The 115,343-nt window shown below is 53.3% G+C and carries 94 protein-coding genes, 1 tRNA gene and 1 other annotated feature (1 of these 96 cut by a window edge); of the genes, 20 read left to right on the plus strand and 75 right to left on the minus strand.

Annotated elements, in window-relative coordinates; all coding sequences use genetic code 11:
- Positions 1 to 208: 208 nt before the first annotated feature.
- The 12 genes from SACSAC_RS21010 to prmA form a co-directional block, all read right to left on the minus strand.
- Positions 209 to 571 carry a histidine triad nucleotide-binding protein gene (locus SACSAC_RS21010; protein ID WP_037289985.1) on the minus strand — a complete coding sequence of 121 codons (363 nt, stop codon included), beginning with the start codon at positions 569 to 571 and terminating at the stop codon, positions 209 to 211.
- A 441-nt stretch (positions 572 to 1,012) separates the two neighbouring features.
- The gene (locus SACSAC_RS21015) at positions 1,013 to 4,492 is read right to left on the minus strand and encodes an AAA family ATPase (RefSeq protein ID WP_037289987.1); all 3,480 of its coding nucleotides are present in this window, start codon (positions 4,490 to 4,492) and stop codon (positions 1,013 to 1,015) included.
- Positions 4,489 to 5,676: an exonuclease SbcCD subunit D gene (locus SACSAC_RS21020; protein ID WP_037289989.1), complete on the minus strand. Its 1,188-nt coding sequence runs from the start codon at positions 5,674 to 5,676 to the stop codon at positions 4,489 to 4,491. Before SACSAC_RS21020 ends, SACSAC_RS21015 begins: the two co-directional genes overlap by 4 nt.
- A 69-nt stretch (positions 5,677 to 5,745) precedes the next feature.
- Positions 5,746 to 9,741, minus strand: a complete 3,996-nt coding sequence (gene addA / locus SACSAC_RS21025) for a helicase-exonuclease AddAB subunit AddA (RefSeq protein WP_037289992.1) — start codon at positions 9,739 to 9,741, stop codon at positions 5,746 to 5,748.
- Positions 9,742 to 13,299, minus strand: a complete 3,558-nt coding sequence (gene addB / locus SACSAC_RS21030; protein WP_037289994.1) for a helicase-exonuclease AddAB subunit AddB — start codon at positions 13,297 to 13,299, stop codon at positions 9,742 to 9,744.
- A 101-nt stretch (positions 13,300 to 13,400) separates the two neighbouring features.
- Positions 13,401 to 13,784 carry a hypothetical protein gene (locus SACSAC_RS21035; protein ID WP_037289996.1) on the minus strand — a complete coding sequence of 128 codons (384 nt, stop codon included), beginning with the start codon at positions 13,782 to 13,784 and terminating at the stop codon, positions 13,401 to 13,403.
- Between the two features lie 233 nt (positions 13,785 to 14,017).
- A complete protein-coding gene (locus SACSAC_RS21045; protein ID WP_037290001.1) occupies positions 14,018 to 15,367 on the minus strand; it encodes a class I SAM-dependent rRNA methyltransferase in 1,350 nt (449 codons plus the stop codon).
- A gap of 43 nt (positions 15,368 to 15,410) precedes the next feature.
- Entirely contained in the window at positions 15,411 to 15,842 is a 432-nt protein-coding gene (locus tag SACSAC_RS21050) for an NUDIX hydrolase (RefSeq protein WP_037290004.1), read from the minus strand.
- Between the two features lie 108 nt (positions 15,843 to 15,950).
- Positions 15,951 to 17,294 carry a tRNA (N(6)-L-threonylcarbamoyladenosine(37)-C(2))-methylthiotransferase MtaB gene (mtaB, locus tag SACSAC_RS21055; RefSeq protein WP_037290006.1) on the minus strand — a complete coding sequence of 448 codons (1,344 nt, stop codon included), beginning with the start codon at positions 17,292 to 17,294 and terminating at the stop codon, positions 15,951 to 15,953.
- Entirely contained in the window at positions 17,294 to 18,058 is a 765-nt protein-coding gene (locus SACSAC_RS21060; protein ID WP_037290009.1) for a 16S rRNA (uracil(1498)-N(3))-methyltransferase, read from the minus strand. Before SACSAC_RS21060 ends, mtaB begins: the two co-directional genes overlap by 1 nt.
- 137 nt (positions 18,059 to 18,195) lie before the next feature.
- Entirely contained in the window at positions 18,196 to 18,894 is a 699-nt protein-coding gene (locus SACSAC_RS21065) for a site-2 protease family protein (RefSeq protein WP_037290010.1), read from the minus strand.
- Complete coding sequence (prmA, locus tag SACSAC_RS21070; RefSeq protein WP_037290012.1) at positions 18,895 to 19,872, minus strand: 50S ribosomal protein L11 methyltransferase; 978 nt, start codon at positions 19,870 to 19,872, stop codon at positions 18,895 to 18,897.
- 102 nt (positions 19,873 to 19,974) lie between these two features.
- Here prmA and SACSAC_RS28265 point away from each other — a divergent pair, with 102 nt between their 5' ends.
- Positions 19,975 to 20,475, plus strand: a complete 501-nt coding sequence (locus tag SACSAC_RS28265) for a PH domain-containing protein (RefSeq protein ID WP_051507300.1) — start codon at positions 19,975 to 19,977, stop codon at positions 20,473 to 20,475.
- A gap of 140 nt (positions 20,476 to 20,615) precedes the next feature.
- Here the strand turns inward: SACSAC_RS28265 and SACSAC_RS21080 are convergent, their stop codons facing one another.
- The 10 genes from SACSAC_RS21080 to lepA form a co-directional block, all read right to left on the minus strand.
- Positions 20,616 to 22,133, minus strand: a complete 1,518-nt coding sequence (locus tag SACSAC_RS21080; RefSeq protein ID WP_245608670.1) for a DHA2 family efflux MFS transporter permease subunit — start codon at positions 22,131 to 22,133, stop codon at positions 20,616 to 20,618.
- Positions 22,126 to 22,584, minus strand: a complete 459-nt coding sequence (locus SACSAC_RS21085) for a MarR family winged helix-turn-helix transcriptional regulator (protein ID WP_051507301.1) — start codon at positions 22,582 to 22,584, stop codon at positions 22,126 to 22,128. The genes SACSAC_RS21080 and SACSAC_RS21085 overlap by 8 nt, the downstream gene beginning before the upstream one ends.
- A gap of 1,084 nt (positions 22,585 to 23,668) precedes the next feature.
- Entirely contained in the window at positions 23,669 to 23,857 is a 189-nt protein-coding gene (locus SACSAC_RS21090) for a hypothetical protein (protein WP_037290020.1), read from the minus strand.
- A 306-nt stretch (positions 23,858 to 24,163) separates the two neighbouring features.
- Positions 24,164 to 25,285, minus strand: a complete 1,122-nt coding sequence (dnaJ, locus tag SACSAC_RS21095) for a molecular chaperone DnaJ (RefSeq protein ID WP_037290023.1) — start codon at positions 25,283 to 25,285, stop codon at positions 24,164 to 24,166.
- Positions 25,286 to 25,491: 206 nt separating this feature from the next.
- A complete protein-coding gene (gene dnaK, locus SACSAC_RS21100; protein ID WP_037290026.1) occupies positions 25,492 to 27,336 on the minus strand; it encodes a molecular chaperone DnaK in 1,845 nt (614 codons plus the stop codon).
- 169 nt (positions 27,337 to 27,505) lie between these two features.
- The gene (grpE, locus tag SACSAC_RS21105) at positions 27,506 to 28,090 is read right to left on the minus strand and encodes a nucleotide exchange factor GrpE (protein WP_037290029.1); all 585 of its coding nucleotides are present in this window, start codon (positions 28,088 to 28,090) and stop codon (positions 27,506 to 27,508) included.
- A 71-nt stretch (positions 28,091 to 28,161) separates the two neighbouring features.
- Positions 28,162 to 29,190 carry a heat-inducible transcriptional repressor HrcA gene (gene hrcA / locus SACSAC_RS21110; RefSeq protein WP_037290032.1) on the minus strand — a complete coding sequence of 343 codons (1,029 nt, stop codon included), beginning with the start codon at positions 29,188 to 29,190 and terminating at the stop codon, positions 28,162 to 28,164.
- Between the two features lie 167 nt (positions 29,191 to 29,357).
- The gene (locus tag SACSAC_RS21115; RefSeq protein ID WP_037290036.1) at positions 29,358 to 29,828 is read right to left on the minus strand and encodes an N-acetyltransferase; all 471 of its coding nucleotides are present in this window, start codon (positions 29,826 to 29,828) and stop codon (positions 29,358 to 29,360) included.
- Between the two features lie 337 nt (positions 29,829 to 30,165).
- A complete protein-coding gene (gene hemW, locus SACSAC_RS21120) occupies positions 30,166 to 31,359 on the minus strand; it encodes a radical SAM family heme chaperone HemW (RefSeq protein ID WP_037290040.1) in 1,194 nt (397 codons plus the stop codon).
- Positions 31,360 to 32,104: 745 nt separating this feature from the next.
- Complete coding sequence (lepA, locus tag SACSAC_RS21125) at positions 32,105 to 33,919, minus strand: translation elongation factor 4 (protein ID WP_037290042.1); 1,815 nt, start codon at positions 33,917 to 33,919, stop codon at positions 32,105 to 32,107.
- Positions 33,920 to 34,160: 241 nt separating this feature from the next.
- On the opposite strand from lepA, the gene rpsT reads away from it, so the two are divergent.
- A complete protein-coding gene (gene rpsT, locus SACSAC_RS21130; protein ID WP_037290044.1) occupies positions 34,161 to 34,436 on the plus strand; it encodes a 30S ribosomal protein S20 in 276 nt (91 codons plus the stop codon).
- 150 nt (positions 34,437 to 34,586) lie between these two features.
- Here rpsT and holA read toward each other — a convergent pair whose 3' ends face one another.
- The 7 genes from holA to leuS form a co-directional block, all read right to left on the minus strand.
- Positions 34,587 to 35,606 carry a DNA polymerase III subunit delta gene (holA, locus tag SACSAC_RS21135; RefSeq protein WP_037293432.1) on the minus strand — a complete coding sequence of 340 codons (1,020 nt, stop codon included), beginning with the start codon at positions 35,604 to 35,606 and terminating at the stop codon, positions 34,587 to 34,589.
- Between the two features lie 209 nt (positions 35,607 to 35,815).
- Positions 35,816 to 37,210, minus strand: a complete 1,395-nt coding sequence (locus SACSAC_RS27345; protein WP_051507302.1) for a hypothetical protein — start codon at positions 37,208 to 37,210, stop codon at positions 35,816 to 35,818.
- Entirely contained in the window at positions 37,211 to 37,756 is a 546-nt protein-coding gene (locus tag SACSAC_RS21145) for an RNA polymerase sigma factor (protein ID WP_037290046.1), read from the minus strand. It lies immediately after the preceding gene.
- Positions 37,757 to 38,083: 327 nt separating this feature from the next.
- Positions 38,084 to 40,789, minus strand: a complete 2,706-nt coding sequence (locus tag SACSAC_RS21150; protein WP_037290048.1) for a ComEC/Rec2 family competence protein — start codon at positions 40,787 to 40,789, stop codon at positions 38,084 to 38,086.
- A gap of 11 nt (positions 40,790 to 40,800) precedes the next feature.
- On the minus strand, positions 40,801 to 41,349 hold the full coding sequence (locus SACSAC_RS21155) for a ComEA family DNA-binding protein (RefSeq protein WP_037290050.1): 549 nt from the start codon (positions 41,347 to 41,349) through the stop codon (positions 40,801 to 40,803).
- Between the two features lie 342 nt (positions 41,350 to 41,691).
- The gene (locus SACSAC_RS21160) at positions 41,692 to 42,207 is read right to left on the minus strand and encodes a deoxycytidylate deaminase (protein ID WP_037290052.1); all 516 of its coding nucleotides are present in this window, start codon (positions 42,205 to 42,207) and stop codon (positions 41,692 to 41,694) included.
- 117 nt (positions 42,208 to 42,324) lie between these two features.
- Complete coding sequence (gene leuS / locus SACSAC_RS21165) at positions 42,325 to 44,778, minus strand: leucine--tRNA ligase (protein ID WP_037290055.1); 2,454 nt, start codon at positions 44,776 to 44,778, stop codon at positions 42,325 to 42,327.
- 59 nt (positions 44,779 to 44,837) lie between these two features.
- Positions 44,838 to 45,079: a binding site (T-box leader), on the minus strand.
- 236 nt (positions 45,080 to 45,315) lie between these two features.
- Here leuS and SACSAC_RS21170 point away from each other — a divergent pair.
- From SACSAC_RS21170 to SACSAC_RS21180, 4 genes are all read left to right on the plus strand, one after another.
- A complete protein-coding gene (locus tag SACSAC_RS21170) occupies positions 45,316 to 46,392 on the plus strand; it encodes a HEAT repeat domain-containing protein (RefSeq protein WP_037290056.1) in 1,077 nt (358 codons plus the stop codon).
- A 376-nt stretch (positions 46,393 to 46,768) separates the two neighbouring features.
- The gene (locus SACSAC_RS27805) at positions 46,769 to 47,539 is read left to right on the plus strand and encodes an SIR2 family NAD-dependent protein deacylase (RefSeq protein ID WP_084778253.1); all 771 of its coding nucleotides are present in this window, start codon (positions 46,769 to 46,771) and stop codon (positions 47,537 to 47,539) included.
- Between the two features lie 227 nt (positions 47,540 to 47,766).
- A complete protein-coding gene (locus SACSAC_RS28095) occupies positions 47,767 to 47,919 on the plus strand; it encodes a hypothetical protein (protein ID WP_156951057.1) in 153 nt (50 codons plus the stop codon).
- 5 nt (positions 47,920 to 47,924) lie between these two features.
- Positions 47,925 to 48,476, plus strand: a complete 552-nt coding sequence (locus SACSAC_RS21180) for a GNAT family N-acetyltransferase (RefSeq protein WP_037290062.1) — start codon at positions 47,925 to 47,927, stop codon at positions 48,474 to 48,476.
- A gap of 262 nt (positions 48,477 to 48,738) precedes the next feature.
- Here the strand turns inward: SACSAC_RS21180 and SACSAC_RS21185 are convergent, their stop codons facing one another.
- The 9 genes from SACSAC_RS21185 to SACSAC_RS21225 form a co-directional block, all read right to left on the minus strand.
- The gene (locus tag SACSAC_RS21185; protein ID WP_037290065.1) at positions 48,739 to 49,593 is read right to left on the minus strand and encodes a methyl-accepting chemotaxis protein; all 855 of its coding nucleotides are present in this window, start codon (positions 49,591 to 49,593) and stop codon (positions 48,739 to 48,741) included.
- An 88-nt stretch (positions 49,594 to 49,681) separates the two neighbouring features.
- Positions 49,682 to 50,401, minus strand: coding sequence for a hypothetical protein (locus tag SACSAC_RS28315; RefSeq protein ID WP_037290067.1), 720 nt, complete (start codon positions 50,399 to 50,401; stop codon positions 49,682 to 49,684).
- Complete coding sequence (locus tag SACSAC_RS21195; protein WP_169833796.1) at positions 50,398 to 51,297, minus strand: ABC transporter ATP-binding protein; 900 nt, start codon at positions 51,295 to 51,297, stop codon at positions 50,398 to 50,400. Before SACSAC_RS21195 ends, SACSAC_RS28315 begins: the two co-directional genes overlap by 4 nt.
- Positions 51,298 to 51,411: 114 nt before the next feature.
- Positions 51,412 to 52,557 carry an MFS transporter gene (locus tag SACSAC_RS21200; RefSeq protein WP_037290070.1) on the minus strand — a complete coding sequence of 382 codons (1,146 nt, stop codon included), beginning with the start codon at positions 52,555 to 52,557 and terminating at the stop codon, positions 51,412 to 51,414.
- Positions 52,558 to 52,806: 249 nt separating this feature from the next.
- Complete coding sequence (locus SACSAC_RS21205) at positions 52,807 to 54,375, minus strand: ABC transporter substrate-binding protein (RefSeq protein WP_037290072.1); 1,569 nt, start codon at positions 54,373 to 54,375, stop codon at positions 52,807 to 52,809.
- A gap of 85 nt (positions 54,376 to 54,460) precedes the next feature.
- A complete protein-coding gene (locus SACSAC_RS21210; RefSeq protein WP_037293439.1) occupies positions 54,461 to 55,360 on the minus strand; it encodes a carbohydrate ABC transporter permease in 900 nt (299 codons plus the stop codon).
- Between the two features lie 39 nt (positions 55,361 to 55,399).
- On the minus strand, positions 55,400 to 56,338 hold the full coding sequence (locus SACSAC_RS21215; protein WP_037293442.1) for an ABC transporter permease: 939 nt from the start codon (positions 56,336 to 56,338) through the stop codon (positions 55,400 to 55,402).
- Positions 56,339 to 56,633: 295 nt separating this feature from the next.
- Positions 56,634 to 57,713 (minus strand): LacI family DNA-binding transcriptional regulator, encoded by a 1,080-nt coding sequence (locus tag SACSAC_RS21220; RefSeq protein ID WP_342666481.1) that lies wholly within the window; start codon positions 57,711 to 57,713, stop codon positions 56,634 to 56,636.
- Between the two features lie 104 nt (positions 57,714 to 57,817).
- The gene (locus SACSAC_RS21225; protein ID WP_037290078.1) at positions 57,818 to 58,600 is read right to left on the minus strand and encodes a helix-turn-helix domain-containing protein; all 783 of its coding nucleotides are present in this window, start codon (positions 58,598 to 58,600) and stop codon (positions 57,818 to 57,820) included.
- A gap of 228 nt (positions 58,601 to 58,828) precedes the next feature.
- Between SACSAC_RS21225 and SACSAC_RS21230 the strand changes: the two genes are divergently transcribed.
- Both SACSAC_RS21230 and SACSAC_RS21240 read left to right on the plus strand, forming a co-directional pair.
- Positions 58,829 to 59,782 carry a glycoside hydrolase family 43 protein gene (locus SACSAC_RS21230; protein ID WP_037290081.1) on the plus strand — a complete coding sequence of 318 codons (954 nt, stop codon included), beginning with the start codon at positions 58,829 to 58,831 and terminating at the stop codon, positions 59,780 to 59,782.
- Between the two features lie 320 nt (positions 59,783 to 60,102).
- Positions 60,103 to 60,176 (plus strand) — tRNA-Pro (locus SACSAC_RS21240).
- A gap of 231 nt (positions 60,177 to 60,407) precedes the next feature.
- On the opposite strand, the gene SACSAC_RS21245 is transcribed toward SACSAC_RS21240, so the two are convergent.
- The gene (locus SACSAC_RS21245) at positions 60,408 to 63,740 is read right to left on the minus strand and encodes a tetratricopeptide repeat protein (RefSeq protein ID WP_037290086.1); all 3,333 of its coding nucleotides are present in this window, start codon (positions 63,738 to 63,740) and stop codon (positions 60,408 to 60,410) included.
- A 150-nt stretch (positions 63,741 to 63,890) separates the two neighbouring features.
- On the opposite strand from SACSAC_RS21245, the gene SACSAC_RS21250 reads away from it, so the two are divergent.
- Positions 63,891 to 64,766, plus strand: coding sequence for an AraC family transcriptional regulator (locus SACSAC_RS21250; RefSeq protein WP_037290089.1), 876 nt, complete (start codon positions 63,891 to 63,893; stop codon positions 64,764 to 64,766).
- A gap of 106 nt (positions 64,767 to 64,872) precedes the next feature.
- On the opposite strand, the gene SACSAC_RS21255 is transcribed toward SACSAC_RS21250, so the two are convergent.
- The 13 genes from SACSAC_RS21255 to SACSAC_RS21315 all read right to left on the minus strand — a co-directional run bounded on the left by SACSAC_RS21255 (position 64,873) and on the right by SACSAC_RS21315 (position 78,512).
- Positions 64,873 to 65,349 carry a DinB family protein gene (locus tag SACSAC_RS21255; RefSeq protein WP_037290092.1) on the minus strand — a complete coding sequence of 159 codons (477 nt, stop codon included), beginning with the start codon at positions 65,347 to 65,349 and terminating at the stop codon, positions 64,873 to 64,875.
- Positions 65,350 to 65,435: 86 nt separating this feature from the next.
- Complete coding sequence (locus tag SACSAC_RS21260) at positions 65,436 to 66,608, minus strand: amidohydrolase (protein WP_037290099.1); 1,173 nt, start codon at positions 66,606 to 66,608, stop codon at positions 65,436 to 65,438.
- 434 nt (positions 66,609 to 67,042) lie between these two features.
- Complete coding sequence (locus SACSAC_RS21265) at positions 67,043 to 67,795, minus strand: amino acid ABC transporter ATP-binding protein (protein WP_037290100.1); 753 nt, start codon at positions 67,793 to 67,795, stop codon at positions 67,043 to 67,045.
- Entirely contained in the window at positions 67,792 to 68,502 is a 711-nt protein-coding gene (locus SACSAC_RS21270; protein WP_037290107.1) for an amino acid ABC transporter permease, read from the minus strand. Before SACSAC_RS21270 ends, SACSAC_RS21265 begins: the two co-directional genes overlap by 4 nt.
- The gene (locus SACSAC_RS21275) at positions 68,502 to 69,284 is read right to left on the minus strand and encodes an amino acid ABC transporter permease (RefSeq protein ID WP_037290108.1); all 783 of its coding nucleotides are present in this window, start codon (positions 69,282 to 69,284) and stop codon (positions 68,502 to 68,504) included. Before SACSAC_RS21275 ends, SACSAC_RS21270 begins: the two co-directional genes overlap by 1 nt.
- Before the next feature lie 105 nt (positions 69,285 to 69,389).
- The gene (locus tag SACSAC_RS21280; RefSeq protein ID WP_037290109.1) at positions 69,390 to 70,241 is read right to left on the minus strand and encodes a transporter substrate-binding domain-containing protein; all 852 of its coding nucleotides are present in this window, start codon (positions 70,239 to 70,241) and stop codon (positions 69,390 to 69,392) included.
- 43 nt (positions 70,242 to 70,284) lie between these two features.
- Positions 70,285 to 70,809, minus strand: coding sequence for a GNAT family N-acetyltransferase (locus SACSAC_RS21285; RefSeq protein ID WP_037290111.1), 525 nt, complete (start codon positions 70,807 to 70,809; stop codon positions 70,285 to 70,287).
- A 407-nt stretch (positions 70,810 to 71,216) separates the two neighbouring features.
- Positions 71,217 to 73,436 (minus strand): HD domain-containing phosphohydrolase, encoded by a 2,220-nt coding sequence (locus SACSAC_RS21290; RefSeq protein WP_051507304.1) that lies wholly within the window; start codon positions 73,434 to 73,436, stop codon positions 71,217 to 71,219.
- A 72-nt stretch (positions 73,437 to 73,508) separates the two neighbouring features.
- Positions 73,509 to 73,820 carry an STAS domain-containing protein gene (locus SACSAC_RS21295; RefSeq protein ID WP_037290114.1) on the minus strand — a complete coding sequence of 104 codons (312 nt, stop codon included), beginning with the start codon at positions 73,818 to 73,820 and terminating at the stop codon, positions 73,509 to 73,511.
- 36 nt (positions 73,821 to 73,856) lie between these two features.
- Complete coding sequence (locus SACSAC_RS21300) at positions 73,857 to 75,908, minus strand: FapA family protein (RefSeq protein ID WP_037290117.1); 2,052 nt, start codon at positions 75,906 to 75,908, stop codon at positions 73,857 to 73,859.
- Between the two features lie 52 nt (positions 75,909 to 75,960).
- On the minus strand, positions 75,961 to 77,094 hold the full coding sequence (locus tag SACSAC_RS21305) for a PP2C family protein-serine/threonine phosphatase (protein WP_037290119.1): 1,134 nt from the start codon (positions 77,092 to 77,094) through the stop codon (positions 75,961 to 75,963).
- Positions 77,095 to 77,319: 225 nt separating this feature from the next.
- Positions 77,320 to 77,859, minus strand: coding sequence for a chromate transporter (locus SACSAC_RS21310; RefSeq protein WP_037290121.1), 540 nt, complete (start codon positions 77,857 to 77,859; stop codon positions 77,320 to 77,322).
- Positions 77,860 to 77,870: 11 nt separating this feature from the next.
- Positions 77,871 to 78,512 carry a chromate transporter gene (locus SACSAC_RS21315; protein ID WP_037290122.1) on the minus strand — a complete coding sequence of 214 codons (642 nt, stop codon included), beginning with the start codon at positions 78,510 to 78,512 and terminating at the stop codon, positions 77,871 to 77,873.
- 275 nt (positions 78,513 to 78,787) lie between these two features.
- On the opposite strand from SACSAC_RS21315, the gene SACSAC_RS21320 reads away from it, so the two are divergent.
- On the plus strand, positions 78,788 to 79,975 hold the full coding sequence (locus tag SACSAC_RS21320) for an ROK family protein (RefSeq protein ID WP_037290124.1): 1,188 nt from the start codon (positions 78,788 to 78,790) through the stop codon (positions 79,973 to 79,975).
- A 26-nt stretch (positions 79,976 to 80,001) separates the two neighbouring features.
- On the opposite strand, the gene SACSAC_RS21325 is transcribed toward SACSAC_RS21320, so the two are convergent.
- The gene (locus SACSAC_RS21325; RefSeq protein WP_037290126.1) at positions 80,002 to 80,880 is read right to left on the minus strand and encodes a helix-turn-helix transcriptional regulator; all 879 of its coding nucleotides are present in this window, start codon (positions 80,878 to 80,880) and stop codon (positions 80,002 to 80,004) included.
- A gap of 231 nt (positions 80,881 to 81,111) precedes the next feature.
- On the opposite strand from SACSAC_RS21325, the gene SACSAC_RS21330 reads away from it, so the two are divergent.
- Entirely contained in the window at positions 81,112 to 83,106 is a 1,995-nt protein-coding gene (locus SACSAC_RS21330; RefSeq protein ID WP_037290128.1) for a glycoside hydrolase family 127 protein, read from the plus strand.
- Between the two features lie 325 nt (positions 83,107 to 83,431).
- Complete coding sequence (locus SACSAC_RS21335; RefSeq protein WP_037290130.1) at positions 83,432 to 86,005, plus strand: beta-L-arabinofuranosidase domain-containing protein; 2,574 nt, start codon at positions 83,432 to 83,434, stop codon at positions 86,003 to 86,005.
- A 209-nt stretch (positions 86,006 to 86,214) separates the two neighbouring features.
- On the opposite strand, the gene SACSAC_RS21340 is transcribed toward SACSAC_RS21335, so the two are convergent.
- The 4 genes from SACSAC_RS21340 to SACSAC_RS21355 all read right to left on the minus strand — a co-directional run bounded on the left by SACSAC_RS21340 (position 86,215) and on the right by SACSAC_RS21355 (position 90,471).
- Positions 86,215 to 87,204, minus strand: a complete 990-nt coding sequence (locus SACSAC_RS21340; protein ID WP_037293447.1) for a glycoside hydrolase family 43 protein — start codon at positions 87,202 to 87,204, stop codon at positions 86,215 to 86,217.
- Between the two features lie 39 nt (positions 87,205 to 87,243).
- On the minus strand, positions 87,244 to 88,125 hold the full coding sequence (locus SACSAC_RS21345) for a carbohydrate ABC transporter permease (RefSeq protein WP_051507305.1): 882 nt from the start codon (positions 88,123 to 88,125) through the stop codon (positions 87,244 to 87,246).
- A 1-nt stretch (position 88,126) separates the two neighbouring features.
- Positions 88,127 to 89,020: a carbohydrate ABC transporter permease gene (locus tag SACSAC_RS21350; protein WP_037290132.1), complete on the minus strand. Its 894-nt coding sequence runs from the start codon at positions 89,018 to 89,020 to the stop codon at positions 88,127 to 88,129.
- Between the two features lie 113 nt (positions 89,021 to 89,133).
- Positions 89,134 to 90,471, minus strand: a complete 1,338-nt coding sequence (locus tag SACSAC_RS21355) for an ABC transporter substrate-binding protein (RefSeq protein ID WP_037290134.1) — start codon at positions 90,469 to 90,471, stop codon at positions 89,134 to 89,136.
- A 612-nt stretch (positions 90,472 to 91,083) separates the two neighbouring features.
- Between SACSAC_RS21355 and SACSAC_RS21360 the strand changes: the two genes are divergently transcribed.
- Positions 91,084 to 92,046 (plus strand): ArsR/SmtB family transcription factor, encoded by a 963-nt coding sequence (locus tag SACSAC_RS21360; RefSeq protein ID WP_037290139.1) that lies wholly within the window; start codon positions 91,084 to 91,086, stop codon positions 92,044 to 92,046.
- Positions 92,047 to 92,154: 108 nt separating this feature from the next.
- Here the strand turns inward: SACSAC_RS21360 and SACSAC_RS21365 are convergent, their stop codons facing one another.
- The 3 genes from SACSAC_RS21365 to SACSAC_RS21375 form a co-directional block, all read right to left on the minus strand.
- Positions 92,155 to 93,015: a carbohydrate ABC transporter permease gene (locus tag SACSAC_RS21365; RefSeq protein WP_371873200.1), complete on the minus strand. Its 861-nt coding sequence runs from the start codon at positions 93,013 to 93,015 to the stop codon at positions 92,155 to 92,157.
- A 96-nt stretch (positions 93,016 to 93,111) separates the two neighbouring features.
- Positions 93,112 to 93,969 carry an ABC transporter permease gene (locus tag SACSAC_RS21370; protein ID WP_371873201.1) on the minus strand — a complete coding sequence of 286 codons (858 nt, stop codon included), beginning with the start codon at positions 93,967 to 93,969 and terminating at the stop codon, positions 93,112 to 93,114.
- 173 nt (positions 93,970 to 94,142) lie between these two features.
- Positions 94,143 to 95,762, minus strand: coding sequence for an extracellular solute-binding protein (locus SACSAC_RS21375; protein WP_037290161.1), 1,620 nt, complete (start codon positions 95,760 to 95,762; stop codon positions 94,143 to 94,145).
- A gap of 315 nt (positions 95,763 to 96,077) precedes the next feature.
- On the opposite strand from SACSAC_RS21375, the gene SACSAC_RS21380 reads away from it, so the two are divergent.
- Both SACSAC_RS21380 and SACSAC_RS21385 read left to right on the plus strand, forming a co-directional pair.
- Positions 96,078 to 96,935, plus strand: coding sequence for an AraC family transcriptional regulator (locus SACSAC_RS21380; RefSeq protein ID WP_037290163.1), 858 nt, complete (start codon positions 96,078 to 96,080; stop codon positions 96,933 to 96,935).
- Positions 96,936 to 97,076: 141 nt separating this feature from the next.
- Complete coding sequence (locus SACSAC_RS21385; RefSeq protein ID WP_156951059.1) at positions 97,077 to 97,271, plus strand: DUF6199 family natural product biosynthesis protein; 195 nt, start codon at positions 97,077 to 97,079, stop codon at positions 97,269 to 97,271.
- 288 nt (positions 97,272 to 97,559) lie between these two features.
- On the opposite strand, the gene SACSAC_RS27350 is transcribed toward SACSAC_RS21385, so the two are convergent.
- From SACSAC_RS27350 to SACSAC_RS21450, 13 genes are all read right to left on the minus strand, one after another.
- Entirely contained in the window at positions 97,560 to 98,018 is a 459-nt protein-coding gene (locus tag SACSAC_RS27350; RefSeq protein WP_051507307.1) for a metallophosphoesterase, read from the minus strand.
- Positions 98,019 to 98,027: 9 nt separating this feature from the next.
- Positions 98,028 to 98,807, minus strand: coding sequence for a class I SAM-dependent DNA methyltransferase (locus SACSAC_RS21395; RefSeq protein WP_037290166.1), 780 nt, complete (start codon positions 98,805 to 98,807; stop codon positions 98,028 to 98,030).
- Positions 98,808 to 98,911: 104 nt separating this feature from the next.
- Positions 98,912 to 99,823: a CvfB family protein gene (locus SACSAC_RS21400; RefSeq protein ID WP_037290167.1), complete on the minus strand. Its 912-nt coding sequence runs from the start codon at positions 99,821 to 99,823 to the stop codon at positions 98,912 to 98,914.
- Entirely contained in the window at positions 99,820 to 100,167 is a 348-nt protein-coding gene (gene rsfS, locus SACSAC_RS21405) for a ribosome silencing factor (RefSeq protein WP_037290168.1), read from the minus strand. The genes SACSAC_RS21400 and rsfS overlap by 4 nt, the downstream gene beginning before the upstream one ends.
- A gap of 3 nt (positions 100,168 to 100,170) precedes the next feature.
- The gene (gene yqeK, locus SACSAC_RS21410) at positions 100,171 to 100,791 is read right to left on the minus strand and encodes a bis(5'-nucleosyl)-tetraphosphatase (symmetrical) YqeK (protein WP_051507308.1); all 621 of its coding nucleotides are present in this window, start codon (positions 100,789 to 100,791) and stop codon (positions 100,171 to 100,173) included.
- On the minus strand, positions 100,781 to 101,365 hold the full coding sequence (locus SACSAC_RS21415) for a nicotinate-nucleotide adenylyltransferase (RefSeq protein ID WP_037290169.1): 585 nt from the start codon (positions 101,363 to 101,365) through the stop codon (positions 100,781 to 100,783). The genes yqeK and SACSAC_RS21415 overlap by 11 nt, the downstream gene beginning before the upstream one ends.
- A gap of 26 nt (positions 101,366 to 101,391) precedes the next feature.
- Entirely contained in the window at positions 101,392 to 101,682 is a 291-nt protein-coding gene (gene yhbY, locus SACSAC_RS21420) for a ribosome assembly RNA-binding protein YhbY (RefSeq protein WP_037290171.1), read from the minus strand.
- A 74-nt stretch (positions 101,683 to 101,756) separates the two neighbouring features.
- On the minus strand, positions 101,757 to 102,596 hold the full coding sequence (gene aroE, locus SACSAC_RS21425) for a shikimate dehydrogenase (protein WP_037290173.1): 840 nt from the start codon (positions 102,594 to 102,596) through the stop codon (positions 101,757 to 101,759).
- A gap of 24 nt (positions 102,597 to 102,620) precedes the next feature.
- Complete coding sequence (yqeH, locus tag SACSAC_RS21430; RefSeq protein ID WP_037290175.1) at positions 102,621 to 103,745, minus strand: ribosome biogenesis GTPase YqeH; 1,125 nt, start codon at positions 103,743 to 103,745, stop codon at positions 102,621 to 102,623.
- Complete coding sequence (locus SACSAC_RS21435; protein WP_037290180.1) at positions 103,742 to 104,269, minus strand: YqeG family HAD IIIA-type phosphatase; 528 nt, start codon at positions 104,267 to 104,269, stop codon at positions 103,742 to 103,744. Before SACSAC_RS21435 ends, yqeH begins: the two co-directional genes overlap by 4 nt.
- Before the next feature lie 62 nt (positions 104,270 to 104,331).
- A complete protein-coding gene (locus tag SACSAC_RS21440) occupies positions 104,332 to 106,578 on the minus strand; it encodes a transglutaminase TgpA family protein (RefSeq protein WP_037290183.1) in 2,247 nt (748 codons plus the stop codon).
- Entirely contained in the window at positions 106,575 to 107,840 is a 1,266-nt protein-coding gene (locus SACSAC_RS21445) for a DUF58 domain-containing protein (RefSeq protein WP_084778259.1), read from the minus strand. The genes SACSAC_RS21440 and SACSAC_RS21445 overlap by 4 nt, the downstream gene beginning before the upstream one ends.
- A 3-nt stretch (positions 107,841 to 107,843) precedes the next feature.
- Complete coding sequence (locus tag SACSAC_RS21450; RefSeq protein ID WP_037290185.1) at positions 107,844 to 108,800, minus strand: AAA family ATPase; 957 nt, start codon at positions 108,798 to 108,800, stop codon at positions 107,844 to 107,846.
- 336 nt (positions 108,801 to 109,136) lie between these two features.
- On the opposite strand from SACSAC_RS21450, the gene SACSAC_RS21455 reads away from it, so the two are divergent.
- The 3 genes from SACSAC_RS21455 to SACSAC_RS21465 all read left to right on the plus strand — a co-directional run bounded on the left by SACSAC_RS21455 (position 109,137) and on the right by SACSAC_RS21465 (position 111,457).
- Positions 109,137 to 110,210 carry a M42 family metallopeptidase gene (locus SACSAC_RS21455; protein WP_037290189.1) on the plus strand — a complete coding sequence of 358 codons (1,074 nt, stop codon included), beginning with the start codon at positions 109,137 to 109,139 and terminating at the stop codon, positions 110,208 to 110,210.
- Between the two features lie 116 nt (positions 110,211 to 110,326).
- Positions 110,327 to 110,584 carry a helix-turn-helix domain-containing protein gene (locus tag SACSAC_RS21460; protein WP_037290191.1) on the plus strand — a complete coding sequence of 86 codons (258 nt, stop codon included), beginning with the start codon at positions 110,327 to 110,329 and terminating at the stop codon, positions 110,582 to 110,584.
- Positions 110,585 to 110,707: 123 nt separating this feature from the next.
- On the plus strand, positions 110,708 to 111,457 hold the full coding sequence (locus SACSAC_RS21465) for a YwaF family protein (protein ID WP_037290193.1): 750 nt from the start codon (positions 110,708 to 110,710) through the stop codon (positions 111,455 to 111,457).
- Between the two features lie 11 nt (positions 111,458 to 111,468).
- On the opposite strand, the gene SACSAC_RS21470 is transcribed toward SACSAC_RS21465, so the two are convergent.
- The gene (locus SACSAC_RS21470) at positions 111,469 to 112,254 is read right to left on the minus strand and encodes an SDR family oxidoreductase (protein ID WP_037290196.1); all 786 of its coding nucleotides are present in this window, start codon (positions 112,252 to 112,254) and stop codon (positions 111,469 to 111,471) included.
- A gap of 421 nt (positions 112,255 to 112,675) precedes the next feature.
- Between SACSAC_RS21470 and SACSAC_RS27810 the strand changes: the two genes are divergently transcribed.
- The gene (locus SACSAC_RS27810; protein ID WP_084778263.1) at positions 112,676 to 112,813 is read left to right on the plus strand and encodes a DUF1540 domain-containing protein; all 138 of its coding nucleotides are present in this window, start codon (positions 112,676 to 112,678) and stop codon (positions 112,811 to 112,813) included.
- 90 nt (positions 112,814 to 112,903) lie between these two features.
- Here the strand turns inward: SACSAC_RS27810 and SACSAC_RS21475 are convergent, their stop codons facing one another.
- Entirely contained in the window at positions 112,904 to 114,715 is a 1,812-nt protein-coding gene (locus SACSAC_RS21475) for an alpha-glucosidase (protein ID WP_051507309.1), read from the minus strand.
- Between the two features lie 229 nt (positions 114,716 to 114,944).
- Between SACSAC_RS21475 and SACSAC_RS21480 the strand changes: the two genes are divergently transcribed.
- A protein-coding gene (locus SACSAC_RS21480) for a Gfo/Idh/MocA family protein (RefSeq protein WP_037290199.1) crosses the window boundary here: on the plus strand, positions 114,945 to 115,343 show its beginning. The gene runs 603 nt beyond the window's last position; the window shows 399 of its 1,002 coding nt (coding positions 1-399); its start codon is at positions 114,945 to 114,947; its stop codon lies off the right edge, out of view.

Consider the following 115,343-nt stretch of genomic DNA (forward strand, 5'->3'; position numbering starts at 1 on the left):
TTTAGTTTCAGACACCAGTTTCCCCTCCCTCCGACCAGACCGTCCAAGAGCATAACACGGTTAATCAACTTTCATTATAGGCGAAAATTAAACCCCGTGTCAATGCTTATAAAAAAGGTTATACGGATATATTCGTACTTCTGCCTGTTCTTGCCTCGGTTGCTTGAACGGCTATCCGTCGCAGGAACGTTTCAGGCTTTTCGCCCGTTTACTCGTGCGATCCGGAAATTCCGGTCAGTGCGCCGAGTTTGGCACCGCCGAGCAAATGGAAATGCAGATGCGGCACCGTCTGGCCTCCGTCGGAACCGCAGTTGTTGATCACCCGATACCCGCTCTCCGCGATGCCGAGTTCTTGAGCCAACTGCACGGCTACCTGATGAATTTCTCCGATTACGGCCAAATCCGCTTGTTCGATCTCGTTCAACGAAGGGATCGGTTTTTTAGGCACGATCAGTACATGCACGGGAGCCGCAGGCTGAATATCGTGAAAAGCATAAATCCGCTCGTTCTCGAACACTTTTTTGCTCGGGATACTGCCTTCGATAATTTTGCTGAAAATCGTCTCGCTCATATGGGTTCCTCCTCGTCTGTTCGGCGGCGGCTATTCGAAAATCGTGCAGCCGTTCGCCGTGCGATGCTAAACTTCGCAAGTCTGCCTTATTCATTGTACAAACAAACGCAAAAAAAGACAAAAAAAAGAAGCCCCCTACAAAGTCCAAAAGGATCTGCATGCTTGAACGACGATCCAGTAGCTTGACCAACCATAATCAGGTTTACGTTCGCCTGAAACGCACGCGCTTTAGGTGCGATTCCGTTGGAGACTTCGTACACGCTTTAGGTACGAAATCTCAGGCGGGCGCAACCTTACCTTATAATTTGGTCAAGCCACCAGGCCAGGCTTCGGAAAACCTGAGAAAAATCGCGGTTCGGGGTACTTCTCATATGATGTCGGCTGACTGTATTATAACAATGACTTGAATCTGTCTCTGTGATTGAAATCACGTACTCTATATTACATTTTTTCCAGAACAACTTTTGAGCCTGCGCCTGCATGGTCTGCCGGTTGGACAACAAGCCTTCTCGGCAAACGGGCGCGCAGCTCTTGCACGTGACTGATGACGCCGACCGACAACCGGTCGTTATGCAGATGCTCCAATGAAGTAATCACGGTATCCAACAGTTCGGGATCGAGCGTGCCGAACCCTTCATCCAGGAAAAAGAACTGAAGCGGATATTCGCCGCGCAGCTGAATCTGTGCGGATAAAGCAAGCGCAAGCGATAGCGAGGTCAGAAATGTTTCGCCGCCCGACAATGTAGATACGGGTCTTCGCACGCCGCCGTTGGCATCGTCGCATATGACGAAACCGCCGTTGGAGTCGACTTCGAGCGAATAACGCTGTTTGGTCAGGAATCGCAAGCGATTCGAAGCTGCCCGACTGATCTGAATCAACTGCTCTTCGGCCACATATTCCACAAAGGCATTCCCGCGGAAACAGGTCTGAAGCCGGGATAGACGATCCAATTCCGAAGAAGTCTCCACGCGCGCGGTTTCCAATTCGCTCCAACGCCCATGTCTTGCCGACACGTCTTCCAAATCCCGCTGAGCACGAGCTCGGCCTGCAAGGGCTTCTTCGTCGAGGCGTCGCGCTTCTTCCAATCGAGCCGCGCAGTCTGCCCACTGTTCTTCCGAAAGTTGAACACCTTCCAGCAATGTTTCCAACTCCCGCAAACGAGCGGACCACTCGCGCTCGCGCTCGCGGTGATCTTGTACGCGGCGCTCAGCCTCTGTAATTTCATCGGCAGCCATCCCGGATGACTCGGCCTCCTGCTCGGTTGCAAATAAAGAGGCAGACAAGGCTTCGTTCCAAGAGGCTTCGGCTGCGCTCGCATGCTCCGCCGCAGAAACGACCGCTTGCTCCGCCGCAGCCGAAGCATTTGCAGCGAGCTGCCAGGCTTCGCGTGCCGACTCCAGATCAAGACGCGTTTGCTGCGCCGCCTGGCGCAGGTTTTGCAGCCGTTCCGTCGCTTCGCGCAGAAGCTCGGCAACCGACGCCCCCCCGGAGACTTCATTCAGACGCAGCTCTTTTTCCTTGAGCAGCTCCGATCGGCCTTCGGCTTGAGCGGTAAACTGAACGAGACTCCGTTCCGCTTCGGTTGAAGCTTCTTCGTGAGATTTTAGCGTTTCTTCCATTCCGCGAATGACGGGCACGCTTTTATCGAGACGCTGCTTCAACTCTTCCGCCTGCGTATCGCGGCTACGAATGTCTTCGCGCCGACGCTCCAATTCGTCCCGGCGCAGCTTGGCGAAGGAAGCTGTCCAACGCTCTTCGGCTTCGCTTAGCCGCTGCTCCAATTCGTTTAAGCGCTCAGCTGCGCGCTGACGTTGGCGCGCCGCGCCGTCCAGGCGGATGCGGGGGGCTTCCGCCCCTCGGGCGGAGGCCGCGTAAGCGCGCTCGGCGTCTCTTGCCCGGCCTTCGAGCTGCGCGGACTCGCGCTCGAAGGCTTGGGCCTCAGCCTGCAGACGGACGAATTCGTCCGCGCGGGCCTGCGGCGGCAGCGGGATCGCCGAGGCACGCGGCGATCCGGGGTTGGAGCCGTCCGCGACGAGGGGCGGCTCGGGGTTGTCCTGCGCGGGCAGAGGCGCAGGGGTTCCGGTTGCCGCCTGCGCGGCGGCGGAAGCGCCGGGCGCCTGTGCGAGTTCTTCGCGGAGGCGTCCGGCCAGGGCTTCGCTGCCCTGCCGCAGGCGGGCGGCGGCGAGGCGCAGCTCCCGCGCGCCGAGCTGCTGGGCGCGCAAGGGTTCCAATTCCGCCGCGGCTTCGGCGGCGGAAGGATCTTCGCCCGCCGGCAGCGGGTGATGCGTCGCTCCGCAGACCGGGCAAGGATCTCCTTCGTTCAAAGCTTGCGCCAACTCTGCGGCCATGCGGCGTCTAGCATGTTCAAGACCGGCATTCTCCAGACGCCGCTCCTCTGTCGCCAGAGCTTCGAGCCAATCGGATAGCTCTGCCTCGAAAGCCTGCAAGGCTTGACTTTGAGCGTGCGCCCGATCGGCGAAACGCTCCAGTTCTTGTCGGCAGAATTGCTCTTGCTCGCGCCCTGCCGCAAGTTCCGTCTCGGCTTCCTTTTTTTGACGCTGCGCTTCTTCCAAGTCGCGGCGAATTCCCGGTAGCTGCTCTTCCAGACTCGCGATGGAATCCGCAAGGCGCCCTGCCGATTCCAGCTCTGTCCGATCGGCGCTGCGAACTTCGCAGGCATCCAGCTTTTCCTGCAAATCCGTCCGCAGTTGATTGGCCTGCTCCAGTTTGCGCCGAAGGTCTTCGGCATCTTGCCGCGTTCGTTGAAGACGCGAAGCGGCTTCGTTACGACCGCGCCCGAGACGTTCGCTTTCGTCGCGCAGCTTTTCCAACTCCTGCTCAAGCTGAAGCCCCTGCTCCAATTCCGCCGTGCGGCGCAGCAACTGCGGTTCTGTGCTTGTTAAGGCTTCGCGCGCCTTGCTCTCCGCCGAAACTGCACCATCGGCGCGGCTTTTCGCTTCATCCAATGCAGTACGCAGCCGCTGCGCTCCAGCCGTTAACTCCTTCGCACGGATTGCCGCCGCGCGAAAGCGCTCCAGCGTCGGCAGCAGCAGCGCCGAAGCTCTTCCCCGTTCGGCCCGAATCTGAAGCTCGCGTACCGACTCCTCTCGACTGCGCAACTCTTCCAGCGTCGCCAACACCCGCTCTCGTTCGCCGGCATGTTCGCGCACACGGGCTAGTTTGCTGTGCTCGGCGGTAACCGCATCGAACGATTTCCGTTGTTTTTCCGCTAAAGCGGACGATTTCGCCAACTGCTTGTTCGCTTCTTCCACCGCTTCGGCAGAAGCGAGTCCGAGACCTTGCTGCTCGGCCTCGACTGCACGCAGCGAACCTTCCGTATCGCGAGCACGCTTATTCAGCTTTTGAATAAGCCGATCGCCGTATTGCTCCAAGTGGAAAAGACGTTGAAGCATCTGCCGCCGATCGCTGCCTTTCAGCGATAAAAATTCCGCGAATTTGCCTTGAGGCAGCACGACCGCGCGCGTGAAATCGTCCATTTTAAGCCCGATGCGTTCTTCGACCGCACGCGTTACGTCCGCCAACTTATCGGCAACGACATCGTCGCCTTCCGGCTTGACTTCGATAAACCGGCTTAACGTATTGCTGACCGACACTTCTCCCGTACGCTTGAAGCGGCGTTCGACTCGGAACCGACGCACCCCCGCCGAAGATTCGAGTTCGAACGTAAAGGCGACGAACAAGGTATCTTCGGAATGGTTCATGATGCCTTGCGTCCCTCCGTAGGCACGCTCGACTTTGCCGTACATCGCCAGCGTGATTGCATCCAGCACAGTGGATTTCCCGCTTCCGGTCGGTCCGAAAATGCCGAACAAGCCGGTCTCGCACAACTCGGTAAAATCGACTTCCTGCGCTTCGCGATAACTTTGCAGGCCCGATAGTTTCAACGTAATGGGCTTCATTCGGGATCTCCTCCTTCCGCGGCAGAGTCGCGATCTTCGGAAGCCAATTCCATAAACAAGGCTACCATAGCGTCATCAGGCTCCGCGCCTCCCGTCTGTTTGCGGTAAAAGGTTTTGAACAACTCGTGCATGGGCAACCGCACGCGCTCTTCCGGCATATCCGCCTGTTCAAGCTGCGGATATACGGGACGGATATGAACAAGTCCTTCGCAGGTTTTTCTCAGCGACTGAATATCGCCGAGGGACATCGCTTCGGTCAACGTGATTTTCAGGTCAATAAACGCTCCCGCATCCCGACCTTCTTCCAGCCATCCGTATACCTGCGCAAGGCCTTCTTTCGCATTCCATTCCACAAGCTGCCGTCCGCACGATAAATAAATCTCTTCGATCTTAGGCTCTTTGCCGGGTTCGATATCCATCAGCATGACCGACTTGGCCTGCCCCGCTTCGGAAAAGCTATAAGCAATAGGCGAGCCGCTATACCGAATGATCCCTTCGCCTTTGACCGATTGCGGACGGTGCAAATGTCCCAGCGCCGTATACTGCGCACCGGAGGCCAATGCCGAAGGATCGACCGTATAAGCGCCTCCGACTTGAATCGGACGCTCCGAATCGGATTCAAGACCTCCGAGCACATAGATATGGCTCATCGCCAAATTGACCGTTTTCTGCGAAAAATCGGCGGCCAGCTTGCGCATCAACATTCCCACGCGCTCGCTGTACGCCCGACGCAGCAGCGTTTCGTCGGTGCCGTCGATCGTCAACAGCTCGTTGAGGCGCGCTTCCGACGGATAAGGAAGCGCCGCAATGATCGCGCGCTCTCCCGTTCGCGCCACGTCGAGCGCGAGCGCTTTTTCCGTCGGCAATCCGATCAAAGAGATTCCGCTGTCTTTGACCAACGGACGCACCGACGCGACCCGTTCCGGGTGATCGTGATTACCGGCAATCGCCGCAAGTTGGCAGCCTTCTGCCCGAATTCGGGCTACGCTTTCGTAAAAAAGCTGTTCGGCCGCGGCCGGAGGATTGACGCTATCGTACACGTCGCCCGCCATCAGGATCAGATCGACCTTTTCCCTCCGAACGATTTCCACCAGCTCTTCCATGAATTTTTCCTGTTCTTCGAATCGGCTTCGGCCTTCCAGCGTTTTGCCCAGATGCCAGTCTGCCGTATGCAGCACGCGCATGTTTCGCGCCCCTTCCTCTATATCCGTCTCTATCGCTGCCCGTATCTTGCTTAGGGCCCACGCATATCTTTATAGTCTGACGCCTTGTCCTGCATCGAAAAAGTACAGCCATTTTTCCGCAACCGTCTCGCCCAGCATCTCTTCGACAGCCCGCGCGTAAAAATCGAGCTGGAAACGATAATGCGCGGACAGGTCTTCGATTCCCCGATCCGGACGAAGCCGATCCGTTTTGTAGTCGAGCAAAATCAGCTTCCCGTTTTCGCGGAACAGAACGTCCACAACCCCCTGTACCAGAACGCGTTCGCCGGGCAAACGTTCCAAGCGCACGCGACGGTCCAACCCTGAAGCCGCTTTTTCGATATCGGTCGGCCAAGCTCCCGAAGCGCCGCTTCGAACAGGCAGGACCAGTGCGCCCAGTTCATCGTCGGTTCCGATCCCCGTGCTGAACGGAAGCTCTCTGCGCACCCACTCCGCCGCAGACGCACGCGTTCCGATATCGCTGCGGATGAACGCCGCGATATCCGCCGGATCGACGGTATCGGCTTCGACCTGAAGCAGAATGCTTTTGCCGACAAGCGCCGCCAGAGTCTCCGAAGCTTCACTCTCGCCTGTGTCCGCTTGGATCGGCAGATGCTGCATCAACGTATGGTATGCCGTGCCGCGCTCCGCTCCCGTCAAGCGGCTTCGTTCCATGAATCTCGGGCGTCGAAGCTGAAGCGTCGGCGAATCCCCGGTATTTTCCGACGATTCTTCGGGCTGCTTTTCCGTCAGTCCCGACACGATCCGAGCCGCTTCCAAAGCATCGGCTGCCGGATACTCGTCTCCCGCGAACCGGGACTTGATTTCCGTGACCGAAGTTTTCGCCGCGGCACCGCCTGCTTCCGCGTAAGGATAGACCCAATCGAAGCGTTCCCGGAAGTCGCCGCGCAAGCCTTCGATCCGCTCGCCGCCCAGAATGGCTTTCAACTGTTGAATGCGTTCGGCATAAAGTTCTTCTCCCGCCGCGCGTTCGGCAGCCGACTCCGCATCGCCGCTGCGCACCGAGAACACCCACCCATGATCGGAGACCGGCGCGGCAGAGGATACAGCCGGATCGGCCGCTTTCCGCAGCTCTTCGGCTCCCGTTTCGAAAATCAGCGACGGGCCGACCCAATCGAGATAAGAACGCGCCTTGGCCAGCGTATAATCGGCGATCCCTTCCGCGCTTCCGGCAGATTGCATCCAGGCCGCAATACGTTTGGGCACGTCTTTGACGGCAGCGGTCAGGATCATTTTATCCCGCGGCCTGGTCAATGCTACGTACAACACCCGCATTTCTTCGGCCAACAGTTCCATGTGCGCCCGTCTGCGAATCGCAAGCGCGGGCAAAGTCGGATAACTTACCCGACTGGTTTCGTTCACGAATCGGGGACCGAAGCCCAGTTCTTTATGCGTCATGAACGGGGCATTCAGATCCTGCATATTAAAGTTTTTGGAAAGTCCGGCAACGAATACGACCGGGAACTCCAGCCCTTTGCTTTTATGAATCGTCATGATTCGTACCGAGTCCTGTCCCGCCTCCGACGGGGCTTCGGCCAAATCGCCTCCGTTTTCTTTCAATCGCTCCACGAATCGCAGGAAACGGAACAATCCTTGCGCCGAAGTCGACTTTTCGAATTGTGCCGCCCGATTGTACAGCGCCAGCAAGTTCGACCGACGCTGCACGCCGCCCGGAAGCCCTGCTACCCAATCGGCATACCCGGTCTCCCGGTATAAGGTCCAGATCAGCTCGCTAAGCTCGCCGCCGCGCGCCAAGTCCCGCCAGCGTTCCAAGGAATCCATGAAACTCTTCAGCACGTTTTTCAGCGAAGGATCAACGACGGTCGCCTTTCCTGACGATTCCGATACTGTCGAGCCCAACCTCCCAGCCGCATGTGCAAAATCCTCTGCGCCCAAGCTTTCACTAGTTGCGGGTTCCGTCTCAACCGCCGCGGATACCGCTTCGTAAAAGGAAACCCGAGGCCCGCATAAACGTACCTGCGCCAACTGGTCTTCGGTCAACCCCACGATCGGGGAACGCAATACCGAAGCAAGCGGAATATCCTGCTGCGGATTGTCGATAATGCTCAGCAGCGACATGACGACTTCGACTTCGGTCGCTTCGAAATAACCACGCGCCGCATCGCCGATCGCCGGAATGCCCGCCAATCTCAACTCTTCGATCATCATCGGCGCCCAAGTGCTCACCGAACGCAGCAGAATGACGATATCTCCGTATTCGGTCGGACGCAGTCCGCCCGCGCTTTTGTCATAAATCGAAAGAGCTTCGCTGCCCGGCATCGAGCCGACCAGTTCATGAATACGGGCCGCGATCGCGCGCGCTTCAAGCCTTGCCGCCTCGATCTCCAACGCTTCGGCGGCAAGTCCGGTTTGCGCGGCCTCATCCGCTTCCGACCCGCTTCCGCGCTCAACCAACATCAGCTCGGGCGCATACTCGCCATGTTCCGCATCCGGATAAGCTTGCGCGCCGTAGGCCAGCTCCGCGCGTTCATCGTAGGCGATTTCGGCGACCCGTTCGTTCATGATCCGCCGGAAAATGCCGTTGACCGCCTCGACGACTTCTTTCCGGCTTCGGAAATTGCGAGCCAGATCGACGCGCAGTCCGCCTTCGGAGAAATCTTCTCCGTAATCGCGGTACTTGTGCAAGAACAATCCCGGCTCGGCCAAACGGAAGCGGTAGATACTTTGCTTCACGTCACCGACCATAAAGCGGTTGCCGGCTCCTTCTCTGGCAATCAACGATACGATCTCCTCCTGCACCGAGTTCGTATCCTGATATTCGTCGAGCAGCACTTCATCGAAGCGCTCCCGATACTCCAAAGCTGCCGCCGAAGGTACCGGATGACCCGGCCGCGAAGCAGGATCGCGCAAAATACGCAGGCAGTAATGCTCCAAGTCGGAAAAGTCCACCATGCCCCGTACTTTTTTCGCTTTCGCGTAACGCTCTCCGAACTCGATCGTGAGCTCGGCAAGTTCTTCCATCAACGGAGCCGCTTCATTCAACTCGGCCATGAACGTTTCGGGCGAGCGGCCGAAATAAAACTCGCGAATGTCCGTCAAATCGTCTTTGGCCGCATCGCGCAGCGCTTTGGCCTGGTCTTTGATCTGCGGGTCGCACTGGTCCTTGCGGACCGCTCTCAGTTTGCCGAATGCCATACTCTCGAAATGGGCATATAACTGTTCCCACGGCTCCTGCTGCGCCGCGGCTTGCAGACGCCGAACCATGTCGAGGTCGTTTTGCAGCGTATCGAGGTAAGGCGCAGGCCCTTCAGGAGACGCAGCCAGATCATAAGCACGCAGCAAAAGGTTTTCCGTGCCCGCCAGCGCCAAACGCGCATCGGCCATCAAGCTGCGGGTCCAATCGGTGTCGCCGAGCGTTTGCGCGTCGTCTATGCGGAAAGCCGCAGCCGATTCTCTAAGCCAATGCTCCGGCCACGGGTGGCTGCGCGCAAAGTCGTACAAACGCTGAACCAAGGCAAAAGCCGGATCGTCGGAACGTTCGCCGCCGAACCAGTCGATCAACCGCCGGAACAGCCGCCCGTCTTCTTCCAGCGCATAGTTTTCTTCGAACAGCTCTTCCAATATTTCCTGACGCATGATTTCGCTCTCATGCTCGTTCGCGATTCGAAAAGCCGGATCGAGCGGAATCAGCGTATAATGGCGGCGAATGACTTCCAAACAAAAAGAATGCAGCGTCGTGATCGACGCCTGGCCGAGCAGCGACAGCTGGCGACGCACATGTTCGTTTTGCGGATCGGCGGAAAGCTCTTTGTTCAGCGCGTCGCGTATCCGTTGTCGCATCTCCGATGCCGCCGCTTTGGTGAACGTCGCGATCAGCATCCGGTCCACGCCGGTTCCTTGATCGGGATCGGTAACCTTGCGGATGATCCGCTCGACGAGCACGGCCGTTTTGCCCGATCCCGCCGCTGCCGCCACCAGCATATCGCCGCCGGAGACCGCGATCGCTTTCCATTGGTCATCGCTCCATTGGCTGCCCGAAGGCTTTTCGGCATATGTCATTCCCATTTATCGATTCTCCTCCTTCAGGCCGTCCTCGTCCTTTTCGTCGAACATTTCCCAAATCCGGTCTTTGCCCGGCTTGCCCAAATGATTATAGCCGGCATGATCCAAGCTTTCGTCGAACTGGCAAACCGAACGGTACGGACAGAAGTCGCAAGCCGTCTCCTGCTGGATACGGTAAGGACGAGCTTCCGATTCGCCTTCCGTGATCCGTTTGCCGATGCCCGCGATATTACGGCGTACCCCTTTTAGCAAAGACTCCCACTGCTTGGGATCGGCGACGGCAGAGCTGCTGTAGAAGCTTCCGTCTTTTTTGACCGCGACCGGAATAACGGGCGATTGTCCGCTGGCAAGCGTTCGGTCCATTTTGGCGACCACGTCCGCGTCCGCCAACACCAACCCTTTCATTTTGAACCGCTTGAGCATTTCCTGCGATGCCGCATCCGCAGCCAATCCGTTTTGCGAAGAAAGCAGCGGATTTTGCACGTGGAAATACAGCGTTCCGGCCGGAAGCGCAGGAGCACCGATCCACTGCTCAGCATGCGTCAAAATGACATCCAGATAGGTCAACATTTGCAGCGACAGACCGTAGTAGACTTCGTGCAGCTTTAAATCTTTCGAGCTGGATTTGTAGTCGATGACGCGCAGCAGCAAGCCTTCGTCGCCTTCCGCCACGTCGACCCGGTCGATCCGTCCGATGATTTCCATGGTGCAGCCGTTATCCAGCTCGAAGGTGAGCGCCGGAATGTCTTTGCCCGGACCGAAATCGACTTCGATCCCGAGAGGTTCGAAATCGCCTCTTCGCGCATGTTCGCCCAAAATGACCGAAGCGCGGCCGACGATATCCATCAACTTGCGCGAAATGTATCCGTAACGGCTTGTGCTGAACAAGATTTCTCCTTGCAGCCTAGGTGCGATCTTGTCGACCGATGCGCGCGCTTCCGCCAAACATTCTTCGGCCGACAGCGAACCCCAGCTCCGGTTTTCCAGCTTCAGCCGCATCGCGATATCGCTGAGCGCCGCATGGAACAACTGTCCGATATCGGGCGCGTTCAACTTGTACAATTGACGTTCTTTGAGCTTCAAACCGTGCGAAGCAAAATGCGAAAAGGCGCAAGCCGTGAATTTTTCCATCCGGGAAACGCTGGAACGCAGATTTCGGCCGTACAAACGCACGCTGGTATCGCGGGTCAACCGATCCGAATCGTTGGCATACACCAATGAAGCCAATCGGCTGTTCAGCAAAGCCTCCCGCTTCGGATCGCCTTGATATGCGCCGAGCGCCTCCCACCAGACCGGATGAATTTCCGCGCCCGTTTTCCACAATCGAAGCTGGGCCAGCAGATGCGGCAGCGTCGGCTCGGGCCGCGTGATAAAACGCTCGTAATCGGCTCGTTCCATGCCGACTGCCGGCAGTCCTTGTTCGCGGCGTTCGCGAATAAACGGGAACGCCGCGCGCAGGTCGAGCACGATTTCCGAAGGCAGCAAAGGCTTGTCCTCGTCGTCGCTAAGCGCATAACTTAACCATAGCTTATGCGCAGCGCTCGTCAGCGTATGGTAAACGAGCAGCTTTTCGTCCAGCATTCGGCGTTCCGAACCCGGCGACAATTCCAAGCCGCTCTCGGCCAGGCGGATCCGCTCCGGCTCGCTGAGCAGTCCGCTTTGCACGGGAGCGAGCGGCACGACGCCGTCGTTCAATCCCAGCACGAACGCGTAACGAAGATCCAGCGGCCGCGTGCGGTCCATATCGCCGAGCAGCACGCGGTCAAGCGCGGGAGGCACAAGGCCCAGCGTCAATCCGGCGATTCCGGTTTCCAGCATCCCTGCGAATTCCTCGACCGTAACCTTCTCGTCGTCGATCAACTCCGCGATTTGGTCCAACAGATCGAGCAGCGCTCCCCAAATTTGCCGATTCACGTCGGCTGACTGCGGATCGCCGGCTTCGGCTGCTTCACGCGCCAATCGATCGAGCCGCTGCGGAACTTCGGCCGCTTCCAGCATCCGATACACGCTCTCGCACATCTCTCTTGCCGTCTCGGCCTGCTTCAAATTCTTTTCGAAATCCGACAACGGAGCCACGATGCGGTCCCGGCAAGCTTCCAGACGCGCCATTCTGGCTTCCGCTTCCTCGGCGGCTTCCTGCGCGACCGGACGGCCTTCGTCGTCCAAGGAGAGCTTCGGCGCTTCGCGCCACGGACGGCCGTCCGTCCATCTTGTGCCGCGAATGCCGGAAGCGAGCACGAAATTCTCCAGCCGATCCAGTTCCGTGCGCGTGATGCTGCCGTCTTCCGGCAGCATCAGGTCCGTTTTGACGCAGCGGAACACGTCCTCGTACTGCCAGCGACGAAGCACGACATCCAGCGCGGCGCGCACGAATTCGGATAACGGATGATGCAGTACGCCTTTTCGGCGGTCCGTGAACACGGGAATCCCGTAATCTTCGAGCACCGGCGCCAGCACGGATTCATAATCGTCCAGACTGCGCACGAATACGGCCATATCGCGATAACGAACGCCTTTTTCCCGGGCCAACCGAAGCATCTCGCGCGCTGCGGCATCGGCTTCGGCCCGTCGATTGTCCGCCGCGTGCAAGGTAATGCCCGGTTCTCCGTCCGCGTTCAGCGGAACCTCTCCGTTCAAGCCGCCGCGTGCAGAACTTCGGTCTCCGCGCAGTTCGGCTTCCAGCCTTGCCAGCATCGGACTGGAAGCAAATCTCGGCAGTTCTCCCGGCTCTTCCGAAACAATCTCGCATCCGTGATCCAATGCTTCGGCCAACTTGCGCAGCTTGCGATAGGTCGTCCCGGTCTGGTGGAACAGATCCAGGTCGCCGGGCTGTTCGCCGCCGTCGTAAGGACGATCCAAAGTTAACGAGCAAACGACCGAATCCGCCGTGCCGAGCAGCGCGCCGATCACTTCATACTCGCGCGGCGTAAAGCTGTCGAAGCCGTCGATCCAAATCTCCGCTCCTTTTACCAATGAAGAATCGTTCAATTGGCCCGCCAGGCGAATCAACGTATCTTCGGAATCGACGTACAGCTCGGATAGCTTTCCTTCAAAATCCTGATAGATCGGCAGCGCGTCCTCCAACTTCTCGCGCAGCAGCGGGGAATGGCCGATCGAGACCAAGTCGCTCATATGTTCTTCCAATAAAACGGAATCGATCTTGTAGCGCTTGAGTTCCGTATACAAGTCGTTCAGTTTAGCGATAAATCCGGGCTGCTCGCTGGAAGCGCCGAACAGACGAAGATCGCTGCGCCGTTCGCGCAGAAGACGATACAGCAGCATCCGCTTCCCTTCGTCTCCGATTGCCGTCAGCGCCGATCCGCCCGTCTCCTGCATAACGCGATAGGCCAGTCGGTGAAAACTTACGACCTGCGCGCGCAGGCTTCCTCCTCCTTCTTCCCGAGCAAACAAGGCGTACTCGCTTTGAAAAGTCGATTGCTCCGGCACGATCAGCAGCATGGGCGGCCCCAACGGATCGGTTTTCATTTTAGTACGCATCTCATCCAGTATCCGGGTTGTTTTGCCGCTGCCCGAACGTCCGAGTCTAATTTGTAACGTCATCGGCCGATGGCCTCCTTATTTTGCAAACTTTAGCGGTTGCTTCACCTATATAGTATACCTGATTCGAGCAAACAAAAAAAGAACATACGTTCTTGTTATATTCAATGCTTACGTCCGGTTATTCTGCGCCAAATTCGACGGGGAATATTCAAAGCCAGCATAAATCCGACCAAGATCGGCGAAATGCCTCCCATAATCGCTGCTCCGAGCCATGCTCCGTCACTGTCTTCGCCGATGACATACCCTACCCAGGCGCCCAAGCCGGTCAATATTCCGCAAAAGAAAAGGATGGTTATCCAGAAACCGACCGTAGACGCAAAGTCGCGCAAGATCTCGCCCGGCAGCGCACGTACCTCTCGGCGCAGATCGTCACGGTTCTGAATATTTTCGTATTGTCCCGCCAACGAATCGGTACTTTGGCCGCTGCTTGATTTTTTTAAACCACGATCTTTTTTGTTGTTCCTTTCGTTTGTTTCCCCGTTCACAACGATTCCTCCCTGATCTCAGACATTTTGGATGATCGTGTTTGCAACTCGAACGTAGACCTCGTTTCGAAAACGGTCAACGCCCTAACAGCCTCTTTTATAGCGTACGACGGGAAGAAGCCGATTTCAAACATTGACAGCTCTAATGAAAAAAGCTTGCTTCCCGCCCAAAAGCGAAAAGCAAGCTTGAATAAATCTCCAGTAAGGAAAAAGATTAACGTTTGCGCGAACACTTAACGGCTGCGCACTTCGAAAATCGCGAACTTCAGATAATGCCCTTCTTCCACGCCGGAAATTTGCGGATGGTCTTTGCCTGCGGCGCGCCATTCGATCAGACGCAGCGTTTTGCCTGCATCGCGCGCAGCTTCCTGAATCGTCTCCAGGAACAAGTCCGGACGCATATGGTACGAGCAGCTGGCCGTTACCAGATAACCGCCTTCGCTGACCAGCTTCATGCCGTGCAGGTTAATGTCTTTATAACCGCGAACCGCGCCTTTGACTGCCGAACGACTTTTGGCGAATGCGGGCGGGTCAAGAATCACGACGTCCCAGCTGCGGCCGCCGCCTGCCGGCATCGGTACGGACGTGTCCACTTTGGACAAGCCTTCGGCGCGGCGTTTGCGTTCTTCGAGTCCTTTGACGTTTTCCCGCAAGTAATCGAACGCGTCGGCGACCACGAACTCGACGCGGTCGTCAAAGCCGTTCAGGCCGACATTCTCGCGCGCGCTTTCGATCGCATGCGCCGAAATGTCGAGGCAGGTGACTTTTTTGGCGCCGTATTCGCAGGCGTGCAGCGTAAAGCTGCCCGTATGCGAGAAGCATTCCAGCACCGTCGCGCCGTCCCAGTACGGGAACTCGACGACTTTGCCGTTTTTGTTGACCGGGCGGCTTTCGCCTTCTACGTCCTGAAGCTCGATCCCGCTGCGTTCGCCCCATCCGGTCATGAGCGGACGGATCGAAGCTCGGTTTTCCCGTTGATCGAAGAAATAGCCCGTTTTCTGGCCCTGTTCGATATCGACTTTGATCAGCAGGTCGTTTTCTTTGACGGTCACGTGACGCGGGCATTCGCCGTACAGAACTCCCGTCGTCTCTTCCAAACCTTCGAGATTTCTGACCGACACGTCGCTGCGCTCGTAAATGCCTGTCGGACGCATCACTTCGACCAATGCGCTGACGATCTCGGCGCGACGGCGGTCCATGCCGAGCGTCAGGATTTGCACGACCAGCACATCATCGAACCGATCCACGATTAAGCCCGGCAAAAAGTCGGCTTCGCCGTAAACAAGACGATAAGCCGTTCCGTTAACAAAACGATCGCGGTGGCGCAAGCAATCCCGGAAACGCGAAACGAAAAAGGCTTCGTCCATCTGTTCGACCGTTCCGTGAGACAACAGACGGACGGTGATTTGCGAATTTTCGTTATAATATCCCGTACCCAGCGGCTTGCCGCGATGATCGGTCACTTGTACCAGATCGCCGGGCGCCGGATTTCCTTCCGTACTTGAGATCTCGCTTTTATAAATCCACGGATGGCCTTCTTCAAGACGCTTTTTCCGGTTCTTGTCCAATATGACTTTTGCCAAATTGCTTCCTCCTCAAATTGCCGCCCGTATGCGAAGCTGTAAACTACAGTTTCAACCCGAGCATTTCCATGGCCGATCTCAGAATCGGATGGTTGTTCTCATAACCTGATTTCTTGTGCAGGATCAAAGCTTCCTCCGGCGAAAACCATTCCACGCCCCTGATTTCTTCCTGTTGGGCACGCAATTCGCCTCCGAGCGCTTCGACCAAATAATAACGGACCTCTTTGTCGACAAGCCCGTACTTTTCGTTCTCGTATTGATAGCGAATAATGTCCACGAGTTGGATGATCCGGCCTTCGATACCCGTCTCCTCGCGGATTTCGCGCAATGCCGCTTCGCGCGGCGTCTCGCCCGGCTCGCGTTTGCCTTTGGCCAACGATACTTTGCCGTAGCGATCCTGGATCAGTTGGATTTGCAGCCGTCCGTCCTCTGTACGATAGACGACGCCGCCCGCCGATATTTCCGTTCTGCTCACCGTCTTCTCTCCTTATCCGTGCTCTACCTTTTCGCAAGCAAAGGGACTTCGCAACCTCCGGCGAAGTCCCTTCTGCCTACGTCCCCGCAATCGGCCGAAAAACCGAGTTTAGGATACCGACGGCGTGCGCACTTCATCCAGAACGCGCAGCAGTTGACCCCGACATTCGTTTGCGCCCGCTTCCGTAATCTTGACGCGGCACAGTTGGCCCTGAAGCTCCTGCGAGCCTTCGAACACGATTGTCAGATAGTTGTCGCTGTGCCCGCCGACGAAACCTTGCGGATACGTCCCTTTTTCGTTTTTCTCCGGGATGACGTCCACGACTTCGCCGATGAACTTTTGCGCATATTCCAACTGCATCTTTTCCGACAGCTCGATCAGTTCATGCACGCGCGCGTTTTTGATTTCTTCATCCACCTGATCGTCCATACGCGCGGCAGGCGTGCCTGTGCGCTGGGAGTACGGGAACACGTGCATTTCGGAGAAACCGATGTTTTTCATAAAGTCATAACCGTTTTGATACATTTCATCCGTTTCGCCCGGGAAGCCGACGATCACGTCGGTCGTGATGGCCACGTCCGGCATCGCTTCGCGAATGCGCGCGATCTTCTCGGCGAATTCGGCAGTGGTGTACTTGCGGCGCATTCTTTTCAATACGGAGTCGTCGCCCGCTTGCAGCGGAATATGGAAGTGACGGCACATCTTGGTCGAACGCTTCAACACTTCCAGCATCTTGTCGTCGATTTGGCTGGCTTCGATCGAACTGATGCGGATCCGCTCCAGCCCTTCGACTTTATCCAACTCTTCCATCAGGTCCGACAGTCGGTAGTTTTCCATATCGTCGCCGTAGCCGCCCGTATGAATGCCGGTCAGCACGATCTCCTTATAGCCTGCTGCCACCAGTTGACGCGCTTGCGCGAGCACGCTTTGCGGTTCGCGGCTGCGGGACAGTCCGCGCGACCACGGAATGATGCAGAAGGTGCAGAAGTTGTTGCAGCCTTCCTGAATTTTCAGGAACGCGCGGGTATGACCGTTGAAGCTCGGCACGTCCAACTCTTCGAACGTCCGCGTCTTCATGATGTTGCGCACGGCATTGATCGGCTCTCGCTTGGCTTGAATCTCGTCGACGAGCGGCAGAATCTTCTCGCGGTCCTGCGTGCCGATCACCAGATCGACGCCCGGAATTTCCAGAATCTCGGCCGCGGACGTCTGCGCGTAGCAGCCCGTCACCGCGACGATGGCATTCGGATTGCGGCGGACCGCGCGGCGAATGATCTGACGGCTTTTTTTGTCGCCCGTATTGGTGACCGTACAGGTGTTGATCAGATAAACGTCCGCCGTCTGATCAAACTCCACCTGCTCGTATCCGTCTTTTTTGAACAGCTGCCAAATGGCTTCCGTATCGTAGAAATTGACTTTGCAACCCAGCGTATAAAAAGCAACTGATGGCATTATAAACTTCCTCCCATTTCTCCGGACTCGTACAGGATGCAAGACAGCGCGGTCATTCCCGCCGTCTCCGCTCTCAGGATGCGTTTGCCGAGTCCCGTAATTTTAGCGCCGGCAGCTTCTGCTTCGTCGGCTTCCCGCTCGGCGAATCCGCCTTCCGGTCCGACGACCAGCAGCACGTTCGCTTCGCCTTCCCGGCGACTTTCCGCAAACGGACGAACGACGTCGCGCAATTGCAATCCGTTTTCTTTTTCATAACAAAACAGTACCAGATCGTAATTGCCGAACGTCTTCAGCAGCTGCTTATACGTGAGCGGCTGCTTGACTTCCGGAATGCGGCTGCGGTGACTTTGCTCTGCGGCTTCCTTGGCGATCTTGCTCCAGCGCTGAAGACGCTTTTCTTCCTTCTTAGCATCATACTGGACCACTGTCCGCTCGGACAGAAAAGGAACGAACGCATCCGCGCCGATCTCGGTACATTTTTGAATGACCGTCTCCAGCTTGTCACCCTTGGGCAAGCTCTGGGCGATACTCACCCGGAAACGGGCTTCGTTCTTTTCGGCGATCTCTTCAATGACAGCCGCGATAACTTCGCTTTGCTCGACGATTTCCAGCTCGGCAAGCACTACGCGCAAGGCACCGTCGCACACGATAATCTTGTCTCCCGCGCGACCGCGCATAACACGGCTGATATGACGCGCATCCTCGCCGAGAATGCGGACTTTTTCATTTTCGAATTGTTCGTTTTCCACAAAATATCTCTGCATCGCTCATCCACTTCTCTTCCGTTTTTGACCAAATTCCATCATACACAATTTGGCCTCCGCTGACCAGTAGATGGCGCGAAAAACCGGCATTTCCCTAAGGAAAAGCCGGTCGTTAAGCCTATGGCAAAAGTCTGCGGTTATCCGAAAATCGACGCGCCCCAATTCAGGAACAATTGCATCAGATCTTCGATCCATACATACATGCGACCGATCGTGTTTTCCCGCAACGGCGGAATAAACACAATCAACAGGAAAATGAAGATGGAATACGGCTCGATTTGTTGCAGTTTACGACGAATTCGCAGCGGAGCGATATCCTCGATAATCCGATAACCGTCGAGCGGCGGCAGCGGGATCAGATTGAACAGGAACAGCAGGATGTTCATCTGGATCAGGTAAGCAAAGAAATAAGCCGCCGCTTCCTGCAGTCTGGATACTTCTTGCGTATAAAAAATCGTACCGTCCATGATCACGACATGCAAAACCCCGTATGCCGACAACGCGGAAAAAATCATGGCTCCGACGAACGCAATCAGCAGATTGCTGAGCGGGCCGACCGCCGAGACGATAATCCCCATCAACCTCGGTTTGCTAAAATTCTCGCGGGTGACCGGAACGGGACGCGCCCAACCGAATCCGGCAACCAGAATCAGGATCATGCCGAGAAAATCGACATGTCGCGCCGGATTCAGCGTGACGCGTCCGAGCAGCTGCGCCGTAGGATCGCCGAATTTGTAAGCCGCATACGCGTGCGCGAATTCGTGCACGGTAAACGCGATAATCAATACGATCAGAACAAACGGCAGAACGTCCCAAGAAAAGGCCAAAAAGTTCATTTAGACCACCTTTTCCGCGATAAATGCCAGCCATTCCTCCTCGCGATGCACATCCCGAATCGTCAGACCTGCCGCAAGCAATCCTTCACGCACGGCATCTTCTTTATCCTTGTAAATGCCTGATGCCAGATACAAGCCGCCCGGGCGCAAAGCTTCAAACACATCGTTCGTGAACAGCAGGATGATTTCGGCCAAAATGTTAGCAACGACGATCTGAACCGGAAGCTCCACGCCGATATCCGACGATGCACCGTGACCTTCGGGACGCAGCACGGACAGCAGATCGCTTTCTTTGACCGTGATTTCGCCGGACAAACCGTTTAACGCCACGTTTTCTTGCGCGCTTTTTACGGCTACCGGATCGAGGTCGAGCGCCAATGCCCGTTTTGCTCCCAGCTTGATTGCGCCAATCGACAAAATGCCCGAACCCGTGCCGACGTCGATGACGTCTTCTCCGCCTTTGACGATGCTTTCCAGCGCGCGCAGGCACAAAGCCGTCGTCGGGTGCGTCCCCGTGCCGAAAGCCATGCCCGGGTCCAGCTCGATGATGCGTTCGCCTTCGGACGCTTCGTACTCTTCCCACACCGGTTTGATCGTGAGGGTATCGGATACTTTTAACGGCTTGTAATAAGCTTTCCATGCCGTCGCCCATTCTTCTTCGTCGACCAACCGCGTCTCGTACGTCGGACTGCCCGTGTCGATATCGAATGTTTCCAGCTCCACGGTACGGCTTTTGACTTCTTCCAGCACGGCTTCGATATTTACGTCATCGGAAAAATAGCCTTTGATCTCCGCGCGGCCTTCCGGAATATCGTTCAACGGCTGGTCGAACCACTCCCCGTAAGGACGTTCGCGCTTCTTGTTCAAGTTCCCCGATTCTTCGATCGAAACGCCGCCCGCTCCCGCTTCATGCAGGAAATTCGAGATGGCTTCCACCGCTTCCTCCGTCGTATGTATGGTCAATTCGTGCCACAACATCATCAATCGCTCCTCAATGTTTAACTTTTTCGCTCGTTTCATTGTACTATAGAGTGAGAAGCAGCACAAAACCCCAACTTTTCGCGAAAAGAGGATGAGTGTATGATCTACTGTACGAATTGCGGCGCGTCCAACGCGGACGATGCGAACTTCTGCGGGAAATGCGGCAAGCCCCTGCAAGGAGAAGTCCGTCCCGACGCCTCGTCACGCCAGCCTGTCCGAGCGGAACACCACGATGCGCGGACGGAAAAAACATTATGGGAAGGCCGTCCTTCCGACCTCGGCGACCAGATCAAAACCGGACTGCTCATGAACAACGTTCGCTACAAAATCACGAGCCAGCGCCTGATCGTCACTACAGGGTTGGTCGGCAAAAAATCGGAAGAAGTGGAACTCGTCCGGATCAAAGACATCGCGATGGAAAAAACGGTCATGGACCGCATGATGGGCGTCGGCACGATCATCGTTTATTCAAGCGACCCGACCACTCCCGAGGTACGCCTCGAAGACGTGAAAGAAGTCGAAAAGGTCAAAGATCTGCTGCGGGATGCGGTACGGGCGGAAAAAGAGCTGTACGGCACGCGGTATCGGGAAGACCTTTGAATTTATTAACGCGCAGATGGAAAAGCCCGCTCTCCGGGGATTGGAGAGCGGGCTTTTTGACGCTAAAGATCAAATGCCGCGGCGCGAGGTTTAAACAATCGGCTCGCGCCGGAACGAAAATTCAAAACTGCAATAAACGATTAAGCTTTCGCATTCGCGTTTTCCGAAGCAGTCGTCGGCACTTGATGCGGAACCGTTTTTTTGTTGTCCACGGCGACGCGTTTGATGAAGAAGGCCAGTACGAACGCCGCTGCGGTCATCCAGGTTGCCACGACGAACGAATGGTTAATGCCTTCGACCATCGCCTGCATCGTAACAGTCTGCATCTGAGCAGCATTTTGCGGATCGACGCCCATGCTGACGACCAGCTGTTTGCCGACTTCGGCCGCTTTGTTCGACATGATCGAGACCAGCAGCGCCGTGCCGAGAGCGCCGGCGATGGTACGCAGCGTATTGGACATTGCCGTACCGTGGCCGTTCAGACGGGCCGGCAGTTGATTGAGGCCCGCGGTTTGGATCGGCATCATCATGAGCGACATGCCGAACATGCGGATCGTATACACCGCGATCAGATGGCCGTACGTCGTATCGACGGTCAATTGGCTGAATTCGTAAGTCGTCACGGTCATAATCGCGAGACCGGCAACCGCCAGCCAGCGCGCGCCGATTTTATCGAAAATGTAACCGGTAATCGGCGACATGATCCCCATCAGGATCGCGCCCGGCAGCAGCATCAGACCGGATTCGATCGGCGTGAACCCTCGCACGTTTTGCAGATACAGCGGAAGCAGAATCATGCCGGAGAACAAAGCCATCGTCGCAATGACGTTAATGATCGTAGTGAGCGTGAATACGTCATATTTGAATACGCGCATTTCCAAAATCGGCTTTTCGCTTCTCAACTGGCGGATAACGAACCACAGCAGAGAAACGGCTCCGATCGCGAGCGTCCAAACGACTTCATTCGCTCCCCAGCCTTCCGAACCTGCTTGGCTGAAGCCGTACAAGATGCCGCCGAAACCGATCGTAGACAAAACTACGGCAAATATGTCGAGTTTCGGACGGGAAGTCTCGGTTACGTTGCGCATGAAAAGAATACCCAACACGATCGACAAAATGCCGAACGGCAAAATCAGATAGAACAGGTAGTGCCAGTCGTAATGTTCAACCATCCATCCCGACAGCGTAGGACCGATTGCCGGAGCGAAGATCATCGCCACGCCGACGAGTCCCATGGCGGAACCGCGTTTTTCGATCGGGAAAATGGTAAGGATCGTGAACGTCATCAGCGGCATCAGGATGCCTGCGCCGGCTGCCTGAACCATGCGTCCCGCAAGCAGCAAGCCGAACGAATCGCTGAATGCGCACAATAACGTACCTAAAGTGAACAAACTCATTGCGGTGATAAACAGGTTTCTCGATGTAAATCGAGCCATCAGGTAAGCCGTTACCGGAACCATGACGCCGTTGACGAGCATGAAGCCGGTGCTCAGCCATTGAATAACGGTCGTTTCGACGTTGAGGTCTTTCGCCATCGTCGGCAGCGCCACGTTCAGCAGCGTTTGGTTCAACAGCGCGACAAAAGCGCCGATCAACAGGGCGACGAGAATCGGACCCTTTTTCAGGGTTTGAATGTCTTGCACAGCAGTTTTACTCATGGTGGTTTTCATCTCTCACTTTTTCTAATTTTTTAATGATTTTTCGGTGCGCTTGAAGCATGACTTGCAATTCTTCAGGGTCCAGATCGTTAAGACCCGACAGGTATTGACGATAAGCGGAGTCGGCATCTTTAAGTACCTGCTCGCCTTTTTCCGACAGTTTCAAAACCAGTACGCGCCGATTATTGGCCGGACGTTCGCGAATGACCAACTCCGCCTTCACCAGTCGATCGATCACGCCGCTGACCGTGCTGCTGCCCAGCCTCATATGCTCGGCCAGTTCACCCAGTCCGATCTCCGGACGATCCCGCAGCGCCTTCAATGTCATCAGTTGAATTCCGGTCACGCCGAAACGGCAAGACATATCGGACATCAATTGAAAAAAAAGCTGCTTCACTTCCCGGAACGAGTCGACGATCTCGTGCAGTTCAATCTCAGTGTTCGTGTTCAAAGGTATCGCTGTCCTTTCTGTTGCATGAAACCGTGCCATGACAAACGTTCTCTTGCGAAATGTTCGCCTGTAAACATTTCGTATACGAATGATTATACTACAAATTTTTATAGTGTCAACATATACATATAAAAAGCACAGGGTTTTCCGTTCTTCGCTCGGGCTTGTTTTCCTCTCGGGCCCCTGCAACGGGCCGCGAGTAGAAGGAAAGCCAAAAGTCGCTCAGCCCGGAAAACCCTGCGCCGGTCCGGGAAGGCAGGCGGCCGCTTCGCCCAGGCCGCCGGGTGCGATAAGGCGTCGAAGCTCCCTGCCTCCGGCAGCTTCGACGGGGGCAGGGCAGGCAGCGGCTTTGCCGACTGCAAGTGCAAGAGGCATTAGTTTTGCTGACCGGTACAGGCCAGAAACGTTAAAACAATAAGATCTCGAGCGAGAAAAACCTCACGTAACTACTGAGGTGGCCGTACTAATGCGCCGACGGTATAGCATCTGAGGTTCGAACGCAAAATGAATAGTTCCTTCATCGCTCAATCTCGCTGCATGAATCATTTTGTCCGTATTCGGCGGCTAAAGGATCGCATGTCCGTTAGAACGCCCAATTTCGTCATCTGCAATTTGTAACGGATTGTACGGACGCTTACACCGGAAAAACGGGCAAAACCAGCCCAAAAGTCAACTTTTTTTACCGCTAAGTGTCCCATTGATCCGTTAGAAATCTCAATTCTCCAATTCGGGGCGCTAAGCGTTCCGTCGATCCGTTACACGTCGCCGTCTCCAAGTTAAGCCTGCCCGATCAGGTCGAACGAATTGATGATGAAGCGGATATTGATGGCTGGACTACGCTAAACCTTAACTTTGATTCGGCCAACGCCATACTTTATATTTAATCCGGATAATAAATTCCAATCATTATTGTTGTGATCTGCCATTTTAAGCCTTCAAACAAAAAAGCAGCCTCCTTTTCAGGAAGCTGCTTTAACTTCTTTTAAAAACATTTTTTAAAAAAGCGTAAGCGGAGGGAGAGATTCAGGTCAAGACGCTTTTGAACGAATTTCTCCGGCAGCGCCCGCTCTTGTAAAGAAGCCCTCTACAAACTCATACTCATCAACAAGAAAAACCCAAACATTAAAAAGACCAAAACGGCAAAGAAAAGACTCGCCCAATTACGATGATCTTTTTCCGCATTCGGATTGACGGACTTGATAAAAAAAGACATGAATCCGAATCCCAAAGATGCCACAATCAGAAGGACTGTCAAAGCAAATATTTCGTACATGTTGTCCCTCCTTCTTTATATTGGCGTTCATTTAATCGAAGCTCGTTTGTACTAGGGCGTGTACGCAAACTTCGAAGGAGGCAGATTTAGACGAATTTTCGTTCTCGGCAAGGAAGGGTTCCGAAGGCGTGCCGGGGCACGTCAAGGGACACTGACGAAGCAGAGGGCGAAAAGGCGGCTAAAGATGCACATCGTTAAGTTTGCGTACACGCCCTAAACGCCTCAATCGGAGAAAAAGTTATGCCGATTCTAAAAAAAATAGACCTTCGGTTCGAAAACCGAAGGTCTATTTTTCTTTATACGAACTTAGTCGCCGCGGAAAGCGCGCTTCATCCGATCGAAGAAAGATTGTTCCTGTTCATGCGTTTGTTCGCCGCTGAGGCCGGAGAATTGGCGCAGCAGGTCTTTTTGTTCGTCGGTCAGCTTGCTTGGGGTAATGATCACGACTTTTACGTGCTGATCGCCTTGTCCGGTTCCGCGCAGGCGCGGAACGCCCTTGCCTCTCAGGCGGAAATAGGTTCCCGTTTGGGTTCCGGCCGGGATCTTCAGTTTGACTTTTTCAGTCAAGGTCGGGATCTCGATCTCGTCGCCGAGAGCGGCTTGAGCGAACGTCAAAGGCACTTCGCAGTAGATGTCGTCGCCTTCGCGGTCGAAGAATTCGTCGGCTTTCACGCGAATGACGATATACAGGTCGCCCGCCGGGCCGCCGCGCAGGCCGCCGTCGCCTTCGCCGGTCATGCGCAGTTGAGCGCCGTCGTCCACGCCCGCAGGAATGCGGATATGCACTTTACGCTGCTTTTTCACATGGCCGCTGCCGCTGCATGTCGAGCATTTTTCTTTGATGATTTTGCCGTTGCCGCCGCAGTTCGAGCAGGCTCTGCGGTTGACCATACGGCCGAAAGGCGTGTTTTGCACGACTTCTTCTTGGCCGCTGCCGTGGCAGACCGTACATACTTCGGGCTGCGTGCCCGGTTTGGCGCCGCTGCCGTTACACGTATCGCAGCTTTCGGTACGCGGAATAGTGATGTCGATCTCTTTTCCGAAGACCGCTTCTTTGAATTCCAGCGTCATCGTATATTGCAAATCGTTGCCGCGCTGCGGCGCGTTCGGGTTGCGGCTTCTTCCGCCGCCTCCGCCGCCGAAGAACATATCGAAGATATCGCTGAATCCGCCGCCGCCAAAATCGCCGCCGCCGAATCCCTGGTTAGGGTCTTGGTGACCGTATTGGTCGTACTGAGCCCGTTTTTGTCCGTCGCTCAGTACGTCATAGGCTTCTTTGACTTCTTTGAACTTTGCTTCGGCATCGTCCGCCTTGTTGACGTCCGGGTGATACTTACGCGCCAGCTTGCGGTAAGACGCCTTGATATCCTGATCGCTCGCGCCCTTTTCAATGCCGAGCACCTCGTAGTAATCGCGCTTTTCCGCCATCGCTGTACTCCAACTCCTTTATGCTTTTAATCTGTACCTTCTATCGCATATATGCGGAAAGCCGCTTATGCACTTTCCGCCCGTGAACCTGACAAAAGGGAAGCCCGGTCCGGGATGACCCGGCCTGACCTCCCCCAGCCGGCCCGTCCGCCGATCGGCGGGGTCGGGCTCTTGTTCGGTTAACCAAAAACGACTACTTAAAAATATTAGTCTTTTTTGTCTTCGTCTACAACTTCGTAATCGGCATCGACGACGTTGTCGCGGTTTTGCGAAGAAGCGCCTGCTTCCGGTTCGCCGCCTGCTTGCGCGCCTTCCGCATTGGCTTGCTCATACAGCTTCACGGATAATTGTTGAACGATTTCGGTCAATTCTTCCGTTGCTGCTTTGATTTCGTCTACATTTTCGCCTTCCAGCGATTTTTGGACTTTTTCTTTCGCGGCATTTGCTTTTTCGATCTCGGAAGCATCAACTTTGTCACCCAGGTCCTTGATCGTTTTATCCGCTTGGTAAATGAGTTGGTCGGCGTTGTTTTTCGTTTCGACCAATTCTTTACGCTTCTTGTCTTCTTCGGCGTGCAGTTCGGCATCCTTCATCATTTGCTCAACTTCAGCATCGCTCAAGCCGCTCGAAGATGTGATCGTGATCTTTTGGCTCTTGTTCGTGCCTTTATCGGTTGCCGATACGTTTACGATCCCGTTGGCATCGATATCGAAAGTAACTTCGATTTGCGGTACGCCGCGCGGAGCCAAAGGAATATCGCCCAGCGTGAAGCGACCCAGCGTTTTGTTGCCGGCAGCCATTTCGCGCTCGCCTTGCAGAACGTGGATTTCTACGCTTGGTTGGTTATCCGCATAAGTCGAGTAGACTTGGGATTTGCTTGTCGGGATCGTCGTGTTGCGGTCGATCATCTTCGTGAAGACGCCGCCGGCCGTTTCGATACCCAGGGACAAAGGCGTTACGTCCAGCAGGACAACGTCTTTGACTTCGCCTGTCAGCACGCCCGCTTGAACGGCAGCACCGAGGGCTACGACTTCATCCGGGTTAACGCCTTTATGCGGATCTTTGCCGGTCAGCTTTTTGATTGCTTCTTGTACGGCAGGGATACGTGTCGAACCGCCGACAAGAACGATCTTGTCGATTTCGCTCGACGACAGGCCGGAGTCTTTGATCGCTTGACGCGTCGGAGCCAATGTACGCTCAACCAGCGAAGCGGAGATTTCTTCGAATTTCGCGCGAGTCAGGTTCAACTCCAAATGCTGGGGAACGCCGTCAACCATCGTGATGAACGGCAGCGAGATTGTTGTCGTCATAACGCCCGACAGTTCTTTTTTCGCTTTTTCTGCTGCGTCTTTCAGACGTTGAACCGCTGCTTTATCTTTGCTCAGGTCGATGCCTTGTTCTTTTTTGAACTCGGCTACCAGGTAATCGATGATCACTTGGTCAAAGTCGTCGCCGCCCAGGTGGTTGTCGCCGCTTGTTGCTTTAACTTCGAAGAAGCCGTCGCCCAGTTCAAGGATCGAGACGTCGAATGTACCGCCGCCCAAGTCATAAACGAGGATCGTTTGGTCTTCGGATTTTTCCAGGCCGTAAGCCAGTGCCGCAGCCGTAGGCTCGTTGACGATACGCAGCACTTCAAGACCCGCGATTTTGCCGGCGTCTTTGGTTGCTTGGCGTTGAGCGTCGTTGAAGTAAGCGGGAACCGTGATCACGGCTTGCGTTACCGTTTGGCCCAGGTAAGCTTCAGCATCGGATTTCAGCTTTTGCAGGATCATGGCCGAAATTTCTTGCGATGTATAGTCTTTGCCTTCAATCGTTTCTTTGTGGTTCGTGCCCATGTGACGTTTGATCGAAGCGATCGTGCGGTCCGGGTTCGTGATCGCTTGGCGTTTCGCGGTTTCGCCGACGATACGCTCGCCGTCTTTTTTGAAGCCTACGACCGAAGGGGTCGTGCGCGCGCCTTCCGGGTTAGGGATAACGACGGCTTCGCCGCCTTCCATAACAGCCACGCAAGAGTTTGTTGTTCCCAAGTCAATACCAATTACTCTACTCACAGTAAATATCCTCCTCAGTTAAGTACGGTTGATTTTAAAATGAAATGTTTTTCTCGCGTTGTGTCCGACATGCAGACCCTACGCTCTATCATAACGGTTTGGCGCGCGTTTTCAAACTTGCCGCAATCGCCCGGAACATTCCGGCCTAAGCGACTTTTGAAAATGCGGTTTAACCGCTGACTTTCACCATTGCGGGACGAAGCACTTTGTCTTTCAACATATAACCTTTTTGCAGCTCTTCGACCACGATGCCTTCCTCGTGCTCGTCGCTTTCCACTTGCATAACCGCTTGGTGGAATTCGGGATTGAAGGCTTCGCCGACGCTATTCATTGCGGTCAGGCCTTCGGCCTGAAGCACGCTTTCGAACTGGCGGTGAATCATTTGTACGCCTTTCACGAACGACTCGGCGCCCTCGCCTTCCGGCAGGGTATCCAGCGCGCGACCGAAATTGTCGATGACCGGAACGAGTTCGGTGATCAGCTTCGATGAAGCGTATTTGCCGAGCTCTTCCTTTTCCCGAATCGTGCGCTTGCGGAAGTTATCAAAATCGGCTTGCGAACGCGCGAGACGTTGTGCATAATCGTCTACCTGCGCCGTTAATGCCTCGATTTTGGCTTGAAGTTGTTCTGCGCTCTCTTCCGCGGCAGCACCGTTAGTTTCTTCGGTTGCCTCTTCGGACGATTGTGCATCCTGCTCGTTTTCTGCGATTTCTACTTCTTCGTTTTCCGAATATTGCGTTTGTTCTTTACTCAAGATGCATTCCCCTCCTTGTGTAGATCAAAACTCATCGTCGCACAGTACTGCCTATACGCACAGATTTGCGATCACGGCCCGTAGCGTCCGGTCAAAGCCCGGCTCATGGCACGCGACAGCAGATCGAGTGTTCCTATGACTTTGGCATACTCCATCCGGGTCGGACCCAGAATGCCTATTGTACCAAACGATTCGCCGTCAAGTGAATAAGTCGCGGTAATCAGACTGCAGTTGACGAAGGCTTGGTGGATATTTTCGCTGCCGATTCGCACATGGATTCCTTTTTGATCGGAATTCAGCAAGCGCGTTAGCGTCGGCGTCTCCTCCAGCAGATCAAGCACCGTCTTCAACTTGCCGATATCCCTGAACTCCGGCTGAATCAGCATATTGGTCGTTCCGCTTAGGAACACCTTCTGATCTTTGCCCGAGACAAGCGAATCGTCCAGCAGTTTCATCAACTGCTCGTAATGCTCGGCATGACGCTGAATCTCTTGCCCGATCTCCGAGTAAATCCGCGCCTTCAGCATATGCATCGGCACACCGGAAAGCTTAGCGTTCAGCAGGTTTGCCGTCCGCTCCATATCGGAAGCCGAGACGCCCGGAGGAATCGACACCGTCTTATTCTCGACCTCGCCCGTGCTGGTCACGATAATCGCAACGGCCGTAGTCTCGTTCAGCGGAAGAAGTTGAAAATGCTTAAGCGAAGTATTGAACATCTCCGGTCCCAGCAAAATCGACGTGTAATTGGTCATCGAAGCCAAAATCGTTCCGGCGTGCTGTACGACTTCTTCCACAGCGTTCAGCTTTTCGGCAGCCAGCTGCTTGAATAATTTCAAGTCTTCTGCCTTGAGCGGCTTCAGGGGAGCCATATGATCGACGTAATAGCGGTATCCTTTATTAGAAGGAATGCGTCCCGCCGACGTATGAGGCTGTTCCAGAAAACCAAGCTCCTCCAGGTCCGCCATCTCGTTACGAATGGTGGCCGGACTGAACGCTACGTCGCCCCGCTTGGAGATACTACGGGACCCGACCGGTTCGGCCGAACGAATATAGTCGTCTACGATGGCGTTTAAGATCATGCTCTGACGTTCGCTTAACACGAGATCCCCTCCTGTCGGATCGATAAGAGCCAATCGGAACATTCTTCCGTTAGCACTCTATCTGAATGAGTGCTAAACTCTATTACAAAAATACCAAACCGGACTCAACGTTGTCAAGTTCGGTTTGGCAGGATATGCAACGTTTTTCGATTTGGTATTGCAGCGTTCTAGCCGATGACTTTCAATACGGCGATTTCATCGCAGCGATCGCGCTTGGCGCAATGAATGCAGTCGGTCCAGACCTTCTCGGGAAAGACGTCCATCGGCACCACGGTAAATCCGTTTTTCACGAAAAAAGAAACCTCGTAAGTCAAAGCGATGATCTTCGGAATTCCCTGCTCGATCGCAAGTTCGATCAGACGATCCACCAGCTTCGAACCAACGCCTTTTCCTTTATTCCCATCCATGATACCCAGCGAGCGAATCTCTACAAGATCCGGGCCGAGCAGGCAAAGAGAACCGCATCCGATTACCTTACCGTCTTCTTCCGCCACGACGAAGTTGTCGATTTGGCGTCGCAGCACTTCTCTGGAGCGCGGAAGCATGATTCCTTTTCGCGCATATTCTTCTATCATGAGATACAGCGGTTCAACATCTTGTACATTCGCTTGTCTGCATACAACGGTAACGGCGGGCATCGGCCGTTCACCTCCTTGTTTATTAGCTAACGCATACGCGTCAGGTCCGATTGTTTTCGATTGGATAAATATACATCAATGCGCATAGTTTTTCAATACCTTTACACAGCTAAAACCTAAAATTTTTATAACTCGATTTCTCGCTTTCATTGGGCTTCCTTTACCCGATTCAGCGTATTTGTAACAGCAGGAGAGCGACGTAGGCGTACCTTTTCCTTGTTTCTTCTTCTTCCCATTATCGGCATGAACGGCTGCATTTATGCGAGAAAACGCGAAAAACCGTCAGGAATTTCCCGACGGTTTTTCGATTTGTTTTTCAGTAGTTGCGTTGTCTTCATCAAGCTTCAACGGTCAGATAGCCAATGAATTCGCCGAATACGTCGTTGCCGAACAAAATGCCTTTTTCGCTCAAGCGATAACCTTCGAGATCATTCCGGCGTTCGATCAATCCCAAATCCATCATCTTTTTCAACGGAGCGGCAAAAATCTCTTCCACCGGCACGCCGAACTGCTTGAGGAACCGATCGCTTTCCATCCCGTCCAGCATCCGCAGCCCGACCATCATGAAGTCTTCCATCGCTTCCTCGCGCGGAACTTCGAATTGGTCGAGTCTCGGAAGGCCTTTGGACGCTGCTTCGTTGTACGGATTCACGCCTTTGATATTGATATGGCGCTTGCGTCCCACGTATCCGTGCGCACCCGCGCCGAAACCGTAATAGTCTTCGTTTTTCCAATACGTGATATTATGTTGACTTTCTTTGCCCGGTTTGGCGAAGTTGCTGATCTCGTATTGCTTATAGCCTGCCTCGCGCATCCGGTCCATCAGCAGCCTATACATCGCCAGCTCGTCGTCTTCGTTCGGAAGCGGCAGCTTGTTTTTGTTGAAAAGGGTATGGAACAGCGTGTTCTCTTCGACCTTCAGGCTGTAAATGGAGTAGTGCGGCAAATCTAACTCCAGTGCCTTGGTAATCGTCTCGTCCAACATTTCGACCGTCTGATTCGGCAAACCGAACATCAAATCGATCGACAAGTTATGCAGGCCGGTTTTGTGCGCATTTTCCAGCGAGCGGTACACGTCGTCCGTATTATGGATACGCCCGATTTCACCCAGCAGCTTGTTCTGGAATGCCTGCACGCCGAAGCTAACCCGGTTCACTCCGCCTTCCTTCATCACCTTCATCTTGTCGAGATCGGTTGTGCCCGGATTGGCTTCCATCGAAAATTCGATATCGTCGGACCAATTCGGGAAATGCTTGCGTACGGATGCCAGGAAAAAGGCCATTTCGTCGGGTTTCAGCACCGTAGGCGTACCGCCGCCGACGAAGATCGTTTTGATCACGCCCGGCGGCGTAATCGCGACGGTCTGCTCCATCTCGAGGTCAAGCGCGCGCAAGTAATCCATGACCGGCTGATCTTTGAGCACGTACGAGTTGAAGTCGCAGTAAAAGCATTTATTCGTGCAAAACGGAATATGAATATAGACGGCTTCCGGCGCGGAAGTCACGTTGATTTCGCTGTTTGTATTCGTCATGATTTTGAATCCTCCTGTATGGGTGAAGCATCAGATGGAAAGGGAGGTGATTGGGAGGCGCTGCTGGAGGAGGGAGGCTTCGATTGCCGCTAAAATCGGATTTTTCATTAGGTAACTGACTCAGAGGTAAAAGTCCGATTTTAGATGCAAGCGCTCCGCTTCTCTGCCTTCCCACCTCCCTCCGCTAATCCCGACGCGTAGAGGGTGGTAGTAGCAAAGATATCTGGCTCCGCGGCGAAAAAGCTATAAAAGCATTGGCGACGTGCAGACCTTATAGATTGAGCTTTTGGGCTGTTTCTTGCGGGTTGAAACTGCGTGTAGTGTCGAGTTTCAATTTTAGGCAAATACTGTTCTTTAAGCGAATACTGTTCGATTAAAATCGTTCTGTCAAAATCTTTGCATGAAATCCTTGATCTTGTATCGTTCACTCTTAAGTAAAGTGTCCTCAATCTTCAAAAAGGAAAGCCGGGGTTCGGCTTTCCTTTTTAATAACGACGTGAACATCATAATTTTCCACAAAAACGTTCTTCGACGCGCAATCGCGCACTCAAACATTCCTTTTCAAACAGGGGCCAACCTTACCCAGGTAACAGGCCCAACAAGGCCGAATCCCCCTAACCCTATCCACTAACCAAAAGCTGGATAGGAATGAGGCTTAGAACGGATGCGGACGTGCGACTGAGCTCGCTCCATTTCCCCGGCTCCCAAACCGCACACCCCCCGCATACGAGCCAAGTACCACCCGCTACTCGTCCAGCTTCAGCACCGCCATGAACGCTTCTTGAGGAACCTCCACGTTTCCGACCTGCTTCATCCGCTTTTTACCTTCTTTTTGCTTCTCGAGCAGTTTCCGTTTACGCGAGATATCGCCGCCGTAACATTTGGCCAAGACGTTTTTGCGCATCGCCTTGACGGTCTCGCGAGCGACGACTTTCGTGCCTACGGATGCCTGGATCGGCACTTCGAACATCTGGCGCGGGATCAGCTCGCGAAGCTTCGCGCAGATAACGCGGCCGCGTTGGTACGAACGGTCTCTGTGTACGATGAACGACAGCGCATCGACTTGTTCGCCGTTGAGCAGGATATCCATTTTGACCAGGTTCGATTTGCGGTAGCCCGAAATCTCGTAGTCGAACGAAGCGTAACCTTTCGTGCCGGACTTCAGTTGGTCGAAGAAGTCATAGACGATTTCGGACAACGGAATCTGGTACGTCAGCGTAACGCGCGTCGTATCCAGGTATTCCATGTTGACGAATTCGCCGCGTTTGTTTTGGCACAGTTCCATGACCGTTCCGACAAAGTCGTTCGGCACGATAACCGCAGCTTTTACGTAAGGCTCTTCGACGTAGTCGATACGGCCGACTTCAGGGTAATGCGACGGGTTGTCGATCTGCATGACCGAACCGTCGCTCAGCCCGATCTTGTAGATAACGCTCGGCGCGGTCGTAATCAGGTCGATCCCGAACTCGCGCTCGATGCGTTCTTGAATAACGTCCATATGAAGCAAACCGAGGAATCCGCAACGGAAGCCGAAGCCCAGCGCGCTGGACGTTTCGGGCTCGAAAGTCAGGGAAGCGTCGTTCAGTTGCAGCTTTTCCAAAGCTTCGCGCAGGTCGTTGTAATCCGAAGATTCGATCGGATACAGACCGCAGAATACCATCGGATTGATCTTGCGGTAACCCGGCATCGGTTCGAGCGTCGGGTTTTTCGCGTCCGTGATCGTATCGCCGACGCGCGTATCGCCGACGGTTTTGATACCCGCCACGACGAAACCTACGTCGCCGACGTTCAATTCGTCCACGATGGTCATGCGCGGCATGAACGCGCCGACTTCGATAACTTCGAACGTCGTGTCCGCTGCCATCATTTTGATCTTGGAGCCTGCTTTGATCTTGCCGTCCAATACCCGGATATAGACGATAACGCCTTTATACGGATCGTAGTGCGAGTCGAAAATCAGTGCTTTGAGCGGCTGGTCCGGATCGCCTTCCGGCGCCGGCACTTTGGCTACGACTTGTTCCAAAATTTCTTTGATCCCGATGCCCGCTTTGGCCGAAGCCAGTACCGCGTCGCTCGCATCCAGTCCGATCACGTCTTCCACTTCCTGCTTCACCCGATCAGGCTCGGCGCTCGGAAGGTCGATTTTGTTGATAACCGGCAAAATCTCCAGATTGTTGTCGAGCGCCAGGTACACGTTCGCAAGGGTCTGCGCTTCGATTCCTTGAGCCGCGTCGACAACGAGAAGCGCGCCTTCGCAGGCTGCAAGGGAGCGCGAGACTTCATACGTGAAGTCGACGTGTCCAGGCGTATCGATCAGGTTGAGCAAATACTCTTCGCCGTCATCGGCCTTATAGGTTAAACGTACCGCTTGAAGCTTGATGGTAATTCCGCGTTCGCGTTCGAGTTCCATTTGGTCGAGGACCTGTTCTTGCATTTCGCGCGAAGTCAGGGCACCCGTGTATTCGAGGATCCGATCGGCAAGCGTTGATTTGCCGTGGTCGATATGCGCTATAATGGAAAAGTTCCTTATTTTCTTCTGTCTTGCTGCAATGTCAGTCATTCCTTACCTCCGCCTCAATTTGACAAGTCGAATCAATCCATTCATTATAGCAGTTGGTCCTAATCCCAGCAATCCCGCAGAAAGCGAAAGCTGATGCTTCTCTGTATTTTTTGTTGCCGAATTCACGTTTTTTAAAATTGCGGGAATGGTTGCTTTTTTGCCGCTCCCATGCTAAGATACTTTAAGTTGTGAAACTTTCGATGTTCGATGTTTCCTATAAGCTTTACAGGAGGTGAATGCAATGCCTAATATCAAATCCGCTATCAAACGCGTAAAGACGAACGAGAAACGCCGTGCGCTTAACGCTTCGCAAAAATCCGCACTTCGCAGCGCTGTAAAATCCGCTACGACAGCGTTGGAGAGCAACGATGTGGAAGCTGCACAAACTGCAGTTAAGACCGCTTCGCAGAAGCTGGATAAAGCCGTAACCAAAGGCCTGATCCACAAAAACGCGGCAGCGCGCAAAAAATCCCGTCTTGCTAAAAAAGCGAATTCTCTGAAAGCTGAACAAGCCTAAGAAACCGCTATTTTGCGATATAATCGTGAACCCCGAAATCCTAAGGATATCGGGGTTTTAAATTTTTCCGGAATCTTTTTCAAAGCAGAAAAGGCCGTCCGATCGACTCCCCTGCTCGGAAATCTTCAGACATGCCTCCTCGTTTTCTTTTTAAGCCCCCAGTTTCAGCAAAAACATTTCCAAACCAAATACTTTATCGACCGCTCCCGTTTTGATCTCATGATCCAGCTTGGCAATCGAAGCCAGAATACCGCGAAGTCTCCCCGGTTCGAATCGTTTAGCCTGTTCCGCCGCAATCTTGACCGCATACGGATGCAAGCCGAGTTGGCCTGCCATTTGCTGCTGCGAGTAATTTTGCCCGGACATCTCTTTGACCTGAAGCATAATGCGGAATTGGCGCGCAATCAGAGACACGATCTTGATCGGTTCTTCACGCTGCTTCAGCAGATCGTAGAAAATGGCCATAGCCTGCTGGAGCTTTAAGTTTGCGATATGCTCAACCAGAACGAACACGCTTTGTTCCGTTCCGATCGCTACCAATTTTTCCACATCGGCCGAGCCTACCGACCCGCCTGCTCCCGCAAACAAAGACAACTTTTCGATTTCCGCAGACAATGACCCAAGCGATGTTCCCGCCCGTTTCAATAGTACGTCCACCGTTTCCGACCCGATCGATACCGAACTTTTGCCGAACTGCTTCGTCACCCATCCCGACAACTCGTTCTCGCTCATCGGCGCAAACGAAATCACGGGCGCAGCCGCTTTGAAAGCCTTGACGACCTTTTTGCGTTCATCCAATTTTTCCGCATAAGCCAGAAATACAAGCACGCTGTAATCCGCAGGATTCCCCATATATTCCAGCAGTTTCTCCACGCGATGTTCGATCTTGGCGGACTCCTTGCCGGCAATGAAGATCGTGCTATCCCTCACGATGATAAGTTTGCGTTCCGCCAAGAAAGGAGCCGTCTCCGCTTCCTCGACCACCAACTCAACCGGAGTCTCCGCAAGGTCGTAATGCGCCACCGCAAACGCCCGTTGATCTTCCTCGATCAGCTCGTTTTCCAGCACCGTCACAAATTCCTTCATTCTATATTTTTCGGTGCCGTAGCACAGATACAGCGGCGATACCTCGCCCGCTCGTATTTGCTTGACCGCCGTTTTTAAATCCATAATATTCGTTACCTCTTTCCGCGCTTGCCGGTTTTTGACGTTGAACTCGGCGCATTGAATCAGAGTGTTTTGGAGTTGCCGCATCACTCTCTTTGTCTCCATTGTACCGAATATCGCCGAAAAAGGCACATAAAAAGACCGACCGACCGTTCCCCCGCATGCTTGACGGATTCGGGAACGGCACTTGGCCGGTTCATTTGTCATGCTTTTTATTTTCCGCCCTGTTCGAGCGTCACTTCTTCAATCTTCCATGTCCCTTGGGCAGTCGTTCCGTCGGCTTTGACCAGATCGTACGTAAACGTCTTGCCGTCGGCTGACCAGATCCCTCCGGTCACCTCTCCGTCCACTTTGCGACTGTTCAGCTCTTTGGAGTGATCTCCGTTAAGCAGCTTCAGCGTGTTTGTCGAGTAGGTAATTACGTAAGTCGAATCCGGCGATACCCATTCCAGCGGCGCAATCGTTAGACTGTAAACCTGACTGTCCATCGCGTCGGAACCGTTGTTCGGCGCAGTCGCGGACTCCCGATCCGTCGGGTTGTTATCCTCTAACGAGAAAGTACCGATCCCCTCGCTAGGTTGTCCTTCTTCATCCGCGGCTTCCTCTTCCGTATCGCCTTGCGCGGGCGGACTGGCGGGCGGAGTGGATTCGACGGCAGGAGCCTTCTTGTCTTGTTGATTTCCGGAAGGTTGACTGCTATCCGACGTCCCCGGATTTTTGCGAGCGGTCCCTCCGGTATCAGGCGAAGCATTCGTTTTAGGCGCAGCCGGCTGTTGACTCGCATCGCCGCTTTTCGCATCATTCGATGAAGTTCCGGAATCAGGAACCGTGGAATCGGCCGTTCCGGAATCCGTCGACTGCGACCCTGCGGCGGGTTCTCGCGTATCGTTCGAAGAACCCGAAGTCGGTTCGTCCGTCGTTGTTCCTTCTTGCGAAGCGGATGGAGTCGTTTCCGGCGCCGTTTCTTTTTCCGAAGCGGATGGAGTCTCTTCCGGCTCGGTTTGCGCTTCATTTTGACGCAGCTTGTTTTCGCCAGATTCCGCCTGCGCCTCAGGCTGTACGGATTCGACTTCGGTGCTAGGATCAGTTGTCGCGCTTTCCGTCTGCGCTCCGTCGGAAGGCACAAGCGTGTCGTCTGTTGCTCCGGTAACCGCGGCTGTTGAACTCATTTCCGCATTGGGCATTTCTTTCGGCTCGTAATTAATCACGAAAATGCCGAGCACCGCAGCCGCAACTGCCGTTCCGCCAACGGTGCGTCCCAGCGTCGACCGCCAAAAGGTTGCTGCCCTGCGACGCTTCGGCACTTGCTCTTCCAACATGCGTTTGCTTTCCATTTCGGACAATTTTTCGGGCTGCGCCTCCGGTGCGGCGATTGCCGCAAAGCGATCGATTTCATCCAATTTGGGCAAAATGGAATCAACGAGGCTTACCGGCGGCTTGACGTCCGGCAGCGACTCCAATTGGTCCGATAAACCTTGAAGAAATTCAAAATCTTCCTGTGCCTCCGGAGACTCGCCGAGATGACGAAACAGCGTGTCCGTTTCTTCTTTGGTAAGGTCGTGGTCCAGGTAACGGTTCATATACTCCAACGCTTCTTCGCGTTTCATCTACAGCGCACCTCCTTTCTGATAATCTCCGAGCAGTTGTTGAAGCTGTCCCCGGGCTCTGAACAAATAAGATTTGACCGTATTCAACGGCAGCTCCAAAGAGTCCGCGATCTCGTTATACGACATGTCCTGCACGTAACGAAGAATGACTACCGTTCGGTGATGCTCCGGCAGCAAATTAATCGCCCGGTCAATATCTTCGCGAGTATAAGCCCGCATGACTTCGCCTTCAACGCTCTCGTTGCCTTCGAAGACCATCTCGTGTTCTTCGATCGACACCGTAGGTTTGGCTCGTCTAAACTTATCGATGCAAATATTGGTTACGATTCGCTGCACCCAGGTCTTGAACTGCGCTTTCTCTTCGTAAGAACCGATTTTCGTGTAAATACGGATCAGCGCTTCCTGAGCTGCATCCATCGCGTCCTGTTCGTTGTTCAGCGTATAGTAAGCCGTCTTATAGACAGCCGGTTCAATCTCTCGCAATAGGGTGATAAGAGCGTCGCGATCGCCCGATTGAGCGGCTCTAATGAGTTCCTGCTCGACCACTAAGGGTCCCCCTCTCTTGCAACCTCTCTGACGAGTCTTCTTCCGAAAAGGTTGCGTCGTTTTTCTGTTTTTCCAAAAAAAATCGTTTCAAATTGATTTAAGCGTATTCTTATGTCCGCCAAGCTACGGAAACGCCGCTTTTTCCGGATCGGCGCATATCTCCAATCAGTCTACCAGAAACGGATTTACTCGTCATCTGCGGCTTGCTGCCTGACTCTGCATTCTCGTTCTCTTACTATATATGAAACGAAAAGCGCTCTTCTCTCCCACAACGGCGGGAGAAAGGAACGCTCTTGCAGCGGTTTCTTACAAAATGATCGAAAAAGCTTACTTCGGCGCCGATTCGTCGAGATTGCCGAGCAAGGTTCGCACTCGTATCGGTGCGTCGGAAGGCGCTTCGATCTGGATCTCGCCGTGCAGATCCGTGCGGCGAACGAGCGAACCGGCCTGTTCCAGCCGATCCACGACGCCTTCATTCGGATGACCGTAAGTATTGGAGGCGCCGACAGAGATGATCGACAACTCTGGTGACCAATGCTTGACCCAGTCTTCGGTCGACGAATGTTTGCTTCCGTGATGGCCGACTTTAAGCACTTCCGCCGTCCCCTTGTCGCCCCGCTTCGCCAGCCTTTTCAAAATATCCCGTTCGGCGGCACCTCCGATGTCTCCGGTAAATACAAAAGAATGCCCGTTCATGACCATCCGAAAAGCCACGGAGTATTCGTTCTGCTCTTCCAATTCCGGCAGGTTGCCCGCAAACACGCCGGACGGATTCAAAAACTCCAGCGTCGTTCGTTCATCCGGGCTCCATGCGTCCCCGTCCTGCGGGGCATACACGTCCGAACCGGCCAGCATGGCCGCAGCCAACAATTCGTCCAGGTCTTCTCTCCCGCTTCGCGTTCCGTTCATGATGAACCGCTCCACCGGAATTTCATCGATAACGGCAAGAAGTCCTCCGTAATGGTCGCGATCCCCATGCGTAAGGATCACGGCATCCAACCGGTGCACGCCCCGCTTTTTCAACAAAGGAACGACGACGTCCCGACCCACTTCGTACGGATCGAGCCTTCGTCTCCATTCTTCGCCGGGACGCTCGAACGTAATCGTCCCCCCTCCGTCCACAAGCAGATGTTTACCCGACGGCGTCGTGATCAAAATGGCGTCCCCTTGCCCGACATCCAACATTTGAACGAGTCCCGCCGGATCGTTCTTCGGACGGTATGCCGCCGTAAGCAGCCCGGCCAGCAGGCATACGCATAAAGCAATAAGCCACGGCCTCATTCGATTGCGGCGACTGTCCGGCATGCCCCCGTATCGAACAGACGGGACAAAGCGTTCCGAAGAGAGCGGCAGGGTATCGCCGTTCGCTTCGTTTGAAGGCGCAAGTCCCGACAGACCTTCCCGGGCTCCGCTTCCTGCTCCCTTGTCGGCAGTTCGGTTCAAAGCTCCGGCTTTTGCATACCGTTCCAATGCGAATATCCCCGCGAACAATACGGACAAATACAAAGCGATCCACGCCGGAGACGGCGACGCCCATAACGTGCGCGCCCATCGAACCGCTCCGCCCCCGTCCGCGCACCAAAATACGATCGCGTTAAGCAGCCTTACCGGATATGCGGCCCATTCGGCGCCCTGCATCCAGAACGTGCCCAGAATCAGAGATACCGTCCCTAGCGGAATCGAAATCAAGCTGATCAACGGGACAAGAATCAGATTGGCGGCCAGGCCCAGCAGCGAATATTGATTGAAATAATAAATGCTGAGCGGAAAAGACACCAGATCCGCGACCAACGATATGGAAGCCCCCGTCGCGATCTTGTCGGGCAGGAAAAATAAAATCCGCCGCATCGGGCGGGTCAACACAATGATGCCGGCCGTTACCGCGAAAGAAAGCTGAAAGCTGATCGACGTCAAATAATAGGGATCCCATAGCAACATCAGCAAAGCCGCGAGGCATAAGATGTGCAGCCCGTCCTTCAGCCAACCGCGCCTTGCCGCATACAGTCCGATCATGCTCATGATCCCAGCGCGGATCGCTGAAGGCGACGATCCGGTAAGCAGCACATACGGCGGGACAAAACATAGCGCCGCTACCAAAGACGTTTCTTTGGCGACGCCCGACCGGCGAAGAATCAACAGCACGGCGCCTACGTACAATCCGACGTGCATGCCCGATATCGCCAATACGTGCGTCATGCCCAGTCGCGCGAAATTGATATACGTTTCGGGATCGAGACCGTCCTGCAATCCCAACAGCAGTCCTTGCATGTAGCCGGCGCCGATGCCCGGATACAGCTGCTCCAATTTGCCTGCCAGCAGCGCACGCAAGTCGTCGTTGCGGCGAAGCAGACGCAATCCTCCGTGCGAAGGTTCAAGCAATTCAAGACTTGAAGCGCCCGCCGCGCGGGCTACCCAATGAATACGCTTGTCCCGCAAGTAATCGCGATAATCGAAAGCGCCGAAATTCCGCGCTTCCGAAGGCGTTTCCAAGTCGACGGAAACGGCGACCCGATCCCCCCGTCCCCACGAAGCCGCGATCTTCTGCTCGTCTTCCGCCGCTAATTTCACGCGCACGACCACTTTTTCCGTCCGGGGCAAAAGAACGAATCCCTTCGAAGCGGCTTCCCCGTCGATCAAGACGGCTGCATCGTTCGCGTCTTCTTCGATGCCTGTTCTTACGCCTTCGACGCCCAGTTCGAACATAGCCAGATCGCCGTCGATTTTAACGGCCCCTGCCATCGTACCTTCCAGTTGAATCCCGGAATAACCGCCTTCGGCCGTCTCTCCCAACATATCGGGCAAAACCGAAAAGTTGCGCGCATCTCGGTACGTTCCGTAACTTGCGGCCAGCCCTAGCGCCAAGCCGAACAGGAGCAACGTTTTACCCGGCAGCCCCGCCAACCGCCCGGCCGCAAAAAGCAGCAGGGCTAATCCGACCAGCACCATCGCCATTTGCGTTCCGTCGTAAAGATGCGCGACTATCGCTCCGGCCAGCCAGCAAACGGTAAATCCGACAAAAGGTCTTCGCTTCATGGCGTCACCTTTTACAAAGCCAGGTCCGGCAGCATTTTCTCAAGCATTTTGGCGCCGATCCCTTTGACCTTCACGATATCCGTCACGTTCCGAAACGGACCGTTCTGCGCGCGATAATCCAGAATCGCCTGCGCCTTTTTCTCTCCGATGCCGGGCAATTCCATCAACGCGGCCGCGTCTGCCGAATTGATATGGATTTTGCCGTCGTCGACCGGAGCCGCCGCGGTCGATTGAAGAGCAGGTTCGGCTGCTGCGGATGCTTGATCGGTTCCCTGAACCACTGGATAGGCAGCATTATCAACTACGCCGTTTGCGTTTGCCGTTTCTTTTGCCGGGGAAGCGGCCGGCACTTCGGACGTTTCCTTCTGAACGGGTTGTTCTTCTTTGCCGTCTTCCAAAGTGAATTCAAGCGTTCCTTCCTGTACGGCCAGAGCCGTCTGAAGCTGATCGTTCAGCGGCTTCCACGGCTCGCCTTGCGGATCGTTTCCTCCGGCCAACAGCAGCACTCCCGCTCCAAGCACTGCCGATAAACATGCCGCCCACAATAATTCCTTTTTCATTTTTTCGCCTCCCGAATGAAATTCATGCTTCGAATTTCGGATTCGAATTCGGCGGTATGTACGTCGGACGCTCCTTTTGCTATAGGAAAACGATACGGTTTCCCCGATCCTGAGCCTGGCCTCTCGCTGCCGATCAAGCAGCCGACCGCAAATCCGAAAACCAAAAAAACCTCCCGTCCCCGGCAATATTCGCCGGGGACGGGAGGTTATGCTTCCCGCATTGTAATCCCCAGTTAACGGCTTTGCGTGCTTCGCTTGCCGTTACCTTTCATCCGATAACGGGGATGAACCGATGAATGCTTTTATTATAGAGAGCCTGTAAGCGTAAAGTCAATGCCGGTCTTACGAAATCGGCTCCGCGGTCGGAGTCGGCGGCTTGTAATGCTCGATGCCGCGGAATAGAATCCCCTTCTGCCGCATCATCGTCTGCACCTTGCCGCTATCTTTCGGATAGGCCCGGCAGAATACGACTTCCGTAATGCCGCTATTGGCCAACATGTTGGCGCAGGTCCAGCAAGGTTCGTCCGTGACGTATACCGTCGAGCCTTCGCGGTCGGCGCGATCGGTAAACAGCAGCAGGTTCTGCTCGGCATGAATCGTGCGTACGCAACGCTGCTTTTTGACGACCTTTTCCTCGCCGCCGTCCTTGACCAATTCGTACTCTTCCGCGATCATGCAGCCGTCTTCCGAACAGTCCGGCACGCCCATTGGCGCACCGTTATAAGCGGTGCCGAGCAGCTTTTTCCCCTGTACCAATACAGCCCCAACCTGGCGTCTCGGACACTGCGAACGCGTCGACACCATGAAGGCAATGTCCATAAAGTAGGTATCCCAATCCTTACGCGGATGGCTTCCCATGTGAGTCCCACTCCCTTGTGAACGATCTGTCGGAACGCAGAAACGGGAGCCAAGGCGAAGTTCGCCTCGCCTCCCGTTTTCTGCTTGATGTTCCGCAAGACAAGCTACTTATCGCTACTAATTCGCGACGATATTGACCAATTTGCCCGGTACGGCAATGACTTTACGGATCGTTTTGCCTGCCAGCGCATTTTGCACGTTTTCCAGGCTCATCGCGTGATCTTCCAACGCTTTCGCGTCCCAATCTTTCTGAACGTTAGCGCGCTGCACGATTTTTCCGTTGACTTGAATCACGATCTCGACTTCGGACTCCGTCGTCCATGCTTCGTCGAATTGCGGCCACGTGGCATACGTCAGGCTGTCCGTACGTCCGAACTTCTCCCACAGCTCTTCCGCGATATGCGGCGCGAGCGGCGACAGCAGTTGAATAAAGTCTTGCATCGCTTGACGCGGCAATTCTTCCTGCTTGTACGCGTCATTGGTGAAGATCATCAATTGGCTGATCGCCGTGTTGAAGCGCAGAGCTTCCATGTCTTCCGTCACTTTTTTGATCGTTTTATGCCAAGTGCGCTTGAACTCGTCCGTACCTGCGGTATCCGAGATTTTCGCGCTCAGGCTGCCGTTGTCGTCCACGAACATGCGGTAAACGCGGGACAGGAAACGGTGCGAGCCTTCCACGCCGTTCGTGTTCCAAGGCTTGGTCGCTTCCAGCGGTCCCATGAACATTTCGTAAATCCGCAGCGTGTCCGCGCCGAACTCGTTGACGATCTCGTCCGGGTTGATGACGTTACCGCGCGATTTGCTCATTTTCTCGTTGTTCGGGCCGAGGATCATGCCTTGGTTGACGAGCTTTTGGAAAGGTTCTTTCGTGTTCACGACGCCGATATCGAACAGCACTTTGTGCCAGAAACGCGCGTACAGCAAGTGCAGCACCGCATGTTCCGCTCCGCCGATATACAGATCGACCGGCATCCAGTAATCCGATTTTTCTTTGCTGCACAGCTCTTGATCGTTGGTTGGATCAAGGTAGCGCAGGTAGTACCAACAGCTGCCTGCCCATTGCGGCATCGTGTTGGTTTCGCGGCGCGCTTTGAGTCCCGTCTCCGGATCAATGATGTTCACCCAATCCGTCGCGTTTGCCAGCGGCGATTCGCCCGTGCCGGACGGCTTGATCTCGTCCATCTCCGGAAGCAGGAGCGGCAAGCTGTCTTCCGGCACGGCTTTCATGCTTCCGTCTTCCAAGTGGATGATCGGAATCGGCTCGCCCCAGTAACGCTGACGGCTGAACAACCAATCGCGCAGACGGTAGGTCGTTTTGCCTTCGCCTTTGCCGCCTTGCTCCAGCCATTCGATCATGCGCGCAATCGCGTCTTCTTTGTTCAGGCCGTCCAGGAAGCCGGAGTTCACATGCTCGCCTTCGCCTGTGTACGCTTCTTTTTCGATATCTCCGCCTTTGACGACTTCGATGATCTGAATGCCGAACTTTTTCGCAAATTCCCAGTCGCGCGTATCGTGTCCCGGAACGGCCATGATCGCGCCCGTGCCGTAAGCAGCCAGCACGTAATCGGCGATCCAGATCGGCAGTTTCGCTCCGTTGACCGGGTTGACCGCGTACGCGCCCGTGAATACGCCGCTTTTGTCTTTGTTGAGATCGGTACGTTCCAGATCGCTTTTATGCGACGCTTTTTCCTGGTACGCCTTCACCGCTTCTTTTTCATGCTCCGTCGTGATTTTTTCCACCAACGGATGCTCCGGCGCCAGCACGCAGTAAGTCGCGCCGTACAGCGTATCCGGACGGGTCGTGAATACCGCGATATTTTCGTCCGTGCCTTCGACCTGGAACGTCACTTCCGCGCCTTGCGATTTGCCGATCCAGTTGCGCTGCATGTCTTTCAGGCTTTCCGGCCAGTCCAGCTCTTCCAGGTCTTCCAACAGACGGTCGGCGTAAGCGGTAATTCTCAGCATCCATTGACGCATCGGCTTGCGGATTACCGGATGGCCGCCGCGTTCGCTTTTGCCGTCGATGACTTCTTCGTTCGCCAACACCGTTCCGAGCGCCGGACACCAGTTAACCGGAATTTCTGCGACGTAAGCCAGATCGCGCTTGTACAGTTGCAGGAAGATCCATTGCGTCCATTTAAAATATTCCGGGTCGGTGGTGCTGATCTCGCGATCCCAATCGTACGAGAAACCGAGCGATTTGATCTGACGACGGAATGTGTTGATATTTTTCAGCGTGAACTCGCGCGGGTGACCGCCGTTATCGATCGCATACTGTTCCGCGGGCAGGCCGAACGCGTCCCAACCCATCGGGTGCATGACGTTGAAGCCCTGCATCCGCTTGTAGCGGGAAACGATATCCGTCGCCGTATATCCTTCCGGGTGGCCGACGTGCAGACCTGCGCCGGACGGATAAGGGAACATGTCCATCGCGTAAAACTTCGGCTTGCTATGATCCATGTCATCGGTCTTGAATGTTTTTTCCTCGTCCCACTTCTGCTGCCATTTCGGTTCGATCGTCTGGGCACGGTAGCCGCTTGCCGCAGCTCCTTGCTCGTTTCTTTCGCTCATCGTCATCTGTCCCTTCGCTTCTAAAATCAAAAAGCCTCCCGCCCGCCGGCGTCGTAAACGCCAGGGACGAGAGGCATTGCTTCCCGTGGTACCACCCTGATTAGCGGACAAGCCGCTCACTCAAATATCCGATAACGGGGATAACCCGATGCGTCTGGACGTCTTGGTTCGAAAACGAATGTACCGTCGTCTGCCCGCATATCTCCGAGGCGAGTTCGTTCAGGGTCCGTTACCGACTTTCACCAACCGCCGGCTCTCTTGGAAACGCCACCTGCCTACTGCTCCTCATCATCGACAAATCTTATCTTTGTTCACCTTTTGCAATGCCCCTATTATATAGAAAACAAAAGTAAAAAGTCAATGACTGCTATAGCGTTAACAAGATACTCCGCGCCTTCCGGCCTCAAGCTGTGGTATACTGGTAGGCGCTCCCGGACGCGACGTCAGCAATCGGATTTCAAACGACGCCGCGCCGATAGCCGGAACGGGCTTGGTTTTTTTCTCGCAAAGCCCTTTATTACAAGGAGGAATTCCGTTATGTTCAATCCCGATCAGGTCAAACCGTTTATCACGCATGCCGATCCGCTGGTCAGCAACGCGGCGATCCGGTTCTTGGCCGAGACGTATAAATACCCGCAGGACATCTCCGCATTGGTGCTGGAAAAGCTGGTATCGGCACCGCGCAAAGAAGACGTCTACTTGCACCGCGCAGCTGCTTTTCCGCAAACGAAAGTCACCGTGCAGGCTATGCTTCATCTGCTGAACGCCGGCATGGTGACAGGCAATGCGCGTATTTTCCTGTCCCGCATGCTGCTCGGAAGCAATCCCGACCTGCTCAAACCGGTGCTGGAGCAAATTAAAGCATTGGACGAAGACTTGTACGAGGAAGCAGCCGAATACGTTCAAATCTCCGATCTGAGCGATGCGGAAGTCCGCAACCTTTTTAATGAAGAAACGCAAAAAAACAGCGGGCTGGATTACGGGGACATCGACTACGATAAACTGGACCTTTTGCTGAGCGAACTGATCGAACGCGAGATTCTGCAACCGCGCGAGACGATGGACGAGCTTCAGGAACAATACACGTTGGATCCGGAGTCGATCCGCAGCGTTTACCTGATCCAGGCCGCGGGCAAGCTCAAAATCTCGTACGCGCTCCCTCTTTTCTACGACGCGCTTAAATCCGATAACGACCTGGTTGCCGAACAAGCAGCCGATGCGCTCGTCCGCGTAGGCAGCGAAGAGGTGATCGGGAAGCTGGTGCAGATGTATAACGAGGAGACAGACGGCTTCCTGCTACTTAGTCTCGTCGATGTCTTGTCCCGTATCCTGCTCCCTTCCGCCGAAGAAGCACTGATTGCTTTGCTTGAAAAAGAAGACCATTTCACCCGTATCGCCAAACTCGCCGACGGATTGTGCAGACTCGGTTCGGAGCAGGCTGTGCCGGTCGTGCAGGAGCTGGTTAAGATCGGCTATGACAAAGACTATGTGGAATTGAAAGAATCCGTTTATGCCTGCTGCGTCATGTTGGGCCGCGTGCTGCCTGAACTGGACGAATGGCGCAAGGAGATCGCGAAAGAAGACGAGGAACGGATGAATAAGCTGCGTGGTTGATGAATTTCCTTTATGCGTGCAGAATTAAATGAGCTTCATGAAAAGGCTGTACGGTTTAGTTCCTTCTAAATCCGCGCAGCTTTTTCGTGTTCCAGATTTTCAAAATAACAATTAAAATATCTTCTACAATTTGCTTAGAATCTTAGGGTGTGTCTTCAAACCTCGGTGGAAGCAGATTTTGCCGAATTTTCGTTCTCAACAAGGAACTTTTCCGCAGTCGTGCCGGGGCACGTCAAGGGAAAGTGACGCTGTGGAGGGCGAAAAAGCGGCAAAAGATGCACATTGGCAGGTTTGAAAACATGCCCTAGTGGAAAACAGAATATATCTCATACATAATTATATTAAGTTCTTTCATTTTATATCTGGAGGAGTCTCTATGAAAATCATCGATAAGGTTGAAAAAGTCGTCGAGCTCATCCACCAATCGCGTTCAATAGTCATCTTTACGGGAGCTGGAATTTCTACGGCAAGTGGGATTCCTGACTTTCGTTCAAACAATGGTTTATGGAGCAACTACGATCCTCTAAAAATATCTCATGTTAAACGTGTATATGAAGATCCTGCATCTCTATTTAGTTTCTATGCGGATCGTTACCACGAGTTCTCCACACATCACCCAAACGAAGCACATAAAATTTTGGCAAAGTGGCAACAAGTTAGTCTTATCCATAAAATCGTAACTCAAAATATAGACAACTATCATCAACAAGCAGGAGCTCAAGATGCTATTGAACTTCACGGAAACATGCAAGTTCGTTGCCAACACTGTAATCGTCTTCTTCCTGCTTCCCGATTTTCAAAAGAATATGGGCGTTGTGAGCAGCCGTCACTTGAAATTGATGAGATATGTAACGGAATTTTGCGACCTAACGTCGTTCTATTTGGTGAAGAACTTCCTGAACAAACATTTAATCAAGCTTTACAAGCACATATTGAAGCTGACCTTTGCATCATCATCGGCTCATCTTGTTCTGTGTATCCTGCAAATTCGCTACCTAAACAAACGGTACTCAGGAATAATGGAAAGATCGTTATAATTAATAAGGGAACAACTGATTTAGATTACTTAGCTAGTGTGAAAATTTCGGAATGGGAAGCAGTTCATACTTTACAAGAAATCGATCAAAGACTTAAAGAAAATGTATAGATAGAGATTGTGAGAACACATATCCTTAGCACCTATTCGTAGGGAAACAATTTGTACGATATTGTTTATAATTGTACGTAGCTGTGGTAATCTATGACTATAGATTACTCCACTTACAAGCCTAAACTCTCATGCTCTTATTGACGATAATAGTCTTGAGATGAATGACACTGAGTATGCTTCTTTTTTTGAAGTAGAAGATGAGTAGTCATGGAGGAGGAACAAACATGGCAGCACCGTCTATCAAGCAGCCCGAAGTAAAATTCACAACACAAGAACAACTCGAACGCTTTATGAAGTTTGCAACTGAAAAAAATCCGCATACGGAGCGAATTTTGAAGATGCTTTCTGAACGAACTCCAGTGCAACGCAGAAAATAGTAACAATGACACTAATAACTGAACAATTATCTGATGAAAACTTTCCACAAGTCGCTACGTTTATATGTGATGAAGAAGTAGTAACGGAATATTTAACAGATCCGGAAGCTGCACTTAATCATCAAAAACATAATTCAGTGATAACCCAACTGTATTGCGACGAACGTGGCGCACTAGTTGGGTTTTCTAGCTTGCAAGTTAGTTCTATGAATGTTGATAAATCTATGATTAATCAACTTCATTGGGATGAAAGTTTACCTAAATTAAAAACGCATTTTCCTGTTGTTCATTTGTTGTTCTTAGGAGTCGATAAAAATCACGTTGACCAAGGACATGGCACGACTATAATGCTAGAAATTATAGCCCTTGCTTATAGATTAGTAGAGGAAATTGGTTGCAATTTCATTTTTGTTGAGGCAATAAAATCAGCAAAAACTTTAGCTTTCTATAAAAAGTTTGGATTCTTTGCAATTGATGACGATGACGATGATTTGACTACACTTAGAATGGCTTTTAAAATAGAACGTCTTCCCTTCAAAGAATCGTCTTCACTTTAATCGCTTAAAGATGAGTAAGTTTTATATTTTTCTGATCTAAAGAAAAATTTCAGAATGACAGATTATTAATGAAAACAATCAATAAGCCGCCCCCTACAAAGGAGCGGCTTATTTTGTCAGGAAATTTTCGATCGAAAAAGGGGCAGGCAGAGGGGTAGTACTGCGATGGCAACACGCGGCCGCAGCAGTACTCCACCGAAGCCGACCTAAACTTTTACGGCTCTAAAAGGAGGTTTCCCGGCAACCTCAAGCCGCCCTATCCCTACAACAACTTCGCGATTCCCTTAATCTCGCCGGCCGATTCCGCCAACTGTTCCATCGAAGCCGCGATCTCCTGCGTAGCCGCTGCCTGATGTTCGCTCTGGGTCGTGCAGCGATCCAGCGTCTCGTCGAGATTTCCGATCCGGGTCCGAATAAAGCTCAAGATCTTCTCGATCTCGCGCGCGGACGAAGCACTCGATTCTGCCATCTTGCGGATTTCCGCCGCCACGACGCCGAATCCCCGACCATGCTCGCCCGCATGGGCCGCTTCGATCGCCGCGTTGATCCCGAGCAGCGTCGAATTCTCGGACACTTCCCGAATGAACGACAGAATCTCATCCGTCTTTTTCAACTCGGTGACGACGCTTCGCCCAATCTCCTGCAATACCGCAAGATCCGCAGCCAGATCGGTAGCCGTCTTGGCGATCTCATCGGCAGCCGTTCGGACTTCGTCCGAACTTACAGCCAGATGCTCTGCCGCTCCGTCCAATACCTGCTGATTGCGCAAGCTGATGCCAAGTGTCAGTACGCCGGCCGGGCGACCGCTTCCGTCTAAATCCCCGATCGGCTTCGCTACCGACTTGAACGCAGCACCGTAGACTTCCGCACCCAGATTCGCGCTAACGGTTCGTGCTTCATCAAGCGCTCGCCGAATCCCGCTTTGCGGAGGAATCGGCGCTCCCGGTTCTACCGGAATCCCAACCTCTTTCCCCGGCAGATAGGCTTGAAACTTCTCCGTGTCCGTCAAGGCAAACATCACATCAATCGGGAACAACTCTTGGACAACAGGCAAAATGGTTTCAAAAGCTTCCTTCAACTGCTCCATATTTTCTTTTTTCAATGACGCGGCTTCCATGACAATCGCCCCTTCCTTTTGCAGCGAAGTATACCACTTACCAAGGCGATTCGAATGCGCTTTTTGTCGCAAAAAATCAGGTAATTTTTTACTCCCCGGGATAATCGAGTCTTCGTCTGCGTAACGTCCACAAAAGCAACGTTGCAGATACAGCCGCATAAACGACTGTCGCCCCCACAGGCAACCACTTGGCTCCCGTCCCCAGCTCATCGTAGAACGTCAACGCATGCAGAGTCAGTTGGAGCGGAGGCAAAAGATAGGTCATCCATGACCAACCCTCCGGCAGCGCGTTCCCGATTCCGCCTGCTCCGAAAGCAAGCGCCAACCAGGTGCACAGAATTAATACGGCGTAAAAGCGTGACTCGAATAATTTGACGGTAAACCACCCCGCCAGCGATACGCCTAACCCGGCCAACGAAATATGATACAACGATGCCATCCCCAACTCTTCCCATGATGGAAACCGTTCGAGTCTGCCCAGCACCGCCGGATAGATGACAGCAAAGAGTCCCAGTGACGAAGCAAAAATCCAGGCATATAACAGCTTTGCTCCGCTTAGACGCACCAAACTGCGAGCATGCAGCATCGTTGCCATCTCCTGATTGGCCGCTTCGACGTCCATCACCAGACAACCGATCGCCGCTGCCGCAACAAATAATATCGATGATGAGAACGCGTAACTCCCCATCACCGGATTAGGCCCGGAGCTGTAGATCAGCATCAAAATCGCGATATAAATAAACGACGGCGCACCGTAACGATAAGAACGCATAAAGCATCGATGGATATACTGCAACAGTGCAATCATATCGCGCCCTCCTTCCTTTTCAGCGACAATACGATTCCGTCGGCCTGCCAAAAGTCGTGCATGAATGCGTGACAATCTTCGCTCGGGATCTCGCAACGCACCGCATTCCCGGCAGCCGTCCAGTCTACATGCGGAAACGCGGCAGCTAATCCCGCCCTTGCCTCTTCCGTCAACAATCCATCCAATTCATATCGGATTGACCCGGCATTCAAAGCTTCGTTCGTATCCGTTTCCTCCAAAATCAACTGCCCTTCGCGAATCCGATACGTGGTACTCACCGACTCCCAAGAAGGAAGCGGATCATGCAGCGCGGTAACAACGGCCGTGCCTTTCGCTCGAAGACCGTGCAGCAGCGTCAACAGCTTCTCCGACGAATCGGTATCCAGTCCGGAAAAAGGTTCGTCCAACAGCAGCAGAGCCGGACGAAGCAAACAGGCTTGCATAAGATTCACCTTTTGCAGCATGCCTTTGGAATAATGGATAAGCAACGACGGACTATGGGCAGGCAGCTCCAATAGCTCGTGCAACTCTTCGATACGCGTAGTTAACGTTGCCATCGGCATGCCTCCAATCTGCCCCATATGAATCAAATATTCCTCGGAAGTCATGCGCAATTTGGGCAGTCGATCCGGCGCGTATCCCATCTGCAACTGCATTGAACTTCTATGTATGTGACCCGAACTTGCCGGAATGATGCCTGCAACCAGCTTAAGCAAGGTACTTTTGCCCGAACCGTTGCCGCCGCGTAAAATCAAACTTTCGCCTCGGTCCAGACTCAGCGAGATTTCTGATAATACTTTGCGCGAGCCGTAACTCTTGCCCACCTGCTCAAGACGAATTAGCGAAGCGGCAGTGCCTGGATCGACTGCATGCTTCTTCTTGATTCGCTCATTCAATACGATCATCTCCTTCATTACCATCTTAATACAATTTTTGTTCATATTCAAAATTTGCATGCAAAAAGCTTCGATTCCCATTATGGGGATCGAAGCTTCTTCTGACATTTAACGTTAGCGCACCAACACCGATGAGACAAACATCAGCACGAACAACGCAAGGAGCACAACCGGAATCGCCGTCAACCCCAGCATCCCTGCCGAGAGTCCGACCAACATCGGTATCACCGTCGATCCTGTATACGCACTTGCCATTTCGAGTCCGATGACGCTTTGCGAAGCTTGTTTCCCGAAACGCTCCGGCGTCATATGCACGATGCTCGGATAAATCGGCGCGCCGCCGAAGCCCAAAACAAACAGTCCGACTCCGGCTAGAATGACGCTTGAGGAACCGATCAGCACAATCAAACCCAAAGCCCCGATCAGAATTCCGTAACGAATAAGCGGTTTGGCCGAGACTTTTTCAGATAAAAATCCGGACAGAATGCGACCTGCGATAATCCCGATAAAATAAAGAGACGAGAATGCTGCCGCCTGGTTAACCTCCAGCCCTTTGCTCGCGATCAAATACGAAGCGGCCCATAACCCTACCGCCGTCTCCGAACCGTTGTAGCACAGCATGACCAGCATCGCAGGCTTGACGCCTTTGATTCGCACCGCCTCGCGGCTGCTCATGAACTTGGGTTCTTCATCCTGCTGCTCGATCCGGCTTTCGAACAGCTTCCATAAAGGCAGTGCCAGCAGCAAGACAACCGTTAAGCCCAGCAATATAAAGGCCACGGTAGAGAATCCGCCCCGCCAATCGTTCCCGTGACGAAGATTCAGCGCCATAAGCAGCGGTCCCGCCGTAGCTCCGATTCCCCAGAAACAGTGCAACCAGCTCATATGCTTGGCTTTGAAATGTAGAGCCACGTAGTTGCTGAGTGCCGCATCGACTGCCCCGGCACCGAAGCCGAGCAAGATCGCACCGACGATCAATAGCGCAAAGTTCGGCACGATCGAATAACAGAACAGCGCCAACGAAGTGGACAAAATGCTGCCGATCACGACTTTTCCCGTTCCGAATTTGTACAGCAGCTTATTGGCTAACAAGCTTGATGCGACCGTGCATAGCGATACGACAAAAGGAATGATTCCCGCCATTTCCGTCGTCGCGTTCAGCTCCAGCTTCATCACCGGCCAAGCGCTTCCAAGCAGCGAATCCGGCAATCCCAATCCGATAAAAGCCAAATAAATAATAATCAGTAATAACGTAACCATGCTTCACGAAGAAATTCCGAGTCCGGACCGATCTTCTTCGGAATTTCTACTCCCTCCGACAATTATGTAATTTTCGAAAAGCCTTTCGGTCCGAAATCTAAATTACCATAATCGATGATCAAATCATAGAGTACGAAAGCAGAACTATACGCTTCGAACGCAAAAAAAGCCCTCGTACTCCGCTTGGGAATACGAGGGCTTCTTTTAAATCAGAACAGATGCTTGGATGTTCATTGAAGCCTTTGCGATTTACTGCTGGGCTTCCATTTTCGTTTTGTACGCGTCCAACTGCTTTTGCAATTCGGCTTTGACTTTGTCGTAGCCTGCTGTTTTCAATTTGGCACGGAATTCTTCGACCGCTTGTACCGGATCGCTGACTTTACCGAAGTTGATTGCCGGACCCAGTTCGCCTGCTACCTGCGAAATCGCGGTCAACTCACTTTCAACCGGTGTTTTGTCGAATACGAATTGGCCGTAAGGGTAAGGAATTTTGATCTTGTCGTATTCGGCATACACGTCACCGATCTTATCCCAAGTCGTGTCGCTCGGAATTTCGAATTTGTCCACGCGTCCGCCCCAGAAGTCGGAGTAGAATTGGTCGCGCGTTTGGTCATAACCTTCAGGCAGTGTACGTTTTCCGTCTTTCAGTTCATACTGTACGCCTTCCATGCCGTAGTTGATCAGGTGATAAATTTCTTCGTTATTGCGAATCAGGTCGTACGCCATCAGCGCGCGCTCCGGATTTTTACTGTGCGCGCCCAGCGATGTGCCGCCGTGCGTAATCGACAGTTCTGTCAGGTTTTTGCCGCCTGTCGTGTTGAAGGCAAACATTTGCAGTTCGGATCCCGGTTGGTCTCTGTCCATTTCCACGCGCAGTCCCGAGAAGGTTTGCGTATGGTGTTGATCCATACCGGACAGGCCGGCTTTCAAGGCGACGCGGTTGTCGTTCTTGTTGTTCAAGGCATCTTCGCGCCAGAAGCCTTTGTCTGCCCAGCTCTTCATCAATGTTGCATAATCAACCAGCGTATCGCTGAACACAGGCTCGGCTACCGTATATTTCTCGTCATTCGATACAGCCGTGAAGACCGGCATATAGCCTGTCGAGATCGGCAGTTCCAGGTTATCCGTATACGATTGAACGTATCCGCCCCAAGTCTGCGCGCCGGAAGCCATATCCCACGGAATCACGTCAGGCTTGTTGTCTTTGATATATTGCAGGTAATCGCCGATTTGTTCCCAGTTGGTGATCGGATCGGTAATGCCCGCTTCTTTGGCCCAATCGCCGCGGTAGAAGAAACCGTGGTTAACCCATTGCGTGTAATCGTTTTCAGGAATCAGAACGATCTTATCGTTGTATTTGCTCTCGTTCCAATCCTCTTCCGGAATCGACTTCCATGTTTCCGGTGCATACTTCGGCAGCAGCTCGTCCAGGTTCATGAAGGCTCCGCGCTGCGCGTTAGCCCATGTATCCAGCCAGTCGGTACCGATGGTGATCAGGTCAACGGGTTCGCCGGAAGCGAGCAGCAGATTGTATTTCGTTTGCCAATCCGCCCATTCGACCCATTTCCATTCCAGCTCGGCATTGATTTTTTCCTTCATGATCACGTTGACTTTGTCCATGACGGCTTCGAACTGTCCGTTCTGAGGCTTATCCCCGAGTACGACATAACTGATTTTGACGAATTTGGACGTATCCGCTCCGCCTTCGGACGTTGTTCCGCCGGTCGAAGCCGTAGAACCTCCGCCTCCGCAAGCCGACAATACAACCAGCATTGTGGCCATCAGCAAAGCCATGCTTTTTTTCTTCCATCTGAACATCTGTATACCCCCTCTGAACGATTTGGTGGATGCCAAAATCTTCAAACTGGCTTACGGCGTAGAAACTCTATGGAACGGGGAGCAATCAGCCTTTGACTGCGCCTACCGTAATGCCCTTAATGAAGTAACGCTGAACGAATGGATAGAACAGGATAACAGGACCGGTCGCGATAACCGCAATCGCCATCTTCATCGTTTCGATCGGCACGTCGCTGAGCGGAACGTTGGATGCGGCCGCGGAGTTTCGAATGGCGTCCGCTTTGGTGACCACGTTGTACAGATACAGCTGAAGCGGCCTGAACTGCATGTCCGATGACAGGAACAGCATCGAGTTATACCATTCGTTCCAATAGCCCAGCGCGATGAACAATCCGATCGTTGCCAGCGCCGGCGTGGTCATCGGCAGGATCAGCTTGACGAAGATGGTGAAGTCTCCGGCTCCGTCGATCTTGGCCGATTCGGTGATCGCGTGCGGGATCGAACGAACGAAGCTTTTCATCATGATGATCAGGAACGGACTCAGCAGGCCCGGCAGCAGGATCGCAAGATAGTTATCCTTCAGATGCAGGTACTGGGTCATCAGCAGATAGAACGGTACCAATCCCCCGGAGAACAACGTCGTGAAGTAAATGAAGAACGAAATCTTGTTGCGGAACAGGAAGTCGGGACGCTGTAGCGCGTAACCCGTCATGGCGACGATCAACAGGCCGATCGCCGTGCCCACAACCGTGATTCCGATCGTGACCGCGTAAGAACCGAGAATCTGCGTCGGATTTTCAAGAACGATCCGGTACGCGAACGTGCTGAACTCTTTCGGCCAGAAGTTGAATCCGCTTTGCTTGACGGAGGCTTCCGACGTGAAGGAGGTGCCCAGCACGAGCAGGAACGGCAGCAAACAGCATAGCGAGAACGCTCCGATGAACACGTAACTGAATCCTCGAATGAACAAACTGCTTCGATCCGTCGTTCGACGGGTGTTTTGCATTTTTTCGTCCATAACGCCCATTTGTTAGCCCTCCTTCTTTTAAAAGAGTGAATTTTCCGGCGACAGCTTGCGCACCAACCAGTTGGCGGTCAAGACGATCGCGAAGCCGAACAACGACTGGTACAGGCTGACCGCGCTGCCCAGAGAGAAGTTGAAGTTGGTCATCAGCGAGCGGAATACGTAAGTCTCGATGATATCGGTCGTGGCGTACAAAGCAGTATTGTTCGCGCCGACCAAGTTGTAGATCAGACCGAAGTTGCCTTTGAGCACGCCGCCGAGCGAGAACAGCAGCAGGATGATGAATGTCGGTTTCAGCCAAGGAAGCACGATGTAACGGATACGCTGGAACGCGTTCGCTCCGTCGATCTCGGAAGCTTCCACCACTTCGTTATCCAAGCCCATGATGGCCGCGAAGTAGATGATCGAACCATAACCCGTCGCTTGCCACAGATAGGTGAGTACGATGATGAACGGCCAGGCGTTCGGCGTCGAGTAGACTTTGACCGGCTCCATCCCCAGCGATTGCAGAATGCCGTTGAGCAGACCGTAATCGTAGCTCAGGATGTTGTAGGCGATCAGGCCGATCAGGACGGCGGAGATAAAGTGCGGCAGGAACATCAGCGTCTGGGAGATTTTCTTGAACCATTTTCCCCTCAGCTCGTTGAGCAGCACCGCGACAAAGATTTGCAATACGTTCCCCAGCAGGATGAATGCCAGGTTATACGCGACGGTATTGAACGTAAGCTTCCATAAGTCGCCGGTAATGACGAGGAACCGGAAGTTCTCGAACCCGACGAACGGGCTGTTGAAAATGCCGTCGGAGTAGTTGTACTTGATAAACGCCAGATACAACCCCGGCATCGGCAAGTACGCGAATATGACGAAAAACACGATTGCAGGTAAGCACATGATCAGCAGCGTACGGTTATTCTTGAACTTTTTCCACCACGAGCCCGTCCGTTTGTCGGCAAGATCCATGCTCGATTCTTTCTCGGTCAGTACGGACAATACAATCCCCTCCTTCTCTGGTCAACGGAACTGATGCTCAATGAAACCGATTACATTTTTGTAACAGTAAAAGGGAGCTATCTGATCAGGTTTATGCGTTATTCTCATACTTAAAATACGAGTTAAGCGATATTCCCGGATAGCTCCCTGGCATGTTGCAAATTTTAGTGAAACCCGTTTCATTCAGGATCAAAATGTAAGGGCTTTCTTTTGACATCAGAATAATACCTGTTTCGACGATTGTCAATCTTTTTCGCGAAAAAATTCAGTCTGCCGCTATCCCGGGTACCCGGGCTGTCGTCTCGCGTACAATGAGTTCCGGCATGAGCGATTGGAACAGAGGAACTTTTTTGCCGGCGATCATTTTGTCCAGCGTTCTGGCCGCCTGACGCCCGATCTCCTGCGACATCAGCGACACGGTAGTCAGTTCGGGAATGCTGTAAGTCGCCTGCGGAATATCATCATAACCGACAATCGACAGTTCTTCCGGAACCCGAATTCCTGCCCGATGAGCCGCCTTCAGCGCACCGATCGCCAGCAGGTCGTTCATGCAAAAAATAGCCGTGGGCCGACGCTTCGCACTCAACAGTTGGGCGGCATATTCCTGTCCTTTCGGCACGGAAAAGCCTTCGGTCAGAATCCATTCTTTACGCACCGGAAGCCCGGCATCCTTCATCGCGCTGCGGAATCCGGCCAGTCGCTGCTGCGTATTCGTCATCTTGGAGTATCCGCCGATAACGGCGATATCACGGTGGCCGAGCTCGATCAGATGCTGAACCGCAAGCTCCGCGCCGAACTTTTGATCCGCGGAGACCCGATTCAACTTGGTCTTGGGCAAGCTTCCGTTAAGCAGCAGCACGGGCACGCGCTTGGCCACTTCCTCCAATTCCCGTGCAAGCTCGGGGTCGGGTTTTGCCAAGTCGACGCGACCGCCGATCATGACGATGCCGTCTACCTGCTTCTCCATAAGAAGGCTGAGATACTGCGACTCCCGCTCGTACTGCCGATCATACAGACGCTCGTTCTCCTCGTTCGTCGAAATCGTATCGCAGAGGAAATAGGTATAGCCAAGCCTGCGCGCTTCATAATCAAATCCGGATAGCACCTCGGGGAAAAAAGGATTCGTGATGTCCGGCAAAATGAATCCGATCATGCCCGTCTCCTTGCGTGTCAAGCTTCTGGCTAGCGCATTCGGTTGAAACTGGTACTTGTGCATCAGCGCGACGATCCGTTCCCTTGTTTCTTTTTTGACGGGAGCCGTATTATTGAGCACCCGCGATACCGTAGCTACCGACACATTAGCCTCTCTTGCGATATCGTATACGGTTACCGGTCGCATCTGCATTCCTCTTTCCCCGTGGATTTGTCTGAATGTGAAACGGGTTTCATTATGGCTCCGATTATACCCGCGGAATTTGCCAGAAGCAATTGAAATTGTTCAGGTTTTTTCTAATACTTTCCTTTTCGGTAGGCGCTTGGGGTTACGCTGGTCGTCTGTTTGAATTGCCGCATAAAATGCGTCTCGTTCTCGTATCCGCACAATCTGCCGATCTCGCCGACAGACAACCGGGTGCTGCCGAGCAAGTATTTGGCGTACTCCACGCGTCCCCGGATCATGTCCGTCACCACGGAACATCCAAATAATTCTTTATACAGATGTTGAAAATAAGACTTGCTTAAGCGCAGGCGTGCAGCCAAGCTCTCCACCGATACCCGAGCATCCGGTGAACCGTACAGCTCGCTTCGAAGTTGTGCCAGCGATTCCGCGTAGCGATTTGTTCGTGCTGGAGCCGCTTCGTGCACGAGCCCGTTAGCCAGCTTAGCAAACAGACTACGCAGCTCCAAATCCATAATTTCATCCCGATAAGGCCCGACTTCCCGCTCCGTATGCTGCAATTCAAGCACACATCGAGGGATGAGCACAGGATCAGCGGAAGTCATCAGCTGGTCAACGGGAAATCGCAAGTACTCCAACCAATCCTTCAACCCCTTTTCTTCGCAATGAATCCAATCGTTGATAAACGGCTTTTCCAGATCGCGATACGCATGAGCAGAGCTTGGAGAGAACAGGATGTACGAGTTCGGTTCCGCCTGCTCCACACGTCCGTTTATTTGTACTTCTGCACGCGAGCGAAAAAATACAAAGGCATAATTTCCCGCTCCCTCAGGGCGTTCGATATGAATGCCTTCTTTATGCGTAAAGCGACTTCCGCAGCTTACCCACTTAATCATTCCAGCCTCCGCCTTCCTTATTGAGCACGATTCGTCAGTTTTTAGCCAGTATAATTCATTGTTGCACCTTCCGACAAACGGCTATACTAGTAGCTTATCAACTCTTAATCATAGGATTATGTTCGTCTGGAACCCGCACGCTTTAGGTGGGTTCCAGGCGGGCATAACCTTACTTTAAACGTTGATAAGGTACTGGAAAGGATATCCGATGAAGGAGATGAAGTTAGAGTGGACGCTTATCTTTTTGTGCATTTTAAAGAAAAACCAACTCCGGACGGGGAACAGGTATACTTTGCGCTCAGCCGCGACGGGTTCAACTGGGAGTACGTGAATGGTGGACATTATGTATTGGAAAGCACGCTCGGGGAAAAAGGGGTTCGCGATCATACGATCATTCGCACGGATGAAGGAAAGTTTTTCATTCTCGCTACTGACCTCAGCTTGGCGAACTCTTTTCACGGAAAATATAAAGGCGACTGGGCCAACATCGGAACGGGCGGAAGCAAATCTCTGTCCCTGTGGGAATCCGATGATCTGGTGAATTGGTCGGAGCAGCGCTTGGTGGAGCTCGGCGATGAGAACTTCGGCTGCCTGTGGGCGCCCGATATCGTTCGCGATCCGGTTCAAGGCGATTACGTCGTTCATTGGTCTTCCTCGCACAAAAGCAATAATTATGGCGAAAAAGGAATCTACTACTCGCGTACGCGGGACTTCAAGCAATTTTCCGCGCCGCAATTGTTGGTCCAAAAAGCAGACAGCGGGATTATCGATTCGGCAATCTACGAGGAAGACGGATTCTTTTACCGGTTCCTGAAGAGCGAAGCCAATCCGGAAACGTTGATCTTGGAAAAAGGCAGCTCCGTCGCAGGCGATGATTATGTGCGGATTGCCGCGTTTGACGAGGAAATGGCGAAGCTGGAGCAAGGATTGTATGAAGCACCGACCGCATTCAAACTGCCGAACGGCAAATGGTGCCTGATGATCGACTATTACGGCGTGCCGGGCGAAGGCCAGGGATATGTTCCGTTTATCGCGGACAGCTTGGCGGACGGGCGGTTTGTACGCTCGGAAGAGAGCTTTAGTTTCCCTTATGGCTTCAAGCATGGGACGGTGCTTTCGATTACTTCGGAGGAATATGAACGTGTGAAAAGGCATTACTCGCCTGGGGTCGCGAGTTCGTAGATCCTATTCGGGTAGGAAGCTGGGTCGCTGCGGGGGAATTCGTTCAAAACGCTGTCTCACTCGGAAAACTTGATTGGAATTTTAGATGGTTGTTTTCCGAGTTCAAAGGCGTTTTTCACTGAATTCCCCCTCCGCTTGGGCTTCCGTACAGAATAAGATCTTTGAACACGCGGCGGCGAGTACTGCCTTTGGTGGGGAAGCAAACAAGAGAGAAATAAAGAAAAAAGACAGAAAAGATGAAGGTCAGAGACTTTTTCAAAAAGTGCTTGACGTCTAGCTTTTTGGAGCGTATAATCTAATTTTGTAAGAAATACTTCTTACGGGATGTAGCTCAGCTTGGTAGAGCACCTGGTTTGGGACCAGGGGGTCGCATGTTCAAATCGTGTCATCCCGATTATTGAGTAAAAGAAAAAGTCGCAATCCTTCGGGATCGCGGCTTTTTCTTTTTTTGCTTTATGAATGTATCAACCAACCCCAACGTAACTGGAAGTGAGAAGGCGGAGAGAGAAATTCAGTGAAGGACGCCTTTGAACTTGGAAAACTTCCATATACAATTTCAATCCAGTTTTCCAAGTGAGACAGCGTCCTGAACGAATTTCTCTCGGAGCCTTCTCGCTTCCCCCACCTATTCAACCCCAGTCAACTTGAGATGCAGCCTCGCCCCAATATGATGAACGTCTAAAGTGAGCGTCTGCTCGAACTCCGCTCGCGCCTGATCGACCCGCCCCAATCCGAGCAATCCCAGACCGCGCATAAAATGACAATGAATTTGGTTTTTCCGGTTCAGATCCTCGTCGAAAACAAGGAAGTCCGGCAGCGATACCGCGAAGTAGTCAATCTTGACGTCGTCAAATAAATGCCGCTCCGCGTAATCAATCAGCTTGTTGAAACGACGTTTCGCTTCGCGTTCATTGCCCAGTTCAAGCCAGGCCAATCCTTGATAGAAGATCATTTCCGGCGGCTGGTCGTTGTAGTACATGGCGCTTGTCGGCTCTGTCAGTCCCGTCGATGCCTTGGCATAAGCAGCATTGGCTTCATCCTGCCTGCCCAGCTTCGTATAGGCACGGCCCAGATGATAATAAATATGGTTCTCTTGCGCGCCTTCCAGCTTGCCCTCTCCCAAATTCGTCGGATAGACAAGTGCTTGAAGCAGCAGTTTCACCGCAGCTTCGGCGTCTCCGCGTTGCAGCCTTTGTTTGGCCAATTCGACATGAGCCTGTACGTATTGCCCCGTCGTCTTCCCCTCTCCGCCTTCCCACGGGTGGAATTGACGCGCGGCCACCAACCGAATGGATTCTTCATACTCGCCCAGCGCGTTATGCAGGGTGATATATTCAAGATACAGATCGTCCCGACTTTCTACGAGAGCCCGCGATTGATGAAGAACGTCTAAGCGATCCTGGGCAGACACGCCTGTTTTCCGATATAACTGATCCAGTTCGAACAGGATGCGCGCGTCTGTCGGATCGCAGCGGAAAGCTTGTTCCAGCGAAGCGCGCGCCAAATCGATTTCTCCCTTTTTATTGAAATAGGCCAGTCCCAGATTGCGATGCACGACCGCGTAATTGCCGTCAACAGATCGGGCGTTCTCCCAATAGGCAATTGCTTCTGCATAACGCTTTTTGTCATACAACAGATTGCCGAGCGCATAAGAAGCTGTCGCGTCTTCCGCATCAATCGATAGCGCATGTTCTAAAATTCGCAATTCAAACGGACTGTTCGGGAAAAGATAGTCGCGGCTGGATCGGCTTGCTTGGTGAAGATAACGTTGCATGGAATCACGCTGCCCCATTTTTCCATACCCATAAGCCAGCCCGTAACCAATCAATGCCTGCTCATGATCACCGAATCGAAGCAAAACGTCGACAGAGTCTTCATATAATCCGGCATCGGTATAATCGGAAGCCAATTCCATCGCATTTCTCGATTCTCGACGCAGTAGCTCGTTTAGTAGGACTAAAGCATGTTGGGCTTCTTTTGCCGCTCCTGCCGCTTCATGAATGCGTACTCCTTCATAATGCGCGCCAAAATCCAGTGCGTCCAGCTGCAAGGTGGCTTCGGCAAACGCCAACGCTTCATCCAATCGCCCCAATTTACGCAGCATAGTCGTCTTGATCTGCCTCGATTTGTAGTTCCGTTCATTTCGAATCAGCGATCGCTCGGCCAATTCCAATGCTTCTTGCTGTCGACCCTGTTCCGCGGCAATTTGAGCCAAAGTGAAGTACCCGGCATCCTGCCACTCCGCGCTCCAGACCGATTTATACGCTGCGGCGAAAGCTTCGTCAAGTCTGCCTTGAAGCTTCAGGCTCTGTGAAAGTTGGTAAAAGGCTTCGCCGTCTCGCGGATTAGGGTTACGCTTGGTCACTCGCTGGACCGCAAGCCGGAAATGTCGCTCCGCGTCAACAAAAAGACCTCTGCGCAGCAATAACGTGCCATATGCGATGTTGATGCGACTATCGAATTTGTCCCTTTTTAACCCTTCCAGATAGTAAGACTCCGGCTCAAAGGTGGCATGGCGATATTGCTCCAGATGAAGCCCGGCCAGATACAACTCCTCATTGCTCTGAAGTTCCGACGGTTCGGATAGCGGTTGCGCCGCTTCGGGAATTTGTTCGATTTTTTCAGGCTGTGGCGTATAAGCGACCAACAACTGCCCCTCACTGTCGCGCACCGTCAAGGTCAGTTCATGATTTTGTAAACCGACAGGAATCTGAAGCTGCGCTTCGTAGGAACCCGCAGGATCGAGAACCGCTTTTTCGGAAAGCAATGTCTCTGTCGGACTGTTCAATTCAATCCACGCTTCTTCATGAATCGATGTTGCGTACACCCCGATTGTAGCCGTATAGCTCTCTGCATCGACTTCGAGGTTAACGGCTGCTTCTTTGGTCGCGTTTTTCACGATGCCAACCTGCTTATACGGCATGAAATACTGGGTAAACGTCTTTTCTTCGTACGGTTCAAGCCAGGTAAAGTCCGGTTGGTTGTCGGTAAAGACGCCCGTCATCAGCTCGATATAGGGACCATCTTCATCCGTCAGGTTCCTATCCCAGGCCTGCCCGAACTCGCCATTACCCCATGTCCACTGCTTTTTCCCGGGCGAGATGTGGCGATTCGCGACATGCAAAAGTCCCGAGCGCGCCGCATGATCGTAACCGCCGACGAAATTGTAATCCGACTTGTACGCCATGTACGAGGTCGGAACCGGAATATTGCGATAGCGCGAAATATCGACGCCCGCGGAATAATCCATTTTATAATACGTGCCTGTCGCTATCGGAAAACGGGACACGTCGCGCTTGCCATGATCGAACACCGCAGTAACGTCGGGCGGAAACACCGACTGGGTGTGCTCGTTCACGGCAACCGCCGGATTCGCCCACCATAAAAAAGTCTGCGCTTGCGGTGTTCGATTGTACAACTGCGCCGCGATTTCCAGATAAGCTTTGCCCGGATACAGCGTGTAGCCTGCCGTCATCCGCGTTCCGTACATCCGGTCAATCTCCCCGATCCACACCGTTACGCTGCCGTCAGCACGTTTTTCCAAACGATACTCAACCGGGCCGTACGTATTGGGACGATGATGCTGCGGCCAGTTGAACTCGATCCCTCCAGAAATCCAAGGACCCGCCAAACCGACCAACGCGGGCTTGATCACCTGATTGTAATAGACGAAATCTTGACCGTTGGTCCGATCCACCGCCCGGTAAATACGTCCGCCCAGCTCCGGCATCACTTCGATTCGCACATATTCGTTTTCCAGCACCACGATTTGATAAGGAACGGGCTTCTTCTCGTCTTCGATCCGGTCGATTACAGGGTGCGGATATACCCGACCGGAGCTTCCTTGATAGACCCTTTTTTCCAAAAACATCGGATTCTTATTCGGAGCGCCTACGCCATAGGTCGGAATGTGTACCGTTTCTTCCCAGATGTTCGCGCTTGCCGTCGATTCGATCATTGCAATCCCTCCATATGAGAACATTGTGATAGCTCAAGCCTACCGCACCGAGTCCTTGTCGACCATTCACGAAATTCGGGATGTGATGGACGATTTTCGGATTGAGTTCTATACTGAGCGTGACTGCAATGAAAGGAGCAACGGCTTGATATGAGAAAAAAAGACGGCTTTGCCTCGGAAAAAATGCTGATCCTCCCGGCCTATCTGCTGGAGCAGCTCTCTTCGCATCCGTTGACGGGAGCCTTGTACATCACGGATATCGGATACTTTCCGCATGCGCGCGATCATTATCGGGAACGGCCGGGAGGCTGTGACAGTTTTATTCTGATTCATTGCGAGGAAGGCCGAGGTTGCGTATCGATTGGCGGCGTCCTCCATCCGATCGCTGAAAAGCAGCTTATCGTGATTCCGCCCGGCGTCGCGCATGCCTATTGGGCGGACGACGAACATCCCTGGACGATTCGCTGGCTGCACTTTCAGGGATCACAAGCGACGCAATATGCCGAGCTGCTAAAGACGGGAACGGCTCCGATCACGTTGGGTGCAACGGACTCCGAGACCTTTGCAGGTTTGTTCGGCCAGTGCTTCGATCTATTGTCCGGCAGCGCGTACTCCGCGTCTCATCGTATTCTTGCTATGCAGACTATTGCTTACGCGTTTAGTTTACTGGGTCTTGTGCCTGAACGGGCCGAGCATAACAGTCAGACCCGGCATATCGAAGCGGCTATCCGGCTGATGAACACCCGGCTCGAAGAGAGTCTGACTTTGGATGAGATTGCGCTCCATGTGAGATTGTCCCGGCAGCATCTCAATCATTTGTTTAAAAATGCAGTGGGATTCGCTCCGATCGACTATTATCTGCGATTGAAGATGCGACGGGCCTGCCAACTGCTGGATCTTACTCCGTTGACCGTTCAGGAGATTGCGCATTCGTTGGGGTTTAAAGATCCTTATTATTTCTCGCGGTTGTTCCATCGGACGATCGGAATGTCGCCTACTGCTTATCGGAGTAAGGTTAAGGGATGATGGCATCGATCGTCGGTTAGGTAAAATAAAAAAGCCTTCAGTAATTACGCGAGCTGCGTAATCTGAAGGCTGACGGAAACTTATAATGCCACGATTATAGATAGTATTATGCCTTACTCGCCGCAGCCTGAGCTGCTTTGATCCGGTCGATCTGACCCAAATGCCGATCCACATGCGCGGAGAAGCCTCGGGCTATATCGGCGATGCTCACGGTGTTCCCTTGTGCGTTCACACCGCTTTTTTCCCATTCATGCGGTTCCAGACGACGCAGCAGCAGGCCGTTATAACGAAGTTGAGCCTGGAAAAAAGCCAGAATATCCTCTGCCGAGCCTGCATTCGTATGCTGATTTTCTACCCACTCATCCTGTGCGAAAGCGGGTAGAGTTTCTTGAGATCCGGCCAATACCGCACGAATACGGAAAGATACGATGATGCTATGATCGGCCAGATGGCCCAACACTTCGGTCACGCTCCAGCTATTCGATGCCGCTTTCCAGACTAGGCGCTGTTCGTCCAATCCTTCGATTGCTTGCGTCAGGCGGGCGTGGGTATCCAGAAAGTCTTCAATTACGGATTCACTCATAAAAAATCCTCCTTGTTCGGATTGTTTTTTGGCATCATTATTGTGAATTTTTCATGTATTGATTTTATTACTATTAAACAAACGGATTACTCTGATGCATTCAGCGTTCCCAATGCACGGATTGCCAGTTCGGCTAGCAAAGCAGAGGCATCGGGCAAAGCCGCTTCATCAAGCTCGAAAGCCGGATGATGCCATTCCTGACTGCCCGACGTGCCCACGAACAAAAACACGCCGGGAACTTGTTGCTGATAAAAGGAAAAATCTTCGCTGGCTGGCGACGTAACGCCTGAAGCCACGTTCAGACCCAGCGAAAATGCGGATTCTTTTGCAAGTTGGGTCAGCTTCGGATCGTTTACGACCGGAGGCGGCCCCCCACTCCAGCGCACGGAGGCTTCCGCTCCGAATGCTGCGGCAACGCCGCCTGCAATCTCGGCAAAGCGCTCCTTGATCCGCTCATGCACCTCTTCGTTAAACGAGCGGACCGTGCCTTGCAGCACCGCCGTATCCGGAATCACATTCCATGTATTGCCCGCATGAATTTGCGTGACGCTGACGACTGCCCGTTCCTGCGCGCTGATGCTTCGTCCGGTGATGGTCTGAAGTGCTGTGACGATCTGCGCCGCGGTTACGATCGGATCGACTCCGGCTTCCGGAACGGCGGCATGGGTCGCGACGCCTTTGACCGTTACGGTAAAGCCGTCCGAAGCCGCCATGATCGGTCCGGCTTCGATGCCGATCGTGCCTACAGGCAGATCCGGCTTGTTATGCTGGCCGATGATTGCGCCTACGCCTTCCAACACTCCGGCTTCGATCAACTGCTTGGCTCCTTTGGCACGTTCTTCGGCGGGTTGGAAGAGCAAGCGAACGGTTCCCGGCAGTTCCTGTTCGCGCAGCTTGAGCGTTTGGGCGGCGCCGATCAGGACAGCGGTATGGAAGTCGTGTCCGCAGGCGTGCATGTTGCCCGGAATTTCCGAAGCGTAGGGCAGTCCGGTTTCTTCTTGGATCGGCAGGGCGTCGATGTCCGCACGCAATGCGACAACAGGTCCGATTCCACTGCCGACCTCGGCGATCAGACCGGTTTTGAGTCCGTAATCGACAATGCGCACGCCGATCTTTTCCAGCGTTTGCTTGATGTAAGCCGTCGTCTCGTATTCTTCGCCGGAGAGTTCCGGGAATCGGTGCAGGTGACGACGGATCGCGATCCAGTCTTCGGCGGTAAGGACGGATGACAGTGCGGCGGGTTCGGTGCGGTTGGACATGTGTGGGCTCCTTTCTGGGAATGGGGCGGAGGAAGAAATTCGTTCAAGACGCTGTCTCACTCGGAAAAAACTGATTAAAATTTTAGCGGAAGTTTCCGAGTTCAAAGGCGTCTTTCACTGAATTTCTCCCTCCGCTTTTCATTTCCCATGGGATAGGGGTTTTATTTAGGAAAGATCAACGTCTTTGAGATAGACGTTGGTTGGATTTGTTGGGTTTCCGGTGTCGAAAGCACTACTCCGTCCATAACTGGACTACACCTTGCTTTCGACACTTGTGTGAATAACGCAGTTCCGTCCATAGCCGGACTCCGCCTCGTTATTCACTGTGGCATTGGCACGGAGCGCCCTTTAACAGGGCTTCAGCAGCCTTGCCAATGCCACTTGTGTGAATAACGCGGTTCCGTCCATAACTGGACTCCGCCTCGTTATTCACACTAAATACTATAATTAGCCTCTGGCGTGATTCTGCGCAGAAACTGCTTCGTCCGTTCTTCCTTCGGATGTTGGAATACTTCGTCCGGCGTTCCTTCTTCCACGATCACGCCGCCGTCCATGAAGACGACGCGGTTTGCCACGTCGCGGGCGAAGCCCATTTCGTGGGTCACGACGATCATGGTGATGCCTTCGCGGGCGATGGCGCGGATGACTTCCAGCACTTCGCCGACCAACTCGGGGTCGAGGGCGGAGGTCGGTTCGTCGAACAGGATCACTTCCGGTTCGAGTGCCAATGCACGGGCGATTCCGACGCGCTGCTGTTGACCGCCGGACAGGCGGCTCGGATATTCGTTCAGTTTGGCGCCGAGGCCGACTTTTTCGAGCAATCCAATACTGCGCTTGCGTGCTTCGGCCGCAGGCAGTCTTTTTACGACCAGCAGCGCCTCCATCACGTTTTCCAAAGCCGTCTTATGTCTGAAGAGATTATACTGCTGGAACACCATCGCCGTTTTGCGTCGGAGCTGCAAAATATCGCCGCGACGGGCGCGCGAGCAATCGACTTGAAAATCGCCGACGGCGATCTGTCCGCTGCCCGGCTTTTCCAAATAATTCACGCAGCGCAGCAAGGTCGTTTTGCCAGATCCGCTGGGACCCAGAATGACGACTACTTCGCCTCGGTTCACGTTTAAGCTAATATCCTGAAGCACTTGATTGCGTCCGAAGGATTTAGAAATGTTACTCAATGCGATCATGCGACACCTCCCCGGTTGTATGCGCCGACTCGTTTTTCGATCAAAGCCGCGACGCGTTCGATCAATACCGTCAAGCCCCAGAAGATCAGCGCCGCTGCCAGATAAGCTTCGAAGAACTTCCAGTTGGTCGAAGCCACGATCTGCGCTTTGGCGTTGATATCGACGACCGATACGGCAAAAGCCAGCGTCGAGCCGTGCAGCATGCCGATGACGGAGTTCGCCAGATTCGGCAGCGCGGCGGCCAGTGCCTGCGGGAACACGATGCGGCGCAGCGATTGGAATGTGGTCATGCCGACGGATTGCGCCGCCTCGACCTGTCCGCGATCCACCGCCAGAATTCCCGCACGTACCACTTCCGACATGTAGGCGCCCGCCGTGATCGAGAACGAGATATACGCAAAGCCGATCATCGGAATCGACACGGAACGGAAGCTCCAGCCGAAGTGTTCAGCCAGTCCGTCGATCACCATCGGAAGTCCGAAATAAATGATCAATAGATGCGTAAGCATCGGCGTTCCCCGGATAAAGGTCACGTAAGCGGAAGCGATCTGCGCCAACACGGGAACCCGGTACATCCGAAGCATCGCCGTGACGGCTCCGATCACAAAACCGGCTAACACGGATAGCACCGTAATCGACAACGTAGTCGGAATCGCGCCGAGCAGCTGCCAGAAGGCTGTCCAGATAAATGAAGGATCAAGTTGCATCAGGCTCCGCCTCCTTTCCCGGTATGGATATCAGCCAATGCCGTCCGGTACGAGCCGCGCTTTTTCAAACGGAAGATCGATTCGCGCTTGTCCTCCCTGATCTCATGGCGCGTCAAGCGACGTTCGGCGGCAAGCAGCAATTTTTCCAGAGTAAAGCTGATAATCAGATAAATGAACGCCAGCGCGATATACGTCTCGATAAAATGCTGCGTCAGCGTACCGAGCGTCTGTGCTTTGCCTGTCATCTCCATCACGCCCAGCGTAAATGCCAGCGACGTATCTTTGAGCAAAGCGATAACCAGATTGGAAAAAACGGGTACCGCGATCCCCAAAGCCTGAGGCAGAATGATCCGCGAAAAAGCTTGATACGGCGTCATGCCTGCGGCATAGGCTGCTTCGACTTGTCCGCGATCCACCGCTTCTACCGAAGCGCGAATCATCTCCGCCGCATAAGCGCCTGTGTGCAGTCCGTATGTCAAAATCACGAAAAACATCACGGGAGCGCGGGTCAAATCGAGTCCGACCAGCTTCAGTATTTCCGGCAAACCGTAGTAGAACAAGAATAATTGAATCAGAATCGGCGTGCCGCGGAAAAAGGACAAATAGATGCCCGACAACGTCCGCAACACCGGAATCTTATACATGCGAGGGAGCGCGACCAGAAACCCGGCCACGATCCCCGTCAATAGCGAACCGGCGACAATCAAGAGCGTAACGCCCAAGGTGTCCAGCAGCTTCGGCAGGAACGAAAAGACGTAGCCGATATCAAAAGGCGCGCCCATCGAAAGTCTCCTTTCTTTTACTCCCTATAATGGTGCGGATGCCGAAGCTTCGACAAAGTTGCTGTCGCCCCCGGCATCCGCTTGAATGTTCATTCTTTCGCTTGATTATTCGGCATGATCGCCTGTTACGTCGCTGCCCAGCCATTCCGTGCTCAGCGCGCTCAACGTACCGTCTTCTTTCAGTTCTTTGACTGCGCCGTCGATCGCGTCGGACAACGCTTTTTCGTCGGCGTCGTCTTTGCGGAACACGTACAGCACGTCGTCCGATGTCAACTCTTCGCCCGTTTGTTTCAATTGGCCTTGCGGGTCGATGATCGGCAGAACGAAATCGGCTGCGATCGTCGCGTCGACGCGTCCCGAGACGACTTGGCTGACCGTATCGTTGGCTTGTCCGCTTTGATACACGATATCGATCTTCTTGTCGTTTTCTTTATTGTAGTTTTCAAGGATTTGCGCTTCGGCGCTCGTTGCGCTGGTCAGCACTTTTTTGCCTTGCAGATCGTCCAGCGACTTAATGGAGTCATTGTCTTTGGCGACGACGATCCGGTTGCGCCAATGCGCGTAAGCTTCGGAGTTGAACGCGTACTTCTCTTCGCGTTCCGGGTTCTTTTCCATAACGTGAGCAACCAGATCAATCTTGTCCGTTTCCAGGCTCAACAGCAGATTGCCGAAGTCCATCGTTTGGAATTCAAATTCGTATTGCGGCAGCAGTTCGTCAATCTTACGCAAAAGTTCGACGTCGAATCCGGTCAGTTTGCCGTTTTCGTCGATAAAGCACACCTGCGGGAACCCTGTTCCTGTGCCTACGACGATCTTTGTCACTTTCCCGCCTGTCGCGGCGGAGTCTGAACCGGAAGCTTGTGCCGCGGGTTCACTGTTCGTTCCGCACCCCGAAGCCAAAATCATCAGACCCAGCGCAGATACGATCAAACTCTTTTTTCTTTTTTTGAAGTTCATTTTATTTATCCCCTTTGAATGTGGTCGATTTTATGGTGATCGGCTAAACTTGGTTCGCAACGCGGTCCGCATACGCGTAATCCGCGATATTTTTTCGGAACAGATACATGATCCCGTCTCCGTTTTTGGCGTCGATTTCCAGAATGCGTTCATATCCGCGGCGTTCGTACATCTCCACTAACCACGGATGCTTTTTCGCCGTCGCCAGCGTGACTTCGTCGTGTCCGTGCGTACCGAGGATGATCTCCCGTTCGACCCAGTCGAGCAATCGTCCGCCGTATCCTTTGTTCGAATATTCAGGATCGACCGCGAACCACTTGATAAACGGCAGTTCGGTGATCGCTTTGGCTTCTCCGCTGGTGGAATAAGTGACCGTGGCGACCACGATTCCGTTCTCCTCCAGCACGTAACACTCGTTGGCCTCGATGTTTTGCAGCACCATCGGGATATCGGCATGGGCCGCGGGCCAGTGCAATCCCAGCTCGCGAATCAGCTCGTAGGCTCCGTACGTAACGTCGACCAACCGCTGGGCATCTTCAGCCACGGCTCTCCGGAAAACCTCACTCATTTTGTGCACCCCCGCTTTTAATTTTATATCACCCATTTGTTTACTCGGGATTGATTGCTGTTAACTTTATCACTCTGAAACGGCTCCGGCTAATAGAGTTTTTCGATTTGCTTATATAAAACATTGATAAGTGAACGTTGGAAGCTATTTTTGCGCATGAAAAAAGAGCGAAAGTTGGTTTCGCTCAAGGGGTTGAGAAAGTTACGTAGGAGGGGGAAGCGAGAAGACTGCGAGAAAAATTCGTTCAATTCGCTGTCTCACTCGGAAAATGGATGGGATTTGAATAAGGAATTTTCCGAGTTCAAAGGCGTCTTTCACTGAATTTTTCTCTACGTCTTCTCGCTTCCAGTTACGTTTGGTTTTCTTGATACGTTAAGGCGAAAGCCAGCCTCCGCCTTACAGGATAATCAAAGAGACAATCGATTCCCGGCGATCGCGGTTCGGGTTGTACCGGTGTCTTCATTCGGAATAGGCTTCGTTTGGACAAAGGTAGCTGTTTGCGGAAGGTTGCTTTTCGATTCGGCTTCGCCGGGGGCTTGGAGCATGCCGTCGAATTCTAATAGAACTCGGGTTCCTTTCGGGTCCGTGTAAAGGAACATCCGGTCTGCCGAAGCGTACATGACGCCGAATCCTCTGCCGAGCGAGCGTTTGCTGCTGTAGCCGGATACGACGAAAGTTTTCGGCAGCTCGTGCAGAGCGATTCCCGAGCCTTCGTCGTGTACCAGGACTTGAAGCGAACCTTCGCGCGCGAATGCGGTGACCTGTCCGCCCAGCGCATGCTTAAGCAGATTGGTTGCCGCTTCGGATACCGCCAGTTTCACCTGCATGATGCGCTTGGGATCGCCTTGCGGCATATAGCTTGCGGCCAGGTCGCGGCTTCGGGCGATATCCGTTCGTTCGGCCACCGTGACGGCTTCCAGACGCTCGCCCAGCCGACCCAGCAGTTCTTCCTTGGTTAGGCATAAGGAGACTTTGCCTTCCGACAAGGCCGACATGATTTCCCGATAAGCATTCAGCGTCTCGGCATGCAGCTTATCCCGATAGGCGATTGCCGGGGTAATATCCGTTAATGCAATACGTACCTCGCCATATTCCGGGTAGAAGTGAGCTTCGTACGTACGATCTTCGCACTTCAAAATTTCATAAAAGGAAGTCTGCTCCGCATCGGCGCGTCTCGCCAGCCGAACGATGTAAGCTTCAAGCGCCGGTTGTTCCAATCCGTACAACAAGCCGTCCGCTGCCAGTTTCAACATCGTGCTCGACCCTACATAGGAACCTTGCTCTTCGTCCGAATCGGAACCGCGTTCCGCAGTTTTCGCATATTCGTAAGATTCTTCCGGCTCGGGAAGCGGTCCGGATACCAGACCTCGCTGCTCCAGTTTCTCCCGCACGCCCTGTACAAAACTTACATCCACGGCAGCGGCAAGTTGCGGATCGATCTCCCGGCCTGCTAACCGCTGGATGTAGGCGCAGACCGCCTCGTCATCATTTTCCCGTCTCAATACATGATCAAGCCGACTGGCGATAGACAAAATACGGGATTCATAAGGAATAGCTTTGCCTTTGAGTCCTATAGGGAAGCCTTTGCCATCCCAGTGTTCATGATGATGCCGCACCCATTCGGCCGCGCGGCTATCCTCTGTCAGCGTGAGAATGATCTCCGCCCCTTTTTCGCTGTGGGAACGGTATTCGTCTTCCTCGGACAAAGATAACGCACCTCGTTTGTTAAACAAATAAGCGGGCAGCGTCGACTTTCCGATATCGTGCTGAATCGCCACCTGCACCAGCACCCTTTTTTTATCGCGCGGGTAGGCCAGACGGTCCAGCAAGTGGTCTGCAATGACCCCGCTTCGGATTCCGTGTCCTTCGAGATCTTTGGACAGCCGGGATTCGAACAGCAGGCTGAACCGTTCGAACGTACGCCGCCATCCCGCTACTTCGCGAACGTAGACGGTGGAAAAGTACAGGATGAAAAACAACAAAAGACCCGTATAAGCCAACTCGTACGCCGTATCATCTTCCAACAGATTGCCGAGAAAATGCGGAATGACCACGATGCAAAGCAGAATCGGAACGAGGGTCTCGCGCAATCGGCCCCGAATCCCCGCTAACCAAGCCGTCCCCGACAAAACTTTGCGCATTCCCGCATCCAGCGGAAGCTTTACGGCTTTGAAAGCCAATGCGGCAAGCGCCGCCTTCGCGTATAACGGTACATCCGGCCAAAGCGCGATCAGTCCGCCCAATGCCAAAGCGGCCCCGCATGTGCTTAACGTATAAATCGCCAATCGGGTCAACCAGCGCAGCGGATCAAATGCTTTGGGCCGAAAACCGCTTTGCCTGGCCTCGTTAGCCAAACAGCTGATGAATACGCCCAATAGCGCGGTGTAGAAGCCGAATCCTATCAGCAGGGACAAGAAGCCGATCAAGCCGGCTCCGAATTCTTCCCCGCTGATCAATCGGATCGGAAACAAATCGAGCAATAACGTGAGCAGCAAAATCGGCAGCACATGCGCCCAAGGGACTTGTCCGGCCCCGACGGCGAGAATCGCCCCGTAGAGAAATCCGGCCAACGCCCAAAATGGATACGGAGCAGGGTTCGTTGTATTCGGTGGTGTTTTCACGCTCATCGGTTCCTTTCCTATAGGATATGCTATCCGTTTCAAGCTCCGGCATGACCCGTGCAAGCCGCGGAATCCTTCTTATTCGAAAACATCCTCGCCGAGAATCTCGCGGATCTGCAACAGCTCGAATACTTCCATCACTTCAGGACGCACATTCTCGATTTTGACCGTGCGCCCGCCTTCTCTCAATTCATCGACAGTGCGGATAATCAGACCAATGCCTGACGAGTCCACGAAGTATACTTCACCAAAATTCAAGCGCACGCTTGGATATTCCGACACGATCGGCAAAATATCCTCTTCCAACACTTCGCCGCTCTCAATATCCAGATCTCCCTCAAATACAACGATCGCTTCTTCTTCACTTTTATGGATCTGATAAGCAAACATGCTGTTCCTCCTCTTTGTATATGAAATGAATCATGATTAGAATAGTAAAAGCTCGCCGGACGAGCCCAAGCGGGCATGTACATTCGATGCCGCTTCGACGAACTGGAAGGAGCGACGGCCGATTTGCACGACGGTCCCTTCCATGACCCGAGTTGCGCGAATCACTGCCGTTTCCGGCACCTGTAGTTTCGTAGCGACGCCGCCGGGAGCACCGACTTCCTTGACCGCGATTCCCCGACCCGCAAAGTAGACGCCGCCTCTTAGCGTACCGCCTGCCTCCAACTCGCCTTGGCAGTAGATCGTAGCGTTATAAGCACCTTTTGCCGCACGCACCTTTCCCCCGCAATAGACATGACTGTTTTGCACGTATTGAAGCTCGGCAAAAATAGGTCGGTCCTCCGGTCCGCTCACTGATTCGGCCAGCTCCAGCGTCCGTCTGCGGAACGCATCCAACTCGGCAGAATCCCGCAAACCGCCTTGTCGCAAATCCAGAAATCCATATTTGAGACGGTGTGCATAATCCTTCCAGTCCACATCAAGCTGCGCCTCATTTTTTGTAGCTTGCTCGGAGAAACGGGTAAGCACCGCATGCAAAGCTTTGAATTTCCCCCGAAGCAGAACGCTCAAAAGCGCTCCGAGTCCTGTCTGTTGAATATCGTTCAATTTGAATGCAGCCGTCTGGCCGAGCTGTTCGATCGCGGATTGGAGAAGCTGCGTTTGGGAAGCGATCTCCAGCAGCAGCGGTTCTACTTGATTGAAAAATTCGCTCCGCTTGCCGACGCTGACATGAGCACCGATCAGATTGCCCGAGGCGATTAGCGAATAAGCAGCCTCAATCGTAGCCGAAGCGATCGGCCCCCGGATATTAATACTTCCGATCGCCTCCACATTCATTCCATTTTGAACGCCGCCCGAAATTTCGACATCGCCGCGGAAGCGGATATTGCCGGACTTCAGATCGACATCGCCGCGGTGCGACAGCTTCGGCAGCACCGAGAGATGAACCCGGAAGCCTTGATGCTTCATTCGCGGCATGCCCGAGCGAATCGCTACCGCCCGTCGGCCGTCCTCTGTAATCGAGACTCCCTCTCCGGCTGCCAACTCAATGGATTGGACAACACGCGGTTGAATCGGACGATCCAGCAGATCCCTGCCGGGACGACCCGGTCTTGCCGGGAACGTCCGCGCCAGCACTTGACCCTCAATCACGGTCGGAAATTCCACAATCTCCCGATAGTCGATCGTGCCATCCTCACGACTTTGCGGACTTAGACGTTTAGTTTCGGTCTCAAAGTTGGTGCTGAACGTTCCATTCGCCCCTTCAACGGCAGACGATCCTTCCGCAATCACAAATACCCCAGGCTCTTCGGAGGTACACGCTTGCTTGATGATTTCGGCGCGAACACCGTAGATAACGCCGAGTTCCTTCAGCCTGCCTGCAACTTCGGCTTGAGGAATCGGAAGAAATGTCCGCCGTTCAGACACGGGAACCACCAGATTCGCCTGCGGTTTGCAGTCAAGCAGAGTGAATTGTCGCTCAAATCCGGGACGAACATGTAGCTCCGCGCGCAAGCAAGCTTCGTCAATCTCGATTCGCCAGATCGGCGCTTCCACTTTCGGCGCCGTCTCCAACTTCAATTCGTCACCGGGAGAAACGGATACTTTTCCGTCCATCTGCGTGCCGTTGCGATATAACACTGCACCGGACGGCGGCGTCAATAGAGGTAGTCTTGTGCCGGTCGCTTGAATATGGAACCTTCCATTATGGATGCCGATCCCGCCTTGTTCTTCGGAAGCAGGGTTCAAGACAGGAAGGGTCTCGATTTGAGTTTCTGTATTTTCATGAGAAGTCTCGGCAGTCGGAACGGTGATCTCCTGACTTCCCGCAGACTGTAGTGCTGAAACTGATCCAGAGTCGATGACCGTGACTTTTACGACTGCGAGACGCGTACCCAGCCCAAGCACACCCCGACCGCCTGGCTCCAAAATTTCAATCTGCACGGATTCTCGCGAAACCGCCAGTAGTTTAAGGGCTTCGTCAACCGCCTGCTCGGCACTTTTAGCTCTGGTAATAATGGATCTTTCCATGGGCATTTCTTCCTTTCCCGCCATCCCTGGATTCATTGATCAACCCACGCTGTTACTCGTTTAGTTGAATCGACACAATACACACATCGTCGTTCTTGTCTTGCCCAAGCGCTGCCAACTTCTCCGTAAAGCGATCGTTGGGCAGATAGCGAATCCGGGACGCCACTTTTTCCAAACTGCCAATTCCTTCACGGATCGACTTTCTCGGCGTCTCCACCAATCCATCCGTATACAGCAAAATTTTCCCCGGACTTTCATATCGGTAGATGCCACTCCCGCCTTCAATCTTTTTGCGAATCCCCAGGGGAACGCCCGTCTTTTCCAGATAATGCGCTTTCTGATCAGCTTGGAAAAACAGACCTGGCGGATGCCCCGCATTGAAGTAACGAATTTCCTTGGCCTCTTGGTCAATCAGCAGGTAAATGGCCGTCAGATAAATCGAGTCTCGGCTGCCGCCAAACAAACTGAACATCTGGCTATTCAACTCACGGCAGATTTCAGCAGGTTCCGAGATCCGCTTGACCATTCCGGCCAGCAAGGAGCGAACCGACATGCTGATTAATGCAGAAGACAATCCATGACCCGCCACATCAATTAACATGACGCCGCAGCGGTGTTCGTCGATCCGAGTCCAGTAAAACATATCTCCCGAGACTTCGTCCGACTGGATATACTGCGCGTGAATTTCGATACTCGGCTCAAGCAACGGGGATGGAAGTACCGTTTTCTGTACCCGTTTCGCCAACTGCAATTCCTTCACCAGCCCGGCTTCGCGGCTTTTACGGATTTCCGTTTCTTTTTTCAGTCGGATTGCGGATTGCACGCGTGCGAGCAGCTCGTACTCCGGCGCTCCTTTTTCAATAAAATCCATACCGCCTGCTCCGAAAGCTTCCTTAAAGTGCCGTCGGTCACCCGTCAAAAAAATAATGGGCAAATCGGCGTAAGGCGGGCAGGCTTTGATAAGTCGGCAGGCTTCGATGCCGTCCATATCCGGCATCACGATATCGAGCAGGATCAGATCGAAGGCAGCGGCTTTACGCGGAACGCGTTCGCCGCTCATGCCGAGCCGTTCAAGGGCAACTTCCGCCGAGGAAGCCGTCTCGATCCCCGAGTAGCCAGCTTCGGACAGCACCTGTTTGAAATAAGCGAGATTCATCATCGAGTCGTCGACGATCAGTATGCTCATGGCGTTTCTCCTCCGGTGCACCAGGGCCTATACGCAACGGTCAAAAGACTGCTATCGACGAGTTTGCGTACGCGCTTGGATAATCGTGATCGATAACCCGTTTTCAAGGCAAATAACGTTAAACAGGGTTATCTATATCATCGACAACAGATGTCCGATTGTTGAGATGAACAAAAAACTCCATTTCCGTCAGGGGAAGTGGAGTTGCCGCAACTCGTTCAGGCTTCAAAAAATGACGATACCCGCTACTGCGGACAGCAGCAATACGACCAACGGATGCAGCTTGTACTTGACGATCGCCAATAGACAACCGCCGCAGATCAACAGCATGCCTAACGTTTCCCAACCGAACAATCCGCCCGATTCCGCTTGTCCGCCGAACCCGAAAGAAATCGCGGCGTAGACAATCAACGCGGTAATAATCGGTCGCAATCCGTAAAAAGCAGATCGAACACTCAGGCGGTCATGCAATCGGATGAAAAAAGCGGCGAGCAACACGACCAGAATCAGCGAAGGCAAGATCATTCCCGTCGTCGCCACGATCGCTCCGGCAAGACCTCCCTGTTCATAGCCGATCAATGTCGCGCTATTGGTCGCAATAGATCCCGGCGCCATCCCCGACAAAGCCCCGATCTCCTGAAACTGTTCAATGCCGATCCAACCCATCCCGGCCGTCTCTCGTTGAATCAGACTCATGATCGCATACCCGCCGCCAAAAGCCAGGCATCCGACGCGAAAAAACACAATAAAAAGTTCCCACAGCATGGTATTCACCTTCAAATATAATATTCGGGCAGCATCGCTTCCTTATTCGATCTTTCCGACATTGGTTCCGTCTGTACATCAAGCTTTCTTGATCGCCGAATGCCCATAACAGCCATGCCGATCACCGGCCCGCCCAATATGAGCCAAACCGAGCTTAAATTCGTCAGCAGCAGCACCGCCAAAGCAGCAGCAGCAAGCATATAGGTGAGCGTATCAAATAACGATGCCCGTGCCATTTTCCAAGCCGCGACCAGGATCAGAGCCACGACCGCCGCATGAATGCCTTTGAGCGCCGCTTGAACCTTGACGTAGTCTTCGAAAAAAGAATAAGTCAAGCCCAACAACAAAATAATGGCGAGCGTGGGCAGCGTAATGCCGCTTACCGCCGCGATCGCACCTACGACCCCGCCGAGCCGATAGCCGATAAAAGCAGCCGAGTTAACCGCTACCCCGCCCGGCGCAGAGCCTGCGACCGAGACCATGTCTCCCATTTCTTCGGTTTTCATCCAGCCTTTGCGCTCCACGACTTCCTTTTCAATCGTTGCCATCATGGCGTAGCCGCCACCGAAGGTGGAAGGGCCAATCTTGAGAAAAGCGATAAAGATCTGCGGAAGCATCCGAAGCTCTGCCGACGTTACAGCCGCAAGTTTCATTCGGTTCGCCTCTTTTCCTTTTTACGTTCCTTTATAAATTCCAATGGCTCTATTATAGCACATTTTATCATTTTGATTTTAAGTTCCATGAAAAAACAAACAAAATAATGAAAAAAGAAATGTAAACTGCTCTATAATATACTTATCCACACCACTATTTACCACAGTGAAATTAAGTCGATTATTCCTATGCTTTAAGTGTAGAAAAGAGACTGGCTGTGCTTTATACTGATTAATAACCAACTAACAAACTCGGAAATGGAGAGATTCGACTGATGATCGCCCGTTCTCAAACGTCCATCCGCAAGGAAGTTTACCAGCGCATCCTCGAACTTGGCACCGTGTCCAAAGCCGAGCTGATGCAGGAATTCGCACTGACCAGCAGCAGCATGACCCGCCTCCTCGACGACTTGACCGCTCAGGAAATCATTCGGGTATCCGGACTCGGCAGTTCCACAGGCGGACGCAAACCGATCCTGTTCCAGACCAACCCTACATACCGTTATTTGCTCGGTCTCGAAATCTCGCGGATCTATTCGACGCTGGCGCTCTATGACATGCATTTGAATTTATTGGCCTCTACACGTTGGAAAATGGATGCGGACATGACGCCGGAGCGTCTGGTCGAACGCGTGGGCGCCGAAGCCGAACAGTTTCTCGCTGAGCATGAACTGAAACCGGAACGCTTGCTCGGCATCGGAATCGGCTCGGTCGGCCCGCTCGACCGGGAGCAGGGCGTCATTCGCCAACCGGAATTTTTTGCCGCTTCCGGTTGGAATGAAGTCCCGATCTGTGAGCTGCTGGAGAAGCGTCTCGGCATTCCCGCACGACTGGATAACGGTTCGAATACCGCACTGCTCGGGGAAAACTGGGCACTGCGGGGACGAAGCGCCCAGCATTTGCTGTATGTCCATGCCGGAATCGGCCTGCGGGCCGCGATGATGTCCGAAGGACGTCTGATTCGCGGAGCCGCCGACGCCGAAGGAGCCGTGGGCCAGATGATTATCGCGACGGACGGACCTCGCTTTGAAGGACGGGGCAATCATGGCGCATGGGAAGCTTTCGTGTCCGTACGCGCACTGGAACATCGGGTTCGCAACCAATTGAAGATCGGACGTCCGAGCTTGCTGACCGGACGCCATCCGGACGATATCACTTTCGCTGATTTGACGGAAGCTTTGGACGCGGACGATGCGCTCGTTAAGGAGCAATTTACCGAAGCGGCCGCTTACTTGGGCATCGGACTTGCCAATCTGATCAATGTGCTTCACCCCGATAATGTGGTGCTGGGCGGACCGCTGATCGAAGCCCATCCGCTCGTTTACGAGACGGCTGTCGCGACCGCTTTGAAAAACATCGCGCGCGGACGGCAATACAGCCCCGCTTTTTCGCTCGCGGAGCTGAAAGAGAATGCCGTGGCGGCAGGTGCCGCTTTTATGTTGGTACAGGAATGGGCCGTGTAGGACGTAAACCTATCGGTTCGTCCGTTCTAACGCGTATGCCGCTGCCGGAAACGAAGCGGCGAGATGCCGAAGCGCTCCGCAAATCGACGCGAAAAATAAGGCGCTGTCTCGAACCCGACCTTTTCTCCGACAGAAGCGACAGAAGCTTCGGTGCGCAGCAGCAACAACCGCGCCTGCTCCAACCGGCATTCCTCCAAATATTCCATAGGCGTCAGACCGTTGACCCGCTTCATGCAGCGGGTCAAATAGTTATAGTGGAAATGCAGCTCGTTCGACAAGATTGCTCCGGTCAACGGCTCCGCGTAATGCGCCCGAATATAGCGTTCCGTTCGCTCGGCCACGCTTTCCGCCGGGCTGCCCGACGGATCGCGGCGGCGCAAATCCAGCGAACGCAGCAATTCCTCGAACAATCGTTGACGCTCCCAAACCGCTCCCGACAAGCTTCGTTCTTCCAGACGCAGCAATCGTTCGCCTTCCCCGCTGCCTCCGGGCGCACCGGGAAGCGTGCCGAACTGCGGAAGCCGGATCGTATACGGTAGCGTACCGAATTGCCCCGCATGTCGATCCCGATCCGCAAAGGCAGGCCCCTCCTCCTCCGCAACGCCCCACTCTCCCAAAGCACGAAAATGAATCCAAGCAAAGCTCGTCTCCTTCTCGCAGGGACGAACTGAATAATGATACCGATCCGGAAGCAGCAGCAAAGTATTTCCCGCGCCGACTTCCCATTGTCGATCTTCTTCCCCGATAAACAGCATGCCCCGTTCAACCAGAATCAAGTCAAACATTCCGAGATCCCTGCGACTCGGATGCGCGTCTCCCGGTACGTAGACGCTTCGGCCGCATTCCGTAAAGTACGGAAAAGGCGGCGCAGCCAAATAAACAATCGGTCCTTCAGGCTGAGTCATTTTAATCGATTCTCTCCTTCTTTTGTCCGCCTTTTATTCACGTTTCCCTTCATGCTCTATTCAGTTTTGTAAACGTAATCATCGAGAAATGTTACGATTCGCCCACCAGTGTGAAATCGGACAACAATTTGGGGGATTTTATGAGTCGTTCCCTTTTATTTTAAGGAATATAATGAAATCATGCCAGGCTTAAATCACGCATGAATCTACGATCCGAAGGGAAGAATTGTAATGAATCCGATTCCGAAACCGTCCGATGCAAAGCAGCACGCAGCCGTATCGCCAGCAGGCGTTACCCTGAGCGACCCATTCTGGTCCCCTTATACCGATCTTGTGCAAAATGTCGTGATCCCTTATCAATATGAAGCGATTCACGATCGGGCGCCCGGAGCCGAACCGAGCGGCGCTGTTCAAAACTTCCGTATTGCCGCCGGGCAAGCGGAAGGCGAATATGTCGGCTGGGTCTTCCAGGACAGCGACTTGGCGAAATGGCTGGAGGCCGTGGGCTATTCGCTTCAAATCCGTCGCGACGCCGATCTCGAACGTCGCGCCGATGAACTCATCGACCTGATCGAAGCCGCGCAGCAACCGGACGGATATCTCAATACGTATTTCACGATCAAGGAGCCGGGCAAACGTTGGACCGACCTGACGGATTGTCATGAGCTCTATTGCGCCGGACATATGATCGAAGCGGCTGTTGCCTACTACGAAGCAACAGGCAAAGATAAACTGCTTAATGTCATGAAACGCATGATCGAGCATGTCGAGACCGTATTCGGTACGGGCGAAGGGCAAATTCGCGGCTACGATGGTCACCAGGAAATCGAACTCGCATTGGTCAAACTCTACAATCTGACGAAAGAAGATCGTTATCTGAAGCTTGCGGCTTTCTTCATTAATGAACGGGGCCAAGAGCCGAACTTCATTCGCCGGGAGTGGGAACAGCGCGGCCGCCGCGGCCACTTCAGACCGCACGGCAGTTCCGACATCGACACCTCGTATTACCAGGCAGACAAGCCGGTGCGCGAACAAACCGTTGCCGTGGGCCATGCCGTTCGTGCCGTGTATATGTATACGGCAATGGCGGATTTGGCCCGTTTAACCGAAGATGCCGAATTGAAAGCCGCCTGCCGCACGCTGTGGCACAATATCACGCGCACCCAGATGTATGTCACGGGCGGGATCGGTTCCACCCATCACGGCGAAGCATTCACCTTCGACTATGATCTGCCGAACGATACGATCTATGCCGAGACCTGTGCTTCGATCGGCCTGATCTTCTTTGCCCAGCGCATGCTGCTGCTCGAACCGAAATCCGAATACGCGGACGTGATGGAGCGTGCCTTGTACAACAACGTGCTTGGCTCCATGGCTCAGGACGGCAAACATTACTTCTACGTCAATCCGCTGGAAGTCTGGCCGCAAGCCTGCTCCTGCAACCCGGGCAAACACCATGTGAAATCGGAGCGCCAAGCCTGGTTCGGCTGCGCCTGCTGTCCGCCTAACGTAGCCCGTCTGCTCACCTCGCTCAACCGTTACGTCTATACGCAGCGCGGCGATACGCTCTATGCCAATCTGTACATCGGCAGCGAACTGTCGGCCGAACTCGGCGGCACTTCCGTTACGCTCAAACAGCAAGCCGAGCTTCCTTGGAGCGGAGCTGTTCGCTTCGAGATCGCAGCGGAGCAAAAAGCCCGTTTCGCCCTTGCACTCCGCGTACCGAACTGGTCGCCGGACATGACTGTCTCTATCAACGGAGAAGCCCTTGAGTTCTCACCTTCCGAGCTTCAAGACGGCTACCTGTTACTTGAACGCGATTGGAACAACGGCGACGTGGTCGAAGTATCGCTAACGATCCAAACGACACTTGTCTACGCCGACACCCGCGTCCGCGCCGACGTCCACAAAGCCGCAATACAACGCGGACCGCTGGTTTATTGCGCAGAAAGCGCCGATAACGGCGAATCCATCTTGACTCTGCGTCTAAGCCAAAACGCCATCTTCTCCGAACGCCCCGCCGACGATCTTCCCGGCGGCGCCATCGCAGTAGAGACCGAGGCGCTCCGCAGCGTAACGCCTGCAACCGACAACGAAGCCGACAGCTTGTACCGAACGCAACCTCCTGTTCTTGAGCCTACCCGGCTGACCGCAGTCCCGTACTACCTATGGGGCAACCGCGGCCAAGGCGAAATGACCGTCTGGATGAACACGTCGGAAAACTAATCGCTTTAGGCCCCAGCAACCAAGCGGCACCTTGCTACCGAGCAGGTGCCGCTTTTAGATGATGCGGGATAAGCCTTTTTAATGACCTTTTGACACCTGAACCCCCGTACCGATATCAGGTACGAGAATCTGATTCTTTCCTTTGCGCGTAAGGATGCTAGCGTATGATTATACGATTTCGCCGACTCGAAACCGCAACTGCTGCTCCGAAAAATCCAACCTTTTGATACTTATTCAAACGTTGCACCATTTACGCAGATGCAGGCGGTCGGTAAGCTGAAATGGAGAAGGATATCCCTCATTCCCGACAGACAGGAGAATTGCCATGCCGACCGAATCTTCTACGCCAACCGCGTTGCTCGACGATTATCGTCTTGACCGTGTTCGTATCGACGATGCTTATTTACAAAATGCTTTCGCCAACGAAATTCGTTACTTGAAAAATTATAAGAACGATCGCCTGTTAGCGGGATTCCGTGAGACACGCGGACTGATTCCGCTGGCCGAAAAGTATCCCGGCTGGGAAACGACCGAAATTCGCGGCCATACGCTCGGACACTATCTGAAGGCAGCTGCCCAAGCTTATGCGGCGTCCCGCGATGCCGAGCTGCTTGAGCAACTGAATCAACTGGTGGATGGCCTGGAGAAGTGCCGATTCGAAAGCGGTTATTTGTCGGCATTCCCGGAAGAACTGTTCGACCGGGTCGAGCAGCGCAAGCCGGCCTGGGTGCCGTGGTACACGATGCACAAGATCGTAGCCGGATTGACGGCGACGTTCGAATATACCGATAACCGTCTTGCGCTGGAACTGGCTTCGGGTCTTGGCGACTGGATCGCAGCACGGACAGCGGCCTGGACGCCGGAAATACGGACTGCCGTCCTGTCCGTCGAATACGGCGGCATGAACGACTGCCTGTATGATTTGTACAAACTCACGCTTAAACCCGCCCACCTGCACGCTGCACATGCTTTTGACGAACTTAGCTTGTTCGGTCCGGTCCGCGAAGGTCAAGATATTTTGACGGGCAAGCATGCCAACACCACGATTCCGAAGTTTTTGGGCGCGCTCAACCGCTACCGGACCTTGGGCGAAAGCGAACGATTTTATCTGGAAGCAGCGGAAAGCTTTTGGACGATGGTCGTCGAACACCATAGTTATGTGACAGGGGGCAATAGCGAATGGGAACATTTCGGCGAGCCTGATCGACTGGATCGCGAACGTTCCAACTTCACTGCCGAGACCTGCAATACGTACAATATGCTGAAGTTGACGCGCGAGCTGTTCAAGCTGAGCGGAGATGTGAAATATGCAGATTTTTATGAAAATACATTCCTGAATGCTATCTTGTCATCCCAGCATCCGCATACCGGCATGACGATGTATTTCCAGCCGATGGCGACGGGCTACTTCAAAGTCTACAGCTCGCCGTTCGAGCACTTCTGGTGCTGCACGGGTACGGGCATGGAGAGTTTCACCAAGCTGAATGACAGCTTGTATTTCCGTGGCGAGGACAGCATCGTCGTCCATCAATACATCTCTTCGGAGCTGGACGCCGAAGAATTCGGCCTCAAACTGACCCAGCGCTCCGCGTTGCCGGAGTCCGATACGGCGACGTTCACCGTATCGGCGACCCGGCCGCAAAGCAGCCGGATCTCGCTGCGCTTCCGCCTGCCGGAGTGGCTGGCCGGCGAAGCCGAGCTGACGCTCAACGGCGAGCGCTTCGCTGCGGAAGCGTCGGACGGCTTCGCCGTAGTGACCCGCGTCTGGGCCGACGGCGATACGGTCGAGCTTCGCCTGCCGATGACGCTGCGCGCGGTCGGCCTGCCCGACGCGCCGCATGCGGTCGCGTTCAAATACGGCCCGACCGTGCTCAGTGCCGGACTCGGCCGCGAGGACATGACCGAATCCGCTACGGGCGTCGCAGTCAGCGTGCCGACGAGAAGCATGCTCGTCAAAGACTTCCTGACCGTGCAAGGCAGCCCGGCCGATTGGCTGAAGTCTTTCGCTTCGCATTGGCAGCAGCGCGGCGATAAACCGGAATTCGTCCTCAAGGGCACCGACGAGGACGAACGGCTGGTCTTCGCGCCGCACTACAAGCGGCACGGCGAACGTTACGGCATCTACTGGCGCGTCGTCCAAGCGGATTCTCCGGAACTTCAGCAGCATATTCTGGAAGGCAAGCGCAAAAGCCGGGTTGAAGACGCCACGATCGACAGTCTTCCGGTCGGAAACGACCAGTACGAACTGGAACATAAGATCCGCGGCGACAAGACGTTCGTCGACGTCTGGGACGGCAGCACGACTCGCCGCGCCGAAACAGGCGGTTCATTCGGCTATACGCTTAAGGTAAAGCCGAACGAAAAGCATGTGCTGGAAGTCACCTTTTTCTCCGGACACCGCGGAGACCGCCCGATCACGATCGAGGCCGACGGAACGATCATTGCCGACGGCGTTCCGCCTTCCCGGATCGGACGCGGATTCCATACGCACCGCTACACGCTTTCCGCCGATCTGATCGGCGACCGGGATTCGCTGGATGTCACCTTCCGGGTCAGCGGCGAAGAGACCGGAATCTTCGATATCCTGCGCATCATGAGTCCGTTCGATAACGAGCCTTCGCTGCGCAGACTGGAATTTTCTACAGGCCAGCTGGATACGCCGTTCGAGCCTTCTCGGATGCGTTATACGCTGCGCATTCCTGCGGATACCGAATCTCTTTCGTTCGAGGCTGCGCCCGCACGCAAAAACGGCTTGGTTTATGCCGACGGCGTATTGATCGAAGACACGCTGCGCCGCACGATGCAGCTTGCCGACGCGACTGCGAAGCTTCGTCTGACTTCCAAGGCGGAAGATCACGAGACGGCGAGAGATTATGTGATCAATATCGTCAAATTCTAGTACTCTGTCCCCCTCAAATAGCAGGTTTACGTTTAGCCGAAACAAACACGGATCTAGTATGTTTCGGCCGAGCGTAACTTTACCTTCATCGGGTACAGAGTACTAGGTCGAGGTGACAAAAAAGACCTTTCCCCGCACTACGCGCGGCGAAAGGTCTTTTTTTCGTAAACCCGTTCTTTCTATTATATATGTTCGTTTATCGCGATCCGCTACTTTCCTACCTTGTCCGCATCTTCCGCTACGGCCGTATCCGGCTCGGGCACTCCGAAGTCCGGCAGCCCGTCTTCCCTCCACGCAAAGACTTTCACCCTCGCATGTCGGTTCGGGTCATATAGCGGGTCGCCTTCGATCTCTTTATAACTGCGAGCGTGATAAACCAGCAGGTCTTCGCCGTTCTCTCCGACCGTGAAGCAATTATGCCCCGGGCCGTATTGACCGTTTTCTTCGTTCGTTCGGAAAACAGGCTCCGGCAGTTTCGTCCACGCAGCCGCGTCCAGCAAATCCGCATCTTCATCGGCAAACAGCAGTCCCATGCAGTAATGATGGTCCGTCGCGCTGCCCGAGAAGGTCATCCATAACTTTCCGCCATGCTTCACCACGGCCGCACCTTCATTCACGGAAAAACCGATTTTCTCCCAATCGTACTCGGGCTGGCTGATCATGGTTTGCGGGCCTTTGAGCGTCCAGCCGTTCTCCAGCTCGGAGATGTACAGGTTGGAATTGCCCGGGATGTTCGGATCTTTTTGCGCCCAAACGTAATAATGCTTGCCTCGATGTTCGAAAGAAGTCGCATCCAGCGCAAACGACTCCCAAGCCGTTTTGACCTGTCCTTTTTCGACCCATTGTCCTTCCAGCGGATTGGCCGACTCGTTCTCGAGCGCATACATGCGATGGTCGAACAGCCCTTCGTCCGTCTCCGTCGTATGGGCCGCCGCGAAATAGACATACCATTTGCCGTCCATCCGATGCAGCTCGGGAGCCCAGATGTTGGCGCTGAGCATGCCTTTTTCCCGCTTGCGCCAGATGACTTCAGGCTTGGCTTCCCGCAGTCCTTCTATAGTCGCTGCCCGCCGCAGCTCGATCCGGTCGTACTCCGGCACCGAAGCGGTAAAATAATAATAACCGTCGTCATGCTTGTAAATGAAAGGGTCCGCACGCTGTTCAATCAAAGGATTCGCATACCGTCTCGACACGTCCATCATCATCTCTCTCCTTGCAAAGCTCAGAATAAAAATCAGTTATCCCTTCACCGCACCCGCTGTCATGCCGTCAATGAAGTATTTTTGGAACGCCACGAACAGAATAAAGATCGGGATAATCGAGAAAAAGGAACCGACGATCAACAAATCATAGTTATTGCCGTAAGGCGTAAGCAGCGTTTTCAACCCGATCGGCAGCGTATATTTGCGTTCGTCGCTCAGCACCATGAACGGCCAAAGGAAATTGTTCCAGCTGTTCATCCCGTTCAGAATCGCCATCGCCGCGAAAGAAGGCTTCATGATCGGCAGGATCAAACGCAGATAAATGCCGTACTCGCTGGCGCCGTCTACTCGTCCCGCCGCGATGATTTCTTTCGGAATACCGCTCAGGTACTGCCGGAAAAAGAAGATCGTCGCCGCGCTGGCAATGCCCGGAAGCACGATTGCCGAGTACGTGTTCATCATGCCCAGATTGAAAATGAGCGTGTACAGCGGCAGCAGCAGGATTTCGAACGGTACCATCATGATCAGCAGGACGCAGATGAACAAAAAGTTTTTGCCTTTGAATTCATAGGCCGAAAAACCGTAAGCCACCGTCGCGCTGACCAACAGCGTAAGCGCAACCTGCACGACCGTCAGCAGCAGCGAGTTGAAAAACCAGGTGAAATAGGCATGCTGACCGGTGAACAGATACGTATAATTGTCCAGGCTCATCACCGAAAGATCGAACTTTAAGTTCAGCCCGTAACGGATCAGCTCCTCGCCCGGTTTGAACGAAGCCAGAGCGATCGCGTAAAACGGAATCAGGATGATCCCGCACAGGATCGTGAACAGCACGAACAGCAGAATTTTGAGCGAAATTTCTTTTTTGGAACGCGTGACCGTATTTTCTTTCAGATTCAGCGCAGCTTCTCTTTTCATGTCAATCCTCCTTCTTGAACAGGCCGGAGAAGGCGAGCTGGATCATGTTGATCGTCATCGCCAACACCAGAAGCACGATTCCGACGGCCGCTGCGTAACCGAGATTGCTTTTCTCGATCCCTTGGCGATACAAATAACCGACGATCGTGAGGCCGATGTTTTTCGGAGAATTGTTGCCGTTCCAGAGCATCAAGCTTTCGATGAACATGGCCAGACCCGCATAGATGCTGATCGTCAGCACGTAGATGGTCGTCGGCTTGAGCAGCGGCATCGTGATCATGCGGAATTTCTGCCAAGCGGAAGCCCCGTCGATCGAAGCGGCTTCGTAATAATCGTCCGGAATGCTTTTAAGCCCCGACAAGAAGTACAACATATTCACGCCCAACCAGCGCCAAGTCGCCAGAGCGAGCAGCGCGATAAAGCCGGTAACTTGACCTTTAAGAAACTTCACGGGCTCGATGCCGAACCAGCCCAGGAAGCTGTTGATCAGCGAGCCGTCCATTTCCCCGAACATGAGACGGAATACCGTACCTGCCACGACGACCGAAGTCAGCGCGGGGAAGAACAGCGAAGATTTGAAAAATTCGCGGCCCCACATGAACTTGTTGTTGATCAGCACCGCCAGCAGCATCGGCAGCGGAATCAGGATCAACAGCGTGCACAGCATGTAAACCGCGCTGTTCATAACGGATTTGAGGAAGATTTTATCTCCCAGCAGCTTGGTGTAGTTATCCAATCCGATCCATTCGGTTTCCTGCCCCAACGTGATTTTTTGAAAACTCATCGTCACCGAACTTCCGAGCGGATACACCCAGAAAATCAAGAAAACGAGGATAAAAGGCAGCACGAATACGTAAGGAGCCACCTTTTGCGAATACAGAAATCTTTTGATCATTGTTAAGCACCTTCTTTATAAACGCACTCCCGTCCCGGCTGCCCCGTAAAATTCGGAACGGCGGGCGGGAGCTTCGTCAAAATGGAAAACCTGTTTTCGCGTTCGTGCTTGGCTTACTGCAGTTCCTGCTCGATTTGCGCTTGCGCGTCGTCCAGCGCTTCCTTGATGTCTCTGCCGTCTTCGAAAATTTCGTTCAACGTCACGGTACAGAATACGTTATTAATCGTCGGCGATGCCGGAACCGATTTGACGTATTTGATTTCGTCGCGGATTTCGTTCAAGACGTCGAACGGATTGTTTTTGAAGTATTTCACGAACTCGTTTTCCGGATTGTGCGTTACTTCTTTCATGTCCCAAACTTTCATGTTGACCGGATCGAAGCCGAGCGTGTTCCAAATTTCCACGTTCGCTTCTTCGGACAATTTGGCGTAAGCCAGGAAATCTTTCGCCAATTGAACGTCTTTCGCCGTTTTGGTGACGACCGTGCCCGTGCCGCCGCCGCCTACCGAACGAGGCATGCCTTTTTCGATGACCGGAATCGGCGCGATCGCGATTTTGCCCGCAAGGTCAGGCATGTAGTTCGTGAAACGGGACATCATCCACAGCGGCATGAATGCGGTTGCATAGTTGCCGGAATTATATTCGCCGTAAGCTTCTTCCGTATCCGGCTGTCCGCCCGCAATCGTGGAGATGACGTTGGCGTCTTGAAGATCTTTGAGAATTTGCAGGCCTTTGACCATTTCCGGCGTGTTGACCTGCGGATTGCCGTCGGCATCGGTAAAGTCGGAACCCTGTTGAGCCAGCATCATCGATTCCTGCCAAGCGGCGCTCGTGTCGGCCGTGCCCATGTATTTGCCTGTTTTTTCGTAAACTTGCTCGCCGGCTTTTTTGAAGTCGTCCCACGTTTCGATCTTCGTGTAGTCGACTCCGGCTTCTTCGAGAATTTCCGTATTGTAGAACGCGACCGAAGCTCCGACGTGCGTCGGAATTCCGTAATTTTGTCCGTCTTTGCTGTAGATGTCGATGCGGGATTTGACGATCGTATCGCGGTAAGGATCGATGACGTCGTTCAGAGGTTCGAGCTGAGGGGTGCCTTTGAGGAAGTCCGGGAATTTACCCAATTCGATATCGGCGATATCGGGTGCTCCCGTTCCGGTTTGCAGCGCGATCGAGAGCTTGTTATGCATATCGTCGTACGGCATAACGGTAACGTTGAGCTTGATCTGGCGATCCGGGTTTTCGGCATTCCATTTTTCCAGCATTTTCTCGAAGTGCTTGCCGTGCAGTTCGACGAATGTCCAATAGGACAATTCCGTTGCCCCTTCGCCGGCTCCCGCGTCGATCACCGACTGTTCGCCCGACGCATTGGTCGAAGACGAATTGCCGCAGGCGGTAAGCAGCGACAAGAGCAGCGACAGCAGCATCAATGATACGATTCCTTTTTTCTTCATGTTTGACCCTCCCGATTCTAATGTGTTCGTGACTGGTACGGCGTTCTTTCCGAAAACGGCGTCCGCTTCCCGACCGTTCGCATTCGCGGTTGAAGCGAACGAATCGGTCGAGCGCGTCGCGCATCCGGCGAAGCGGCATGCAGGGGCTCGGAACGTTCCTTTCGAATAGTCCGGATCGGGTATGTAGGTCGTTATGAAGATCCGGTCTTTTTCTCGCGAACAATCCGAATTGCGACGATTTGGTACTTTTTTGTGAAACCCTTTTTATTTCAGTATAATTTAAAATGATTTATGTTATACTGAATGTATCCGCTTGCAAAATTAAAATATCATACCGTTTCAAGCTTGTAAACAGTAAAGTTTAAATCTTTTTAGATAAACCTAAAGGTTAATTTGTATTTTTTGTCTTCTCTTTTTCAACAAAAGAGTGGGACGTCCTGTTCTTAGTTTTAGACTTTTTTGAAGGTATGATGCTTAAAACTCAAATTTTTCGCGATTGTTTCGAAAAATCAATGGTGAAGGAGGATCAGTTAGGATTAGTACCGTTTTCGGTTTATAATAATGTAAAACAATAAAAGGTACGGAAATACATGCGAAAGCGGGGAAAAAGCAATGATCGATATTAAAGATTTGATGAGCGGCATCGACATTTTCAAAGCGCTCGGTTCCGAAATCCGGATTCAGATTATTCAACTGCTGTCCGGAAACGAAGAATTGAACCTGAACGAAATCGCGCGAAAATTGGGACTCAGCAACGGAGCCGTTACTTTGCATATCAAAAAGCTCGAAGACTGCGGCTTGATCGAGATTCGAACGACCGGCGGCAAACACGGCATTCAAAAACTTTGTTATTTGAACAAAGACAAACTGATGGTCGATCTTCGAAGCAAAGAAGCCGACAATCTGTACGAAGTCGAAATTCAGGTCGGGCACTACAGCGACTACAAAGCTTTGCCGACCTGCGGCCTCGCGACCAAAGACAGCATCGTAGGCGATTTCGACGATCCCCGCTACTTTGCCGATCCGCAGCGAATCCATGCCGAAATTATCTGGCTGGCCGAAGGTTTTCTGGAATACCGCATTCCGAACTATTTGAAAGCGAACCAAACCTTCCGCGAGATTCAATTGTCGCTCGAGATCGGTTCCGAAGCGCCCGGCTATAATAACTACTATCCGTCCAATATTCATTTCTCCATGAACGGAATCGAATTGGGCAGTTGGATCAGTCCCGGCGATTTCGGCGACGTGCGCGGCACGTTCAATCCCGATTGGTGGCCGCCTCATCTCAATCAGTACGGCATGCTTAAACTGATTCGAATCAATAGCGAAGGAAGTTTTATCGACGGTTGTCGCATCTCCGACGTCACGTTGGAAGACATCCGTCTCGATTATCGCAGCGAGTTGACCTTCCGCATCGCCGTCACGGAAGAAAACATCAATAAACACGGTTTGACATTGTTCGGGCGCAACTTCGGCAATTATAGCCAGCACATGCTGGCACGCGTCATGTACAACGTCCATCAAAACGAATTTCCGAACGACGAAAGCAGCGAAGATGCCCGGTCGGCGAAATGAATGCGCGATATGCTAAAAAAGGCATCCGGCCTATAGGCCGGATGCCTTTTTTATGACGGATATTCCGTTTTGCTCGGCGCATGTTCGCACTTGAGGGAGCCTCTGCGCTTAACCCTTCACGGAACCGATCATGACGCCTTTGTCGAAATACTTTTGCAGGAACGGATACACCAGCAGGATCGGGAGGGTCGATACGATAATGACGCCGTATTTAACCTGGTCGGCATACTGCTGCGCATAACCGCCTGCCGCGCCGCCGGAACCTGCTCCTTGCGAGAATACCTGATTGGAGAGCAAAATATCGCGCAGGACGATCTGAAGCGGTTGAAGATCGTTGCTGCGGATATAGATCAGGCCGGTGAAAAAGTCGTTCCAGTGCGCCACCAGATAATACAGGCCGATAACCGATACGATTGCTTTGGACAGCGGAAGCACGACCGAACCGAAGTAGCGGAAATGCGAACAGCCGTCCATCGCCGCCGCTTCGTACAGCTCTTTCGGTATCGAGCTTTCGAAAAAGGAACGGGCGATGATCAGATTGTACACGTTGACGCTGAACGGCAGGATGAACACCCACATCGTATTCAACAGGTGCAAATCTTTCATCAGCAGGTAAGTCGGGATCAGGCCGCCGCCGAAGAACAACGTCACGACGAAAGCGAACATGATAAACCGTCTGGCGCGGAATTCCTGTCGGGACAGCACGTAAGCTGCGGGCAACGTAAAGAGCAGATTGACTGCCGTTCCGAGTACCGTATACAGAATCGTATTCCCGTACCCCGTCCAGATCCGCTGATCTTTGAATATCTCCGAATAACCGAAGAAACTGATATCTTTCGGGAAGATCGTCACCTGCCCCGTCGAGACGAGCGTGGAGTTGCTGATCGAAGCAATGACGACAAAATAGAGCGGATACACGATACTGAGAAAGATCAACAGACAAATCGCGAACACGACCGCGTCGAACATCCACTCTCCGAAATTTCGTTTATGCGCAACTGCTTTTTGCTTTTTTTGTACAAGCTGCATAAGCCATTCGCTCCTTTCTTCGTAAGACCGTTCGTATTACCACAGACTGGTCTCCGACGTTTTTCTCGCAATCAGGTTCATCGTGTACAGGAAGAAGAAGTTGATCAGCGTATTGAACAGTCCGATCGCGGCCGAATAACTGAACTGATTGCTCACGATCCCGATCTTGTACACGTAAGTCGAGATGACCTCGGATACCGGAAGGTTAAGCGAGTTTTGCATCAGGAAAATCTTTTCGAACCCCGTACTGAGCACGCTGCCCATACTGAGGACGAACAAGATAATGATCGTCGGAATCAACGCCGGAATCTCGATATTGCGTATGGTCTGCCAGCGGCTTGCCCCGTCGATCTTCGAAGCGTCGTACAATTGCGGATCGACGGTCGATAACGCGGCCAAGTAAATAATGCTGTTCCAACCGCAATGCTGCCAGATCTCGGACAACACATATACCGGAACGAAAGTCGACGTGGAACCGAGCAGATTGACGTCGCCCAACCCCATCGACTGAAGAATATGTCCGATGACGCCGGAGTTCGGGGACAGCAGCACGTTCAGCAGGCCCACCATAACGACGATCGAAATGAAATGCGGCAGGTAAACAGTCGTTTGCAGCGCTTTTTTCGCCCGTTTCCAGCGCAGTTGATTGATGAGAAGCGCCAAAATGATCGGAGCAGGGAAACTGAGCACGACCGTGGAGAGACTGATCACGACTGTGTTACGCATCAAGTCCGCAAATTGGTAGCTTTCAAAAAACTGTTTGAAATAAAACAAACCGCGCCATTCGCCGCCGGTCAACCCTTTGGCGAAGTTGTAGTCCCGGAACGCGAGCTGGATGCCGTACATCGGAATATAGTTGAAAATGAAAATCACGACGATCGCGGGCAGGATCATGATCCATAGCTGATAATCGCGCCGGAACGTATTGATCACCGTCGGCTTTTTCTTTTTGTAAGCCCGCAGATTAACCGGATTTTCGTAAGGGTTTTTGGGAACCATTCGGCAGGTCTCTCCTTTCGCGAAAACGGGAGCCGCCTTCGTATGGACGAAGACGGCCTCCCTGCTTTTTAATGCGTGCTCACGTATTCGTCATAGTATTTCTGGATGATTTCGATATTTTTGTCGATGCCGGTCTTTTGCACGTTGCCGACGTATTCGTTCCACTGCTCTTCGACGCCGCCCTTAGTGATCCATTCCGCCCATTTGGACATCGTCAGCGACAGCATGGCCGTGTTGTTCAGAGTCATCGTGTTGTTGTCCTCGACGCTGTACTTGATGAACATGCTCGGCAGGACGTCTTTTTCTTTGTCGATGCCGTCCAGCGCCGCCTTAAGCGGTTCCGTTTGCGCGCCGACCGACTGCATGTCCGTGCCTAACTCCAGCTTGAGCGAATCGGCGATGTACATCGGGCCGTTGTCCGCCCACGTCGTCGTCCATTTCCATGTGCCCGGGTCCATCGCCGCGTCTTCCGGAGGCAGCACCGCGTACGAACCGTCGCCTTTGTCTTCGATGTTGGTGCCGATCGAACCGAACAACACCTGCATGCTGACGGTCGGATCGTACAGTTCATTGATGAACTTCATCGCGGCATCTTTGTTTTTGGACGTGGACGCCAGCGAGACCATGTTGACGCCGTAGTTCAGCGAGTTATAATCGTACGTCCAGGACAGTTGATCGCTCGAGCCCGCATTTTCTTTCAGCGGAGCGAGCGATTCGTACTGCGGCGCCAACGTGTTGCCGACGCGGTCGGTTACTTCCCAACCCCACGTGAAGCCGACGGCTGCCGTGTCTCCGTTGCCGCGCGCGACCGACTGGTACTTCGTATAATCCTGCGTGAATACTTCCGTATTGATCAGGCCGGCCGCGTAGCATTTGTGCAGGAACGCGACCAAATCTTTATAGCGCTCGTCCGTGAAAAAGTTTTTGACTTGCCCGTCTTCGACGAAATAGCCTTGGCCGCTGTTGTCGGTGAGCGTGATTCCCTGACTGCCCAGCAGTACCGTCGGCATAAACGCTCCGAAGCCGCCCGTGCCGCTCGGCGCGAAGTCCATCGGAATCTCGTCGTTCGCGTCTCCGTTGCCGTTGGCATCCTTCTCCTTAAACGCGACCAGCACGTCATACAGTTCATCCCAGTTGGTCGGTTCTTTCAGTCCCAGATTTTCCAGCCATTGCTTGTTGATAAACTGACGCGTCGTCGTCTCCGGCCAGAACCGCTGATACTTCGGCAGACCATAGATTTTCCCGTCAAGCTGCGTCGCAATCGCTTTCGTTTCCGGTTTTTCGTCGAACATCTTTTGGACATTCGGGGCATCGGCGGCAATCAACGGCGTCATGTCTTCGAACAATCCCGGGAACTGCGCATAGTCGGCATCCGTAATCGCGTTCGGCCCGATGATCAGATCCGGGATGTCGCCGCCTGCGAGCAGAGCGCCCTTTTTCTGTCCCCAGTCCGCGCTGACTTCCTGCCATTCGATCTCGACGCCCGCTTTTTCTTCGACTTTTTGCAGCCATTCCATTTTCGAAAATTCCTGCGTCAGCGGGTGCTTGGTCATGATCGCCGTCAGTTTGACTTTGCCGTCCGGCGTCGTTTGCCCACCTTCGCTGCTTCCTTCGTCCGAACCTCCGCACCCCGACAACAAACCTGCTCCAAGTGCCAGAACTGCCAGAATCGACATGCTTTTTTTCATTCCGATTCCCTCCATTTTTTGATTGCCGGATTGCCGCAGAGAAGCAAAAAAGTATATGTGTATAATGCTTCTCCGTCTGCCTTCACGGCCCCCTTTTGATTTTCGACGCTTTTTTGAATCCGCTTTCAAATCGATTTGATGACTCTAGATTAATCGCTTTTGACGGTCTTACAAATAGTTTAAAGTTCGAATAAGTGTCAAAAGGTTAGGTTTGTGAGGGAGGGTATCTAGTCGGTTGAGGGGTTTTGTGTTAGCTTTAAATTAGGGACTTCATGCGAAAAAAAGACAAAATCAGACAAAGGGGGCTCTGCTTTGATGATTGCGTACGAACTATCTGTAGATACTCCGGTTGAGCTTGCGATTACCGGTAAATTCGTCGCGCCCGATGCCAACTGGATACATTTGAGCCGGACTCTGATGGACTATGAACTGATGGTCGTGACGGAGGGCGTGCTGTACCTGGCCGACGGTTCGCAGCAATTCACGGTAACCGAAGGCGAATATCTGCTGCTGCCGCCTTCTACTCAGCAATACGGCTATAAGGTATCGTCTTGCAGCTTTTACTGGTTGCATTTTTCTTCGAAAGAGCAAAATGTGGTCACGGTGGACGCGACGGGAGGATTGCCTCGCAAAGAAGATCAGAAGATTATTCTTCCGCGTTACGGGAAACTGAAAAGCCTGGAGAAAATGATCGTGATGATGAAGCAGCTTCAGGATTCGGTGCGCAGCTATGATATGTCGTCGCTTAACAATTACATGTCCACCGTCATTTTATGCGAGTTATATAACCAACTTTTTCACACCGACTCTACCCTGGTCAAAAAGACCCGGCAGGAGCAGCTTTACCACGATATCGTCGATTACATCAAATGGAACCGCGGCGAGCCTGTCAGGGTGTCGCAGATCGCGGACGTGTTCGGCTACAACGAGAAATATTTGTCGCATCTCTTCTCCTCGATTGCGGGCGTCTCGCTCAAACAGTATATTTTGCAGCAAAAAATGGAACTGGCCAAATACCTGCTCACCGACACGAACCAAAACATCAGCGAGGTCTCCGTCAAGCTGGGGTATACCGATTCCCACAATTTCATGAAAGCGTTTAAAAAGATCGTCGGGTTGACGCCGAGCGATTTTCGAAATGCGTATGCCAAGCGATTGCTGTTTTACGAGTGAGCTCCAACCGATCAAGCAACAAAAACTTTTCGTTTTTTTCCGCGTATAACGAAGACATAAGGTTGTCGTTTCGGGTAAAGGTATAATACGTATTATGCCGAAATGACGTATTCGTTTGCCGGAAAGGAGCTGGCGGGCATCATGTTCCTGTTTTTTCTGATTCTTGTTGCAATTGGGGCAGTGAACGTGCTGGCGCCGCAGTTCGTTTGGCGGATCCGGTACGGGAAACTGGCTGGAGAAAATTCGGAGCCGAATCCGTCTTTTTTGACGCTGAGCCGATTGGCGGGGATGATGGCTTTGGTGGGGGCGACGCTGATTTTGACGAATGGGTTGTGAAAAGTCCTATTCGTTGGGGAAGCTGGGGGGCTGCGGGGGAAATTCGTTCAAAACGCTGTCTCACGCAGAAAGCCTCCGGCTTTCCGCGTTCAAAGGCGTTTTTCACTGAATTTCCCCCTTCGCCTGTCGCTTCGCAAGAATAAGACCTTTTCACAGCAGTAGTCTTTCCTTTAAGGGGTAAAAGGGGAAGGCTTTTTGTTTTGGATGTTGTAATCATCTAAATTTAAATTTGTATGTATGTGCGTGTTGGAAGGCGTCGAGCTTGCCTCGAAGTTGGCACTTATCTCTTTAATCGATGCTGGGGAGGCTTTCTGAAGTGAGAATGCCTGATTCATCGATCAGGAGGGCGTTGAGGCGGGCGCCAAATTTAATGCCGCCGTCGATGCCGATGATTTGGGAGCCGAACCAAGGGCTATGGAGGACAGGGTTGCCGTGCAGGTTGGAGCAGGCGTCGTGGCCGAAGATGACGGTTCGGTTGTTAGCATAAGGCAGAAGGCGGTGTTCGTTGCCGTCTAACCAGTTCAAAAACAATTCATCGTGGTTACCGCCTAGTACTTGCACCTTTGCGGCATCTTGAGCACATAGATCCATGACGGCACGGACGGTGCCCAGAGAATCCGGGCCTCCGTCCACATAGTCGCCGAGCAGGAACAAACGGTCTTCGTTCGGTTTATAATCGATCTTTTGCAAAAGCGCCATCAATGTTTGAGCATGTCCGTGAATATCGGATACCGCAATCGTTCTCATGGCTTCCTCCTACTTAATCGCCACGTAAAATAAACGCTCCGATTCCTCGTTGTTTTTTTTCCATTCAAAATCTGCATAAGTCTCTACGTTCGAAAAGCCTGCTCGCAGCAGTGCTTCGCGAAGCCACTCCGGATCGTAAGCGCGCTCCACATGGAATTCGTCGAAACGTTCGTAAGTGTCTTTCGATCTGCTTGAATCGCTTGGTCGGCGCACGAAAATTCGTAAATGATGCTCGATCTCCACGCGCTCTTCGTCTAACCCGCAAGTCCAAATATACGAGATATCGCCTTCGTCCAAAACGAAAGGTTGTTCTTCTTCATAGCGGAGCAATGTATTCGGGTGATGGACGTCGAACAAGAAGGTTCCGCCGGGCTTCAGACCCTCGCAGGTGGCACGAAAAGTAGCTTCGATCTGCTCTTCTTCGGTTAGATAATTCAAGCAATCGCAAAAGGAAATAACCGAATCGACAGGCTCGGGCGCGGCCCATTCCGTCATATCCTGACAAGCGAAACGAAGGCTTCCGCTGCGCAGCAGTCCCTGAAGCATCGGACGCTCATCCGCTTTGTCGCGTGCCACGGCCAACATATCCTCCGACAAGTCGATTCCCGTCATTCGGTACCCCTGCTCGGCCAACATCGCGGTTAGCGTACCCGTCCCGCACCCCAGTTCGACGACCTCGCTCGGCTCGCCGTACTTTTTCCAGGCTTCCAGCGTGAATCTTTGCCACTTGGCATAAGGCATATCCTGCATGAGTTCATCGTATACGTATGCGAATTTTCCGTAAGACATCTTTAGGCCCCTTCCCGTTCAACTTGTATCTTCTATGGGATTTTTTCCATAAAAAAACGGCTCTTTCCTTTCTCGGAAACGAGCCGCTTGTATCCTTTTAACGATTACTCCGCGTCGGAAGAAGCTTCCTCAGGCGACTTCAGGCGCGTCCAGTTCTCATCCTGTTCGATCAGCCCCTGCTTCATCAATCGACCCAGCGCGCGTTTGAACGCGGCTTTGCTGATTCCGAAGCGAAGCTTGATAATATCAGGTCCGGTCTTGTCCGAGTACGGCATCTGATTGCCTTCGCGGGTACGCATATAGGCCAGAATCTTCTCCGCATCTTCGTCCATGCCGATCTCTTTCGGCTGCGCCATCGAGAGATTGACGCGACCGTCTTCTTCGCGGATCCGCGTAACGCGAACATCGATCACTTCGCCCAAACGCAGCGGACGCGGACGTTCCGAAGAATGGATCAGGCCGATCGCGCCGAAGCCCAGCACGCCGCCTTCGATAATGACGAACGTTCCCATCTGAAGCGGACGGTACACGGTCGCTTTCATCCATTGGTTTTTCCACGATTCCGGAGCGTTGAAGCACAGCGGCGACAACTCTTCTTCACCCGATGTGCGGGCAAGCAATCGGCCCTGCTTATCGCGGTCCATCCGCACATAGATCCGGTCGCCGACTTCAGGTTGAAGCTCCGGCGTTTCCGGCAGCTCGCGCTTAGGCAACAGCAACTGACGGCCGAGACCCATTTCCAGGAAGCAGCCCAGACGCGGGTGAATGTCGGCTACTTCGAGAGCCGCGATTTCGCCGAAAGTCAGCAGCGGTTTTTTCATCGTGGCAATCAGGCGGTCTTCGGAGTCGTGGTGAATAAACACTTCCGTCTCCTGACCGTTGCGGAATTTCATGTTGCCTGTACGTTCCGTATACGGCAGCAGTACTTCTTCCTCGCCGTTTGTCATGAAAAAGCCGTGCGGCGACACTTCGCGTGCGACCTTCAGCTTGACGATTGTGCCGGCTTCGAGACTCATACGGTTTCCACCACTTTCGCATCCGACCAGACGCGTTCGATATTGTAATATTCGCGCTCATCGCGGTGGAACACATGAACGATCACGTCGCCGAGATCGATCAGTACCCAGCGTGCGGAGTCCATGCCTTCAATACCGCGGATCGGCGCGCCGGCATCATTTGCGCGTTTGCGCACTTCGTTCGCGATAGCTTGGACTTGAGTATCGGAATTACCGTGGCACACGACAAAATAATCGGCCACAAGCGAGATTCCGGTCAGATCCAACGCGACTACGTTCATTGCTTTTCTTTCCGCAACGGCCTCCGTCGCAAGTTGAAGCAATTCTTTTGGTTTTACACTCATTCGTTATCCTCCCTTATTTTCGGTAACCGGCTTGGCCTGACCGGCCTGCTCGCGCTGGGCAAGCTGACGAATCAGGTCGTTGCGGGCCAGTACCGTTGTCGGAAATATCGTTTGTCCCCGTTCGACCAATACGCGAAGCGTCGAGTCGAATCCGGCGATCAAACCTTCTTCCAGGCTAAGCTGCGCTTTTTCCCGTATCAAATCCACGCCCGGAAAATCGCGTCCCGGCTCGATGTAATCGGCCAAGCACACAATTTTGTCGAGCAACGTCATATTTTCGCGTCCCGACGTGTGGTAACGGATCGCATCGATCACTTCGCGGTCTTCAATGCCGTACTCGTGCTCTGCCACGTAAGCGCCGACCTCCGAATGCCACATCGGGGCATCGTAGTTGAGCAGGTCGGCATCGAGTCCGTTATCGGCGATCACCGCGGCCTGACGCTGCACCGGCCAATATTTGGCGACGTCGTGTATGATCGCGGCGAGTTCCGCCCTAGCGGGATCGGCACCGTAGCGCTCGGCCAATTCGATTGCCGATTGCATCACGCCGAGCGTATGACGCCATCTCCGATCCGGCATCTGCGACGACACATGCTCAATCAGTTCCTCGCGCTTAAGTCGCATGATTTTCGCTCCTTTGCAAATAATCATAGACTTTGTCCGGTACGAGGTAACGAGCTGAACGACCGCCTTTCAATCGCTCGCGAATCTCGGTTGACGAGATTTCGAGCTGCGGCATATCGACATGATCGATGACTTCGGCCACCGCTTCCGGAAGCACGGATCTGTCCAGCACGTAACCGGCGCGGCCGACGGCGGCAAAGCGAGTCATTTTTGCCAAATCTTCGATGCGTTCCCACTTCGGCAGATAATTGACCATATCCGTCCCGATAATAAAATGAAAATCATCATCGGGATATTGGCCGGTCAGCGTCTCCATCGTATCGGCACTGTACGACACGCCTCCGCGGCGCAGTTCAATATCCAATGTCCGAAAAGCAGGTTGTTCGCCGATGGCCAATTCCACCATGCGCAGCCGTTCGTCGCTGGAGAACCCGGCCTCGGCTTTATGCGGAGGGATATGGGAAGGCATGAACCAGACTTCATCCAAATCAAGCGCCTCGCGCACTGTTTCAGCGGCAACCAGGTGCCCGATATGAATCGGATCAAACGTTCCGCCCATAATTCCGATTTTCAAAACCGTCCACTCCTCCGCTTGCCTTTTTACGGCAGTTCGATTTGCTTGTGTTCGCGCGATTCTTTGTACAGGATGATCGTACGACCGATCACTTGCACCAATTCGGCTTCCGCAGCTTCGGCCAGCTCGACTCCGAGTTGTTTCGGCTCTTCCGCGCAGTTATTCAGCACCGATACTTTCATCAATTCCCGCAGCTCGATCGCCTCGTTGATATGGCGAACCAGTTGGTCATTGAGACCTCCCTTACCGATTTGGAAGATTGCATCGAGATGATGAGCCTGCGAACGCAGGTAGCGTTTTTGTTTGCCTGTCAGCATAAGTTTAATTGACTCCTCTTTTTCGAAAATGACTGTGCTTATCGTTTATTTACCCATTTCAAATCACGTGACGGTCAGAGCTTCATGTTCGCAAGTACCGCGCTTCGCATTGCGTCGACCGGAGCGGACACACCCGTCCAATACTCAAAGGCATAGGCTCCTTGATAGACGAACATGCCCAGTCCGCCGTGTATGCGGCAACCCTTTCGGCGCGCCAATTGCAGCAGTCGGGTTTCCAGCGGATTATAAATCAAATCGCTGACGATCTCGGTGCCTTTCAGCAGCTCGATATCCAGCGGGACGTTATCCGTATGCGGATGCATGCCGACCGAGGTCGTATTGATCACAAGGTCCGCATCTTGCAAAGCCTCGGCCGTGCGAGACGAAGGCAGCGCCACGATATCGGCCAGATCGCCCCACTCGGACGCCAGCGCTTCGGCACGCTCCGGCGTCCGGTTCAGTAAGGTGATCCGGTCAGGCTTTTCGGCAGCCAACGCATAAATGATGCCGCGAGCAGCTCCGCCGGCCCCGAGCACAACGATGCGGCGGCCCGTAAGTTCAGCCGCCGCTTCTTCCTTCAAAGATCGAACGTAACCAATCCCGTCCGTATTGCGACCGATCAAGCGACCGGCTTCATTCACGATCGTATTAACCGCTCCGATTCGCCGGGCATCTTCGGTCAACGCGTCGAGATATTGCATGACATGCTCTTTATGGGGAATCGTAACGTTAAGGCCGCGATAGCCTTCTTCCCGCATGGTGCGGATCATGTCTTCAAGCTGGTCCGGCTTCACATGCAGCACCGCATAATCGCCGGCAATCCCCCGCTCGCGCAGTGCGGCCGCATGCATGATCGGCGACTTGGAATGCGCGATCGGATCTCCGATCACGCCAAGCTTCAACGGTTGATTCAACGTCTCTTCCTCCTAAGCCTCAAGTTAAATCAGCGAATCCCGCATGATGACCTTAACGCCTTTCGGTGCATGCACCGCTACTTTCGCCCCGCTTTCACCGTTTGCTTTCACCCAGCCAAGACCGGAAACGAACAGGTCCTGTGCGCCGCCTTTGGGAATGCGGAACTCATGACGCGTCCAGTCGGGCATCTTCTCCGCTTCTTCGCGCGACGGCGGAGTCAGCAGTTCGCCGACATGGTCAGCGTACAGTTCGTCCGCGCGTCCAAGCTTGGTCCGATGCAGGTTCAAAGCTCCGCTTGTATAGAACGTGAACGATTGGCGCGCGCCTTCGATGAAGTCAAAACGAGCCAATCCTCCGATGAACAACGTTTGTCCTTCGTTCAGCTGATACACGGCCGGTTTCAGCGGCTTCTCCGGCATGATTTTAACCAGATCGCCCGGCGTTACCAATTCCGTATAGCGGGACGGGTACACGATCCCGGGCGTATCCACAATGTAACGACCGTCGTCAAGCGGGATATTGACCATATCCAGCGTCGTGCCCGGATAACGCGAAGTCGTCAATTCTTCTTCAAGGTCGCTGTAGTCGGTGATCAGGCGGTTAATCAACGTCGATTTGCCGACATTGGTCGAACCGACGACATAGACGTCGCGATCCCCGCGGCGTTCTGCCACTTCCTGAAGCAAACGATCGAAGCCCAGATTCTTTTTCGCGCTGCACAACACGATTTCTTCGGTCTTCAAGCCCAGTTCTTTCGCTTGCTTCTGTACCCAGTTCCGAACCTTGTTCCAGTTTGTCACTTTAGGCAGCAGATCGATCTTGTTAACCGCGAGAATAACCGGATTGCTGCCGACGAAGCGTTGCAGTCCGGTAATCACGCTACCCTGGAAGTCGAACAGATCGACGATGTGAATAACCAGTGCTTTGCGTTCGCCGATCTGACCCAGCATACGCAGGAACTCGTCTTGATTCATCGCGACCGATGCAACTTCATTATAGTTTTTGATGCGGAAGCAACGGCGGCAGATTTGCGCGCCGTCCTCCTTCAGCTTCGGAATATATCCGATTCCTGCCGGGTCTTCCGTTTGAAGCGGTGCTCCGCAGCCGTTACAACGGATTACTGCGGAACCTTCAAGTCTTTCTGTCATTTCTTCTTTTCCTCCTCAAGCCACTTGCCCACCTTGCGCAGACGTCCAATTGCGACACGCTCGACTTTTCGATTGAACCGCGTGCGCCAGCCTTCGTCGCTGATCGCGATCGGCAGCACCAGCACGGTGTACAAGCCCAATCTGTTCCCTCCGAGCACGTCGGTCAGCAGTTGATCGCCTACGACGATCGTCTGCTTTTCATTCAATTCCATAAGCTTCATCGCTTTACGGAACGGTGCATGGGACGGCTTGCGTGCCGCATGCACAAATCGGATATCGAGCGGCGTCGCAAAGACGGACACGCGGTTCATATTATTGTTGGATACGATCACAAGCTGAAAACCGAGTTCCTTCACTTTTGCGAACCATGCAATCAGTTCAGGCGTAGCGTTAGGGGCTTTCGCTCCGACCAATGTATTATCCAGGTCAGTGACGATCCCCCGGTAGCCCCGGTTATACAAATCTTCCAGATCGATATCAAATACGGTATCAACTTGGAGCTTCGGCAACAGTGCATCGAACAAGTTGTGGTCACCTCGTTGCATTAGTCTTTAAACTCAAACTATATCACAGTGAACGCTCCGCGTCAGCTACCGGATTGCGGCAAATTCGGCAGAACCGGATAGTACCCCTTCCAGCTCTTCCGCAGTCCGGAAGAATACTGCTGCATCTCTGCCCATTCCTCTGTCGTTACCCGTTCCGGACTATACCGGGCTTTTTCGAACATTCTCAGGATCGGAGCCAACGCGGCCTCCGTCCCGGTAACCGCTGCTTCCCAACGCGCAACCGATTCGCGCAGCGTCTCATTCTCTTCGCGCTTCAATCCTTTTCTCTTCAGGAAGCGCAGGAATCGCTCGGTTTCCAGCACGATTTTTTGACCGTCCGTAAGCGGACCGCCCATTCGCAGTCCCATGAAGAAGAAATAGATCGATCGACGGCGAAGCCAGAGCAGGTAGCTGCCCCAAGCCGCAACAACGACAGCCGCAGCGACAACAATAATCGGCACGATCTTCGAATCGTCTTGATCCGTCGAAGCGGAAGCCGCCTGTTCGGCTTGTTCTTCCTCTTGTTCCGGCTGCTGCTCGGGTTCTTGCGTCACGTCGGCATCGGCAGGAGTCACCGCTTCTTGCAGCAACGGCATATTGAATCCGCGCGTAGCTTCAACCGGTACCCAGCCGTAATCGCCGAAGTACACCTCAGCCCAAGAGTGGGCGTTAGCATTCGTGACTTCGTACTGCGAACTGTTTTCGTTTTCGGCAAACTGCTGCGGAATGTCGCTGGTCGCCGGGTTGCCCGGCGAATAACCTTTGACCCAACGCGCCGGAATGCCTTGCGAACGAGCCATCATCACCATGGCCGTAGAGAAGTAATCACAATATCCTTCTTCAATCTCGAACAGGAAACTTTCGACGAAATCATCGCTCTCCCGACGGGATAAAGCCGGGTTGTTCGTATAGGTATAGTTTTGTTGCAGATATTGCTGAAGCAGGTAGACCTTCTCATACGGGGTCTCTCCGTCTTTTGTAATATCGGCTGCCAAATTCGTCACGCGCTGCGGAAATCCGCGCGGAACCTGCACATATCTAGGATCAACGCCGTTCGGATATAGTTCCGCGGCCGTCGCGGCTTTAAGCGAATCGACCGGAATCACGGGAACTTCGGATGTAATCGTGTACGTTTTGGGATAGATCGTCGTTCCGCGGCCTGCGCGTTCCTGCCAATGCAGCTCGCCCTGTTCAGGCTTCCACTGCATGCGGGCTTCTCCGTTTTCAATATCCAGGCTCTCTACCGTATTGATGGAAAAGGCACCGAATAATACGGGATAAGTCGTATCGCCCTGCATCGTGACTCGCTGGCGCACCGTTTTGGTCGGCGTAAGCGGAGCGGCCTCGCGCTCCAAGGCTTGCTCGCGCTGCACGTCTTCAAGCGTACCCCAACCGCTGTCCGCATCCCAACCGCTTCCGGTGTAAGTCATTCTCGTCTCGCCCCGCCAGTAGCTGCGCTCTGTCGATTCGACCGTCATAACCGGCGTGAAGTCGAAGTTGAATCCGCCGCCGAGCTGCCCGTCTTCGCGACTATAGCCCGACGCGGAAGCCTGTCCCTGGAGCAGACCGCTTCCGTTAAACGCAACATTCGAGGTTCCCTGCATCTGCCTCCAAGCCGTATACGGATCGGTCAATATGGGCTGCACAAACGGCATATTCACACCGGCCAAAATGACCAATGAAAAGACGACGGCCGTATTGATAAGCAACTTGAACGGATTGCGCCGAATCGCCTTCCAACCTTTCGGAAAGCGGGATTGGAAGCGGCGAAAATGATCGCAGACCAACCAGCCCATCGTCGCAAACACGATCCAGGCAACGGCTTTCCAGAGCGATACGACCGTAAAAGAATCCAGCGCGGCCAAAGGTACGATATTCAGAAAAGCAAAAACCAGAATACGCCGCTGGCTATTGATGGCACGTACGCAAAACTCGAACAATAACCAGGCGATCAAGGCAAACCAAACATAAGGGAACATCGCCTCGGAAAATTGTTCGGCTCTTGCAGCCAACAGGCCCTCCGGTTGAAAAATGCCGTAACGCTCCAGCGTCGCGTACATGACGATCACAAAAAGAGCGGCCTTAAGCCCCAAGCGTAACCAGGATTCAGTCGGCAGCAGCACATGAACAATCGCGACCGCCGTCAATACACCGAGCACCAACGCATTCGTTTCGTCAAACCAGATGGTTCGTGTATAGGTTAACCACTGAATCGCAATGATCATTAACCAGACCGTCGAGACGCCCATGTACCACGATGACTTAAACGATTCAACCCACTTCTTCATCGGATTCCTCCTTCCAGCACGGCCGGCAACTCGTCAAGACCGCCGACCCGGTAAGCCGCGACCCCCTTGGTCCGGAGCGAAGACGCCCACTGCCGGGACGCGTTGGAACTTTCTCCTTCCGATCCAGGAGCTTCCGCGATCTGAACATGGCAAAAACTCATCTGATGCGTCTGCGCAAAGCGCACCAGTTCCATGACAGGACCGTCCGAGAGCGGCGTGAGCACGACCAGAATGACGCCTTTCGGCAAGCGGGTCAATGCCGATTCAAGCCCTGTAAGCAGGGAACCGCCGCCCTTGGGATCTAAATCGACCAGGTGATCCATCATCGCGTGCAATCTGGATCGTCCCTGCGCAGGTTCGAACACGCGAACTTCGCGTCCTAACGAGCACAGTCCCATCGGAATCGACTCGCGCCCTCCGTATTCAAGCAGCGAGGCTGCTGTAGAGACCGCCGTCTCGAACTGTCTGGCCGAACGATAGTGATTCTCGTACGTGTCGAGCACGACCATCGTCTTAGGAATCGATTCATATTCAAATTCCTTGGATTTCCATTCCCCGGTGCGGGCCGTAGCGTTCCAGTGAATACGCGAGATCCGATCTCCGTAGACGTAATCGCGCACGCCCCCGACCTGATTCGTTTCGCGACCGGACACATGCCCTACCGACTGCGGCCCCAGCAGACGATTGCGTCGATCCAGGAGCTGCCATTTCGCGATATGGGCCGTTCTCGGCAGCACGCGGAATTCCCCGCGCGCCGAAAAGGAACCCCGATGCTCGATCAGACCGAAAATATCTTCCGTCACGCACTCCGTCTCGGAAAAAGCATAACGTCCGCGCTCTAGCGGAGGCGTCTGAAACAACAGTTCGCCGCGCCCGTTCAAGCTGGGCACCAGACTTTCTTCAAAGGACCAGGTCTCGCCGCTATGGCGCTTGAGCGTCTCCCGCACGATCACATAAGGCAAAGGCAAAAATCCGGGAATTTCCAAGTGCAGGCGAACCCGAATTTGATCGCCTGCATGCAGCACCCCGCCCCACTCGCCCGGTTCGCCGGAAAATTGACGCTCACCGCGAGCGCGCGCGATTCCGTTCAGGCCGCCGAATAACAGATATAAACCGAACAATGTGACCATGGCGAACAGCATGATCGAAGTCTTGCCGCCCTGGAACAACAAATAGAACAGACAACACATCCAGACCGAGAGCAGCATCGACATTTTCGCCGGGGAAAGCTTCGGCTTAAAAAGATTCCAGATTTCCCGCATCCGTTAACGTCCCATCGATACCGGCACGCTGCTGGCGGCCAGCAGATTACGGATGAGCGATTCGGCATTCAGGCTGTCGAGGCGTGCTTCCGGGCGGATCAGAATACGATGCGGCAATACATAAGGCGCCAATTCCTTGATATCATCCGGCAAAACAAAGTCGCGTTCGTTAATGAAGGCATACGCCTTCGCCGCAAGCGAGAACGAGATCGAAGCGCGCGGGCTGGCACCCAACAATACGGATGGATGCTCGCGCGTCGCGCGGATGATGCCCAACATGTACGAGGTAACGGCGTCATTCATATGCACTTCGCGCACTTCCCGCTGGATCCCCGCGATCGTCGCCATGTCCGTAACCGCATGAAGCTGATCCGCCGGCTGGCCGACGCGGTTGGCGCCGATCAGGCTTTTTTCCGTCTCCAAATCCGGATAGCCCATATGAAGCTTCATCATAAAGCGGTCAAGCTGCGCTTCCGGAAGCACGTAAGTACCCTCGAAGTCGATCGGGTTTTGCGTCGCGCACAGCATGAACGGATGCGGCAGCGGATGCGTCTCTCCGTCAACGGTCACGCTGCGCTCTTCCATGGCCTCCAGAAGGGCGGATTGCGTTTTGGTCGTCGCCCGGTTAATTTCGTCCGCAAGCAGAATATGGGACATGATCGGACCCGGACGGAATTGGAAACGCTCTTCGCGGGGATGATAGATGGATACGCCCGTAATGTCGGTCGGCAGCAAATCGGGATTGCATTGAACGCGTCGATACACGCCCTCCATCGAGCGAGACAAGGCTTTAATCATCTGCGTTTTGCCGGTACCGGGTACGTCTTCGATCAAGACATGCCCCCCGGCGAGCAACGCGGTCATCAATAATTTTATCTCAAAGGTTTTCCCCAGTATGCATGATTCAAGATTGGACCTTACTGCGGTAACGATCTGCATGGATTCGGAACTTACGGACATATGGACAACCTCCTAAGTCATTCTCCTATTAGCTTGTCAACTCTCAATCAGAGGATTACGTTTGGCTGAAACGCACACGCTTTAGGTGCGTTTCAGCCAGGCGTAACCTTACTTTTGACGTTGACAAGGTACTACTACCCTGTCAAAGCTTCTTGCAAAAGCCACTTCAGTAGTGCCTATATTGTACATGATCGAAGCCCTGAAAGCACATCCCGTGCCGGAAAAGAAGATTTGGTCGCGCGCCCGTGACAATTCTTGCATAAGCCTGCATACTAGAAGGATAGCGAACGCGGAGGTTTTTCGCGTTTCGGATTTTTTCGATAGGAGAGTGCATAGATGAATAACGAAACATTGGCATTGTTTAAAGAGCTGACCGAGTTCCCGGCGGCACCCGGGTTTGAGCGCGATTTGCGCGCATTGGTCAAAGATAAACTGTCTGCTTACACAGAAGAATTCGTTCAAGACCGCATTGGCAGTTTGTTCGGAGTTAAGCGCGGTCCCGAGGACGGGCCGAAGGTTATGGTTGCCGGGCATTTCGATGAAGTCGGCTTCCTCGTAAACGGGATTACCGAAACCGGACTTGTCCGCTTCCAGCCGCTCGGCGGTTGGTGGAGCCAGGTCGTCCTGGGTCAACGTCTTCAAATCATCACCGAAAACGGTCCCGTTGTCGGCGTAGTCGGCTCGACTCCGAAGCATTTGCTGGGCGAAGCGGAAGCCAGTCGTCCTGTCGACCTGAAAATCATGTACATCGACCTCGGCGCCGACGATCGTGCGGAAGCGGAAAGCTTCGGCATTAAAGTCGGTCAACAGATCCTGCCGATTTGCGAGTTCACTCCCCTGTCCAATCCCAAGAAAATTATGGCTAAAGCCTGGGATAACCGTTATGGCGTAGGCCTTGCGATCGAGTTAATGAAAGAAGTACACGGGGAGCAATTGCCCAATACGTTATACAGCGGAGCAACGGTTCAAGAAGAGGTCGGACTCCGCGGAGCACGAACAGCGGCAAACCTGATCCAACCCGACATTTTCTTCGCTTTGGACTGCAGCGCCGCGAACGATATGACGGGCGACCGCAACCTGTTCGGACATCTGGGACAAGGCGCGCTGCTTCGCATCTTCGATCCAACCATGATTACTCACCGAGGCCTGCTGGAGTACATTCAAGATACGGCTTCGACGCATAAAGTCAAAGTTCAACCGTTCATCTCGCCGGGCGGCACGGATGCGGGTCAAGTACACTTAAGCGGAATCGGCGTGCCTTCAACGGTCATCGGGATCTGCGGACGCTATATCCATACTTCTTCGTCGATCATTCACACGGATGATTACGCGGCAGCAAAAGAGCTTCTGATCCGTCTGGTTCGCGGATTGGACCGCACCACGCTCAATACGATTGTTGAACGAGCGTAAAGTCAACCTGCATTTGTTCAAAAAATGATCTTTTTTATTATTTTTTAACCTTTACTTGTAAAAAACCATCAGAAAAAGACTGTCCCGTCCGATATAAGTCTTAAGGGGTGGTTTTAGTGGCAACTAAAGGACAAACGTTCTGCAAGTACAGCTATGAAACAAAGTTGAGAGCCGTTCAAATGCGTATGGACGGAATGACCAAAAAGCAGGTGGCGAAAGAGCTCGGCATCTACGACCTCAATCGTCTGAAGATTTGGATGCGTAAATATAAAGCTGAAGGCGAACTAGGTCTAATTGACCACAGAGGCAGACGGGAAGACGCATACTTGGAGCAGGATTTCATGGAACCCGAGATGGCTGCCCAAAGCGTTTAATGAATGCCCTGCATGATTTCTCATCGTTGGTTGCACAAAAAGCGGCAAACCCGAATCCAAGCTGAATCTCAGCCCGGGGACGCCGCTTTTTGGCGTATTGGTCGAAATACGATTCAAGCATGAATGGAGGCCTGTCGCGTGTTCGCTTCTTTTTTCTCTTCCAATGTTTCCGAGCCGTTTGCCGCATTTTCCGCCGCTCACCTGAGTGCATTGGGTTTATTTGCAGCTGCCGCAATTTCGATGTTTATTTTTCGAAGTGCAATCCGTTCCGGATCCAAACTTAAACAAGCGTTGCGCCTCATGCTTCTCATCGCTTTGGTTGCAACCGAAGTTTCTTTACATATCTGGTATATCGCGTCGGATGTCTGGAATGCTCGATATACATTACCGCTTGAGCTATGCAGTCTAATGCTTCTTGCCGCGATTATCATGCTGATTACGCGCAGCCGCTTTTTGGCCGGGCTTGTCTTTTTCGCGGGGATTGGAGGCGCTTTGCAGGCACTCTTGACGCCTAACCTGGCTTACGAGTACCCGCATTTTCGTTTTGTGCAGTTTTTTATCGCTCACGCTGCCATTATTTTGTCCGCGCTCTACATGGTTTGGATCGAGCGTTTCCGTCCTACTTGGCGAACCGTTTTCACGGCAATGTTATCGCTGAACGTCATCGCGTTGGTCGTGTATCTGCTGGACTGGATTTTGGATGCCAATTACATGTTCTTGCGCAGAAAGCCGGATACCCCGTCCATACTCGATCTGTTCGGCGATTATCCGCTTTACATTTTGGTTGAAGAACTGCTGGCGCTTTTTACGTTTACTACGCTGTATATCGTATTCTTCGCCATTCCGGATGCGCTGCGGCGAAAAAAAGAGTAAAACAAGTTACTTTAAAGAAGCGATTCGGCACCGTCCACGAAAATCTCCGTGCCGCTGATATGCGAAGAATCATCGGAGCTTAAGAACAGAACGAGCTTGGCGACTTCTTCCGGTTTGCCGGGACGCCCTTCCAGCGGATGGCTGCCTTCCGGGTATTCGACCGGAATCGCGATCTTTTTCAAATCGTCGCTCGGGAACGTGTTTTTGCCGATATTCGTTTCGATGGCGCCGGGACAAATGACGTTGACGCGAATCTTGTAACGGGCCAATTCCAGCGCCGCCATTTTCGCAAAAGCGACTTGTCCCGCTTTTGACGAGGAATACGCCGAAAAACCGGTACCCGAGAACGCGCGGCTTCCGTTGATGGAGCTTGTAATCACGACGCTTCCTCCCTGCTTTTTCAAGTAGGGGATCGTATATTTGACCGTAGCGAACGTCCCGCGCAGATTCGTCTCCAACGTCCGGTTCCAATCCTCGATTTCCATCGTTTCGATCGGAGCTGCCGCTCCGTTGATTCCCGCATTGGCGAAAACCGCATCGATCCGTCCCCATGTCTCGCCTACGCGCTGAACAGCCGCCTGCACCGATTCAGGACGCGATACGTCGCATTCGATCGCAAACGCTTCGCCGCCGGCTTTCTCGATCTCCCGCTTCGTTTCTTCCGCCGTATCGGTCGTAAGTTCCAACAAAGCGACTTTCGCGCCTTCGGCGGCCAAAAGAATAGCGCTTGCTTTTCCGATTCCCGAACCTGCTCCTGTTACTACGGCTACTTTTCCGGCCATTCTTCCGTTTGTCATATGAATTCTCCTCCGTTTTCTTTAAAGGGTTGTCGGTATAAGCTTTGCTTGGTTTTGCGTTTCCGTCATGTATTCGGTAACCTTCTCGCTTTCTTCTGAAACCGTTTACGAGAACCGGATATAAAATGTTTTCAAAAATTTAAGGTTTACTATTGAATGCGACATCGCGATATGTTAAATTGATTAAGAACTTGAGAGTGACTCTCATTCTCCCGAGAATAAAACTCATTATCTCGACAATGAAAATCATCCTCACTATTTCCGAACATTATCGGCATTTTTATTGCTGATTATTCATATTTTTTTATAAAACGCGGGTTGCGGACCTGCTTATTTGTGTTATATTGATTTTAGAAGTTTTGTTGCCTCGTCGGTGAGTTTGCAGCAAACCAAAATCCAATATGACACGGAGGTTTTACACATGTCCACGATCCAATGCCAAGTTTCCGATTGCACGAACTGGGAATCCAACACTTGCACAGCCGAGAAGATCGAAGTTGTTTTCGCTCCGGATCACACTGCCGAGTGCACGACGTTCGAAGAAAAGCAAGAAGCTTAATTGCCACATTTATTCGTAAAAAGAAGGGTATCCCGCAAATCGTCTTCGGACTCCGGGACAACCCTTCTTTTTTGTTCCGTTTTGAATAGATCAATCGGCTGCGCTTATGCGATAGATCGCGGATTGATAAGGAAGCAGATCAAGCATGCAGTCTCCCGTCCGGTCGCTTCGTCTCTGAAGCGGAACGCCGGACTTCGAGGGTGCCGAGGTTGCCAAGCCGCTGCCGAGCAGCAGTTCACCCTGTTCGATCAGGCATGCCCATTTCTCTTCGATACGGCAGCTTCGCGATTGATTCGAGAGATTGACCAGCACGATCCAACGTTCCTCCGCCGCTGCGCGCACATAAGCGAACAACCACTCGTCTTCGAGCGCAAGCATGTTCAGATCGCCCCGTGCGGGAACTGGCGATTGTTGCCTCAGCCGGATCAATTGCCGATAGTGATTCAATACGGATGAAGAATCATTTTGCTCATCCTCCGCATTCGCGGCTTGTCCTTGAGGACTGAGCGGAATCCACGGCGTCCCGTCAGTAAATCCTGCTCCCGTTCCTGTTGTCCAATGCATCGGCGAACGTGCCCCGTCCCGACTTCGCGCGTGCAGACTGACGAGAATGTCCCGCTCTGATTCCCCTTCAGCCAACCGTCTTTGATAGGCACTCACCGTTCCTTTATCGCGGTAGTCTTCGAGCGAGCGATAATTCGCGTTCGGCATGCCCAGCTCTTCGCCTTGGTACACAAGCGGAGTTCCGGGCAACGTATGCAAAAAGGTTCCGATCGCTTTTGCCGCGGCGTCGTTCCAGGCTTTGCCTTCCGTTCCTCCGACCCCTGCCCGATCGCCGAATAACGTACCGACCATGCGCGGATGATCGTGCGTGTTGAGATAAAGCGCATAGGCTCCTCGGTTGAACACCTCTTCATACCAGCGCACTACGCTTTCCTTCAGCATGGCAGGCGACCAATCGGGATCCGTTTTCCACGGATTGCCGAAATCTTTGCCCATGCGAACCAATTCCATCTGAAGCACCATATCCATTTCTTTGCGCTCGGGCGCCGTGTAACGGACCACCTCGTCCATCGTCACCGTCGGCGCTTCGCCCAATGTCAGCGTGCCCGGATAGCGTCCGAATGTCGCTTCGTGCAGTTCGCGGAGCATCTCATGGATACGCGGACCGTTTTTATAAAACTGCTGTCCTCTCGGATGTCTCGCATCTTGAGGAGCATCCGGAAAATCCGGGTGCTTCGAGATCATATTGATCGCGTCAAGCCGGAAGCCGTCCACGCCTTTTTCCAACCAAAACCTGATCATTTCATACAGGTCCTGACGCATGGCTTCGCTGTCCCAATTCAAATCCGGCTGCTTTTTATCGAAAATATGCAGATAGTATTCGCCGGTTCGTTCATCGAGCTCCCAGGCCGACTCTTCGGAAAAAGAACGCCAGTTGTTGGGCGGGCCTCCGTCTGCCGCCGGCGGTTTCCAAATGTAATAGTCTCGATACGGATTGTTCGTCGAAGATCGGGAAGCCTCAAACCACGGATGCTCATCCGACGTATGGTTGATCACCAAATCCATAATGAGCTTGATGTCGCATTCGTGTAGCTTGACAAGCAATTCTTCAAACTGCTGCAGCGTACCGTACGCGTCGTGAATCTTATAGTAATCCCGGATATCGTAACCGTTATCCTCCATCGGAGAATCGCATACCGGACCGATCCAGACCGCACTGACGCCAAGCTCGGCCAGATAGCCCACCTTCTCCAACATCCCGCCGATATCTCCCCATCCGTCGCCGTCGCTGTCTTTAAAACTCGGGGGATACAACTGGTACAACACGCCTTCCTGCCAGTCTCGCCCGATGCTTTGCTTCGTCTCGGCTGTATCGATTACCTTGTCTTTGGCCTCCATCGTTCTCCTCCTCGCCGTTCTTCTTAGGGGATAACCGAAAAAAGACGCAGCTAAACAGCGAATGCTTTCAGATAAGAAGCAAATCGTAAACACGAAAAACATTCCGATTCCTTTGTCGTAATATTGAAGGTTAAATGTCGCATGCTTTTAGTGAATTCGCTATTTTCGTATGCTATTTTAAGTATGGAAATGTCAGAATGTTGGATATCGAGTACAGGAGGGTTACACATTGGGAATTCGCATAGGAAAAGTTAGTCTGTGGCATGTCCATGCTTGGGATTATATCGGTCAAGCGCAGGCTCACCCCGACACGGACATCACGGCCGTATGGGATGAGATTCCGCAGAGAGGTCGCGAAGCCGCCGAGAAGCTCGGCGTGCCTTACTACGAGACCTTGGATGAACTGCTCGCTTCGGATGAAGTGGACGCGGTCATTGTGGACGCGCCGACGAATCGGCACAAAGAAGTGATGATTGCTGCCGCTCGCGCGGGCAAACATATCTTTACGGAAAAGGTGATCGCTCCAACCGAAACGGAAGTGAAGGAAATTATTGCGGAAGTGGAACAGGCAGGTATCAAATTGACGGTCTCCCTTCCTCGTCTGAACGACGGTTACACGCTGGCGATT

Origin of the sequence: Saccharibacillus sacchari DSM 19268, assembly GCF_000585395.1 — a bacterium.
GTDB lineage: Bacteria > Bacillota > Bacilli > Paenibacillales > Paenibacillaceae > Saccharibacillus > Saccharibacillus sacchari.

Bases quoted from the DNA above. Each gene is read 5' to 3' on its own strand.
- SACSAC_RS21010 (WP_037289985.1), bottom strand. From the start codon at position 571: ATGAGCGAGACGATTTTCAGCAAAATTATCGAAGGCAGTATCCCGAGC.
- SACSAC_RS21015 (WP_037289987.1), bottom strand. From the start codon at position 4,492: ATGAAGCCCATTACGTTGAAACTATCGGGCCTGCAAAGTTATCGCGAA.
- SACSAC_RS21020 (WP_037289989.1), bottom strand. From the start codon at position 5,676: ATGCGCGTGCTGCATACGGCAGACTGGCATCTGGGCAAAACGCTGGAA.
- addA (WP_037289992.1), bottom strand. From the start codon at position 9,741: ATGGGAATGACATATGCCGAAAAGCCTTCGGGCAGCCAATGGAGCGAT.
- addB (WP_037289994.1), bottom strand. From the start codon at position 13,299: ATGACGTTACAAATTAGACTCGGACGTTCGGGCAGCGGCAAAACAACC.
- mtaB (WP_037290006.1), bottom strand. From the start codon at position 17,294: ATGCCATCAGTTGCTTTTTATACGCTGGGTTGCAAAGTCAATTTCTAC.
- SACSAC_RS21060 (WP_037290009.1), bottom strand. From the start codon at position 18,058: ATGCAGAGATATTTTGTGGAAAACGAACAATTCGAAAATGAAAAAGTC.
- SACSAC_RS21065 (WP_037290010.1), bottom strand. From the start codon at position 18,894: ATGAACTTTTTGGCCTTTTCTTGGGACGTTCTGCCGTTTGTTCTGATC.
- prmA (WP_037290012.1), bottom strand. From the start codon at position 19,872: ATGTTGTGGCACGAATTGACCATACATACGACGGAGGAAGCGGTGGAA.
- SACSAC_RS28265 (WP_051507300.1), top strand. From the start codon at position 19,975: ATGATCTACTGTACGAATTGCGGCGCGTCCAACGCGGACGATGCGAAC.
- SACSAC_RS21080 (WP_245608670.1), bottom strand. From the start codon at position 22,133: ATGAGTAAAACTGCTGTGCAAGACATTCAAACCCTGAAAAAGGGTCCG.
- SACSAC_RS21090 (WP_037290020.1), bottom strand. From the start codon at position 23,857: ATGTACGAAATATTTGCTTTGACAGTCCTTCTGATTGTGGCATCTTTG.
- dnaJ (WP_037290023.1), bottom strand. From the start codon at position 25,285: ATGGCGGAAAAGCGCGATTACTACGAGGTGCTCGGCATTGAAAAGGGC.
- SACSAC_RS21115 (WP_037290036.1), bottom strand. From the start codon at position 29,828: ATGCCCGCCGTTACCGTTGTATGCAGACAAGCGAATGTACAAGATGTT.
- hemW (WP_037290040.1), bottom strand. From the start codon at position 31,359: ATGACGAATACAAACAGCGAAATCAACGTGACTTCCGCGCCGGAAGCC.
- lepA (WP_037290042.1), bottom strand. From the start codon at position 33,919: ATGACTGACATTGCAGCAAGACAGAAGAAAATAAGGAACTTTTCCATT.
- rpsT (WP_037290044.1), top strand. From the start codon at position 34,161: ATGCCTAATATCAAATCCGCTATCAAACGCGTAAAGACGAACGAGAAA.
- holA (WP_037293432.1), bottom strand. From the start codon at position 35,606: ATGGATTTAAAAACGGCGGTCAAGCAAATACGAGCGGGCGAGGTATCG.
- SACSAC_RS27345 (WP_051507302.1), bottom strand. From the start codon at position 37,210: ATGAAACGCGAAGAAGCGTTGGAGTATATGAACCGTTACCTGGACCAC.
- SACSAC_RS21150 (WP_037290048.1), bottom strand. From the start codon at position 40,789: ATGAAGCGAAGACCTTTTGTCGGATTTACCGTTTGCTGGCTGGCCGGA.
- SACSAC_RS21155 (WP_037290050.1), bottom strand. From the start codon at position 41,349: ATGAAAAAGGAATTATTGTGGGCGGCATGTTTATCGGCAGTGCTTGGA.
- SACSAC_RS21160 (WP_037290052.1), bottom strand. From the start codon at position 42,207: ATGGGAAGCCATCCGCGTAAGGATTGGGATACCTACTTTATGGACATT.
- leuS (WP_037290055.1), bottom strand. From the start codon at position 44,778: ATGAGCGAAAGAAACGAGCAAGGAGCTGCGGCAAGCGGCTACCGTGCC.
- SACSAC_RS21170 (WP_037290056.1), top strand. From the start codon at position 45,316: ATGTTCAATCCCGATCAGGTCAAACCGTTTATCACGCATGCCGATCCG.
- SACSAC_RS27805 (WP_084778253.1), top strand. From the start codon at position 46,769: ATGAAAATCATCGATAAGGTTGAAAAAGTCGTCGAGCTCATCCACCAA.
- SACSAC_RS28095 (WP_156951057.1), top strand. From the start codon at position 47,767: ATGGCAGCACCGTCTATCAAGCAGCCCGAAGTAAAATTCACAACACAA.
- SACSAC_RS21180 (WP_037290062.1), top strand. From the start codon at position 47,925: ATGACACTAATAACTGAACAATTATCTGATGAAAACTTTCCACAAGTC.
- SACSAC_RS21185 (WP_037290065.1), bottom strand. From the start codon at position 49,593: ATGGAAGCCGCGTCATTGAAAAAAGAAAATATGGAGCAGTTGAAGGAA.
- SACSAC_RS28315 (WP_037290067.1), bottom strand. From the start codon at position 50,401: ATGATTGCACTGTTGCAGTATATCCATCGATGCTTTATGCGTTCTTAT.
- SACSAC_RS21200 (WP_037290070.1), bottom strand. From the start codon at position 52,557: ATGGTTACGTTATTACTGATTATTATTTATTTGGCTTTTATCGGATTG.
- SACSAC_RS21205 (WP_037290072.1), bottom strand. From the start codon at position 54,375: ATGTTCAGATGGAAGAAAAAAAGCATGGCTTTGCTGATGGCCACAATG.
- SACSAC_RS21210 (WP_037293439.1), bottom strand. From the start codon at position 55,360: ATGCAAAACACCCGTCGAACGACGGATCGAAGCAGTTTGTTCATTCGA.
- SACSAC_RS21215 (WP_037293442.1), bottom strand. From the start codon at position 56,338: ATGGATCTTGCCGACAAACGGACGGGCTCGTGGTGGAAAAAGTTCAAG.
- SACSAC_RS21220 (WP_342666481.1), bottom strand. From the start codon at position 57,713: ATGCAGATGCGACCGGTAACCGTATACGATATCGCAAGAGAGGCTAAT.
- SACSAC_RS21225 (WP_037290078.1), bottom strand. From the start codon at position 58,600: ATGATTAAGTGGGTAAGCTGCGGAAGTCGCTTTACGCATAAAGAAGGC.
- SACSAC_RS21245 (WP_037290086.1), bottom strand. From the start codon at position 63,740: ATGATCGAATCGACGGCAAGCGCGAACATCTGGGAAGAAACGGTACAC.
- SACSAC_RS21250 (WP_037290089.1), top strand. From the start codon at position 63,891: ATGAGAAAAAAAGACGGCTTTGCCTCGGAAAAAATGCTGATCCTCCCG.
- SACSAC_RS21255 (WP_037290092.1), bottom strand. From the start codon at position 65,349: ATGAGTGAATCCGTAATTGAAGACTTTCTGGATACCCACGCCCGCCTG.
- SACSAC_RS21260 (WP_037290099.1), bottom strand. From the start codon at position 66,608: ATGTCCAACCGCACCGAACCCGCCGCACTGTCATCCGTCCTTACCGCC.
- SACSAC_RS21265 (WP_037290100.1), bottom strand. From the start codon at position 67,795: ATGATCGCATTGAGTAACATTTCTAAATCCTTCGGACGCAATCAAGTG.
- SACSAC_RS21270 (WP_037290107.1), bottom strand. From the start codon at position 68,502: ATGCAACTTGATCCTTCATTTATCTGGACAGCCTTCTGGCAGCTGCTC.
- SACSAC_RS21275 (WP_037290108.1), bottom strand. From the start codon at position 69,284: ATGGGCGCGCCTTTTGATATCGGCTACGTCTTTTCGTTCCTGCCGAAG.
- SACSAC_RS21280 (WP_037290109.1), bottom strand. From the start codon at position 70,241: ATGAACTTCAAAAAAAGAAAAAAGAGTTTGATCGTATCTGCGCTGGGT.
- SACSAC_RS21285 (WP_037290111.1), bottom strand. From the start codon at position 70,809: ATGAGTGAGGTTTTCCGGAGAGCCGTGGCTGAAGATGCCCAGCGGTTG.
- SACSAC_RS21290 (WP_051507304.1), bottom strand. From the start codon at position 73,436: ATGAGCGTGAAAACACCACCGAATACAACGAACCCTGCTCCGTATCCA.
- SACSAC_RS21295 (WP_037290114.1), bottom strand. From the start codon at position 73,820: ATGTTTGCTTATCAGATCCATAAAAGTGAAGAAGAAGCGATCGTTGTA.
- SACSAC_RS21300 (WP_037290117.1), bottom strand. From the start codon at position 75,908: ATGGAAAGATCCATTATTACCAGAGCTAAAAGTGCCGAGCAGGCGGTT.
- SACSAC_RS21305 (WP_037290119.1), bottom strand. From the start codon at position 77,094: ATGAGCATACTGATCGTCGACGACTCGATGATGAATCTCGCTTATTTC.
- SACSAC_RS21310 (WP_037290121.1), bottom strand. From the start codon at position 77,859: ATGCTGTGGGAACTTTTTATTGTGTTTTTTCGCGTCGGATGCCTGGCT.
- SACSAC_RS21315 (WP_037290122.1), bottom strand. From the start codon at position 78,512: ATGAAACTTGCGGCTGTAACGTCGGCAGAGCTTCGGATGCTTCCGCAG.
- SACSAC_RS21320 (WP_037290124.1), top strand. From the start codon at position 78,788: ATGATCGCCCGTTCTCAAACGTCCATCCGCAAGGAAGTTTACCAGCGC.
- SACSAC_RS21325 (WP_037290126.1), bottom strand. From the start codon at position 80,880: ATGACTCAGCCTGAAGGACCGATTGTTTATTTGGCTGCGCCGCCTTTT.
- SACSAC_RS21330 (WP_037290128.1), top strand. From the start codon at position 81,112: ATGAATCCGATTCCGAAACCGTCCGATGCAAAGCAGCACGCAGCCGTA.
- SACSAC_RS21335 (WP_037290130.1), top strand. From the start codon at position 83,432: ATGCCGACCGAATCTTCTACGCCAACCGCGTTGCTCGACGATTATCGT.
- SACSAC_RS21340 (WP_037293447.1), bottom strand. From the start codon at position 87,204: ATGGACGTGTCGAGACGGTATGCGAATCCTTTGATTGAACAGCGTGCG.
- SACSAC_RS21345 (WP_051507305.1), bottom strand. From the start codon at position 88,125: ATGAAAAGAGAAGCTGCGCTGAATCTGAAAGAAAATACGGTCACGCGT.
- SACSAC_RS21350 (WP_037290132.1), bottom strand. From the start codon at position 89,020: ATGATCAAAAGATTTCTGTATTCGCAAAAGGTGGCTCCTTACGTATTC.
- SACSAC_RS21355 (WP_037290134.1), bottom strand. From the start codon at position 90,471: ATGAAGAAAAAAGGAATCGTATCATTGATGCTGCTGTCGCTGCTCTTG.
- SACSAC_RS21360 (WP_037290139.1), top strand. From the start codon at position 91,084: ATGATCGATATTAAAGATTTGATGAGCGGCATCGACATTTTCAAAGCG.
- SACSAC_RS21365 (WP_371873200.1), bottom strand. From the start codon at position 93,015: ATGTTCGACGCGGTCGTGTTCGCGATTTGTCTGTTGATCTTTCTCAGT.
- SACSAC_RS21370 (WP_371873201.1), bottom strand. From the start codon at position 93,969: ATGATCCTGCCCGCGATCGTCGTGATTTTCATTTTCAACTATATTCCG.
- SACSAC_RS21375 (WP_037290161.1), bottom strand. From the start codon at position 95,762: ATGAAAAAAAGCATGTCGATTCTGGCAGTTCTGGCACTTGGAGCAGGT.
- SACSAC_RS21380 (WP_037290163.1), top strand. From the start codon at position 96,078: ATGATTGCGTACGAACTATCTGTAGATACTCCGGTTGAGCTTGCGATT.
- SACSAC_RS21385 (WP_156951059.1), top strand. From the start codon at position 97,077: ATGTTCCTGTTTTTTCTGATTCTTGTTGCAATTGGGGCAGTGAACGTG.
- SACSAC_RS27350 (WP_051507307.1), bottom strand. From the start codon at position 98,018: ATGAGAACGATTGCGGTATCCGATATTCACGGACATGCTCAAACATTG.
- SACSAC_RS21395 (WP_037290166.1), bottom strand. From the start codon at position 98,807: ATGTCTTACGGAAAATTCGCATACGTATACGATGAACTCATGCAGGAT.
- SACSAC_RS21400 (WP_037290167.1), bottom strand. From the start codon at position 99,823: ATGAGTCTCGAAGCCGGCACAATCGTCAAGCTGAAGGTCGCACGCGAA.
- rsfS (WP_037290168.1), bottom strand. From the start codon at position 100,167: ATGAGTGTAAAACCAAAAGAATTGCTTCAACTTGCGACGGAGGCCGTT.
- yqeK (WP_051507308.1), bottom strand. From the start codon at position 100,791: ATGCGACTTAAGCGCGAGGAACTGATTGAGCATGTGTCGTCGCAGATG.
- yhbY (WP_037290171.1), bottom strand. From the start codon at position 101,682: ATGCTGACAGGCAAACAAAAACGCTACCTGCGTTCGCAGGCTCATCAT.
- yqeH (WP_037290175.1), bottom strand. From the start codon at position 103,745: ATGACAGAAAGACTTGAAGGTTCCGCAGTAATCCGTTGTAACGGCTGC.
- SACSAC_RS21440 (WP_037290183.1), bottom strand. From the start codon at position 106,578: ATGAAGAAGTGGGTTGAATCGTTTAAGTCATCGTGGTACATGGGCGTC.
- SACSAC_RS21445 (WP_084778259.1), bottom strand. From the start codon at position 107,840: ATGCGGGAAATCTGGAATCTTTTTAAGCCGAAGCTTTCCCCGGCGAAA.
- SACSAC_RS21450 (WP_037290185.1), bottom strand. From the start codon at position 108,800: ATGTCCGTAAGTTCCGAATCCATGCAGATCGTTACCGCAGTAAGGTCC.
- SACSAC_RS21455 (WP_037290189.1), top strand. From the start codon at position 109,137: ATGAATAACGAAACATTGGCATTGTTTAAAGAGCTGACCGAGTTCCCG.
- SACSAC_RS21465 (WP_037290193.1), top strand. From the start codon at position 110,708: ATGGAGGCCTGTCGCGTGTTCGCTTCTTTTTTCTCTTCCAATGTTTCC.
- SACSAC_RS21470 (WP_037290196.1), bottom strand. From the start codon at position 112,254: ATGACAAACGGAAGAATGGCCGGAAAAGTAGCCGTAGTAACAGGAGCA.
- SACSAC_RS27810 (WP_084778263.1), top strand. From the start codon at position 112,676: ATGTCCACGATCCAATGCCAAGTTTCCGATTGCACGAACTGGGAATCC.
- SACSAC_RS21475 (WP_051507309.1), bottom strand. From the start codon at position 114,715: ATGGAGGCCAAAGACAAGGTAATCGATACAGCCGAGACGAAGCAAAGC.